The sequence below is a fragment of the Micromonospora parva genome, from assembly GCF_000718515.1.
GTDB classification, from domain to species: domain Bacteria; phylum Actinomycetota; class Actinomycetes; order Mycobacteriales; family Micromonosporaceae; genus Micromonospora; species Micromonospora parva.
In genome coordinates this window covers 277,288-370,130 of record NZ_JNZS01000010.1, presented here as the reverse complement: position 1 = coordinate 370,130, position 92,843 = coordinate 277,288, and the positions used below count along the sequence as shown (strand labels likewise).

Sequence of the window (92,843 nt, the reverse complement as noted above, 5' to 3'; positions counted from 1 at the left end):
GGGCGGGGGGGGTCAGTGCGGGCGGGGGGGTCAGTTTCCTGATCCTGGCTCGGCCATCCGGCGGTGCTGCTCGGACTTGAGCTTGTCCGGGATGATCTTGCCGGCGGCGGTCTGCACCTTGTTCAGCAGCGACCCGGCGGTGACCGTCTGATCGCCCCTCATCATCGCCTCGAAGCCCTGGGCGGCGACCTTCGCCGGGTCGTCCTTCTTACCCGAGCCGACCCGGGTGTCCTCCATCTCGGCGCGGTCGAAGAACTCCGTGTCGGTTGGTCCAGGCATGAGCGAGGTCACCGTGACGCCGGTGTCCTTCAACTCGTTGCGCAGCGCCTCGGCGAAGGACTGCACGAACGACTTCGACGCGTTGTAGACCGCCTGGAACGGCCCCGGCATGGTCGAGGCGATCGACGAGGTGAAGAGCACCCGGCCCGCACCCCGCTCGACCATCCCCGGCAGCAGTCGCTTCGCCAGGTGCACCGTCGAGCGCACGTTGAGGTCGACGATCTCCAGCTCGTCGGCGAGGTCGGTGCCGCCCACGAAGGCGCCGCCGGCACCCCGGCCGGCGTTGAGCGCCAGCGCGTCCAGCGGTCGTCCGGTCGCGGTGACGGCGGCCACCAACTCCGTCACGCCCTGCTCGCGGGCCAGGTCGACGCGGACCGACCAGATCTGCGGTCCGCCGTCCCGGCGCAGCTGCTGTGCCGCCAACTCGATGCCCTCGTCCTCGGCGGCGATGACCAGGTCGAAGCCGTGCTCACCGAACTGCGCCGCCAGTTCGTACCCGATCCCGCTGGAGGCCCCGGTCACCAGGGCGAGCGGCCGGTCGGAGGTGGGTGTGGTCATGTTCTCGACTCCTTCTGTGCGAACCCTGGCCGCACCCGTGACGGTGCGGTGGTCCCCTACCGTGTGCCCCGCGACGCAGCGCCCAACCACATCGGCGGGGGTCGCCTCCCGGAGGGCGGCCCGAACGACCGGGCCCGGCCCGGTACGATCGTCGCGGGCCGTTACTGGCGCGTGGGGATGGATAACCATCGGGGAGCGGCCCCGTCATGAGGACGTCTGCCGAGCGCCTGGGCCTTCCGCACGTCTGTAGGAGGTCGCATGTCCCGCAACGCCGAGTCCACCGCATTCCGCAGCGCCCTTGAGGTGATCCGGGCTGTCGAGCCGCGGGTCGCCGACGCCATCGGCGCCGAGCTGACCGACCAGCGGGAGTCACTCAAGCTGATCGCCAGCGAGAACTACGCCTCCCCGGCGACCCTGCTGGCGATGGGCAACTGGTTCAGCGACAAGTACGCCGAGGGCACCGTCGGCCGCCGTTTCTACGCCGGCTGCCAGAACGTCGACACCGTCGAGGCGCTCGCCGCCGAGCACGCCCGGGAGCTGTTCGGCGCCGCGCACGCGTACGTGCAGCCGCACTCGGGCATCGACGCCAACCTGGTCGCCTTCTGGGCGGTGCTGGCCGACCGGGTGGAGTCCCCCGCCCTGAAGAAGGCCCAGGTCCGCCAGGTCAACGACCTCACCGAGGCCGACTGGTTCGCGCTGCGCCGCGAGCTGGGCAACCAGCGGATGCTCGGCATGTCGCTGGACGCCGGTGGCCACCTCACCCACGGCTTCCGGCCGAACATCTCCGGCAAGATGTTCGACCAGCGCAGCTACGGCACCGACCCGGCGACCGGCCTGATCGACTACGACCGGGTGGCCGAGGCCGCCCGGGAGTTCAAGCCGTTGATCCTGGTGGGCGGCTACTCAGCGTACCCCCGGAAGGTGAACTTCCGGATCCTGCGCGAGATCGCCGACTCGGTCGGCGCCACCTTCATGGTCGACATGGCGCACTTCGCGGGCCTGGTGGCCGGCAAGGTCTTCACCGGTGACTTCGATCCGGTGCCGCACGCGCACATCGTCACGACCACCACGCACAAGTCGTTGCGTGGCCCGCGCGGCGGCATGGTGCTCTGCCAGCCGGAGCTCGCCGACCAGGTGGACCGGGGCTGCCCGATGGTGCTCGGCGGCCCGCTTCCGCACGTGATGGCCGCCAAGGCGGTCGCGCTCGCCGAGGCCCGCCGGCCCGACTTCGCCGACTACGCCCGGCGGATCGTGGACAACGCGCAGGCGCTCGCCGAGGGCCTGCTGCGCCGGGGCGCGAAGCTGGTCACCGGTGGCACCGACAACCACCTGGTGCTGATCGACGTGTCCGGTTACGGGCTCACCGGCCGGCAGGCCGAGCAGGCCCTGCTCGACTCGGGCATCGTCACCAACCGCAACTCGGTCCCGCAGGACCCGAACGGAGCCTGGTACACGTCCGGCATCCGGATCGGCACCCCGGCGCTGACCACCCGGGGCCTCGGCACCGCCGAGATGGACCAGACCGCCGAGTTGATCCACACCGTGCTGACCCAGACCACCGCCGGCGCCAACGCCGACGGCACCCCGTCGAAGGCGAAGTACACCCTGGACCCGGGCCTGGCCGACAAGGTCGCCCGTCAGGCCACCGACCTGCTGGCCACCCACCCGCTCTACCCCGGCATCGACCTGGCCTGAGCGGCGGCACCCGCCGACGGCACCGCCGCCGGTGCCGCTCACTCACGGTGAGCGGCACCGGCGGCGGGCCGACACCCTCAGACGATGGGGCGCTTCAGGTGGTAGCGGTGGACTTCGGTGCTGCCCTGGACGTTGTTGACGTCCTCGGCGGCGGAGACCAGCTCCCACCCCTCCCGGCCGGCGCGGTTGAGGTGCGCGATGGCCGTGTCGCCGTACGCGGTGATGTCCTTGCGTGAGCCGTCCGGCGCGTACCAGACGAACGAGACGTGAAAATTGCGGCCCTGTCCCTGATAGCGACGGACGAGCAGGGCGTACTCCCAGGCAACCATGGGCCTTATTATGTCCGTCCAACCAGGACGGCGGCACACGGGTCGTCGCGCATTGCCATCAGGTGAACGCGGTGCGTCAACCCGCCCGCCGGGCCCGCTCGTCGGTGATCAGTGCCGCCAGCCGGTCCAACCCGACGTCGATCTGCTCCGGCGTGACCGCGCTGACCGACAACCGCAACGCGTGGACCGGCGCGGTGTCGTCGTAGAAGTGCGCCATCGGCGTCCACAGCACCCCGTGGTCGCGCGCCGAGCGGTCCAGCAACGCGTCGTCGACCGGGAACGGCACTGTCACCACCACGAAGAACCCGCCGGCCGGCACTGTCCACCGCACGGCCGCCGCGCCGTCCGCCCCGGGCGGGAACCGCCGGGCCAGGCCGGCCACCAGGTGGCGCAGGTTCCTGGTGTACGCGGACCGCTCCCGGGTGTTCGCGGCCACCAGACTGCAACCGTGCTCCAGCAGCCGGCCACCGATCACCGCCTGCGCGATCGGCGACGTGTTCACAGTGACCATGCTCTTGATCATGGCGAGTTGATCGGCGAACGGACCGACCCGCCCGTCCGGGCCGGCCACCCGCTGGTCGGCGACCACGTACCCGACCCGCGCCCCGGGGAGCACGGTCTTGGCGAACGAGCCGAGGTAGACGACCCGCCGCCCGGTGTCCAACGCCTTGAGGGTGGGCGGGCGCGATCCGTCGTCGACGGGGAACAGGCCGTAGGGGTTGTCCTCCAGCAGCAGCAGCTCCTCCTGCCCGGCCAGTTCCAGCAACCGCCGCCGGTGGGCGGTGTCGATGCTGACCCCGGACGGGTTGGCGAAGTCCGGCATCAGGTAACAGGCGCGCGGCCGCAGCCCCGCCGCCCGGGCCCGGCGCACCTGGGCGGCCAGGTCGGCCAGGTCGATCCCGGACGGCCCACCGGCCACCGGCCAGACCGGCAGGTCCACCAGCCGGGCCGCGCCGGTCAGCCCGACGTAGGTCGGTGCGACCGCCAGCAGCACGTCCGTCGGCCCGGCCCGCAACGCCCGCAGCACCAGGAACATGGCCTCCTGGCAGCCGACGGTCACCACGATGTCCTCGCCGTCGACGGTGATCCCCTCGTCGACGGCGAGGTTACGGGCGATCAGGTGGTGCACGATGCCCTTGGTCCGGCCGTACTGCAGCAGCAGCCGCCGGGCCTGCTCGGGTCGGTGCCCCAGGTCGTCGACGAGGTGCCGGTGGAAGGTGTCCAGGTGCCGGTGCACCGCCGCGAGGTCGAAGAACTCCTCGTACGGCCGGCCGGCCGCGAGGGACACCGCCGCCGGGTACCGCTCGGACACCTCGTTGAGGAAGTTCATCGACGTCAACGCCGGATCGCCCAGCGCGGGGTGCAGGTCGGCGACGGCCAGGTCGACACGTTCGGTGGCGGTCACCGCTCAACCCACCCGGAGGGTACGCAGCTCGCCGGCCGCCACCGGGTCGGCGCAGCCGGCCAGGGTCAGCGCGTCGGTCAGCTCGGCGGCGAGCAGCGCCAACGCGTCCCGGGCCGCCGGTTCGCCGCCGACGGCCAGCGCCCAGAGCAGCGGCCGGCCGACCAGCACCCCGGACGCACCCAACGCCAGCGCCCGCAGCACGTCGGTGCCGCTGCGGATGCCGCTGTCCAGCAGCACCTGGCAGCCGCCCCCGACCGCGTCGACGACCTCCGGCAGCATGGTGACGCTCGGCGGTGCACCGTCCAGTTGCCGCCCACCGTGGTTGGAGACGACCACCGCGTTCGCGCCGACCCGTACCGCCTCGGTCGCGTCCCGCGGATCCAGCAGCCCTTTGACCACCAGCGGCAGGTCGATCTGCTCGCGCAGCCACGCCAGGTCCGCCCACCGCAACGCCGGCGCGAACGACACGGCGGTGTGCGCGGCGATCGCGGACACCCCGGGGGCACCGGAGTGCGCCAGCGCGTCCCGGCCCTCGGGGAGGTTCGCGGCCACCACCTCGGTCGGCAGCCGGAACGCGTTGCGCAGGTCCCGGGGACGTCGACCGAGCACCGGGACGTCCACGGTGACCACCAGCGCTCGGCACCCGGCCGCGACGACCCGGTCCAGCAGGTCACGGACGAGAGCCCGGTCGCGCAGCCAGTAGAGCTGGAACCAGACGTCCGCGCCCACGCCGGCCACCTGCTCGATCGGCGTGCTGCCCAGCGTGCTCGCCAGGTACGGGATGCCGGCCGCGCCGGCCGCCGCCGCGAGCCCCAGCTCCCCGTCCGGGTGCACCAGCCGCTGGTACGCCATCGGCGCCACTGCGACCGGCATGGCGTACCGGCTGCCGAGCAGGCCGGCGCCGAGGTCGACGGTGTCCACGCCACGCAGCACCCGGGGCAGCACCGCGACCCGGTCCAGCGCGTGCCGGTTCGCGGCGAGGGTCACCTCGGCCGCGCTGCCGCCGGCCAGGTAGTCCCACACGTCCGGCGCCAGCACGGCCCGGGCCCGCTCGGCGTAGTCGGCGAGCGAGACGGCCGGCAGGTCGGTCAGCACCCGCTCAGCCATCGGCCACCGCCGGGCCCGTCACGGCCGGCTCGTCCACCTGGGCGGCTTCCGGCCCGGCCGACAGCCCGAAGCGTTCCCGGAGAAAGGCCGCCGCGCCTTCCTGCGCCCGCCGCCCGTCGGTGAAGGTTCCCGGCATGGCGAAGAACCCGTGGATCATGCCCGGGTAGTGCGCCAGGCGGGTGGGCACACCGGCGTCTCGCAGCCGCTCGGCGTACCGCTGCCCCTCGGCGCGCAGGGGGTCCAGTTCGGCGGTGATCACCAACGCCGGCGGCAACCCGGACAGGTCGTCGGCGAGCAGTGGCGAGGCCAGCGGATCCCGGGCGTGCCCCGGGTCGGAGAGGTAGTGCCTCCGGTACCAGGCAACCGAATGCCTGTTGAACAGCGCCGGGTCGTCGTCGCCGACCGGGTCGCCGCTCTGGTCGGTGTTCGGGTAGATCAGCAGTTGCGCGGCGAGCGGGGGCCCGTCCGTCCGGCTGAGCAGGGTGACCGCCGCGGCCAGGTTCCCGCCGGCGCTGTCCCCACCCACCGCCAGCCGGGTCGGGTCCACACCCAGCCGGTCGGCGTGCCGGGCGATCCACGAGGTGGCGGCGTGGCAGTCGTGCACCGCCGCCGGAAAGGGGTGCTCCGGGGCGAGGCGGTAGCCGACGGTGATCACCTGACAGGGCACGGCGTTGGCCAGGCGCCGGCAGATGCCGTCGGCGGTGTCGATGCTGCCGAGCGTCCAGCCGCCGCCGAAGAAGTACAGCACCGTGGGCAGCGGACCCGGACCGCTCGGCCGGTACACCCGCAGCGGCAGCTCCCCGGCGGGGCCGGGGATGCGTTCGTCGCGTACCTCGGTCACCGGCTCGACCGGGCCGCCGCCGGCGCGGATCGCGGCCAGATCCGCGGCGCGCGCCTCGGCGAGGGTCTGCGTGTACAGCGGCGGGGTGCCGGCCGCGGCGCGGACCGCCCGGTACGCCGCCACCTCCGGATGCAGCGTCATGTCGCTCCTATCCACCGGTGCTGACCAGCAGCTTGTCGATACCGCGCAGGAACAGGCTGCCGCTGTACGTCGGCGTCTCGGTGACGGTCAGCGCGGGGAACCGGGCGAACAGCCGGGGCAGCGCGAGGCGACCCTCCAACCGCGACACCGCCGCGCCCAGGCAGAAGTGCAGACCGACACCGAAGGCCAGCGACGGGGGGCCGGCACGGGTCGGGTCGAAGGCGTCCGGGGCCGGGAAGCGGGCCGGGTCCCGGTTGGCCGCCCCGATCATGATCAGCACGTTGTCGTCGGTGGCGACCGGCACGCCGTGCAGCACGGTGTCGGCCGGCGCGGCGCGGGCCAGGAAGTGCACCGGGCTCGCCAACCGCAACACCTCGTCGACGCAGCCCTGCGCCAGTGTGGCGTCGCTGGGCAGCGCCGCGACCGTCTCCGGCTGCGCCAGCAGCAACGGCAGCCCGTTGCTGAACATGTAGACGGTGGTGACGAAGCTGGCGTTGAACAGCACGATCAGGTTGCTGATCAATTCCTCCTCGGTCAGCTCCACCTCCCCGGAGTCGAGCGCCTCGACCAACCCGCTGAGCAGGTCGTCCCCGGGCGCCCGGCGGCGGTGTGCGAGCAACTCCCGGTAGAAGGCCCGCAACTCCCGCGCGGCGGTGTTGGCCGCGGCCAGCCGCTGCGGGGTCTTGCCCGCCACGTCCAGGAACTCGTCGATCCACTCCACCCGCTCGCGGTACCACGGCAACTCGGCGGCCGGGATGCCGATGAACTCGGCCATCACCAGGGCCGGGATCGGGTACGCGAAGTCGGCCACGAAGTCGACGACGCCCGGGCCGGCGTCCGCCATCCGGTCCAGCAGCTCGTCGACCACCCGCAGGATCACCGGTTCCAGCGCGCCGAGCCGGCGCGGCGTGAAGGTGCGGGAGAAGACGTGCCGCATCCGGGTGTGATCGGGCGGGTTGACGAACATCATCGAGGTCTGGAAGGTGCGCAGGATCTCCTGTTCCTCCCAGCCCGGCGGCGGCTGTTTCGTCCACTGCGGATCGCGCAGCAACTCGTCGACGAGGTCGTAGCCGACGGCCACCGCGGCCACCGTGCGGTGCTCGGCGCGCGGCGGCACCGCGCTGATCGGGCCGAGCTGGTGCAGCTGCGCGTACCACGGGTACGGGTCCTGTCTGCCCTGTTCGCTGTACAGGCCGGTCAGTATCTCCGCCACGTCCACGGCCAACTCCTCCCCAGGATGTCGATGGCCGGGGCGGCGGGGATCACCCGCCGCCCCCGGCCGGTGTCACAGGTCGAGCAGCCGCAGCGGCACCGCGTTGGCCAGTGCCTGGTTGCCGGCGTCGTTCGGGTGGATGTGGTCCCCCGAGTCGTACGCGGCCAGCAACTGGCTGGGCCGGGCCGGGTCACGCAGCACCCGGTCGAAGTCGAGCAGCCCGTCGAACTCCCGGCTGCCGCGCAGGTACGCGTTCACCGCCTGCCGGGTGGCCTCCTTCTGCGGCGTCCACACGCCCGGCGCGCCGTGCCCCTCGTACGGCGTCAGCGTGGCCACCAGGCTGGTCAGCCCGCGCTGCTGGAGTTGCTGGTTGATCTGACGCAGGGTGGCAATGATCGCCTCGGGTGTGTCGTTCGACATCCAGATGTCGTTGATGCCCAGGTGGGTGACGACGGTCCGCACCCCGGTCTGGCCGAAGACGTCCTCGTTGAGCCGGGCCGCCGCGTTCGGGCCGAGCTGGTAGTAGCCGGGGTAGTCGCCGTCGCCCGGCTCGGTGCCCTCGTGGTTGAGCCGGTTGCCGGCCAGGCTCAGGTTGAGCACGCCCGGGGTGCGCTTGTCCGGCCGGTCCGCCAGCAGCCGGTCGGCGAGCAGGTCGGGCCAGCGCCGGTTGGCGTTGACGGTGCTGCCGTTGCCGTCACCGATGGAGTCGCTGAGCACGACGAGCGCGCCGGGGCTGCCCTTGCGTTGCACGTCGACGCCGGAGAGGAAGAACCAGCAGCAGGTGGGACGGGTGGTGAACCCGGTGCCCTCGGCCGCCCCGGTCAGGTCGCCGGCGCCGATGAAGTTGGCCTGCTGGGACTGCCCGTGGAAGGTGGTCGGGCCGGTCGGCGTCGGGAAGTGCACGGTGAGCACCAGGTCGCTGTCGTCGGCGACCGGGAAGGGCAACGGGTCGCTGAGCAGTTCCGCGCCGCGGTTCATGGTCGCCGTGGTGGCGCCGGTGAAGGTCAGCGGGCGCACCGACGCCGCGTCGATGTCGGAGAGGTCGTCGGGGGTCGTGGTGTTGGGCCGGGCGACGGTGGCACGGCCGACCTGGACCGCCTGCTCGCCGTAGAGGTTGCTCAACCGGACCCGCAGCGCCGGGCCGCCCACCGACACGTGCACGATCATCCGGACGCTCTGGTTGTTGAGGCCGGTGTTGGTCAAACCGACCGAGTTGCCCCGGGTGACAGCGGTGGCCCAACTGCCCGCCCACTCGGCGCGGTCGGATCGGCTGGCGGTGGTGCCGGACGGGCCGGCGCTGGCGACGACGGCGGGTGCGCCGGCGACCAACAGCGCGGCCGCGGCGGCGATGACAGGCCATCTCTTCGGGGTTGCCGTTGCCATGGAACCTCCATCGTGTGGCAGCCCAGGGCCGTCCGCTGACGGCGCCCGCCTGGACGATGGTCCAGAAACCTAGCCGCCGCCGTTGACGGGCGTCAATCAACCTGATCGACGCGATCAAATGTCCGGCGGGCCGCCCGGATCGCCCACTCGGCACGGTTCCGACCAGTCGTTTCCGGCCTAGGCTTCCAGGCGGCGGCGGTGCGGTCGCCCAAGCGCGCCACCGTCGCGTCGTCACCGGGAGCTGCCCGGGGACCGCCGCTTTTCTCGGATGGGGGCTGCCGGATGACTGACGGACCCGAGCACACCACGACGTACGTGCACACTGTGTTGGACCTCTTCGCCGGATTCGGCGATCGGGAGGCGCTGGTCGGCGCCGATCGGCGACTCACCTACACCGAAGCCGCCGCCCGGGTCCGGGCGATGGCCGCGACGTTGACCCGGCACGGCGTACGGCCCGGGTCGGCGGTGCTGGTGACCGTCGCGAACGCGGTGGAGGGTCCGCTTCTCCAACTCGCCCTGCACCTGCTCGGCTGCCGGACGATGTGGGTCGCCCCGGTGACCGCGCGCCGGGAGGTCGACGAGTTCATCAGGTTGGCCCGCCCCGACGCCCTGGTCTACGACGCCCGGGACCGGGCCAGCCTGGGCCCGGAACTGGCCGCCGCGCTGCCCGGCACGCCGGTGTGCTGCCTGGGCGCGGGCGGCGCCGGACCCGACCTCACCGCCGACGCCGACGCGACGGAGCTGCCGGCGTCAGTGCCGGCACCCGAGTCGTTCCTGCAGACCAGTGGCACCACCGGAAGTCCCAAGCTCGTGCACCACCGGGAGAGCTTCTACGCCCAGATCCTCACCCTGGCCGCCGACTTCCGCGCCGCCGGGTTCCCGCTGCTGCGGCACCTGTCGCACTCGCCGATGTGGCTGGCCAGCGGCCAGATCACCACCCTGTTCAACCTGTTCACCGGCGGGGTGCTGTTCCTGCGTGACGACTGGGACCCGGTGGCCTTCGTGGACACCGTGCAGCGGGAGCGGATCAACTCGACCTTCGTCACCCCGCCGATGCTCTACGAGGTGCTGGACCACCCGGCGCTGGTCGGCGCGGACTTCTCCGCCATGTTCATGTTCAACGTGGGCGCCGGGCCCGCCGCGCCCGCCCGGCTGCGCCAGGCCATCGCGCGCTTCGGCCCGGTGCTGCGCATCGTGTACGGCCTCAGCGAGGCGGTCGTGATCACCGCGCTGCCCGGGCTGACCGACGACCCGGACCACCCGGAGCGGCTGCGCTCCTGCGGGCGGCCCTACGGCGACGTGCGCATCGAGATCCGCGACGACGACGGGGTGGTGCTGCCGACGGGCCGCGACGGCGAGGTGTGGGTGCGGACCCGACTGAGTTTCGCCGGTTACCACGGCCAGCCGGAGCTGACCGCACAGACGCTCGTCGACGGGTGGGTGCGGACCCGCGACATCGGCCACCTCGATGACGACGGCTACCTCTACCTGGTCGACCGGGCGCACGACATGATCGTCACGCATCGGCGGAACTGGGCGATCTTCTGCCGTCCCATCGAGGATGCGCTGGTCGGGCACCCGCAGGTCCGCGCCGCCGCCGTGATCGGCGTACCGGACGAGACGGTCGGCGAGGTGCCGTACGCGTACGTGGTGCTCGGGCCGGACGCGACGGTCACCGGGGCGGAGCTGATCGACCTGGTGACCACCGAACTCAACAAGATGTGGGCACCGGCCGCCGTGGAGTTCGTCGACCGGTTGCCGGTGAACCGGTCGATGAAGGTGGACAAGCGGGCGTTGCGCGCCCGCCACGCGGCCGGTCGGGCGGCGGCGGTCGGGGCGTGACCCCCCGCCGGCAACTGGTCGTCCTGGTCAGCGCCGACCTGATCTCGAACCTGGGCACCCGCATCTCGGTGGTGACCATCCCGTGGCTGGTGCTGGTCACCACCGGCAGCCCCACCAAGATGGGCCTCGTCGCGTTCGCCGAGACCCTGCCGTACCTGCTGTCCAGCGCGTTGGGCACGCCCTGGGCGGACCGGATCGGCCTGCGTCGTACCTCGATCCTCTGCGACGCGGGCAGCGCGGTGGCGATGGTCGTCGTCGCGTTGACCCCGTGGTTGGGCTTCGTCCCGCTGGTGGCGCTCGTCGCGGTGGCCGGCGCGCTGCGGGGCATCGGGGACCGGGTGAAACACGTGATGTTTCGGCCGGTCGCGGAGGCCGCCGGGGTGCCGCTGATCCGGCTGACCTCCGCCTACGACGGGCTCAGTCGGGTGGTGACCCTCTTCGGTGCCGCGGTGGGCGGTCTGCTGATCGCCGTGTTCGGGGTGACCGAGGCGATCCTCATCGACGCGGCAAGCTTCGGCGTCTGCGCGCTGCTCATCGGTGTCCTGGTCCGCCCACCGGCCGCCCCGACCCCACCGGCCCAGCCGGAGAGCTACCTGAGCGCGCTACGGGGTGGGTTCAGCTACCTGGGTCGGGACCGGCCGCTGCTCGGCATGCTCGCCGTCATCTCGGCGCTGAACATGGTGGCCAACGCCAGCGTGGCCGTCTACATCCCGGTCTGGGTCGCCCGCGAGCTACCCGGGCCGAGCGGTCTCGGCCTGGTGCTGGCGGCGTTCTCGGCGGGCGCGCTGCTGGGCAACCTGGTGTTCACCGCGCTCGGACCCCGGCTGCCGCGGCGGCTGACGTTCCTGATCGGCGCGCTGGTCGCCGGCACACCCCGGCTGGTGGCGCTCGCGATCAGCGACGAACTGCCGGTCGTGCTCGTGGTGACGTTCCTGTCCGGGATCGGCATCGCGGCGGTCAACCCGCTGCTCGGGGTGGCCCTCTACGAGCGGGTGCCGCCGGAGTTGCAGACCCGGGTGATCGGCATCGCCGGCTCGTTGGCGTTCGTCGGGTTGCCGGTCGGCGCGCTGCTCGGCGGCTGGTCGGTGGACGCTCTGGGGCTCACCCCGGCCCTGCTGACCATGGCGGCGGCGTGCCTGGTGATCACCGCGTACCCGCTGGTGAACAGGGCGTCCGGCCCGGAAACCCCGGCGCGGCCCGCCCCCGTCGCCACCCGGTAAACGCGTTGCGGGAGCTGGCCGGCTGCCGCAGGCTCGGGCTGATGAACACGCAACCGACACCCGGCGTCCCGGTGACCGACGCCGCCGTGACCGACCGGATCGACGTGGCGCTGGTCCGCCGACTGGTGGCCGAGCAGTTCCCGCGGTGGGCGTCGCTTCCGGTCCGCCCTGTCGCTGTCGACGGTTGGGACAACCGCACCTTCCACCTGGGCGCGGAGATGACAGTGCGGCTGCCCAGCGGCGCGGGGTACGCCCTGCAGGTCGACAAGGAACAGCGCTGGCTGCCGGTGCTCGGGCCACAGCTACCGGTGCGGATCCCCGTTCCGCTGGCTCAGGGCCGACCCGGGGCCGGTTACCCGTACCCGTGGTCGGTCTACCGGTGGATCGACGGGCAGACCGCCGCAGCTGAGCGGATCGACGACCTGACCCGGTTCGCCACCGACCTCGCCGCCTTCCTGCGCGCCCTGCGTGGCATCGACGCCACCGACGGCCCGCAGGCCGGCCCGCACAGTGCCTGGCGGGGCGGCCCGCTGTCCACCTACGACACCGAGACCCGGGCGGCGATCGAGGCGCACCGCGACCGGTTGCCCGCCGACGTCGTCACCGGCATCTGGCAGGCCGCCCTCGACGCCACCTGGACCGGCCCGGCGCTCTGGTTCCACGGCGACGTCGCGGAGGGCAACCTGCTGGTCCGCGACGGTCGGCTCGCCGCGGTCATCGACTTCGGCTGCTGCGGTGTGGGTGACCCGGCCTGCGACACCGTGATCGCCTGGACCCTGCTGCGCGGCCCCAGCCGGGCGGCCTTCCGGGCGGCGCTCGGTCTGGACGACGGCACCTGGGCGCGCGGACGGGGCTGGGCGCTGTGGAAGGCGCTGATCACCCTGGACGATCACGACCCGGCCAAGGCCGAGCGGGCCGGGCACGTACTCGGCGAACTCCTCGCCGAACACACGGTGGCCCGCTGAACCCGTACGGTGTGGCCATGGCCAGTTGGGACGACGTCCGTCGGATCGCGCTCGCGCTGCCCGAGGCCACCGAGCGGGCCTCGTACGATGGGCTGCCGGCCTGGCGGGTGCGCGACAAACCGTTCGTCTGGGAGCGACCGCTGCGGCGGCCCGATCTCGACGCGCTCGGGGCCGCCGCACCTGACGGCCCGCTGCTCGGCGTACGAGTGGCGGACCTCGGCGTCAAGGAGGCCCTGCTCGCCGACGACCCGTCGGTCTACCTGACCACCCCGCACTTCGACGGCTACCCGGCGGTGCTGGTCAGACTCGACCGGATCAGCCCGTCCGAGCTGGTCGAGGTCATCACCGACGCCTGGTACGCGCGGGCCCCGAAACGGCTGGCCGCCGCCCACCGCGCCGACCAGGAGCCGACCAGGCCCGGGTGAGCTGCCGCTGCGCCCACCACTGGCGGGCCCGCGTCACCGGATCGAGGTCAGGCTGGCCGGGCCGCCCAATGGTCGGTTAGCGTGCCGGCATGCCATCGACGCTCACCGAATCGACGGACCCGTACTGTCTGCGCCCCGGGGAGGCCGCCGAACTGCTGCACGGGCACCCGTGGCGGCGGTTCGTGGCGCTCGGCGACAGCGTCGTCGAGGGCATGTGTGAGCCGACCCCGGGTTACCCAGACGTGCAGTCGGATGCCGGGCCGCCCGGCATTCAGAACCGAGGGCGACGGCGGCCTGTCGCTGGGGTGGGCGGACGGCTACCTCCCGGCCGCCCCCCGGAACCGTCGAGGCAGGAGACCCGCCAGGACAGGTAGACGGTTCGCGGCGTCGTGCCGGCACTCGCCCGTTCGCGCCACCGCACCCGCTGAAGAGTCTCGAGGTAGACGAGCTCAGTGACGATCGCGAGAATCGCGTCGGCGGACCAGGCAGCCCCCCACTCGCAGCGCAACCGCGGGCCCTGCCAGAAGGCCCACTCACCTCCGGCCTCGCGAACAATCTTGTAGCGGAGGCGGACCGGTCGCATGGACCGGTCCGCGTGGCGCTTGATCTCCATGATCCTGGTCGTCCTTCGGGGTCAGTCAGGCCGTCCGTGTCCGGCTGCGCGGCCGTGAAGCGGACCGCTTCTGAACGGGTCGGTAGGGATTTTTCTTGCCATACGTGTGGTACAGCACCTCGCCGAGGAGGGTGCAGACCGCGATGAGGGAGATCACGGCCAGGTGGCCGCCCCATTCCATCTGACCGGTGAGCAGCGACACTGGCACGCCGAGCGAGCCAAGGATCAGGTTGCAACGCCGGGCGGTTCCATCGCCGCGGACACTCCCCACCACCGTGGCGCCGCGCGTGGGTCGGGTGCTGTACTCCAGCGCCTGCGCGATGACGAAGGAGATGACCAGGCACATACCGAAGACCGAGAAGTCCTGCGCGCTGCCGGCCTCGATCTGGTGGGCGGTCACAGCCGGGCGAGCGACTCCACTCACACCCAGGTAGGCGAGGCCCAGGTAGAGCGTCGGCCTGCACGTCTTCAGACTGAGGCCGAAGGGTACCTCGAAAGCGTCGGCGGGCGTATTCTTGTCGGGGTCATACATGTCAGCTCCTCACTAGGGCGACTGGCGTGCGTGATGATCGTTTCCGGGACTAGGCCCCCGGATCGATCACTCCTAGTGGCTCCTCCGGTCTTCCGGAGGAGCCACTAATTTTTTTGTCGATATTTATCTTCCTGGTTGGCAACTCAACAAGCAATGCGCTCCACAGTGACTTCGAGTGAAGTTTGCAGTCACTGTTTCCGCAGCTCAGAGCAGTTAGAATCAAGATCGATTATCCCGTCCACAGCGATTACGCCGAACGCTCGACAGTAGACTTCGGCGCGATTGACAGCGGCGTATCGGACAGTTGACAGCAGCACTCCCGCCAAGAGACAGCGTCGCTGTTACCCTGCGCTAGTGCCCTCCACGCGACACCGCTCATCGTCAGCGAGCACGCCGCCGGCCGTCACGTTGACCGACGTCAGCGATCCACGACAACTGCGCAGCTACGCGGCGACCGCCCAGGTCGCCTACATGGACGCCGGGCTGGAACCCGGGATCACGAAGATGACGCAGAATGAAATCGCCAAGATCCACGCCAAGATCAAGCAGGTCAATCGTGGCAACAAACCAGACCCCACCGCCGGCGTCGGCGGTGATGCGACGCCAAACGACCCCAGCGGAAACTTCAGCCGGGCGCTGCGAAACGGGCCGACGATTCCGTTCCTGCAAGCGTTGGACACCGTCATCCTCGGAAGAGCACCACAACTCAGCCGTGCGGGTGGGCTCGCGGCGTTCGCCGCCCGGCTGTCTGGTGTACGCAGCGGCCAGAACGTCGAGGCCACCATCTCGCCTTTCTACCAACCATTCGTCCTCGCCATCCGCAACCCTCCCCCGATCATCCTGCTGCTTCAGGCCACCATCCTCCTGGCCGAATTCGAAGAGCCCGGCCGGCCACCGAGTGATGTGCGGAACGTCCACCGAGAAACACTTGCCCATGTCGTCGACGGACTCATCCAGATCGGCAGCCTCGCGCCGACTCCGTCCAGCGTCGACGCGCTGATCCTGCTCGGCAGCATCAGCCGCTACGCCTTCGACCTCGTGGAGAAGCGCCTGGACAGGGCCTTACGCACACCCCTGGGCTTCCGCGTGTGGCGCGCCCTGGCCGCGGTCGTCCTGGCCATCAAGGCGGACCGCCGGGAATCAAGCCCTGAAGGCGAGCAGGTGCGCGACTGGGTCGAGCGGCAACTGAGCTTCTGCGAACGGCTTCGGCAGTACAGCCTCTACCCCGCGCGCTCGCTCGACCTCGAACTCGCGATCGCGATTCCAAAGATCTGGTCGCCACCGGAACGGGACTGGGCCGGGGACCGGCTTCGCGCCCGCGCCAAGGATTCTAACGCGACCTTACGGGAGCGCGGCACTGCCGTCTTCGGCCTGTGGGAGCGAGCCTGGGACGGCGAGTATCAGGACGCAGCCCGCGACGAGATCTTCGAGTTCATCACCGATTTTCGCCGAGAAGCGTCGCGTCGGCCCGGCCTCAAATGGGTTGCGGGCACCCTGGAGCAAAATGTACGCCGACACAAGAAGATCCTGACAACCTGGCCGGATCTCGACGAACCCTGCCAGCGGGTCATTCGCGACGCTGGCCGGGAACTCGACTCCACGATACCCAATCGGATCCGTGCAGCTACCGAGACACTGTTCCAACACGCGGTCATCAAGAACGCTGGCGTCCACCGTCGCCGCGCCATCGACGCCATACGCGCCGGCGGCTGGGCCGCGCAGGTGATACCTGCCCTACGAGCAGTTCTCCGGCATCCCCAGGCCGACCCGTGGCTGCGCTGCCGGGCGTTGTTCGCCCTTGGATTCATGCAGGAACGCCGCGAACGGGCACAGGTTGTTATGCGGGAGGCTTGCGAGCATTCCTGGGACCGGCTCAAGCGACTGAATCTTGATGACAGCCAGGCCACGAGGGTTCGGGTGATCGAGGTCCACGCCGCGCTGTTCGCCGTGGGCGACTGTTTCGGCGACCCTGCCGGAGAGCAGGCAGCCGCCCAGATCCGTGAACAACTCGACGAGCTTCTTCAACGCGTGGTCACGGACGTTGTCAAGGACGATGGACGGTTCTTGGTGCCAGTCGGCCGCGCCCTCTCCTACCTCCTGGCTACCACAGCACATGTCCGTTCCACCAGCTCGAAGAACATGCTCGACCGGCTCGTCACGGTCAGCGATCCTCCCACACGGCACATGAGCATCTGGGGTTTGAGCCGCTTCACCGAACACGGCATCGTGAAGCAGGCGCACGAGGTGCCATTCGAGCCAATGAGCATTGAGGACTGAAGCGCCTTACCTTACGGCCAGCGCGTCCTGCCCGCCTCGACCGACGGCCAGGGAGCCACCCCTCGACCCTGCGAGCCATCCGTTTCGGCCCGCAGGTGTTCCCCGTGCGACCCGCAAGCGCCCAACGACCTGCCCGTAGGTCATCCTGCGGCAGCCGCGCACTCGTCGCTTACCCACCAGCTCTGGCCAGCAGTCGTCAGCGCATCGTCGGTCACCTCCTCCGCCGTCGGGGCCCCGGGCTCCCACCGTGCGGTCGGCCAACCACCCGTCGTGGGCGGGCGGGTGCCAACACCCCACCCCGGTTCGCCGACGTCGTCCCGCCCATGACACCAATCCGACAGGCCCGGGCGGACCTGTCCACCTGGCCGAGATCGGCCTGGCCGGCCGTGCCTGGCCGGGCCGCCCGACGGTCGGTTAGCGTGCCGGCATGCCATCGACGCTCACCGAATCAACGGACCCGTACTGTCTGCGCCCCGGGGAGGCCGCCGAACTGCTGCACGGGCACCCGTGGCGGCGGTTCGTGGCGCTCGGCGACAGCGTCGTGGAGGGCATGTGTGAGCCGACCCCGGGCTACCCGGACGTGCAGTGGGTCGACCGGGTCGCCGCCGAGCTGACCACCGTGCGCCCCGAGTTGGCGTACCGGAATCTGGGTCGACGGGGGCTGCGCGCGCACCAGGTGCGGGCCACCCAGCTCGCCCCGGCGTTGGCCTTCGCACCGGATCTGGCCCTGGTCGTCTGCGGGGGCAACGACGCCTTCCACCCGGCGTACGACGCGGCGGCGGTGGACGTCGAGCTGACCGCGATGATCACCGCGTTGCGCGACGTGGGCGCCGACGTGATCACGGTGGGCATGTTCGACGTCTCGCACAGCCCGGCGGTGCCCGAGCACCTGCGGGCCGGCCTCAGGGAACGAATGCGCCGCCTCTCCGCCCACACGGCCACCCTGGCCGAGCGCCTCGGCACGGTCCACGTCCACCTGACCGACCATCCCCTGACGGCCGACCCCACCCTCTACAGCACCGACGGCCGCCACGGCAGCGCCCGCAGCGACGCCATAGCAACAACCGAAACCCTCCGCGCCCTCTCCCACTCCCGCTCCCACTCCCCCTCCCCCCACCGCCCCGGACCCGCGCCCGTCACCGGTGATCAAGAGGTTTCGGTCACCGAGCCCGGCGTGTCGTGACCGAAACCTCTTGATCACCGGGAGGAGGGGGGTCAGGTTTTCAGGAGGACTCCGGTCAGGAGGACGCCGTGGGCGAGGTTGAGGACTCCGTCGCAGCCGGGGTAGCCGACCCGCGCCAGGCCGCCGGAGGCCTTGCGGCCGAACAGGTACGGGGCCAGGGAGTACGGGACGTCGGCGGTGACCGTCTCACCGGTCTCGATCTGGACGAAGTCCATCGACACCCGGTCGGTCGGCAGGTACTCCTGAAGGATCGCGCCGCCCTGGCCGACGGCGGCCCGCACACCGTCGGCCCAGTCCGTCGCGCTCAGCTCCGGACCGAGCAGCACCCCGTGCCCGGCCGAACCGTCGGCCGGCTTCGCCACCAAGGTGGCCTGCTCGGCGATGGCCCGGTCGAGCACCGCGGCGGTCAACGGCACCGTGTACGGCACGTGCCGGCGGATCAGCGCCTGGTCGTCGGCGGGCAGCCCGGCCACGTCCTCCCACAGCCAGGCGAAGGTGACCTTGTTGCCGAGCAGCCAGGCCGCCGCCGACACGAACATCGGTAGCGTGCCGGCGGCGAGGGCCCGGGCCACCGCGTCCAGGCCGGCGGTCGGAGTGACCCGGTTGGGCACGAAGAGCCGGAACAGCGCGTCGACCGGCGCGCCGTCGACGACCAGGCGGTGATCGGCGTCCACCGTGGCGGTGGAGACCGGGGCGATGACCAGGTCGATGCCGAAGTCCCGGGCCCGTACGGCGAGGGGGTCGAGGATCCGGATGAACGTCTGCGGGTCGTCCAGGCCGGGGTAGTCGGCGTCGAAGTCCATCAGCAGCGCCACCCGGGCGCCCTCGGGCAGCCGCAGCTCGTCGCGGATCGCCACGAACCGCTGGTCCAGCAGGGACGGGGCGGCCCGCACCGGCAGCTCGTCGAGGATGCCCTGGTCCTGGTAGAGGCGCGCGTACCGCTGGATGACGGTGTCGGCGTCGAACCCGCCGCCGAGGCTGCTGTCGATGTTGTACTCGACGAACTTCGGCACCCCGCCGGAGAAGATCACATCCGGTCGGTACGCGGCCAGCAGTGCCTCGGTCAGCGGCTCGGCCTCGTCCAGCAACCGGGTCTCCCCGGCCGGTACGCCGAGCAGCCGGCGCAGCTCCCCGGCGGTACCGGCGCGACGACGGCAGGCGTCGAGGATGAGCTGCGCCAACCGGTCGCAGACCTCGTTGAGCTCCCGCCAGGCGTCCGCGGTGAGCACCGGGGGCCGGGCCAACCGCCACTGCTTGTTGTAGGTGGCCCGGCCGTGGAAGACCTGCTCCCAGGCCGCCGCCCCACTGGCCACCATGGCCCGACGGGCCGGCTCCGGCAGCTCGGCCCAGGCCCGGCCGACCGCCGGCCACTGATAGTTCGGGTCGATCATGATGAGTCCTTCACGGTCAGGTGGATGGCGGTGACGAGGTGGTCCCGGCCGGGTTGCACGGCGCGGTCCAGCGCCGGGGCGAACGGCAGCACCGCCCCGTCCGGTCGGGTGACCCGGCGCGGCGGGGCGAGCAGCCGGACCCGCTCCACCACCGAGGCGATGATCTCGGCGGCCATGCCGCAGGAACGGTTGCCGTCGTCGAACACCACGAGTCGCCCGGTGCGGGTGACCGACTCGACGAGACCGTCGATGTCGAACGGGTACAGGGTGCGCGGGTCGAACACCTCCACCGAGACCTGATCGGCCATCTCCTCGGCGACCGCGAGCGCGTCGTGCACCAGGTGCCCGATCGCGACCACTGTGACGTCGCAGCCGTTGCGGTGGATCCGGCCCCGGCCCAACGGCACCGGCGCCAGGTCGTCGACGTCGTCGCGCACGTCCATCGCGGGGGCCGGCGCGAACACCACCACCGGGTCGTCGTGACGGATCGCGGTGACCAGCAACCCGTACGCGTCGGCCGGGGTGGCCGGCACGACGGTGACCACGCCGACGTGCGCGAAGAGGCTGTACGGGTGGTCGGAGTGCTGCCCGGCCCACCCGGTCCGCGAGCCGGAGCCGGGCACCAGGTAGGTGACGGGGACACGGCACTGCCCACCGGTCATCAGCGGGAACTTGTGCGCGTGGTTGACGATCTGCTCGAAGACGAGGAACAGCAGCGACGGGATCTGAAACTCGATCACCGGCCGCAGCCCGGCCAGCGCCGCCCCGGTGGCGAAGCTGGTGAACGCCTGCTCGGACAGCGGGGTGTCGCGGACCCGTTCGGTCCCGAACCGCTTGGCCAGCCCGGTGGTCACCAGCGACGCGCCGACCTGGATGTCCTCGCCGAGCAGGAACACCGCCTCGTCGTGGGCCAACTCGTCGGCGAGCGCCCGGGTCAACGCCCGCCGGTACGACAGTCGCGGCACCTCACCCACCTCCGGTGCGTACGGTCAGGCCACTGGCGTACAGGTAGGCCAACGCGTCGGCCGGGTCGGGTTCGGGGCTGTCCAGGGCGAACCGCACCGCCGCGTCGACTGTCGCCTCGACCTCGGCGTTCACTGCTGCCCGGTCGGCGTCGGCAAGCCGTGAGCCCTGAATGTCCACCGGGTCCCGGGCCCGGCCCCGGGTCACCTCGTCCGGCGGCCGGTAGTCGAGGCGTACCGCGTGTTCGAAGGTGTGGTGGGCGTCGAAACGGTAGGTCCGGGCCTCGATCAGCTCGGGGCCACCGCCGGCGCGCATCCGGTCGACGGCGGCGGCCGCGGCGGCGCGTACCGTCTCGGGGTCCTGGCCGTCGACCTCGACGGCCGGGATGTCGAACGCGGCGGCCCGGCCGGCGATGCTGCCGGCCACCGCGCCGGCGACCGGCATGGTGGTGGCGTAGCCGTTGTTCTCGCAGACGAACAGCACCGGCACCCGCCAGAGCGCCGCCAGGTTGAACGCCTCCAGCAGCATCCCCTCGTTGACCGCGCCGTCGCCGAAGAAGCTCACCCCGACGGTGTCGTGGCCCTGCCGTCGCCGGGCCCAGACCGCGCCGGTGATGATCGCCCCGGAGGCGCCGACGATCGCGTTGGCGCCGAGCACGCCGATGCTCAGGTCGGCGGCGTGCATCGAACCGCCCCGGCCGGCGTTGAGGCCGGTGACCCGGCCGCACAGCTCGGCGAGCATCCGGGCCGGGTCGGCGCCGCGCGCCAGCACGTGCCCGTGCCCCCGGTGGGTGCCGGCGAGCACGTCGTCGGCACCCAGCGCCGCGCAGACGCCGGCGGCGACCCCCTCCTGGCCGAGGTACGGGTGGATGCCGCCGACGATCTGCCCGCCGTGGACCAGCTCCACCGCCCGTTCCTCGAACCGGCGGATCAGCCGGACCGTGCGGTAGAGCCGGACCCTGTCGGCGTCAGTCACGCCGGCCCCTTGATGGCGGCGAGGATGTCGTCCCAGAGCCGGGCCCGAGCGGCCAGCGCGGTGTTGACGGTGTCGGCGCACTCCTGCCACTTGCTGTCGTCGTCGCCGCACAGGTCGGCGAGCATCTGCATGGCCATCGGGGTGTGCTGTTCGCCGTCGACCTCGATGTGGCGTTCCAGGTAGTCGACGAACGTGTGCAGCCGGTTGCTGACCTCGTTGACCGAGACGACCTGGGTGAACATGTCCGGGATCAGGTCCTCCCGGCCGAACGCGAAGGCCGCCGCCTGACAGTGCACCGGGGTCGACTCGATGATCTGCCAGGTGGTCGCCGCGAACCTCGCCGACGCGGCGGGCACCCCCGCCTCGGTGAGCGCCTCGGTGACCGGACGACCGGCGCGCAGCAGCTCGATGAGGGCGTTCACCGCCGTGGTGTCCGCGCCCGCCTCGGCCATGCCCCGCACGTACAGCTCGAAGTGGCTGATGTAGCCGCCGCCCAGCTCGTCGCTCTCCTCGACCATGACGATGTCGTTGATGAGGCGACGACTGCCGGTCGGGCCGGTGGGGATCCACGGCACGCTGACGCAGGTCAGCTGCCGCTGCAAGGACTTCAGCAGGGACATGAAGTCCCAGACCGCGAAGACGTGGTGCTCCATGAAGGTGACGAGCGCCTGGTGGGTGTCGAGGTTGGTGTAGAGCGGGTGCTTGACCACGGCGTCGCGGCGGTCGGTCACCGCCCGCTCCAACCGCTCGATGCCCGGGTGCGTCCTACCCCAGTCGTATCGTGACATGTCAGCCTCCCTGCTGGGCGCGGTGGCGCCAGATGACCGGGCAGTAGTCGGGGTCCGCGTAGTCCGGCCGCCCGTCGTGGGTGCGGCGGACCAGCACGTCGTGGTTGTACGCGGCGAGCGTGCCGTCGGAGAGCGGGTACTCCCGCCAGGCGTTGTCGCCGTCCTGCAGGTGCAGCGAGATCGCCTGTCGGGGGCGACCGCTGACGTTGGGGCCGCTGCCGTGGTAGGTGCGGCAGTGGTGGAAACTCACGTGTCCCTTGGGGATCACCATCGGGATCTTGCGGATCTCCGCGCCGTTGTACGCGGCGTTCTCGGCCAGCATCTCCTCCAGCTGGCTGCGGTCCCGGTCGGCGAAGTGTCGCACCACCGTGTCGTCCGCGCCGATCTCCTTCCACCGGTGCGAGCCGTCGACCATGGTGATGGTGCCCATCTCCTCCCCGCAGTCGTGGAAGGGGATGAACGCGGTGAGCATCTTCTCCGACGACGAGGACGCCCAGTAGTGCTTGTCGAAGTGCCAGGGCACGATGTTGCTGGGCTCCCCGTCGATCGGCGGCTTGTAGATCAGGGTGGACTGGAAGACCCGGATCTCGTCGGCCTGGGCCAGCCGGGCGGCGACCGCGCCGATCAACGGTTTGCGCAGGATCGCGCCGAGCCCGTCGTGCTCGTGGTGGACGTAGTCGTTGTGCCGCTGCACCGGCCCCCTGGACGGGTCCCAGTAGGCGAGCTTCGGTGGGCGTACCGGAAGCCGGCGGTCCCGCTCACCGTCGTAGTAGCGCGCCGCCGCGGCGGCGAGGGCGTCCACCTCGTCGTCGGTGAAGATCTTCTTCGACAGGTACCAGCCGTGCTCGGCGTAGTGCCGCACGTCATCGTCGGACGGCAGCAGCTCCCGCTCCTCGGCGGTCAGCGTGGGCTCGTACTCCGTAGCGGTCATGCCCCCACCCCCTGTGGGGTGGCCGCCACGGCGGCCAGTTCCCGCTCCTTGGCCTCGTAGAGCGCCTTGATGTTGCCGCTGCCGAAGCCCCGCGCGCCGCGCCGCTCGATCAGCTCCAGGAAGAGCGTGCGGCGCACGTGCATCGACTCGGCGAAGATCTGCAACAGCTGACCGTCGTGGTCGGAGTCGACAAGCACACCCAGCTCGCGCAGTCGGTCCAGCGGGGCGTCCACCCGGCCGACCCGCGCCTCCAGGGCGTCGTAGTAGCTGGCCGGGGTGCCGGCGAAGCGCACCCCGCGCCGGCCCAGCGCCTCCACGGCGGCGACGATGTCCTCGGTGCGCAACCCCAGGTGCTGCACTCCCCCACCGGCGTGCTGGTCGAGGAACGCGTCGATCTGCCCCGGCCGCCGGGTGCGGTCCGGTTCGAGCAGGACCACGGTGACCCGCCCGGACGGGCTCTGCACCACCTTGGAGTTCATCCCCTGCCCGTCGACCTCGATGTGCTCCTCGAAGATCTGCGCGAAGTCGAACAGCGCCTCGAAGTGCCGGACCGTCTCGTCGAGCTGACCGGGCGGCACGCAGACCGCCAGGTGGTCGATCTCGGCGAGCACCGGCGGGTGGTTGTCGTTCGCCGAGGCCGCCGGGGTGATGGCGCCGGGCAGGAACTCAGCCTTGTCGCCCCGGCGCTGCACCAGCCGGTGCCGCACGTCGGCGAAGCCGTCCACCTCGGCGATCACCACCTCGGCGTCCGCGCCGGTGCGGGTGGTCGGCGGCGTCACGCCGGTCGCGCCCCGACCCACCAGCTCGGCGTACGCGGCCGACACGTCGTCGACCCCGACCGCGACGACAGCGATGCCGTCACCGTGGCGCTGCACGTACCGGGCCGCCGGATGCTCTGCGCTCAGGCCGGAGGTGAGCAGCAGTCGGATGTCGCCGTGGCAGAGCAGCAGTGAACGCTGCCCTTCCAGCCCGGTCTCCGGGCCACCCTGGCCACAGATCTCGAAGCCGACGGCGGTGCTGAAGTAGAAGGCCGCCTGCCGGGCGTCCCCCACGTAGAGTTCGATGTGGTCGATACCACTGATGTCCATGCCCCTGAAACCCCTCCCACACAGTTCCCCCCGCGTTGCCGTCCGGGCGCGCCCGCCCGGGATGCCGCCTCGATCACCCCCTCGGCTCGGCGACGCGCGCCAGCACCAGGCTCACGTTCTGGCCGCCGAACCCGAACGAGTTGGTGACCGCGTACTCCGGGTCGGCCTTGCGGGGCGCGCCACGGATGTGGTCCGCCGGGCAGGCCGGGTCCGGGTCGTCGAGGTGGTACGTCGGCGGCAGCAGCCCCCGACCGAGCGCCACAGCGGTGACCGCCGCCTCCACCACCCCGGAGGCGCCGAGCAGGTGACCGGTGAGCGCCTTGGTGGAGCTGACCGGCACGCCGCCGACGCCGAAGACGTCCGCCAGTGCGGTGGTCTCCGCGATGTCACCGAGCTTCGTGCCGGTGCCGTGCGCGTTGACGTAACCGACCACCGCCGCCGGCACACCGGCGCTGCGCAGGGCCCGGCGGATGCACGCCGCCGCGCCGGCACCGTCCGGTCGGGGGGCGGTCGGGTGGTACGCGTCAGTCGTCGCGCCGTGCCCGGCCACCTCGGCGTACCCGGTGACGCCGCGCGCCGCGGCGTGCTCGGCGCGCTCCAGCACCAGCAGCGCGGCGCCCTCGGACAGGACGAAACCGCTGCGGGAGGTGTCGAACGGTCGGCTCGCCCGGCCCGGGTCGGTGCCGGCGCGCGCCAACGCCCGCGCGTTGCCGAAGGTGTCGGCGAAGGTCGGGAACAGCGGTGCCTCGCTGGCCCCGCACAGCACCACGTCGGCTTCCCCGGTCGCGATGAGCCGGACCCCGTCGGCGATCGCCTGGGCGCCGGAGGCGCAGGCGGTGCCGACCGACGAGCTGTAACCCCGGATGCCGTGGGCGATGGCGATCCGCGCCGCCGGCATGTTCGGCAGGATCCCGGTGAGCAGGTACGGGCTGACCGCCGCCCGCCCCCGGGCCGCGCGGGCCAGCACCTGCGACTCCAGGGTGGCCATCCCGCCGACCCCGCCGACGATCACACCGATCCGGTCGGGATCGACGTCGCGACCCACCTCGATGCGGGCGTCGGCGAGGGCGTCGGCGGCGGCGATCAGGGCGAGCACGACGATCCGGTCCAGGACCCGGGCCTCCGGCCCGGACGCGACGGTACGCGGGTCGATGTCGGGCAGCACGCCGGCGACATCCAGCGACTCCCGCGCCGGGTGCCCCTCGGCCGGACGGGCCAGCCCGGACCGGCCGGTGGTCAGGGCGTCGAAGGTCTCCTCGACCCCCCGCCCGACCGGGGTGAACAGCCCCATCCCGGTGATCAGCGCGGTCACGAACGCGCCTCGGTGAGGTAGCGCTCCCGCAGGACCACCTTGCGGACCTTGCCGGTCACGGTGACCGGGATGTCGGCGGAGCGCACCGGCACGACCCGGCGCAGGGTGGCGCCGACGTCGGCACCGAGGGCGGCGCGGACCCGCTCGGTGCGGTCCTGCGCCTCGTCCGCGCCGGCGGCCAACTCCAGCAGCACGTCGGTGACCACCACCCCGGCCTCGGCGACGATCACCACTGTGCAGTCGGTGACGTCCGGGCAGGCGGCGAGGATCCGCTCCTCGGACAGCGCCGTGTAGAAGCGCCGCCCGTCACCCGCGTCGACCGAGTCCACCGCCCGGTCCAGGTGGTAGTAGCGGCCGTCGGCGTCGGCGCGGACCAGGTCACCGGTGAGGTACCAGCCGCGCTGGCGGAAGCGGTAGGTGGTGACCGAGTCGTTCCAGTAGCCCCGGAACAGCGACGGCGAGTCGATGCCCAGGAAACCCACCTCGCCGACCGGCACCGGCTCACCGTCGGCGTCGAGCACCGCGACGGTGGCGAACTGGTACGGGCGGCCGATGCACCGGCCGTACCGGTCGGTGTCGGCGCGGTGGGTGATGTGGAACATCGAGTGCCCCATCTCGCTGGAACCCAGCCCGTCGATGAAGACCGACCCGGGCACCTTCGCCACCCCGTCACGGGTGACGGTGTCGTGCCAACCGACCGCCACGAGGCGGCGGATGTGCGGCTCGTGCGAGGCGTCTCCGGTGTTGAACCACAGCCGCACCGAGTCCAGGTCGTACCCGGACAGGTCGAAGCGGGCCAGCTCCGCCCAGGTGACCGAGAAGCCGAACACCCCGTCGGGGCGCCAGCGTTGGATCGCGTCCAGCACCTGCTCGCCGCCCTGCTCGGACAGCAGGAACATCTGCGCGCGGTTGCCCAGCGCCTGGTTGACCATCAGCACCGTCGCGGTGTGCGGTGCGGGCAACGCGTTGAGGATCCGGGTGGTGCCCTGCGCCTGCGGCATGGTGAGCAGGTGCCGGGTGGCCGCGAAGAGGCTGGCGTGTGAGTGCAGCACCGCCTTGGGCACCCCGGTCGTCCCGGAGGTGTGGGTGATGACGATCGGGTCGTCCGGGTGGTGCCGGTAGTGCGCCGGCGCGGCGGCCGGGTCGCCCGTGCCGGCCTGCGCGGGGGTGCCGAGCAGCGGCACGCCCAGGTCGTGCCCGGCCAGCAGCGCGGTGTGCGCGTCGTCGGCCAACACCCCGACGCCCCGCAGGCGGCGGATGTACTCGGCGGCGATCTCCGGGCGGAGCTTGCCGTTCATCAGCGCCGGGATCGCGCCGAGGCGGGCCAGCGCCAGGAAGCTGAGCACCATGTCGGCGGCGGCGGTGGCCCAGACGGCGACCGGGTCGCGGGGGCGTACCCCGTGTTCGTGCAGCCAGGCGGCGCGGGCGGCGACCCGTTCGTCGAGCTGCCCCAGCGTCAGTGGCGTCTCGGCGGGGTGCCCGTCGACGGCGGTGTCGAAGGTCAGGCCGGGCCCGTCCGGGTCGGCGCCGTGCGCCAGCACCCGGGCCAGGACGTTGCCCGCCCCCAGTTCGGTGTCGGCGGCCAGTGCGCCGCGCAGTCCCCGTTTCCTCATGGTCGTGCTCCTCCCCCCAGCAGCACCGCGACCGCCTCGGTCGGCCCGTCGGGTGCCTGTTCGATCAGGATCAGCAACACCTCGTCGGCGTCACCGTCGTCGCGTAGCAGGTCGGCCTCGGCGACACCGTCGGTGTACGGGTCGCCGGTCGGGCTGAGACAGACCACCGGACCGCGCAGGCCCCACCGGGCGGCGATGTGCCCGGCGACGCTGTTGGGCACGGACTGGAAGAAGAACAGCGGGCCGACCCGCCCGCCGGCCTCGACGGTCGCCCGTACGTGTCGGGCGCTGGCCAGGTCGCCGCTGGCGCTGACCAGCACGATCCCCGTGCGCACCTCGGGTGGCACCTGCTGGGTGCCGTACCCCCGCCGTAGGCACCGTTCGGCGACGGCCACCACCACCGGTGCGAAGTCCGAGTGCACGAACCCCGGCACCCCCGCCACGCCGCCCTCGTCCCCGACCTCCGGCCACCAGGCCCTCGCCCGCTCCCCCGCCCCCGCCCCCGCCCTCTCCCTCTCCCCCGGCGATCTTGAAGTTTCGGTCGTCGTTTCGGGCGCTTGGTCGGATTCGTCGGGACAGAAAGTGCACGATCGCGGGGAGTTGGCGGCGGTCATCCGACGCCGACCAGGAGCGCGGTGTTGGCGCCACCGAAGGCGGCGTTGAGGGTGAGGGCGTGGGTTGCCGTCGTGCGGCGTGGAGCGGTGGTGATGACGTTGAGTGGGCACGCCTCGTCGGGGCCCCGCCAGCCGGCGTTGACCGGCAGCTCACCGTGGCGCAGCGCGAGGGCGGTGACCACCAGTTCGAGCAGCCCGGACGCCTCCAACGCGTGCCCGTGCACCGACTTCGTGGAGCTGACCGGGACCTCGGTGGCGTGCCCGCCGAGGGCCCGGCGCAGTGCGGCAGCCTCGGCGGCGTCGCTCTGCGCGGTGCCGGTGGCGTTGGCGTTGACGTAACCGACGGCCTGCGGTGTCAGCCCGGCCCGGCGCAGCGCGCCGCCGACCGCGCGGGCCAGCCCGGACCCGCCGGGCTCCGGCTGGCAGGGGTGGAACGCGTCACCGGCCCGTCCCCAACCGGCCACGGTGGCCACCGGATCGGCGCCACCGCGTCGTCGGCCGCTGCTCGACTCCAGCACGACCGCCGCCACGCCGTCGCCGAGCAACAGCCCCCGCCGGCCGGCGCTGAACGGGCGGACCGCCCCGTCGACCGCGAGGGCGCGACCGGCGTCGAAGAGCGCGAACTGGTCCGGCTCCACCAGGTAGCCGGCGGCGACGACCACTCGTTCGACGTCACCGCGGGTGATCTGAGCGGCGGCGTCGGCCACCGCCGTGCTCGCCGACACGCAGGCGCTGGTGTAGACCCGGGTGTGCCCGGAAAGGCCACATCGGGCGGCGAGCTGACCGGCGAGCACGGCCGGGGCCGGGCCGGTGGCCGGTCCGCCGTGGACGGCGAGCAGCAGGGCGCACCCGGTGCGGCCCTCGCGGTCCAGGCCGGCCGCCCGGCAGGCCTCGTCGATCGCGGCGGCCAGCTCGTCGGGCAGCGTGCCGACCTCGGGCACTGTGGCCGCCACGGTGACCCGACGGGCGGCGGTGTCGAACCGGCGTACCGGGCCGAAGGCCGGCACACCGGCCAGCACGCCGGCAAGCTGCGCGTCGGCGCCCCGACCGAGGGCGCTGACGGCGTACACACCGGTGAGCTGGGCGACGCGCGCCTCAACCATCTGTGGGGGCGGTCAGCGACGCCCGGAACACCGCCAGGGCGTCGTCGACGGTACGGATGCCGACCAGCTCGTCGTCGGCCAGGTCGAGCCGGCGTTCGTAGCGCTGCTCGACGAGGTGCACCAGCCAGGCGAGCTCCATCGAGCCGATCCGGTCGGACACCTCGGCGGCTGGTTTCGCGGTGAGTTCGGCGAGCATGCTCAGCAGGTCAGCTCGCCCCAGATCGGGCTGACCGCTCATCAGACCGGGTCGCTCGTGGCCTCGGCGACACGCTTGGCGACCATTGTGGTGAACTCGCCGACAGTCATCAGGGCCAGCTGCTCGGACTCGTCGTCGGCGAACGTCACGCCGTAGCGGTCCTCGACCCGGACGGACAGGTCGGCCAGGGCGAGAGATTCCAGGTCGACGCCGGACGGGCCGAGTGTGGTGTCGTCGTCGAGCCCCTCGACGTCGTAGTTCATGTCGGCGAGCTGCTCGACGACGAAGGCGCGGACCTCGGCTCTCATGGATACCCTCTCTGCGTGGGCCAGCTGACGGTGTCCGGTCGGGACACCGCCTACGTGTGGGTCGGCCGGGACACCGGCGGTCAGCCGGATCCGGCCGCTGTGCTGTTGCGGCGGGCGGGTGCTCTGCTGCTCGGCCGCGCGGAGACCGCCGTGGTGCTGACGCACGACAGCGCGGGACGGCCGGTGGTCCGGGTCGACGAGGTGACCGGACCGGTCGAGCTGGCGGTCAGCGTCAGCCGCACCGCCGGGCTGGTGGTGGTCGCCGCCCGTCGGGGCGGCGCGGTCGGGGTGGACGTGGAACGGATCCGCCCGCTGCCGGCGCTCGCGCTGGCCCACCGCTGGTTCCCGCCCGCCGAGCTGGCCTGGTTGGGCGATCGGCCCGAGGCTGGCCGGACGGTGGACTTCCTGCGGTTGTGGACCGCGAAGGAAGCGGTCGGTAAGGCGCTCGGGCGGGGGTTGCGCGACGGCGGGCTGCGCCGGTTGATGCCGACGCCGGGGCTGTCGTTGCGGCTGGTGCCCGGCGTCGAGCCCGTACGGGTCGGTCACCCGCCGCTGGGCGAGGGCCTGGTCCTGGCGGTCGCCGGGTACGCGGCCACGCGGGTCGACGTCGAGGTGGTGCAGGGGCCCGGTCACGGGCTGACCGCCGAGCGCAGCGCGTCGGTCGAGCGGACCAGCTTGCCGGTGGTGGTGCGGGGCAACTGATCGAGCAGGTGCAGCGTCCGGGGCCGTTTGTAGCCGGCCAACCGTTCGGCGAGGAGCTTGTCCAGCGTCTCCTCCGACAGCGGGCCGTCGGGTTGGACGTACGCGGTGATGCCGTCGTCCCAGACCACCACCGCGGCGGCCACACCGGTCAGCTCGGTGACGGTGGCCTCCACCTCGGTCAGGTCGACCTTCATCCCGCCCACGGAGACCTGCGAGTCGAGTCGACCGCGCACGGTGACCAGGCCGGTGTCCTCGTCGACGGTGCCGGCGTCGCGGGTGTGCAGCCAGCCGTCGGCCCAGCGGGTCGGGTCGCTCAGTCCGACGTACGGCGACGCGGGGCAGGACACCCACAGCTCACCGCCGCGCTCCCGGACCTCGATGCCGGGCGCGGGGGCGATCGACGGTCGGTGTGCGCCGTGCAGGTCGGTGCCGATGACCCCGACCTCGGTCATCCCGTACATGTTGCCCAGGGGCACCCCGTACCGGTCGGTGAACGCCCGGGCGGCGGCGGCCGGCACCAGTTCACCCCCGGTGGTCATCCGCCGCAGCTGCGGCAGGGTCCCGGCCGGTCGGGTGGAGGCGAGCAGTCCGATGTGGAACGGCACGCCCAGCACGGTGGCCGGTGTGGTGCCGGCACTGATGGCGGCCAGCACGGCGTCGCCGCTGAGCCGCTGGGGCGGAACCAGCTCGACCCCGGCGTGCAGACCGTAGAGCAGGCCACCGACCAGGCCGAGCACGTGCACCATCGAGGGCAGCAGGATGATCCGCTCGCCGGGCAGCGCCACCCCGTCGATCCGGGTGTAGCGGTGCACCTCGGCGACCAGGTCGGCGGCGGTGCGGCCGATCACCTTGGACGGTCCGGTGGAGCCGGAGCTGAGCTGGATCACGGCGTGACCGCTGACCGCCGGACGGTCGGCATAGCGGGTGACGCCCTCGGTGACGTCGACGAAGATCTTCAGCGCGCCGCCGCCGGTCCGCAGTGGAGCGATCACCACCTGCGGGGTCAACCGGAGCAGCGCGCGGTCCACCTCGTGGTCGGTGAGCCGGTGGTCGAGCAGGATCGCCTGACCCCCGGCCCGCCAGGTGGCCAACAGGTTCACCACGTACGCCAGGGACGGTGGCAGCCGCAGCGCGGCGGCGCCACCGGGGCGCAGTCCGGCGGCGGTGAGCCGGTCCTGCGCGGCGGTGACCAGGCGGTGCAGGGTGGCCCGATCGATCGGCTCGGGCAGTCGGAGACAAACGTCGGTCGGGCGGCCCGCGAACAGGACTTCGTCCACCCAGCCGGGGTCTGTCGCCGTAGGATCTTCTGCCGTCACTGCCGTTCACCGCCCAGCACGAAAGAGGGCGAATCCGCCCATCAGGTACGCTTGTCGGGGTGCTGCGGGGAACCATACGACGCCACCATTGCCATTGCTAGATGCAAATGGATGGATCAAAAGCAGCGGCCAGCCGGATTGCCGACAGCCCGTTCGGCGGACAGAATCGGGCGGGTGACCCGGCACAGCGTCACCGAGGCATGACGCCTCGTACAACCGTCGCGCGCCCTCAACCGGACGGCCGATGGCGTCGGTCGCCGGCTGGCCCGACGAGGGTGGTGCGTCGCGCCCCGCCGGCTGCTGCCCGGCCGCCGTGGGCGCGTTCGGCGATGCGGGTACGCGCGCTAGTCCGGTTTGATGCTGGCGAGTTGAACCAGCAACTGAACGAGCCGGTAGGCCTCGGCGACGTCAACGGCGCGGAAGGCGACCGTCCGCCCGCCGCCGACGCGGGCCACACCCGGCACCAGCACCGCGAGGTCGACCATGTACGGGCCGTAGAGGTCGACCTCGACGTGCAACGGCCCGGCCATCGTCACCGGGGGAATCGAGGCGCGCCGGGCGATCGCGTCGGCGGCGGCGTGACGCAGCCGCTCCCGCGCCTCCTGCGGATGCAGCGCCACCGCGGCGGCCTGGCCCACTGTCTGCTTGACGGCGACGGTGACCGCCGAGGGCACCAGCTCACTGAATTCCGCGCAGGCGGTGTCGTCCCCGCTGAGCAGAACCACCGGCACGTCCAGGTGCCCCGCCATGGCGACGTTGAGGCCGATCTCGCCCAGCGATCGTCCGGCCACCCGCACGTCGAGGATGGCGTCGCTCATCGTGTGCGCCAGCACGGCGGGCCCGGCACCGGCCCGGGCGTGATAGCCGATGAGCAGGACGGCATCCGTGCCCTCGTCCAGCCCGGCGAGCATGCCCAGCGGGCGGGGTCTGCCCCGCACCAGGTGGGCACGCCGGTCGAGGTCCTCCGGCAGGAGGTTCCGGAACGTTCCGTGCGCGTCGGCGACCCACACCACCGCGCCGGGTTCAGCGTCGAGAACGCCGGCGATCGCCGCGTTCGCCTCGGCCGTCATCAACGCCCGGCCGCGCTCATAGTCGTACCGATCCGGGTTCGTCTCACTGGGATGCACAACCCCCGAGAGGCCTTCCATGTCCACAGAGACCAGCACCTTCATAAATCCCGAACCTACGCCCCCGCGCGACCCCGCCCCACCGCGCCGATCTTGCACTTTCGGTTGTCGAAACGGGTGGCATGTCCCCTATGCCGCGACACCAAGTGCAAGATCGCGGCGAGGCGAGCCGTGGGGGCGCGGACGGTCAGGTTAGGGCTGGGGTTTGGGCGTGGATGTGGAAGCGCAGGGAACGGGCGTCGGTGAAGCACTCCCGCATCGGGCGGACGAGGTCCCGGTGTTCGGGGCTGCGTTCCCAGTTCTCGAAGTCGGCGAGACTCGCCCACTCACTGGTGATCAACCACTGCTCCGGGTCGGTCGACGAACGGCACACCTGGTCGACGAGGTGCCCCGGCACGCCACCGGCGACCAGGTGCCGCACCTGCTCGTACGCGGCGAGGAACGCCTCGGTGCGCGGCACCGGCACCCGTACCAGGAAGACCACCCGGGCCCGCTGCTCGGTCATGACGGCTCTCCCCTCATCGGCGCGGCCCCGCGCAGGACCAGCGCGCTGTTGAATCCGTCGAAGCCCCGCGCACACACCAGCGCGAGCCGGCTGCGCGGCCGGCGGTGCTCCCGGAGGAAGTCCAGCTCGCAGCCCTCGGCCACCTCGTCCGGGCCGGCCGACGCGGGCAGCGTGTCGTGGGCGAAGGCGAGCAGCGCGGTGGCCACGTCCAACGCCGAACCGCCCTGGTACGCCCGACCGGTCAGCGGTTTATGGGTGGTCACCGGCGGCGGCCGGTCGGCGAACACGGCCCGCAGGGCCTCGGCCTCGCTGCGGTCGTAGCGGGGCACCCCGAGCGCGTCGGGCAGCACCACGTCGATGCCGGCCGCGGCGACACCCGCCCGGTCGAGGGCCAGGCGCATGGCGCGCGCGTACTGGGCCGGGTTGCCGGCACTGTCGGCGGTGGTGTGCGCGGCGTCGTGGGTGGACCCCCACCCGCTCACCTCGCCGTAGACCCGGGCACCCCGGGCCAGGGCGTGCCCCAGCTCCTCCACCACGAACACCGCTCCGCCCTCGGCCGGCAAATAGCCGCTGGCCGTGGCGTCGAACGGCCGGTACGCCCGCTCCGGGTCCGCGACGTCGCTGAGCAGCCCCGAACGCAGCTGGCAGGCCAGCGCGTACGGGCTCAACGGGCACTCGGTGGCCCCGGCGATCACCACCGGGGTGCCCCGGCGTACCGCACGGGCGGCGTGCGCCAGGCTGTCCAGCCCACCGGCCGACTCCGCGACCAGCACCCCGCTCGGGCCCTTGAACTGGTGGTGGATGGAGAGCTGCCCGACGCTGGCCGCGTAGAACCAGGCGATCGACTGGTACGCCCCGACCGTGCGTGACGTGCCGCCCCACAGGCGCTGCAGCTCCCGCTGACCGAACAGGTTGCCGCCGGACGAGCTGGCCAGGGTCACCGCGTAGCCGTACGGGTCGGGTGCCCGCTCGGGCAGGCCCGCGTCGGCCAACGCCAGCCGGGTGGCGGCGAACCCGAGGTGGGTCCACCTGTCGGTCTGCACCAGCTGCCGGCTGTCGGCGTACGAGTCGGCGGTGAACCCGGGCACCTCCCCACCGAAGCGGGTCGGGTAGCCGGACGGGTCGAACAGGGTGATCGGCCCGGTCCGGCGGGTGCCGGCGAGCACCGTACGCCAGTGCGCGTCCGCGCCGATGCCGCTGGGCGCGACCACCCCGATGCCGGTCACCACCGCCCGGGACGTCACGCCGCCACCGCGCCGACCATCCGACGGAACACCATCGCCGACTGGAAACCGCCGAACCCGCTGCCCACCGAAAGGGCCACGTCCACCGGGACCTCCCGGGCCTCGTTGGGCACGTAGTCCAGGTCGCACTCCGGGTCCCGGGTGCTCCAGTTCGCCGTCGGGGGCACCACACCGAACTCGATGGCGAGGGCGCACGCGGCCATCTCGATCGACCCGATCGCGCCGAGCGAGTGCCCGACCATCGACTTGATCGAGCTGATCGGCACCCGGTACGCGGCCTGGCCCAGCGCCCGCTTGAACGCGGCCGTCTCGTGCCGGTCGTTCTGCCGGGTGCCCGAGCCGTGCGCGCTGATGTAGGAGACCTGCTCGGGCAGGATCCGACCCTGCCGCAGCGCGTCGGTGACGGCGAGGCCCATCTCCAACCCGTCCGGGCGCAGCCCGGTCATGTGGAAGCCGTTGCTGCGGCTGGCGTAGCCGGCCACCTCGCAGTAGATGTGCGCCCCCCGCCGCCGGGCGTGCCCGGCCTCCTCCAGCACCAGCACCGCCCCACCCTCTGCCAGCACGAACCCGTGCCGGTCGGCGTCGAACGGGCGCGAGGCGTGCGCCGGGTCGTCGTTGTCCGGACTGGTCGCCTTGATCGCGTCGAACGAGGCGACGGTGACCGGCGAGATCGGCGAGTCGGACGCGCCGGCCAGCATCACGTCCGCCTCACCGTCCACGATCATCTGATGGGCGTACCCGATGGCGTCGATGCCGGAGGTGCAACCGGTGGACACCACCTGCGCCGGGCCGTGCCACCCGTGCCGGCAGGCCACGTCCGCCGCGAGGCTGCTGGGCACCAACGCCTGATAGAGGTACGGGCCGCCGCGCGCCCCGTCCACCAGCCAGCGCCGGCCGTGCTCGCTCACTGTGACGTACTCCTGCTCCAACGCCATCGTGCCGCCCACCGCGGTGCCCAGCACCACCCCGGCCCGGTCGCGTTCCGCGTCGGTGAGCACCAGTTGGGCGTCGGCCACCGCCTCGGCGGAGCAGGCCAGCGCGAACTGCACGTACCGGTCGGCCCGGCGTCGCTCGGTCTCGCTGAGCCCCGCCGCTACCGGGTCGAAGTCGCACTCCGCCGCGATCTGCGACCGGAACGCCGACGGGTCGAAGAAACTGATCCGCCGGGTGGCGGTCCGCCCCTCGGTGATGGTCTTCCAGAAGCGGTCCCGGCTGGCGCCGCCCGGGGCGACCACCCCGATCCCGGTCACCACCGTGCGGCGCCCAGTCATGATCCGCCCCGCTGTTCGACCAGTTCGGTGTCGACGTGGCCCAGCTCGGGGCGGGGGGCGAGCGGGCCCAGGTGGAAGACCACCTCGGCCGGTTCGACGCCGGTGTTGCGCAGCCGGTGCCGCACGTTCACCGGAACGAACAGCCCCTCACCGGCGGCCAGCAACGTCGGTTGGTCGTCCAGGTCCACCGTGATCGCGCCGCGCACCAGGTAGAGGAACTCCTCGCTGTACGGGTGGTAGTGCTCGGCGATCCGCTCCCCCGGCGCGAGGGTGGCCACCCCGAGGAAGCCCGAGGTGCTGCCGACGGTGCGGGGGCCGAGCAGCACCCGCAGCTCACCGCCGCGCCGACGGTCGGCGGGGACGTCCCGCGCGGCGATCGGGCGGGTGCTCAGGTCACTCATCGTCGGCCTCCGTCGACCCGTCGCCCACCGAAACGCCCTGGTCGGCGCGCTGACGGGCGATCCGCTCCACCCGGTCCTTGATCACCGCGAGTTGGATCACGCTGTTGGTGTTGATCCGTTCGGTCATCCCGGCGTTGTCGACCGGCGCGGTGGGCTTCATCGCGAAGTCCTGCGTCCAGGTCATCCGGGTGCCACCGGCCTCCTCGGTGTAGCGCCAGTGGATGCGCATGTACTCGAACGGCCCGGTCTCCACCCGGTGCGCCCGGACCTGCCTGCTCACCGGGTCGGCGGTGCGTTCACTGACCCAGCTCCAGGTCGTCCCGTTCTCGTCGGGGTACATGGTGAGCCGGAACCGCACCGTGTGCCCCTCACGGTGCAGGATGTCCACCACGGCGTACTCGGTGAACAGCTCGGTCCAGTTCGCCACGTCGTTGGTGACCTCCCAGACCAGCCCGAGGGGCGCGTCGATGACCACGCTGTTCTCGGTGTGCCCGGGTGGGTCGGTGCGGCGGGCGACCAGGTCGGCGACCGCCGGGATGCTCAACTGCCCGGCCTGCTCGGGGATGCTCACCTGCCAGCGGTCGGCGACCACGGCGGACAGCTCCAGCAGGGCGAGTGAGTCCATGCCCAGCTCCTCCAGGGACGCCGCGGGCGCCCGGGCCGCGGCGTCGGCGTCCAGCCCGCAGTGCGCCACCAGGATGTCGGTGATCTCGGCGGTCATCGGGCGACCATGGGTGACGGTCATCGGGTCCTCCTGTGTGTTGCGTCGGGATCTGCGGCGGGCGCGGTGCGCGGTGCGGGGGTGGCCGTCGGCTGGTCTGTCGGCTTGGCGAGCAGACGGTCGACCAGGCCGGTGGTGTAGCGGCCCTTGCGGAATGCGGCGTCGTCGAGCACCCGCCGGACGAACGGGATGGTGGTGTGCACGCCCGGGCCGGCGACATCGAACTCGTCCAGGGCACGTTCCAGCCGGTTGAGGGCCAACTCACGGTCGGGCGCCCAGACGATCACCTTGGCCAGCAGCGAGTCGTACCAGGGGCCGACCAGGTAGCCGGCGCTGGCGTGGGTGTCCACCCTGGTGAACGGGCCGCCGGGTGGCGTGAACCGCTCCAACCGCCCGGGGGTGGGGGCGAAGTCGCGTCCGGGGTCCTCGGTGTTGACCCGGCACTCCACCGCGACGCCGTGCAGGCGGATCTCCTCCTGACGCCAGCGCAGCGGCACCCCGGCGGCGATGTGCAGTTGCTCGTGCACCAGGTCGATTCCGGTGACCATCTCGGTGACCGGATGTTCCACCTGGATCCGGCAGTTGATCTCCAGGAAGTGGAACTTCTCCTCGGTGTCGACCAGGAACTCCAGCGTGCCGGCGCCGACGAAGCCGACCTGGAGCGCACCCCGCAGTGCGGTCTCGGCGATGGTGTCGAGGACGGCGGCGGGCAGCGCCGGGGCGGGCGCCTCCTCGACCAGTTTCTGGTGACGCCGTTGCACCGAGCAGTCCCGGGTGCCCAGGTGCACGCCATTGCCGTGAGCGTCGCAGAGCACCTGCACCTCGACGTGGCGCGCCTCGGTGAGGTACCGCTCGACGTACACCCGGTCGTCGCCGAAGGCGGCCTGCGCGGCGGCCCTCGTGCGGGCGTACGCCCGGCGCAGCTCACCCGGGGTGCGCACCACTGTCATCCCGCGGCCCCCGCCCCCGGCGGCGGCCTTCACGATCACCGGGTAGCCGACGGCCTCGGCCACCTCGGCCGCCGCGGCGGCGGTCGGCACCGGCGCGACGCTGCCCGGCGACAGCGGCAGACCGGCGCGGCTCATCAGGGCCCGGGCCGAGGACTTGTCGGCCAGCGCGGTCATCACCGCCGGCGGCGGTCCGATGAACGTCAGCCCGTTGTCGGCGCAGATCTCGGCGAAGTCGGCGTCCTCGGAGAGGAACCCGTAGCCGGGGTGCACCGCCTGCGCGCCCACCTGCCGGGCCGCCTCCACGATGGCGGCGGCGTTGAGGTAGCTGCGCCGACTCGACGCGGGTCCGATGCGGACGGCCTGGTCGGCGAGGCGGACCGCCGGCGAGTCGACGTCGGCCGCGGAGTAGACCACCGCCGTTCGCACGCCGAGTTCCTTGCAGGCGCGCAGCACCCGCAGCGCGATCTCGCCCCGGTTGGCGATCAGCACGGTCTCGAACATGGTCAACCACCCCGCGTCGTCATGCCGGGTCCAGTTCGACGAGCGGCTGGTCGTACTCGACCGGCTGGCCGTCCTCGACGAGGATCGCTGCCACCCGGCCGGCCCGGTCGGCGGTCACCTCGTTCATCAACTTCATCGCCTCGACGATGGCGACCGGCTGACCGGGCCGGACCAGATCGCCGACCGCGACGAACGGCCGCGCGCCGGGCTCCGGCGACCGGTAGAAGGTGCCGACGATCGGGGCCCGCACCGCGGCGCGTCCCGGCACCGGCGGCCGGATCACCGCGGGCGGGGCGCCGGGCCCCGGCACGGGCGTCGGTGCCGCCGCCTGGGCCGGTACCGCGGGCACCTGCGCACGGGGCACGTCTTCGGGATGCCACTCGACCTCCAGCACCGCCGGCCCGCTGCGCAGCCGGATCCGGCGCACCGGCCCGGCCAGCTCGGCGATCAGGTGCTGCGCCTGCCGGCGCAGCCCGGCCAGCGCCTCCTCGCCGTCCGCCCCGACGTCGTCGGACGCCTCGACAGTCGACACCGCCGGCTCCCCGGCGCTCATCGCCGAACCGCCCGGGCACCGGTGCGGTACGCGCCGAACCGCCGGAAGCGTTGCCGGCGCAGGCGGACCAGCATGGCGGGGGGCACGTCCAGCAACGGCAGGAGGTTGGCCAGCAGGGCGGCGCGCAACCGGTGGGCGGTCTCCGCCGGGTCGTCGTGAGCGGCGGTCGGCGGCTCCGACACGACCTCGTCGACCACCCCGAGCCGGCACAGGTCGGGTGCGGTCAGTCGCAACGCGCGGGCGGCCTGCGGCGCCGCGGACCGGTCCGGCCAGAGGATCGCCGCACACCCCTCGGGGCTGATCACCGAGTAGACGGCGTTCTCCAGCATCAGGACCCGGTCGGCCACCGCCAGTGCCAGCGCGCCGCCACTGCCGCCCTCCCCGGTGATCACCGCGAGCACGGGGGTGGGCAGCACGGTGAGGGTGAGGATGTTCTCGGCGATGGCGGCGGCCTGACCCTGCTCCTCGGCGCTCACCCCGGGGTCGGCTCCGGGGGTGTCCACCAGGGTGACCACCGGCAGACCGAGCCGGGCCGCGAGGCGCATCAGCCGCAGCGCCTTGCGGTGCCCGGCCGGGCTGGCCATGCCGAAGTTGCGGGCGACCAGCTCGGCGGTGGTGTGCCCCTTCTGGTGGCCGATGACCATCACGTGCCGGCCGGCCAGCCGCGCCACCCCACCCACGATGGCCGGGCAGTCCGCGCCGAGCCGATCGCCGTGCAGCTCCACGAACCCGTCGAAGACGGAGTCCAGGTAATCGAGTGTGGTGGGTCGTCCGGGGTGCCGGGCCATTCGGACGGTGTCCCACGCGTCGCGTACCGCCGGGGGGTCGGCGGGGGTCGGGGTGGCGACGGGCGGGCCCGCCGGCCGCGGGTGGGCCAAGCCGTCGTCGGCGAGGCGCTCGTGGCGCGACGCCAGCTCCTGCCGGGGTACGGGCGTGCGCGCCGGACGCCCGGCGCGGGTCGCGGCGAGCAGCGCCACCAGCCGTCCGCGCAGCGACCGGCGCTGCACCACCATGTCGACCTGCCCGTGTCGCAGCAGGAAGTCGGCCGTCTGGAAGCCCTCCGGCAGGGCCCGCCCGGTGGTCTGGCGGATCACCCGGGGGCCGGCGAAGCCCATCCGCGCGCCGCTCTCGGCGAGCACCAGATCGGTGTTGGTGGCGAACGAGGCGGCCACCCCGCCGTAGGTCGGGTCGGTGAGGACGCTCACGGTGAGCAGCCCCGCCTCGCGCAGCGCGGCGATGGCCTGGCTGACAGAGGCCATCTGCATCAACGACAGCGCACCCTCCTGCATCCGCGCCCCACCGGAGGCGGTGACCAGGACGAGTGGGATGCGATCGTCCAGCGCCCGTTCGGCCGCCCGGGTGATCAGCTCGCCCACCGCGCACCCCAGGCTGCCGCCGAGGAAGCGGAAGTCCATCACCGCCAGGACCACCGGGTGCCCACCGATGGTGGCCGTGGCACAGACGACCCCCTCGGCCAGGCCGGTGCTGGCCCGGGCGCCGGTGAGCCGGTGCCGGTACGGCAGCACGTCGACGAAGTCGATGGGGTCGGCCTCCGGCAGCTGGTCGGGCAGCGGGCGCAGCGAGCCCGGGTCGACCAGTTGGCGCAGGCGTTCCGGCGCGCCGAGTCGGGCGTGCTCCCCGCACTCGGGGCAGACGTCGAGGTTGCGCCGCAGCCGTTTGCGGTAGAGCAGGCTGGCGCAGCCGGCGCATCGGGACCAGAGCTGCTCGTCGCGCGGCGCGGTGGCCGTCACGACCGCCGCCCGGCGTCCGGGGCGTCGAACCGGTAGAAGCACCGGGCCATCGCGTCGCGCGGTGAGCGCCACGTCGGCAGGTACGGCGACACGTACGGACGCAACCGGTCACTGACCCTGATGAACTCGGGGTGGCCACGGGCGGCCTCCACCGCACCCTCCGTCGGCTGCGCGGTCTCGAGCAGGTGCACATAGAGGTCGTGCAGTCGGTACAGCGAACGGTGCCGGACGCCGACCAGGCGCGGCAGTTCCGTACTGTCCGACTCGGCGAAGATCTCGGCGACCCGCTCCTCGGCGGTCGGATCGACCTTCGCGATGATCAGCGATCGGTCCATGCTGGGCCTCCCCCCACAGCGTCCGGCCGGCCACGGGTGGCCCCGGACGCGCTGGACGACTGCCGACACGATGCGCCGATCCTCGTCACGGCGGCGTCACCGCGCCGGGCCGGCCATCGACGCATGACGGTGACGCTGCGTTGACGCAACCTGTGCATCAGCTATGTGTCCGCCACGCGCAGCCCGCCAATGTTTGTGCAGTTCAGAACCGATCTCGGGTTGACTGTCGCGAATAGAACGACCACTGCGACGTTGACCCACCGTGACCATCATTGATAATCTTCAGCTTGGTCAGCCCGGCGACTCGGCGGGCGGGGCCGCGCCCGGCCGCGCCGTGATCGGCGGGTCGACAGTGGCGTCGCGGGCAACCGATCCGGGACACAGCAGACAGTCGGGACGAGCGTTCCGCAGGGGGTGCCGCCGTGGCCGCTGATCCGTCCGTGCCGACCGCCGGAGACCCGCCCGAGGAGGGCGTGTCCCTGCACCTGCTCGGAGGCTTCCGACTCCTCCGCGAGGCGGTGCCGGTGGTGGTGCCGCGCGGGCTGCAACGGGTGATAGCGCTGATCGGGCTCCGCCCCGGTGCCACCCGCAGTCAGCTCGCCGGCCTGCTCTGGCCGGACGCGTCGGAGGAACGGGCGCTGTCCTCGCTGCGCACCGCCCTGTGGCGGCTCCGACAGGACCCGTGCTGCCCGATGACAGTGGCCGGCGACACCGTCCGCCTCGGCCCGGCGGTCCGGCTCGACGTGGACGACCTGGTCGGCACCGCGGCCCGGGTCCGCGACGGCGACGACCCCCGCACCGCGGCCGGGGCGCTCGCCGCCGGGCGGCACGACCTGCTCCCCGGCTGGTACGACGACTGGGTGCTGCTGGACCGGGAGCGCCTGCGCCAACTCCGCCTGCACATGCTGGAACAGGTGGCCGGGCACCACCTGGCCGCGGGACGCCATGGTGAGGCCCTCGAAGCCGCGCTGGAGGCGATGGCCGCCGAGCCGCTACGGGAGACGCCCCACCGGCTGGTGGTGCGCATCCACCTGGCCGAGGGCAACGCGTTCGAAGCCGTGCACGCCTTCTACGTCTACCGGGACCTGCTGCGCCGGGAACTGCGGCTGGAACCGAGCCCGGCCATGAGCGCCCTGCTCGACGACACCCTCGCCCCGATCCGCCAGGCCAGCCGCGCCGCCGTCACCGACCGTCCGTCACCAGCCGGTCGGCGGACGTGACGGTGACGTGACAGGCGCTGCGGCACGGTGGGCGCACAGAGCACGTGGCACCGACCCGGGAGGGTCGGGCAGGCCACCGGCGGAAGGGGTCCCATGAGTCGTCTACTGATCGTCAGTCGGATCATCCCGGGAGCGGAGGGGCGGGTCGCGCAGATCTTCGCCGAATCCGACGCCACCGAACTCCCCAGCCTGACCGGTGTCACGCACCGATCCCTGTACTGCCTGCACGACCTGTGCGTACACCTGCTGGAGACCTCGGACGACGTCGACCCGGACGCGCTCGCGGCGGCCCGCAACCACCCGCTCTTCCAGCAGGTCAACGAACGACTCTCCGCGCACACGTCGCCGTACCTGCCGACCTGGCGCTCGCCCCGGGACGCGATCGCGGGCTGCTTCTACCGCTGGGACGCCACCGACGCGCCAACGGCGCGCCCAGCCAGCACCGCCGCGCCAACGGCGCGCCCAGCCAGCACCGCCGCGCCAACGGCGCGCCCAGCCAGCACCGAGGCACCCGCCGCGCACCCGGCCGGCTGACATGTCCGCCGCGCCGCCGCATGTCCTGATCATCGGCGCGGGCACGGGCGGGTTGTGCCTGGCGCACGGCCTGCGCCGCGCCGGGATCACTGTCGCCGTCTACGAACGACACCGCGACCGCGCCGAGGGGCTGCTCGGCTACCGGGTCGGCATCGGCCCCACCGGTAGCCGGGCGCTGCGGGAGTGTCTGCCCCCGGAGCTGTTCGCCACCTTCCTGGCCACCTGCGCCCGTCCGCCGCACTACTTCAACGTGGTCACCCAGGGGCTGCGCCAGACCGCGTCGTTCGCGCTGCGGCCGAGCGACGACCCGGTGCGCACCGAACACTCGGTGGCCCGGATGGTGCTGCGCCAGGTGCTGCTGACCGGCCTGGAGGACGTGGTGCGCTTCGACAAGACCTTCACCCGGTACGAGCAGCGCGACGACGGCACTGTCACCGCGCACTTCGCCGACGGCAGCACCGCCACCGGCGACCTGCTGGTGGCGGCCGACGGCACCCATTCCGCCGTACGCCGCCAGTACCTGCCGCACGCCGTCACCCGCGACGCCGGGACGATCAACATCGCCACCCGGGTTCCGCTGACCCCGCACACCCGCAGTCTCATTCCGGAGCGGGTCCAGCAGGGCATCTCGCTGATCTTCGGAGTCGGCGGGATGATGGGCGTGCTGCACGTCATGGAGTTCAAGTGGGACGCCGAACGGGCGATCAAGCCCGGCGTCAGCGAGGCCGACGCCGCCCTGCTGCGCACCTGGCCCGGCCTGGCCCACGACACCACCACCGACAACATCAATCTGATCATCTGGAGCGCGGCCAACCGGTTCCCGGCCGACGTCATGCAACGCCGCGGCCAGGAGTTGGTGCAGGTCGCCCTGGACCTCACCACGAACTGGCACCCGCACCTGCGGGAACTGCTCACCCACGCGGACCCGGCCAGCGCCCTGCCCATCAAAGTGTCCACGTCCGAGCCGGTGCCGCCCTGGAAGAGCAGCACCGTCACCATGCTCGGTGACGCCATCCACACCATGACCCCTGGTCGCGGTGTGGGCGCGAACACCGCGCTGCGCGACGCCCGGCTGCTCTGCGAGCAGCTCAGCCGCGCCACCGCCGGCGACAAGACCCTGGTCCAGGCGGTCGCCGACTACGAGGCGGTGATGGCGCCGTACGGCTTCGCGCGGGTCGCCGAATCGTTGAACCGCAGCGGCACCAACGGCGACGACCGGATGTACCGGCCGGTGGTGGGCCGGCTCGCGCTGCTCGGCGCGCGCGGCTATTTCGGAGTGACCAGCCGGGTGCCACGGCTGCGGCGCCGGTTCGTCGACGACTTCCACACCTACGAGGGCGACCGGGACTGAACCCGGTTCTGCCCGACCCGGGCTCGGCCTCCCCGCCGGGCCCGGGTCTCGTCGTGTCCGGCGCGCACCACCCGACCGACCGATGGGTGGCCCGCCGCACGCCCGCCCCGGTCTCATCGGCCCCGGTTCCGGTGCGATCGGGCGACTCTGTGTCACCCGGCAGGCACCGGCTGAGGTGGCTGGCCCACCCGCGACGCTGACGACCGATCCTGTCTGTCGTCGGCAATACGCGTGTGCGAAGCTGCGGCGAGTTTTTCTCGTGACTTTTCCAACGAGCTGAGAGGGAGGTTCGCCGTGGCGTGGTCTTTCGGACACTCGCTGATAGTGGTACTGGCACTGTTGCTGGGCCTGGCCGCCGGTTGGCTGCTGCGCGGCCGGCGGGGCGTACCGGGCAATTCGATTGTGGATGGTGACCCCGTCGCCGGCCTGGCCGTGATCTCCACGCCCACGCCGGCTGCCACCACCGACGAGGCGGCGCCGGCGGCCGCCGTCGACCCGGCACCCACCGCCGTCGCCGACGAGCCGGTACCGGTCGACACGGTCAGCGCGCCGGCAGCGACGACCGAACCGGACGGTCCCACCCCGGTGCCCGTGCCAGCGGACGCCCCGAGCGGCGTCGACCCGGCGGACATGGCGCTGACCGAGGACCCGCCGTCCGTACCTGCCGCCGAGCAGCCCGACGCCGCTGAGCCGCGACCGGAGCCGGCCGTGCAAGCGGCCGCCGAGCCGGTCAGCGCCGACGAGCAGCCGGCCCCGGCGGCAGTGGTCGCTCCGCGCCAGCCCGCGGACGACCTCCCGTCCGCCGACACGCCGCTCGACGCGACCCGGACCGATGATGCGCCGGCAGTCGCGCCAGCCGACGACGCGCCGATCGACTCGACGCCGAACGATGTGACGCCGGCCGACGACGCACCGGTTGCGGCCACCCCGGCCGACGACGCACCGGTTGCGGCCACCCCGGCCGACGACACACCGGTTGCGGCCGACCCGGCCGACGACGAGGCGACCAAGGCCACGGCGGTCGACCCGACGTCCGCAGCGGTGCCGGCCGACCCTTCGGTTGCTGAGCCGACGCACGCCGACTCCCTGCACGCCGAGCCGACGCACGCCGAGTCGGTGAGCGCGGGCTCCGTGGCCGGGCCGGCGGATGCCAGTGAGGAGACCGAGCGGTCGGCGGTGGCGACGCCTCCGGTCCGGCCGACCACCGCGGCGGCCCCGCCGGTCCGGCCGTCCTCCGACACGGCGGTCAGCAGCGTCGACGCCGACCCGACGGGCCCGGCCGACGACTTCCGCCGGATCCAGGGGATCGGGCCGAAGATGGCGGCGGCGTTGCAGGACGCTGGCGTGCGCACGTACGGCCAGCTCGGCGAGTTGGACGAGCCGGCGCTGCGCGACCTGATCCGGGCCGCCGGCCTGCGCGCCGCACCTGGTCTGGCCACCTGGCCGCAGCAGGCCCGGGTGCTCGCCGGAGCCGTCGACGAGATGGCCGCCGTGCTGCCGAACGGCAACCAGGCCTGATCGTCTGCATTCGAGCCCCCGGCAGCCGTCCACCAGGACGGCGCGCCGGGGGCTCGGCCGTAGCTGCCGAACCACCCTCCGACGCCGGCCGCACCGGTGATCGACTCGGCATCGTGGGAACCGCGCCAACCGCCCGACTCCGGCAACCGACGTCGCCCACCCCAAGATCGTGCTCGATCCTGGGTGTAGGGGTGTCGGGCGCGGCCGGATGCGACTACATCCAGGATGTTGCGCGATCTTGCGAACGGCAGCGGCCGCGTGACCGGCCGCGCGTGAGGAGTCGCGCAGCCGGGCCGGAGCGGTGGCGGGCTGGGCCGGACCGGCGGAGCGCGGGTGGCGTCGAGCCTCAGGCCCGCAGCTCGGCGGCGAGGTCGCCGATCGACGCCATCGCGTACCGCTGCATTGCCGGGCCGAAGGTGATGCGGGTCGCGCCCTGCCGGCCCAGCTCGGCCACCGACGCCCGGTCCGGGCCGGCGACCATGTTGATCGGGCCGGAGATGCCCTCCCGCAGCTGCGGGAGCAGCTGCGGCGGGGCCAGGATCGGGTAGACGCAGTCGGCTCCGGCCGCCACGTAGAGGCGGGCGCGTTCCATCGCCTCGACGGGGTCACCCGTCCCGACCAGGAACGTGTCGACGCGCGCGTTGATGAAGAGCTCCTCCCCCGCCTCCGCACGCACCTCGGCCAGCCAGTCCGCGTGCCGCCGCGGATCCTTCAGGGTGCCGTGCCCCTCCGAGTCCTCCAGGTTGCAGCCGACGGCACCGGCCTCCACCAGTCGCCCGACCAACTCACGAGGGGCCAGGCCGTAACCACCCTCGACGTCGGCGGACACGGGGACGGAGACGGCGCGGACGATGCGCGCGACCGCCGCGAACATCTCGTCCGGCGGGGTCGCGCCGTCCTCGTAGCCGAGCGACGCGGCGACACCCGCGCTCGGGGTCGCGAGCGCCGGGTAACCGGCGTCGGCGAGTACCCGGGCACTGGCCGCGTCCCAGGGGCCTGGCAGGACGAGCGGGTCACCGGCGGCACGGTCGTGGTGCAGGGCACGGAAGGTGGCGGTGGTCATCGTTCGGTCTCCCGGCGGGGCTGCGAAGGGGCGGGCTCAGGCGGTGTATCCGCCGTTGGAGTCAAGCACGGCGCCGGTGATGTACGAGGCCGCGGGGCTGGCCAGGAACGCGATGACCTCGGCGGGACCGCTGACCCGTTGGATCGCGAGGCTGGACACCAGGCCCGTGAGCATCTCCGGGTCCGGCGGCACGCGCTGCACGCGTTCTATTTGATCTTGCGGGTGGTGCGGACCACGATGTCCTCGTACTCCGGGTGCTTGACCAGCCAGTCGGCGAGGAACGGACAGATCGGCACAACGGTCCGGCCCTTGCTCCGCGCGTCGTCCAGCACCGCCCGCGCCAGCGTCGACCCGACGCCCCTGCCCTCGTACGCCGGATCGACCTCGGTGTGGGTGTAGGCGATGATCGAGCCGGTCAGCTGGTAGGTGACGAACCCGGCGACCGCGCCCGCCTCGTCGCGCGCCTCGAAACGCTCCCGCGTCGGCGCGTCTGTCACGGTGAACTGCACAGTGCCATCCAACCACCCGCGCCGACGGCCCCCGCCGCGAGGCCGGCAGCGAAGGGCGACGTCACGCGCATCGTCGCGCCCGAAACGGGAACACGACGCCCGCCGGGAGCACCCCGAAACGGGGACACGACGCCCGCCGGGAGCACCGTGGGAGGAGACACGCCACCATGACGAACGCGTCGACGGACGGCGGCTTCGCCGTCGTCGAGATGTTCACGTCCCAGGGCTGCAACAGTTGCCCTCCGGCCGAGGAGTTGCTGAGCGAGATCGAACGCGACGCCCGGGCGCATGGACAGAACGTCTTCGCCCTCGGGTTCCACGTCGACTACTGGGACAACCTGGGGTGGCCCGACCAGTTCGCGGACCCGGCGTACACCGCGCGCCAGGAGGCCTACGCCCGGGCGTTCGGCACCAGGGGTCTCTACACCCCGCAGATGGTCGTCAACGGCAGCGTCGAGTTCGTCGGTTCGGACCGTCGCCGGGCGGCCAGCACGATCATGTCCGCCATGTCCTCGAGGGCCACCACCGCGCTGACGCTCTCCGTCGCCGGCTTCGGCGGAGACCGGGTGCTGGTGGACTACCGCACCGAACGGCCGCCGGCGGGCGCGGTGTTGAACGTGGCGGTGGTGCAGCGGGGCCTGGACAGCGACATCGCCCGGGGCGAGAACGCCGGGCGGACGCTGCGGCAGGACAACGTCGTCCGCGCCTTCAGGTCGGTGGTCCTGGACGCCGAGCGGGGGCAGGTGGAGCTGGCGACACCGCCCGATCTCGATCCGCGCGACGCCAGCGTGGTCGGCTATGTCCAGGAGAGCGGCGAACGGGCCATCGTCGGGGCGACGGCCGTCGCGCTGCCCACCGAGTAATCTCGGCACGTGCGGATGATGGGCGGTGCGAGGGGGTCCGGTGGCTGACGCTGACGACGTACGCCGGGTGGCGCTGGCCCTGCCGCACACTGTGGAGATCGCCAGCGACGGTTTCGACTTCCGGGTGGCCGACAAGGGCTTCGTCTGGTCCTATCCGGAGCGCAGACCGGGGAAGCCACGGGTGATCCGGCTCGACATCGCGGTGCTGTTCGTGGGTGACGAGGCCGAGAAACAGGCGCTCCTGCTCGGGGAGCCCGAGGTCTTCTTCACCACGCCCGGCTACGACGGTCTGCCCCTGGTGTTGCTGCGTCTGGCGGCGGTCGACGTCGACCGGTTGACCGAGTTGGTGACGGACGCGTGGCGGATGCGCGTGCCGGACGCGTTACTGGGCGACACCGCGGGCGCCGGCAAATAGCGACATCAGCACGCAACGCGTTCGACACATTGACGTGGATCTCAATGCTCCACTACCGTGACCGAGAGAGCGCTCTCTCACCCGACCTTCCCCCCAAATCAGACGCAACGCGCTGGACCCGGCGAGGGCCGCAACCGGCGCGCGCGATGGAGGCACGATGAAACCTCCCGTTCCCCACCGCCGGTGGGCCCTGGCCGCCGCCACCGCGCTGGCCCTGGCCGTCGGCGGCCTCGCCATCCCGGTGACCGACGCGGCCGAAGCCGCCCCCGTCGGCGCCGGCAGCTACACCACCACCCCGGTCGGCCCGCTCCCCAGCGGCTGCGGGGCGATGTCCAGCAACCCCCGGCAGTTCGCCACCGCCAACGCGCCGTCCGGGCCGATACCCACCAACGACTGGTGGTCCTCGCTGCTGTGGAAGCGCACCGACTGTTCCTTCAGCGAGCCGCTGCACGCCCACCCGATCTCGTACGACACCTTCGGCGACGGGCTCGGCTTCTCCGCCAACTCCACGCCCGCGATCAGCGGCACCGCCACCGGCGTCGGCGAGTTCCACTACCCGTACGTGCAGGACATCAGGGTCGGTGTGGCCGGGCTCGCCGCGCCACTGGTCAAGGTCGACGGCTGGACGGACTGGACGGTCAGCCCGCACTGGAGCGACGGCACGCGCACCATGCGCGCGACCATCGGCCACGGCCTGCCCTTCGCCTACTTCCAGACCACCGGCGGAAACGCGCAGATCAGCACGGCCGGCACCCCCGACGTCTGGTCCAACAGCGGCGCCACCATCGGCTTCCGGGTCAACGGCCACGACTACGTCGGGTTCGCCCCCAGCGGCGCCAGCTGGACAGTGGCGTCCGGCCGGATCTCATCCACGCTGGCCGGTCGCGGTTACTTCTCGGTCGCCCTCCTGCCGCCGACGTCGAGCACCACCGAGCGCGCCAGCCTGGCCGCCACCTACGGCCAGTACGCGCACGCCCACGTGACCGGCACCCAGGTGTCGTACGCGTACAACCCGGCGACCAGCGGCCTGACCACCACGTACGCGTTCACCACGACCGCCCGGGAGGGCACCGCCACGCAGACCGTGGTCAGCCTCTACCCGCACCAGTGGAAGTCGCTGAGCGGCTCCACCGCGATCACGCCGACCTACCCGTCGGCGCGCGGCCGGATGAAGGTGCTCACCGGCGTCAACCAGTTCCGCACCGCCATGAAGTTCCAGGGCATCCTGCCGGAGTTGCCGGCCGTCGGTGACGGCAGCGGCGGTGACCTGTCGACGCTCACCGGGCACCTGGCCGCCACCCGCGCCAACCCGATGGACCAACGCGGCAACGACACCTACTGGACCGGCAAGGGGCTCGGCCGGGCCGCCCGGATCGCCGAGATCGCCGACCAGGTCAACGACATCACGACGCGCGACAGCGCGCTGAACGCGATCCGCAGCACGCTCACCGACTGGTTCACCGCGTCCAGCGGCAAGACCAGCCGGGTCTTCTACTACGACAACAACTGGGGCACCCTGATCGGGTACCCGGCGTCGTACGGCTCCGACCAGGAGCTCAACGACCATCACTTCCACTACGGCTACTACATCGCCGCCGCCGCGACCCTGGCGAAGTTCGACCCGGCCTGGGCGGCCACCAGCCGCTACGGCGGCATGGTCGACCTGCTGATCCGGGACGCCAACAACTACCGCCGCGACGACACCCGGTTCCCGTACCTGCGGGACTTCGACATCTACGCCGGTCACGACTGGGCGTCCGGGCACGGGTCCTTCGGCTCCGGCAACAACCAGGAGTCCTCGTCGGAGGGGATGAACTTCGCCAGCGCCCTGATCCAGTGGGGGCAGACGACCGGCAACACCGCCGTCCGGGACGCGGGCGTCTTCCTCTACACCACGCAGGCCGCGGCCATCCAGGAGTACTGGTTCGACGTCAGCGACCAGAACTTCCCCAGCGCGTTCGGTCACTCGACGGTCGGCATGGTCTGGGGCGACGGCGGCGCGTACGCCACCTGGTTCAGCGCCGAGCCGGAGATGATCCAGGGCATCAACCTGCTCCCGGTCACCGGCGGCCACCTCTACCTGGGCAACAACCCGGCGTACGTGCGGACCAACTACGCCGAACTGGTCCGCAACAACGGCGGACAACCGACGGTGTGGCAGGACATCCTCTGGCAGTTCCAGGCCCTCGGCGACCCCGACGCGGCGCTGGCGAACCTGCGCGCGAACCCGGGCTACACCCCGGAGGAGGGCGAGAGCCGGGCACACACCTTCCACTGGATCCGCAACCTCGCGGCCCTGGGCAATGTCGACACCACCGTGACCGGCAACCACCCGCTGTCGGCGGTCTTCTCCCGCAACGGGGCCCGCACCTACGTGGCGTCGAACCCGACGGCGACACCGATCACTGTGACGTTCTCCAACGGCACCGCCCTCACCGTGGGAGCCGGCAAGACGGCAACCACCGGGGCGTACACCTGGAGTGGTGGCAACGCGGCCGGTGGCGTCCCCCCGACGACGCCGACGGACCCCCCGCCGACGACCACGCCGCCGCCGACCCCGGGCAACCCGACGCGGTACCTGTTGCCGGGTGGTGGGTTGGCCGCCGCCGGTAGCGCGGCCACCACGACGGTCGCGGCGGCGAACGGGAACCACGACGGTACGCCCACCAACGCCCAGGTCTTCACGGCGACCGGTCTCAACCTGGCCTACACCGGCGGGCAGACGGCGTTCGACCTGTTCGTGGACGCCGGGACGGCGGTCGGCAACGGGGTACAGGTGCGGATCTCCTACGACCTCACCGGCAACGGCAGCTGGGAGCGGGTGGAGACGTCACGCTACTTCGCCACCGACCCGGTTCCCGGCTACGAGCACTACACCCAGAACGCCGGCCTCTCCTCGGCCACCGGCACGTTGGGCACGCTGAGCAACGGCACGGTCCGGGTGGAGGTGTGGTCGGCGATCGGCAACAACCCGAGCACCGTGGGCATCGGCAACCAGTCGGTGCTGCGGCTTCCGTACTCCTGATCGATCTGTTCGTCCGGACACGACGTTGGCCGGTGCGCAGGACCAGGATCGGTCCCGCACACCGGCCGACGCGTGCGGTCAGTCAGTCAGTCTCAGGACGCGGTGCAGGTGGGCGTCATGCCGGCCCCACTGCCGTTGCCCTGGAAACCGAACTCGGTGACCTGGCCCGCGCCGAGCCGACCGTTGTAGTCCACGTTGGCGAACCGCACCGTGCCGGCGGAGCCACTGGCCGTCGCGCTCCAGGTGTTGGTGACACTCGCACCACTGGGAAGCGTGAGGCTGACGTTCCAGCCGCTCGTCCCGGCGGAGCCGGCGGTGACCTTCACGGTGGCCACGAATCCACCGGTCCACGTGTTCAGCGACACCGATGCCGAGCATCCCCCGGTCCCCGGCGGCGGGGTGGTGGGCGGCGGGTCGGTGGGCGGCGGGGTCGTGGGCGGCGGGGTCGTCGGGATGCCGGTCCCGGCGTTGAGGGCGTTCAGGACGTTGGTGTACGCGGCCTTCTTGTTGCCGTTGCAGTCGAACAGCAGGGCGTTGTCCGAGCCACGCCACGAGTCACAGTCGCGCACACCCCACACCGTGATGCCGCATGTTGTAGATCCCCGTCGACTTCGCGTTGATCCCGTCGGTGTTGTAGTCGTTGTAACACAACTTCGCACCCGGATCCGCCGCCCGCGCCGCCCGGAACGCCGCCTCGATCCAGTCATTGCCCGTACGCTGCAGGTTCGAGTCACGCCGCCCACCCGAACCACCGTCAGCGAACGCCTCGTTCACCACGTCCCAGGCGTAGATCTTGCCGCGGAAGTGCGTCGCCACCTGGGTCACGTGGTTGATCATCGCGCTGCGCAACGCGCTGCCCGACATACCCTGCGCCCAGCCCGGCTCCTGCTGGTGCCACAGCAACGCGTGACCCCGAACGCTCATGCCGTTGGCCTGGGCGTGACTGACCAGGCGATCACCACCGGTGTAGCTGAACCGACCCTGCTGCGGCTCGGTGGCATCCCACTTCATCTCGTTCTCGGCCACGACACTGTTGAACTCACGGTTCAGGATCGTCGTGTAGACGCTGGTGGACAGCTTGCCCGTCGCGACAGCGGCCCCGAAGTAGCGACCCTTCTCCGCCGCCGAGGCCCCCAGGGTCGTGCCGGCGCTGGCCGTGGAGGTCAGTGCCACCGTCATCCCGGCGGCGAGCACGCCGGTGACTGCGATGGTCACCGCCGCTCGCAGGGCTCTTTTGTGATTCATCCGGATTCCTTCTCTGTGGTGGTGCGGTGATGGAAGCGCAGCGCCCGAATCTGCTCATGCGACATCGGAGACGACAGCAACGGTCGCCGTCGCGGAAGCAGTGCGGGGAATCCTGAACCGACGTCCGGCATGCCCTGGGCGGACGTCGCGTTCCGAGGGGCCACAGCAGGTTCGCCCGGTGAACCACAGGTGCGGCCGCCCTCAACCATCGACTGTGAGCGATAACATGCCGTTCGTCAAGTCGTAACGGGCCGGGCCGAGGCCGGGTCACCGCGGTCGGGCCGGCGGGGCGCGTCGGCGTGCTGCCGGAGCCGCAGGAACACGGCTCCGGCAGCGCCGGTCACTGGAACGAGGCGTCGTCGACGAGGAAGCTGTCGGTGCCCTGCGCCGTCTCCACGTAGAAGGTGGCATTGGACAGCGTGCCGCTCCACGACACGGTCGTGGTGCCCGTGAGCAGCGTCCAGCCGTTGACGGTCACCCCCACCGCCGGGGTCAACTGGAGGTAGCTCGTCGTGCCGCCGGCGGTCAGCGACAGGGTCGCCTTCGCCGACGGGGTGCCGCTCTGTGCGCGTACCCAGACGTTGGTGGTGTAGCTCTTGCCGTTGGTGAGCCGGGCGGTCACGTCCTGACCGGGACCGTTCCACGCGCCGGTGCGGCCGGTGATCGACAACGACCCGCCGCCGCCGTGCGCGACGGTGGTGTTCCGGGCGAGCGTTCCGCTGCCGTGCACACCCCAGCCCGTGGTGCCGTTCTCCACGTCGCCGTTGGTGAGCAGGTTGGCGCTACCCGCGGTGCCGCTGAACTGCCACCAGTTGATGTTGAAGAGGTTGCCGCTGCCGCCGGCGAAGCGGAGGTAGAGGTCGTGGGTGCCGGTGGCGCCGCTGACCGCGCAGGTGGTGGTGGTCCAGGTTTGCCAGCCGCCGGTGCCGCCGACGGTGCAGGTGCCCACGGTCGGGCCGGTGGCGCTGTCGAGGCGTACCTCGATCCGGCCGCCGCTGGTGGCCGAGGCGACCCGGGCGCTGAACGCTGTCGCGCCGGCGCCGAACGCGACGCCTTTGACCTTGATGTAGTCGCCGTTCTCGATCCAGCCGACGTTCATCCCGCCCTCGCTGGACGCCTCCGTCTCGATCCCCGCACCCCAGGCGATCGTCTCGGCCTCCTGGCGCACGTACGGGTTCAACGTCCCGATCTGCGGCGCGCCGGTGGTGGTCATGGTGATCGTCGGGAACGTGCCGTTGCTGTTGTAGGTGAACTTCTCCACCGCGACCGACCGGGTGTAACCGCCACCGCCGGGCAGGGCCCCGTTGTGATAGAAGAAGTACGACCCGCCCTGGAAATCGATAACCCCGGCGTGGTTGGTGAAACTCGCCCCCTGCCTCGGCATGATCGTTCCCCGGTACGTCCACGGCCCGGTCGGCCCGGTCGCCGTCGAGTACGCGAGGAACTCCGAGCAGCACTCCGCGGCGAACACGTTGTAGTACAGGCCGTTGCGCTTGAACACCCACGGCCCCTCCTCGTACAACGTCGGCCGACTCGCGTTGCCGGTACGGGTACCGAACCCCGCCGTCGTCAACGGAATCCGGGTGGCGCTGCCGGAGAACGAGATCATGTCCGGGTTCAACCTCACGTACCACAATCCCGGGTTTCCCCAGTACAGGTACGCCTGCCCGTCGTCGTCGATGAACGCGTGCGGGTCGATCTCGTTGTTGCCGACCAGGGGTCGGCCGAGCGCGTCACGGAACGGCCCGGTCGGGCTGTCCGCCACCGCCACCCCGATGACCATCTGCCCGTTCGAGCGCTGGCGCACCGGCACGTACCAGTAGAACTTCCCGTTACGCGCGATGACCTGCCCGGCCCACGCGTTGGCATCCGCCCACGCGAACGTCGCCAAACTCATCGGCGAGCCGTGATCGGTCCAGTTCACCATGTCCGCCGACGAGAACACCCGCCACTCCCGCATGGTGAAGTACGTCGAGCCGTCCTCGTCGTGGCCGGTGTAGAGGTACACCCGACCGTCGTGCACCATCGGCGCCGGGTCAGCGGTGTAGATGTGCTGGACGATGGGATTGTCGGCAGTGGCCGTGCCCGGGGTCAGGGCGAGGACGCAGGCCATGCTCGCCAGCCAGGCGATGGCGCGCCTGCCCCGGGTGGTGGTTCGATCTTGCACCTTCACGATTACTCCCACAGAGAGTGTGCCGTGCGCGATGTCCGCCTCGACGCGCCACCGCTGTCCTGGCTGCCGCCCGAACGGACTCTGCTGTCCGCACGCCAAGCAGCACGACCGGCGGCCGTGTTAGCGTTAACAGCTGTTGTCGGACGCCTCCCTCCCCGTCTGACCTGGAATTTTGCGAGACGCGGGATGACCGTCGTAACCACATCGCAGCATTGATGTATCGACGTTGACATCCAAGATTTACGATGCACCGTACTGAGCGACACGGCGGGCGTCAACGGCCGGGCATCCGCTCTCATCCATCGTCATCCGTCACACAGGGTCACATTTTGCTGGCCCGACGCCCAGCCGGTGTCCGTTTCGGACCTTTGCGGTCCTCCAGCCCGACACCTCCGGGCCAGGTCGCCGCGCGGACGGGCCGGCGGGTCGATCCGGGGGTTGCGGGCATGTTAACGACGAACTATGTTAGCGATCACATCGATGTGCCGCGATAAGCGTCAGGGGTGGGCACCCGGCGTCCACAGCGACCGCGTCCCCACCACCCGCACCGCACCCGTCGTCGGCAGTTCACCGCCGACGACCCCGCCGCCATCGACGGCGGCCCCGACGTACCGGCCACCTGGAGGTTCCCCATGCCACCCCCGCCCCTCAGCCGCCGCCACCTGCTTCAGGCCGCCGGAGCCACAGTGGTGCTCTCCGCGACCGGCGCCGCCGTCGCGCCCGGGAGCGCGTCTGCCGCCATCGTGCCCCCGGCCCGCTCCGACATCGGCGTCTCGGCGTACCCGTTCGACCCCGGTCAGGTCCGACTCACCGCAGGCCGGTGGATGGACAACCAGAACCGCACGCTCAACTACCTCCGGTTCGTCGACGTCGACCGGATGCTCTACAACTTCCGGGCCAACCACCGGCTCTCCACCAACGGCGCCGCCACCAACGGCGGCTGGGACGCGCCGAACTTCCCGTTCCGGACCCACATGCAGGGGCACTTCCTGAGCGCCTGGGCGTACGCGTACGCGGTGCTGGGCGACACCACCTGCCGGGACAAGGCCAACTACATGGTGGCCGAGCTGGCCAAGTGCCAGGCCAACAACTCCGCCGCCGGGTTCGGCGCGGGTTACCTCTCCGGCTTCCCGGAGTCCGACTTCACCGCGCTCGAGGCCCGGACGCTGTCCAACGGCAACGTGCCGTACTACTGCATCCACAAGACCCTCGCCGGGCTGCTCGACGTCTGGCGCTACACCGGAAACACCCAGGCCCGAACCGTGCTGCTGGCCCTCGCCGGCTGGGTCGACAGCCGCACGAGCCGACTGAGCTCCAGCCAGATGCAGTCGATGCTGGGCACCGAGTTCGGTGGCATGAACGACGTGCTCACCGACATCTACCAGCAGACCGGCGACTCCCGCTGGCTCACCACCGCCCAGCGGTTCGACCACGCCGCCGTGTTCAACCCCCTCGCGGCCAACCAGGACCAGCTCAACGGGTTGCACGCCAACACGCAGGTGCCCAAGTGGATCGGCGCGGCCCGCGAGTACAAGGCCACCGGGACCACCCGGTACCGGGACATCGCCAGCAACGCCTGGAACATCACCGTCGGCGCGCACACCTACGCCATCGGCGGCAACAGCCAGGCGGAGCACTTCCGGGCGCCGAACGCGATCGCCGGCTACCTCAGCAACGACACCTGCGAGCAGTGCAACACGTTCAACATGCTCAAGCTGACCAGGGAGTTGTGGCTGCTCGACCCGAACCGGACCGACTACTTCGACTTCTACGAGCGCGCCCTGATCAACCACCTGATCGGCGGGCAGAACCCGGCCGACAGCCACGGCCACATCACCTACTTCACCCCGCTGCGCCCGGGCGGGCGTCGCGGGGTGGGCCCGGCCTGGGGCGGCGGCACCTGGAGCACCGACTACAACTCGTTCTGGTGCTGCCAGGGCACCGGCCTGGAGATCAACACCAGGCTGATGGACTCCATCTACTTCTACAACGGCACCACCCTGAGCGTGAACCTGTTCACCCCGTCGGTGCTCAACTGGACGCAGCGCGGCATCACCGTCACCCAGAGCACCAGCTACCCGGTCAGCGACACCAGCACCCTGACCCTGTCGGGGACGATGAGCGGCTCGTGGAGCATCCGGGTGCGGATCCCGTCCTGGACCAGCGGCGCGACGATCACCGTCAACGGCACTGTGCAGAACGTCGCCACCACCCCCGGCAGCTACGCCACCGTCACCCGCACCTGGGCCGCCGGCGACACCCTCACCGTGCGACTGCCGATGCAGGTCGCCATGCGGGCCGCCAACGACAACGCCTCGGTCGCCGCCGTCACGTACGGCCCGACAGTGCTGGCCGGCAACTACGGCAACACCGCGCTCAGCGCCCTGCCCGCACTGACCGTCTCCTCGATCGCGCGTACCAGCACCAGCTCGCTCGCGTTCACCGCCAGCGCCAACGGGTCCACCGTCAACCTCGCCCCGTTCTACGACGCCCACGGCTACAACTACACGGTCTACTGGAACACCAACGGCGGCGGCAGCACCGGCGGCAGCTACCGCCTGGTGAACGTCGGCACCGGCCTGGTCCTCGGCGTGCAGAACATGTCCACCGCCGACGGCGGGCTGGCCGTGCAGTGGGGCGACAGCGGCACCGCCGACCACAACTGGGTGATGGTGACCGACGGCAACGCGGTGCGGTTCCGCAACGTCCACAGCGGCAAGGTCCTGGGCGTGGAGAACATGTCCACAGCGGACAACGCCCGGGTCCTGCAGTGGGCCGACAACGGCACCGCCGACCACCGCTGGATCCTCGTGGACAACGGCGACGGCTCCTACAAGATCCGCAACGTCAACAGCAACAAGCTGCTGGGAATCCTGAACGGGTCGACCGCCTGGGGAGCGCAGGCCGTGCAGGATTCCGACAACGGCAGCGCGGACAACCGGTGGAGGCTCGTCCGCAACGCCTGACATCCGCCCCACCCCCGGGCTCACCGGCGCGGTCACCCGAAGGCCGCGCCGGTGACGCCGGGCGGGCGCCCGGCAGCGGCCGTACAGTGGGGAGGGTCCTGGCCCCAGTGAACGTGGCGGACGTGTCGGCTCGTGCCGCTTCCGCCCGGAAGGAGCACAGTGAACCGCCCCCTGCGCACCACACTCGTCGGCGCGTTGACCGCCGCCATGCTGGCCACCGTCGCCGTCGCGCCGGCGCAGGCGCACCCCGCCGGGCGGCCACCGGCCGTCCTCGCCCTCCCCGACGGGTTCCAGCCCGAGGGCATCGCCACCGCCGGCCGGTACGCCTACTTCGGCTCCCGCGCGACCGGCGCCATCCAGCGCGTCGACCTGGTCACCGGCCGGAGCACGACGATCGGCGCGGCCACCGGCACCCCGTCGCTCGGTCTCAAGGTCGACGCCCGTGGCCGGCTGTTCGTCTCCGGCGGCACGGCCGGCGACGCCCGCGTGCTCGACACCCGCACCGGCGAGGTGCTGGCCCGCTATCAGCTCGCCACCGCCCCGACGTTCGTCAACGACGTGATCCTGACCCGCGACGCCGCGTACTTCACCGACTCGAACCGGCCGGTGCTCTACCGGCTGCCGTTCGGTCGCGGTGGGTCGCTGCCGCCCGCCGACGCCGTCACCACGATCACCCTGACCGGCGCGTACGAGCAGGTCGGCACCGGCGTCAACCTCAACGGCATCACCACCACACCGGACGGCCGGGCACTGATCGTCGTCCAGTCCACCACCGGCACGCTGTACCGGGTCGACCCGGCGACCGGCGCGAGCACCGTCGTGGACGTGCCGGGGCACACCTTCACCAACGGTGACGGACTGTTGCTGCTCGGCCGCACCCTCTACGTCGTGCAGAACCGCCTCAACCTGATCGCCGTGGTCCGGCTCAACCACGCCGGCACCGCCGGAACCCGCACCGGCACCATCACCGACCCGAACTTCGACGTGCCCACCACCGTCGCCGCGGCGTTGGGCCGGCTCTACCTGCCCAACGCCCGGTTCACCACACCACCGACCGCCACCACGCCGTACACGGTCGTCGCGGTCCGCGCCCACTGAGCGACCCGAGGGGGTACGCGCCACGCGGGTGCCCCCTCGGCCCGCCGCTCTGGATCTCCATCGTGGCTGGACCGCCAGTAGGATCACTGGCACCTCGGCGATGACTGTCGCCTCGTGCATCCGGAGTCCGTGTGGCCGCCCGTTCGAACCGTTTCCTGCGCCGCGCCCTGGCCGTGGGCTGCCTCCTCGCCGTCGCCGCTCTGCCGACCGCGGCGCCAGCCGCACGACCGACCGCACTGCGCGCCGCACCGGCCGACGCCCCGCAGGTCACCGTGCTGCGGATGCTGCAGATGAACCTCTGCAACAGTGGCCGCGCCGGTTGCTACACCGGCCGGGCGCTGGCCAGGGCCACCGAGGTGATCACCGCCGAGACGCCCGACCTGGTCACCCTCAACGAGATCTGCGCGAACGACCTTGCCGTCCTGCGCCGCGTGTTCCAGACCGTCCACCCCGGCCGGACCGTCGTGGCCGCGTTCCAGGCCGCCGGTGACCGACCGAGCGGCGACGACACCCGCTGCCGCAACGGCCAACGATTCGGCATCGGGCTGCTGGCCCACGCGCGGGCAGCGGCCGGCCCGGGCACCGTGTACGCCGGAACCCATCCGACGCAGGACCTCGCGGACCCCGAGGAACGGGCCTGGCTCTGCGTCGACGCCGACGGCGCCCTGCTCGCCTGCACCACGCACCTGTCGGCCACCGGCTACCGCGTCGCGCTCACCCAGTGCCACCACCTGCTCGACGTCATCCTGCCGGGGATCAGCCGCGACGCCGGAAGCCTGCCCACCGTGCTGGCCGGCGACCTCAACCTGCGCGCCGGCCACGACCCCGACGTGCGGACCTGCACGCCGACCGGCCATCAACGCATCGACGACGGCCGGCTGCAACACATCACGGCGACCCCGGACATCACGATCTGCTGTCGCACCGTGGTGCCCATGCGCGAGGCGACAGATCACCCCGGGCTGCTGGCCACCCTCACCGTCGGCCGCAGCCGCCGGCCGGCCTGACCCGCCGCCGCACCGGCGTGGACGGCGCGGGCCGGGCCGAGCGGCGTCAGCGCGGGCCGAGCGGCGTCAGCGCGGCGGTGTGTCCCGGCGGGACGGGAACGGCGTACCTGGCTGGCCGAGGGTGGAGCGGGCCCGCAACCCGACCGGATCGGGAGCGGCGGTGGGCGCCGGGGCCTCCGGTGCGGCGAGCCGCCGCCCGTCCAGGTACGCGGTGGCGGCCCGGTCGTCGTCGGTCGGAGCGGCCAGCAGCGCGTAGAGCAGACCGACCACCCCGAAGATCACCGCCAGCACGATCGGCACCAGCAGGGTGCTCACCCCGGTGCCGGTCACCTCGCCGGTCCCCTCGTGGCGGTGCACCGACAGGGCGCTCATGCCGGTGAAGTGCATTCCGTTGACGGCGATCCCCATGACCAGCGCGGACGCGAAGATCACGACCCCCCGCCGGACGGTCATCGCGAGCCACAGGGCGACGGTGGCCGCCACCACCGCGATGACCACCGAGAGCACCACCCGGACGGTGTCGTAGCCGAGGCTGCCGTTGAGGCGCATGGCGGCCATCCCGGTGTAGTGCATGGAGGCCACGCCGACACCGGTGAAGAGGCCACCGGCGATCAGGCGTACCGGATTGAGCCGGCCGGTGCCCACGATGGCCAGGCCGATACCGACCGCCACCACGGCGATGGCCGTGCTGGCCGCGGTCAGCGGCACGTCGTAGCGGATCCGGGTGTTCTCGACAGCGAAGCCGAGCATGGCCATGAAGTGCATCGCCCAGATGGCGGTGCCGCCCAGCGCCCAGGCCGACAACAGACCCCACCATGCCCGCTGACCGCCGGTCCGGGCCGTGCGAATGCGTCCGGCACAGACCAGACCGAGGATCGATCCGAGCACGGACAGCGCGTAACTCAACGCGGGCGTGATCCACCCGTACTCAAAATGATTGATTTCCGCCACGGCGGCTTTCTCCCCATTCGTTACCGGCCCGTCAACACGACGCCTCGGCAATGATCAGGGGTGCCGTGATCAGGCGCAACAGCGCCTTGGCGGCTATTCGTAAGGTGCCGTCGCGGTAACCGTCCGCTGCGTCGATTCGCCGACGAAAAATGACGGATCGTCATTGTCAGGCGGACGTGTGGTAAGCGAGAACGCCCCGATTGACCGCCGCTATAGCCTGTCGCGCCGTGGAGCGCAGCTCACTTGCGGCGCCACCGGAGTCGGCAATCTGACCGAGCAGGTCGACGACCTGTCGGGCCCACCGGACAAAGTCACCGGCGGGCATCTCACCATCGATCTCGTGCCCGCTGCCGAGCACCTTGGCCAGCGCCTCACCCCGGGCCCACCGGTAGACCGGCCAGGCGAACCCGAGATCCGGTTCCCGGGTCGCGGTCAGCCCGCGCGCCGCCTCGTCGGCCTCGATCTCCCCCCACAGCTTCAGCGTCTCGTCCACCGCGTCGGCCACCGGCCCGCGCGGCAGCGACGCCCGCTCGTCGACATCACGGCGCGCCTCGAACACCACCACCGACACCGCGGCGGCCAACTCGGCCGGCGACAGCCCGTTCCACACCCCCCGGCGCAGGCACTCGGCGACCAGCAGGTCCGCCTCGGTCCAGATCCGGCCCAGCATCCGACCGGCGTCGGTGACCGCGCCGTCGCGGGCGAGGTACCCCCGCTCGGTCAGCAACGCCACGATCCGGTCGAACGTCCGGGCGAGGGACCCCGTACGGCCGCTGACCCGCTGGCGCAGCTCCTCGGTGTCGCGCTCCAGCCGCCGACGCCGCTCCGCCCAGCGGGCGTGCTCCTCCCGCTCCGGGCAGGCGTGGCAGGGGTGGTGGCGCAGCTCGGTGCGCAGCTGGGTGATCCGGTGGTCCTCGCCGGTCACCTGCCGCGAACGCCCTCCGCGCCGACCGCCGTGCCGGTCCAGGCCGGTCCCGCTGACCTCGGCGGCGAGATCCCGCCGGGCGGCCGGTGACCGGTGGTTGAAGTGCTTGGGCACCCGGATGCGGGCCAGCACCTCGGCGGGTGTGGTGAAGTCGCCGGGGCTGACCCGCCCGGCCCAACGGTCCTGGGTGAGCACCAGCGGCCGGGGCTCACCGAACCCGCCGGTCGCCGGGTCCAGCACCACCGCCAGACCGGCCCGCCGGCCCGACGGCACCCGGATCACGTCACCGACGCGCAGCCGCTCCAACGAGGCCACCGCGGCGGCCTTGCGCTGGGTCTGCCCCTGCCGGGCGATCGCCTTCTCCCGCTCGGCGATCGCCACCCGCAGCGCGAAGTACTCGTCGAAGTCGCCGTGGTGGCAGGCGGCCTCCGCGCCGTACGCCTCGATGGTCTCGGTGTTGCGCTGCACCTGCCGGGCCAGACCGACCACCGACCGGTCCGCCTGGAACTGGGCGAACGACGACTCCAGCAGAGCGCGGGCCGGCTCCGCGCCGACAGTGCCGACCAGGTTCACGGCCATGTTGTACGACGGCCGGAAGCTGGAGCGCAGCGGGTAGGTGCGGGTGGACGCCAACCCGGCCACGTGCCGCGGGTCGGTCTCCGGGGACCACACCACGACGGCGTGCCCCTCCACGTCGATGCCACGGCGCCCGGCGCGCCCGGTGAGCTGCGTGTACTCCCCCGGGGTCAGGTCGACGTGCGCCTCGCCGTTGTACTTCACCAGCCGTTCCAGGACGACGCAGCGGGCCGGCATGTTGATGCCCAACGCCAGGGTCTCGGTGGCGAAGACCGCCTTGACCAGGCCACGGACGAACAGCTCCTCGACGACTTCCTTGAACACCGGCAGCATGCCCGCGTGGTGGGCGGCCAGGCCGCGTTCCAGACCGTCCAGCCACTCCCAGTAGCCCAGGACCGACAGGTCCTCCCCGGGAATGGCGGTGACCCGGGACTCGACGACCCGGCGGATCTCGGCCCGCTCCTCCGCCGAGGTGAGCCGCAACCCGGCGGCGAGGCACTGCTGCACCGCGGCGGCGCACCCGGCCCGGCTGAAGATGAACAGGATCGCCGGCAGCAGACCCTCCCGGTCCAGCCGGTCGACGATGTCGGGGCGCATCGGGCCACGCCAGCGCGGGCCACGACGCCCGGCACCGGGGCCCGCGCTGCGCCCCTCGCCCAACTCCAGCCGCCGCACGGTCTCCCGGGTGTAGCGCAGCAACTCCGGGTGCACGTCGTGCTTGCGCGCGGCGTCGGCGTCGTGGAACAGGTCGAACATCCGCTTGCCGACCAGCATGTGCTGCCACAACGGCACCGGCCGGTGCTCGCTGACCACCACCGCGGTCTCGCCGCGCACGGTGACCAGCCAGTCGGCGAACTCCTCGGCGTTGGACACGGTCGCCGACAACGAGACCAGGGTGACCGAGGCCGGCAGGTGAATGATCACCTCTTCCCACACCCCGCCGCGGAACCGGTCGGCCAGGTAGTGCACCTCGTCCATCACGACGTACGCGAGGCCCTGCAGGGTGCTGGAGCCCGCGTAGAGCATGTTGCGCAGCACCTCGGTGGTCATCACGATCACCGGCGCGTCGCCGTTGATCGCGTTGTCGCCGGTCAGCAGGCCCACCTGCTCGGCGCCGTACCGGGCGACCAGGTCGTGGTACTTCTGGTTGGACAACGCCTTGATCGGCGTGGTGTAGAAGCACTTGCGCCGCGCCGGCGGGGTCGTCGCGTCGGCGGCGGGCACCGGGTCGTCGGGCCGCCCGCGCAACGCCAGGTGGACGGCGAACTCCCCGACCACCGTCTTGCCGGCGCCGGTGGGGGCGCAGACCAGCACACCGCTGCCCCGCTCCAGCGACTGACACGCCTCCCGCTGGAAGTCGTCGAGGTCGAACCCCAGCTCAAGGGCGAACTCGTCCAACGCCGGAAACTGTGCGGCTTGTGCGGCCTTGCGGCGCGCCGCTGCGTACCGCTCGGCGGGGCTCGACATGGCACCAAGATTAGTGCGTGCCGAGTCACAGCACCCCACAAGGCCGTCCGGAGGGGCGGTCGGGGGCGGTCGGTAGGGTGCACGGCGTGCCGGACCATGCCGAACCGCCCCAGACCAGTCCGCCGGGCACCGCCGAGCGCCGGGCGTCCCGACGCTCGGTCAAGGCGGTGCTCTTCGACTTCCACGGCACCCTGGCCCAGGTGGAGGACCCCCAGCGGTGGGTGCTGGAGGCCGCGGCGGCGTGCGGCGTCACCCTGGACCGGGTCCGCGCCACCTCGCTGGCCGACCGCCTGCTGACCGCCGGGCGCGCCGGCGGGCCACTGCCGGCGCGGGTGCCACCCCGACTGGCCGAACTGTGGGCCGACCGGGACCTCTACCAACACGCTCACCGGGGCGCGTACACCGGGCTGGCCGAAACCGTCGACGCCGGCATCGACGGTTTCGCCGACGCGCTCTACGAGCGGTTGCTGACCGCCGACGGCTGGCATCCGTACGCCGACACCGCCCCCACGCTGACCGCGCTGCGCGACGCCGGGGTGCCGGTGGCGGTGGTCAGCAACATCGGCTTCGACCTGCGGCCACACTTCGACACCTGGGGGCTGACCGACCTCGTCGACGCGTTCGTCCTCTCGTACGAGGTGGGGCGGTGCAAACCCGACCCGGCGATCTTCTGGCGGGCCTGCGGGATGCTGGGCGTCGACCCGGAGCAGACCCTGATGGTCGGTGACACCCCCGCGGACGCCGGCGCGGTGGCCGCCGGCTGCTCGGTGCTGGTCCTCCCGGCCGCCGAGCCGGGTCGGGAGAACGGCCTCGGCGCGGTGCTCGACCTGGCCCTGCCGGGCTGAGCGACACCGGCCCGACCCGCGCCTTGTTGGTCACTGAGGTGGACACCGCCGCGCTGTGGCCCGGGCGCAACGCCTACCGTCGTGCCCGTGACGGACACCCTGCTGCCCACCCCACCCTCGGGCGAGACACGACCGGCCCGGCGCGGTGGCGTGGCCGCCGTGGGGCTGGTGCTCGGCGGGGCGCTGTCGGTGCAGTTCGGCGCCGCCGTGGCCGCGTTGCTCTTCCCGCGTACCGGGGTGGCCGGCGCGGTGACCCTGCGGCTGACCATCGCCGCGGTGCTGCTGCTCGTGGTGTGCCGGCCCCGGCTGCGCGGACACGACCGCTCGGCCTGGCTCGCGGCCGGCGCGTTCGGGCTGGCGCTGGCCGGCATGAACTCGCTGTTCTACCAGGCCATCGAACGCATCCCGCTGGGCCCGGCGGTGACGCTTGAGGTGCTCGGCCCGCTGGCGTTGTCGGTGTTCTCCGCCCGACGCCTGGCCAGCTGGGGCTGGGCCGGGTTGGCACTGGCCGGGGTGGCGCTGCTCGGGCAGGGCGGCTTCGACCGGCTGAACCCGGTCGGGGTGGCCTTCGCGTTCGGCGCGGGCGCCATGTGGGCCGCGTACATCGTGCTGAGCGCCCGGGTCGGCGGCCGCTTTCCCGGCGCGGACGGGCTGGCCCTGGCGCTGACCGTCGCCGCGGTGGTCACCCTGCCGCTGGGCATCGTCGACGGCGGCGCGGTGCTGCTCGACCCGCCGGTGCTGGCGCTCGGCGCCGCCCTCGCGGTGCTCGCCTCCGGGCTGCCCTACACCCTGGAACTGCTGGCGCTACGGCGGATGCCCACCGCCACGTTCGCGGTGCTGATGAGCCTCGGCCCGGCCGTCGCCACGCTCGCCGGGTGGCTGGTGCTGCGGCAGGCGCTGACAGTGCTGGAGTGCGTCGCCATCGCGCTGGTCATCGCTGCGAGCATCGGCGCGGTCCGGGTCAACGCAGCAGCCGCAGGGCGGCCGGAACCGCGCTGATCGTCACCGGCAGGGCCAGTGACCGTTCCCCGTCGGCGTACGAGGTGATGCCCTCGGCGGCCACCTCCACGGTGCGGGCCCGGAAACTGCGCACCAGCGGGTGGCTGACGTGGGTGCCCTGATAGATGCGCGGCTTCACCCGGACCAGGGTCCGCCGGTTGACCCGACCCGCCACCACCACGTCGAGCAGCCCGTCGGTCGGGTCCGCGTCCGGGCAGATCCGCATGCCACCGCCGTACGTCGGGCAGTTGCCCACCGCCACGAGCACCGCGTCCAGGTCGTGCGGCACCCCGTCGAGGCGCAGCGTGTAGCGGCGGGGGCGCAGCCGGGCCAGCTCGACCAGGATCGCCAGGTCGTACCGGCGTGGGCCGCGTGGCCAGCGCATCCGGTTGGCCCGCTCGTTGACGATCGCGTCGAACCCGGCCGCGAGGACCGCCCCGTACCACCGCTCGACGCCGTCGACGCCGACCATCCGGGCCAGGTCGACGGGTCGACTGCGGCCGTCGCGCAGCGCCTCGCCGATCATCACCGCCGCCGCGAGGGGGTCCGCCGGGAAACCGGTGTCCAGCGCGAAGTCGTTGCCGGTGCCGGCCGGGATCGGGCCGAACGGCACGTCGGTGCCGGCGACCGCCTGCAACGCCCGGTGCACGGTGCCATCCCCACCGACCGCCACCAGCGCGCCGGCGCCGTCGGCCACGGCGGCCCGGCACGCCGCCTCCGCCTCGGCGGGGCTCGACGCCGGCAGCAGCCGGATCGGCCGCCCGGCGACGGCCAACCCGTCCAACAGCCGGGGCAGCAGGGCCCGGTAGCGTCCCCGGCCCGCGGTCGGGTTCGTGAGGACGGCCACCGGGCCACCGGGGAGCGGGGCGCGGTCGACCGGTCCACCGGTGAGCGGGGCGCCGTCGGTCGGTCCGCCGGCGACCAGGGCTCCGTCGGTCGGTCCGCCGGCGGCGGGCAGGTGATCGTCTGCGGTCACGGGCAGCACCGTACCGGTCGGACACCCGCCGTTTCCCCGGGGCGGCCGCCGTCACCTTCAGTCCCGCCGCCGACGCGGGAGGTGACGCGACGACGCCGCCCCCGGGAACCCGGGGACGGCGTCGGTGGACCGGTCGGCGCGGGGCCGTCAGGTCATGTCGTCGTAGCGGCGCTCGATCGGCGCGGGAGGGGCGACCGGTTCGGGTACGCCGATCGGCGCGGTCGAGTCGACCCGCTGCCCGGCCACGACCGGGTCCGCGTCGAACTCCAACGGCGACACCTCGTCGTCGTCGATGCCGGCGTAGATCTCCTTGCCCCGCCCACGCCGCTTGTCGTTGAGGAACGCGACGCCGACGGCGCCGAAGTAGAGCGCGGAGAGGCAGAGCGCCAACGCGGTCATCCCGAACGGGTCCGGGGTGGGGGTGACCACGGCGGAGAACGCGAAGAACACGAAGATCGCCACCCGCCACCAGCTGAGCAGCCGCTTCGCGCTGGCGATGCCCACGAAGTTGAGCATCAGCACGATCAACGGGAACTCGAACGCCACCCCGAACAACAGGATCAGGTTGGTGACGAAGGAGATGTACTTGGTGATCTCCAGGGTGGTGCTGATCTCGCTGTCGGAGATGCTGAGCAGGAACTCCAGGCCCTTGGCCGTGACGAAGTACGCCAGCACCGCACCGGCCGCGAACAGCGGCGCGGCGAGGGCGGTGAAGAAGTACGCGTAGCGTCGCTCGTGCCGGTGCAGGCCGGGCGCGATGAACGCCCAGAGCTGGTAGAGCCAGACCGGTGCGGCCACGATCAACCCGACCCAGAGCGCGACCTTCAGGTTGAGCAGGAACAGGTCGGCGGGGCCGAGCTGCACGAACTCGCACTTGCCGTCGACGAATCTGGCCTGCGGGAGGTCACAGTAGGGCTGCTGGAGCAGGTGCAGCACCGGCTTGGCCAACCACACACCGAGACCGAACCCGATGAGGATCGCCACGGACGCGCGGAAGAGACGGTTACGCAGCTCGCGGACGTGCTCGATGAGCGTCATCGAGCCGTCGGCGGCCCGCTCGAAGCTGCTCGGGCCGCGCTTACGCAGGGCGAAGGCCACGGGAGTGGGGCCCTTCGGTCAGTTGTCGCGGACGCGGTGCACCGGGTCGACGACCGGCTGCTGCGGCGGGGCCTGCTGGTACGGGGCCTGCTGCGGCTGACCGGTGTACGGCGCCTGCTGCCCGGTGTGCGGCGGCAGCGGCTGGTAGGCGGCCTGCGCGTCGGCCTTCTCGGCGAGGTCGCGGTCGTCGTCCTGCAGGCTCTTCGTCTCGGCCTTGATGATCCGCAGCGACCGACCCAGCGACCGGGCCGCGTCAGGGAGCCGCTTCGCACCGAAGAGCAGGATCAGCACAACCACGAGAACAGCGATGTGCCACGGCTTGAGGGCACCCATGAGAAGCTCCAGTCGCTCTGTGTCCGAGGGGTGGTACGCAGCCCATCGTACGTGCGGATCGGCTGCCCGCCACCCGTTGGGTAGTGGTGGTTTGGCCGGGAGGGTGAAGTCTTGACCAACCCACGATGATCCGTCAACCACCACCAGGTGCGGGCCCGATCAGCCGCGCTTGGCCTTGATCACCGCGAGCCGTCGGGAGGTGGTGTCGAGCCGACGTTGGACGTCCTCGGCGCGTTGTTGCAACGCCTCGGCGGTGTCCCGCAGCGCCTCGGCCTCGGCGGCACGCCGCTGCAACGCCACGGCCGCGCGGCGCAGCTGGGGCAACCGGGCCAGCACCGGGCGCACGGCCAGCGCGAGCACCACGAGGGGCAGCAGCACCACCGCGAGGACGATCCAGATCAGCACGGCGGTCAGCCTACTGGGTGCGGCCGGCCACCGCCGGGTCGCCCGCCGGCGCGCGCTCCGCGTCGACCTCGGACGGTCGGGGCACCGCCGGGGGCGCGGGCACGGCGTACGCGTCCAACGCGGCGGCGGCCGTCGCCCGCACCTGCTCGGCCAACTCGACCGGGGCGACCACCGTCACCTCCGGGCCGAGACCCAGCACGAACCGGCGGGCCCAGCCCAGGTCGGTGACCCGCAGGGAGACGAGCCACTGGTCGCCGTCGCCGGCCTCGACCCGCTCGCACGGGTAGTACTCGGTGATCCACCGCTCGCCCCGGCCGATCCGCAGGGTGATCAGCGGCAGGTCGGCCGTCGGGCGGAACACGCCCTCGGTGAGGTCGTGCGGCACGGCCTGCGGCGGCACCATGGCCGGCTCGTCCAACTCGGTGGTCGCGTCGATCCGGTCGGCGCGGAACAGCCGGACGGCCTCCGCACGCCGGCACCACGCCTCCACGTACGCCCGGCCGCCGACCATGAGCATCCGCAGCGGGTCGATGACGCGCTCGGTGGTCTCGTCCCGGGCGGCCGTGTAGTAGGTGATCCGCAGGGCCTTCCCGCCCTCGACGGCGGCGCGCAGCGCCTCGACCCGCGGGGTGTCTCCGGGCAACCGGACCGCCACCGGGGCGCCCACCAGGTCGCCCGCGGCCTCGATCTTGGCCAGAGCCCGTTCGACGGCCTCCCGGTTGGCCACCCCGGGCGTCTCGGCCAGCATCCGCAGCGCCACCACCAGAGCGAGGGCCTCGTCGGGCGTCAGCCGCAACGGCCGGTCGATGCCGGCGTCGTAGGTGATGGTCACCCGGTCACCGTCGAACGCCATGTCGATGAGGTCACCGGGGCCGTACCCGGGCAGCCCGCACACCCAGAGCAGCTCCAGGTCCTCCCGGAGCTGGCGCTCGGTGACGCCCAGGTCACCGGCCGCCTCGGCGATCTCGATGCCGGGCCGGGCCAGCAGGTAGGGCACCAGGTTGAGCAGTCGGGCCAGCCGGTCGGCGGACGCGCGGGAACCGGTGCGGGCGGCCGGGCGGGTCACCGGGCACCTCCGCCCACGGCCAGCTCGTCGTGGCGCACGGCGATCTCCTTGAGTCGTTGGATGACCGCCTCGCGGACCTCCGGTGGGTCCAGCACCCGCACGTCCGGGCCGTAGCCGACGAGATGACCGGCCAACCCGTCCGGCTCCGCGTACGGCAGGACCAGCCGGTCGCCGTCCGGACCGGCGGTCACCTCCAGCGCCCAGCGGCGCAGCCCGGCGGCCCGTCCCGGCGCGGCCAGCACCGTGGCCCGGCCGGTGCGCTCCACCGGACCCGACCAGCGGGCCACGTGGCTGATCAGGTCGACGTTGGCGGGAGGCTCGTACGCGCCGGGGGCGCCGGTCACCCGGACCGCGCCGACGACCCGGGACAGCCGGAAGCAGCGGGTCGCCTCCCGGTCCTGGTCGTGGCCGACCACATACCACCGGCCGCGCCAGCAGACGACGCCCCAGGGTTGCAGCCGCCGCCGACTGGGCGCGTCGCGGTCGGGCACCCGGTAGTCGAACCCCACCTCGCGGCGGTCCCGCGCGGCGGCGGTCAGCGGCGCGAACGCCGGGTCGACGGTGACCATCGGCTCCAGGCCGAGGGTCGCCTGCGGGTCCACGTCCACCCCGGCGGCGCGCAGCTTGGCCAGCCCGGACGACGCGGCGGCGGCCAGCCCGGCGTGCTGCCACAGCCGTGCGGCGATGCCGACCGCGGCGGCCTCGTCCGGTTCGAGGAGGATGTCGGGCAGCGCGTACTCGCGGTGGGCGATCCGGTAGCCGGGCTCGGCGTCGAAGGCGCTCGCCGTGCCGGTCTCCAGTGGGACACCCAACTCGCGCAGCTCGGCCTTGTCCCGTTCGAACTTGCGCTGGAACGCCTCGTGGTCGCGCGCGTCGTCAGGATCGTGCTCGTAACCGGGCACGGTCGCGGCGATCTGCGCGGCGGTCAGGAACCGTCGCGTGGACAGCAGGCAGATCACCAGGTTGACCAGGCGTTCGGTGCGGGTCCGCGACACGCGGTAGACGCTAGCAGCCGACGCGCCCACACCGTGCACCCACGCGGGCGTGCCGCACACATGTTCGGATCGGGTCTCCCCCGGCGCGTCGCCGTCCGCGGTCATAGGGTGATCCTCATGTCGGCACCGGAGGCCAGGCCCGCGAGCGAGAGCGTCGGCACCGTCGTCGTCGCCGGCGCCGCCAACCTCGCCATCGCGGTGGCCAAACTGATCGCCGGGGTGATCTCCGGATCCGCCGCGATGCTCTCCGAGGCGGCGCACTCGGTGGCCGACACCACCACCGAGGTGCTGCTCTTCCAGGCGCTGCGCCGCGGCGCCCGCCCGGCCGACCAGCGACACCCCTTCGGGTACGGCAAGGAGAGCTACGTCTGGGCGTTCTTCGCGGCGATGTTCACGTTCGTCGCGGGCGCCGGTTTCGCCGTCACCCACGGCGTCACCACGATCCTGGTGCACAAGCACAGCGGCGACTACCTGATCTCGTACATCGTGCTCGGGGTGTCGTTCGTCATCGAGTCGATCTCCCTGGCCCGCGCGGTGCGCCAGGTCCGCCGCGAGTCGCGACGCTGGCGGACCACGCCTCGGCGGTTTCTGCGGCTGACCGCCGACACCACCGTCAAGGCGGTCTTCCTGGAGGACAGCGCGGCCCTGATCGGTCTGGTGCTGGCCGGGCTCGGCGTCGGTCTGTCGCACGCCACCGGCGACGAGGTGTGGGACGGCGTGGCGTCGATCCTGATCGGCCTGCTGCTGCTGACCGTCGCCGGGATACTCGCCAGCAACAACCTGTCGCTGCTGGTCGGCCGGGCCGTGCCGGAACGGCTGCGCCGCGAGATCGAGCAGGAGCTGGCCGGGCTGCCCGAGGTGGAGCGCATCGACACCCTGTTGACCATGCAGCTCGGCCCGGACGACATCCTGGTCGCCGCGAAGGTCGACTTCCGCGACGAGGCCACCGGCGCGCAGATCGAGACCGCCGCCGACGAGGCCGAACGACGGCTCACCGGCCGCTACCCGGAGATCCGGTTCGTCTTCCTCGACCCCACCCGCTCGCTGCCCGGGGCCACCGGCACCGCCCGGCACACCCAGGCCCGACCGAGCCCGGACGCCGGCGGCGCCGAGTCCACCTGAACCGCACCCGGGCGCGGGCCGCCGGGCCCGCGCGGCTAGCGTGCCCGTCATGGTGCGATGGCGTACGGGGACGGTGGCGACGCTGCGACGGCAGTGGACCGGGGCGGTGGAGCTGGACGTCGACCTGCCCGACGGCACACGGATGCGCGCGCTGGCCTACCCGGAGCTGGTCGGCACGCCCGAGCCGGGCGACCGGGTGCTGCTCAACGCCGGCGCGCTGCTGATGGGGTTGGGCACCGGCGGGTACGCCCTGGTGGTCGCCCTGCCGGACCGGCTGCCCCCGGACCCGCCGGAGGTCGCCGACACCCGCGACGCCGGGCACCTGGTGAAGGCCCGCTACACCCCGTTGCAGCCGATCCTGCTCGGTGTCGACGAGGAGGCGTCCCCGCACCGCGACGTGCTGGCCGACGCGGACGACCTGGGCGGCCTGCCGGTGGTCACCGCCGATCTGCACTCGGCGCTGCCGGCGATCCTGGCCGGCATCCGGGCCGACGCCCCGCGGGCGCGGGTGGCGTACCTGCTCACCGACGGTGGCGCGCTGCCCGCCTGGTTCTCCCGCACCCTCGCCGGGCTGCGGTCCGAGCTGGTCGGCACGATCACGGTCGGGCAGGCGTTCGGCGGCGACCTGGAGGCCACCACAGTGCACGGCGGTCTGCTCGCCGCCCGGCACGTGCTCCACGCGGACCTGGCGATCGTGGCTCAGGGGCCCGGCAACCTGGGCACCGGCACCCGCTGGGGTTTCTCCGGCGTCGCGGTCGGCGAGGCGGTCAACGCGGTCGCCACGCTGGGCGGGCGGCCGGTCGGGTCGTTGCGCATCTCCGACGCCGACCCCCGTCCCCGGCACCGGGGCGTGTCACACCACAGCCTCACCGCGTACGGCCGGGTGGCGCTCGCCCCGGCGGAGCTGGTGGTGCCCGAGGACCTGGCCCCGTCGCTCGCGGCCGAGGTGCACGCGGCGCTGGCGCCCCTGGCGGCCCGGCACAAGATCGTGCGGGTAGGCACCGACGGTCTCGACGCCGCGCTGCGGGCCAGCGTCGTGCCGCTGTCCACCATGGGCCGTGGCCTCGACGCCGACCACGCCTACTTCCTGTCCGCAGCCGCCGCCGGCCGCCACGCCACAACCCTCCTCCCCTGACCGGCCCGGCCCGGCCCGGCCCGGCCCGGCCCTGGTGATCATGAAGTGCCCGCCGCCTCGGCGTGTCGGGGCAACAACTTCATGATCAACGCGGGCGACGGCGCGGGGCCGGAGCGCTGGGGGTTAGGCGAGGAAGATCAGGGCCAGCCAGCCGCCCACGATGAGGGCCAGGGCCAGGGCCAGCACCCAGGTCGGCACCGTGTAGTCACCGCGCCGGTTACGGTCGATCTCGGCGCGGATCTTCTCCCGCCGGCGTTCGACCCAGTTCTGCCGCTCGGTGCCGCGCTCGGGGCGCTCGGAACGGTCGGACGGTCCAGAAGTCGTCATGGCGCGCTCAGCTTAACCGCTCGGCGCGCCGGGTCGACCGGCCCCGTCGGCGCAGCGCACCGCCGGGGCCGGTAACCCGTCACATGCTGGCGATCAGTCGCTCCACCCGCTCGTCGTACGCCCGGAACGGGTCCTTGCACAACACGGTGCGCTGCGCCTGGTCGTTGAGCTTCAGGTGCACCCAGTCGACGGTGAAGTCGCGGCGCTTCTCCTGGGCGTGCCGGATGAACTCGCCCCGCAGCCGGGCCCGGGTGGTCTGCGGCGGGGTCTCCTTGGCCTCGAAGATCTCCGGGTCGGTGGCCACCCGGTCGACGTCACCGCGGCGCTCCAGCAGCCCGTAGAGGCCCCGGCCGCGACGCACGTCGTGATAGGCCAGGTCCATCTGCGCCACCCGGGGGTGCGACAACGGCAGATCGTGCTTGCGCTGGTAGCGCTCGATCAACCGCAGCTTGCTGACCCAGTCGATCTCCCGGGAGACCGGTTCCAGGTCACCGGTCTCCACCGCGTTGAGCACCCGCCCCCACAGCTCGACGACCCGCTTGGCGGCCTGGTCGCCGCCGCGCCGCTCGACGAACTCGGTGGCCTTGGCGAGGTATTCCTGCTGGATGTCCAGGGCGCTGACCTCCTTGCCGTTGGCCAGCCGCACCTTGCGCCGCCCGGTGATGTCGTGCGACACCTCCCGGATGGCCCGGATCGGGTTCTCCAGGGACAGGTCGCGCATCACCACCCCGGCCTCGATCATCCGCAGCACGATGTCGGCGGTGCCGACCTTGAGCAGCGTGGTGACCTCGTTCATGTTGGAGTCACCGACGATCACGTGCAGCCGCCGGTAGCGCTCGGCGTCGGCGTGCGGCTCGTCGCGGGTGTTGATGATCGGGCGGCTGCGGGTGGTCGCCGAGGAGACGCCCTCCCAGATGTGCTCGGCCCGCTGCGAGAGGCAGTAGACCGCGCCGCGTGGGGTCTGCAGGACCTTGCCGGCGCCGCAGATCAACTGCCGGGTCACCAGGAACGGGATGAGCACGTCGGCGAGCCGGCCGAACTCGCCGTGCCGGGAGACCAGGTAGTTCTCGTGGCACCCGTACGAGTTGCCGGCCGAGTCGGTGTTGTTCTTGAACAGGTAGATCTCACCCGCGATGCCCTCGTCGTGCAGCCGCTTCTCCGCGTCGACGAGCAGGCCCTCCAGGATCCGCTCGCCGGCCCGGTCGTGGGCGACCAGATCGGTCACCGAGTCGCACTCCGGTGTCGCGTACTCCGGATGCGACCCGACGTCCAGGTAGAGCCGGGCCCCATTGCGCAGGAAGACGTTGCTCGACCGACCCCAGGACACCACGCGCCGGAACAGATACCGCGCGACCTCGTCCGGGGACAGCCGCCGCTGCCCGCGATAGGTGCAGGTGACGCCGTACTCGGTCTCGAGGCCGAAGATTCGCCGCTCCATGGTGTGACATTAGCCGCCTGGGGGCCCGGTTCGTCACTGTCAGACCACAGGTCGTGCCCCGAGCGCTGTCACATACCGGTTGAGTGCGACATTCCGTCCGGGCCGAGGCTCGCCACGAACCGCCGGCAGCTGTCGTACTCCGGGAGCAGACCCCGCTCGCGCGCCTGGGCGAGGGTCGGCGCCGCGTCGTCACGCGCGGACAGCAACGGAACCTCCGCCGGCCACTCGATGCCCAGCTCCTCGTCCAGCGGGTGCACCGCGTGCTCGCCGGTCGGGTTGTAGGTGGCCGAGCAGAGATAGCTCAACGTCGCGTCGTCGGTCAACGCGCAGAACCCGTGCCCCAGCCCCTCGCTGAGGTAGACCGCCCGACGGTCGGTGTCGTCCAGCCGGACGCCCTCCCACCGGCCGAAGGTCGGCGAACCCACCCTCAGGTCCACGATCACGTCGAGGACCGCGCCCCGCACACAGGTCACGTACTTGGCCTGCCCGGGCGGGACATCGGCGAAGTGCACGCCGCGCACCACGCCACGCGCGGACACCGACAGGTTGGCCTGGGCCAGTCGCAGCGGATGCCCCACCGCCTCGGCGAGCTTGTCGAAGCGGTACCACTCCATGAACATGCCACGCGGGTCACCGTGCTGCTGGGGGGTGATCTCCCAGGCGCCCTCGATGCCCAACTCCCGGATCTTCACCAGGAACCCCCGTCGCGCTCGGCCTGCTCACTGAGCAGCCGGAGCAGGTAGTCGCCGTAGCCGCTCTTGGTCAGCGGCTCGGCCAGCGCGCGCAGCTGCGCGTCGTCGATCAGGCCGGCCCGCCAGGCGACCTCCTCGACACAACCGATCTTGAGGCCCTGCCGTTCCTCGACCACCCGGACGAACTCGGCGGCCTGCATCATCGAGGTGAACGTGCCGGTGTCCAGCCAGGCGGTGCCCCGATCCAGCACCGTCACCGAAAGCTCGCCCCACTCCCGGTACGCCTCGTTGACCGCCGTGATCTCCAGCTCGCCGCGCGCGCTCGGGGTGAGCTTGCGCGCGATGTCGACCACCCGGTTGTCGTAGAAGTACAGGCCGGGCACCGCGAACCGGGACTTCGGCCGGGCCGGCTTCTCCTCGATCGAGAGCACCCGGCCATCGGCGTCGAAGTCGACCACGCCGTACTCCTGCGGGTTGGCCACCTGATAGGCGAAGACCCGACCGCCGACCAGATCACCGTGGTCGGCGAGCTGCCGCCCCAGGCCCACACCGTGGAAGATGTTGTCGCCGAGGACCAGCGCCACCGGCGCGTCGCCGATGAAGTCCGCGCCGAGGATGAACGCCTGCGCGATGCCCTCCGGGCGTTCCTGGCTGGCGTACTCCAGCCGCAGCCCGAACTGGCTGCCGTCGCCGAGCAGGCGACGGAACTGGTCCTGGTCGTCCGGAGTCGTGATCACCAGGATCTCCCGGACCCCGGCCATCACCAGGGTGGAGAGCGGGTAGTAGATCATCGGCTTGTCGAAGACCGGCATCAGCTGCTTCGAGACCGCCCGGGTGATCGGCCAGAGCCGGGACCCGGTGCCGCCGGCAAGTAGGATTCCGCGCACCGGGGAAGCCTAGCCGCACCCGGACAGGTTGTGCGGGGGTCGCATACCGGGCTTAGCGCCACCCGTCGCGTATACTTCCGGACCCGTGAGGATCCTCGTCACCGGCGGAGCCGGATTCATCGGGTCGGAGTACGTCCGCCTGCTGCTGGGCAAGCCCCTCGGCGGCGCCGACGGCGTGCCGCCGCTCGAGCCGGCCGCCGTGACCGTCCTGGACAAGCTGACCTACTCGGGCAACCTCGCCAACCTCGCGCCCGTCCGCGACGACCCGCGACTGCGGTTCGTGCAGGGCGACATCTGCGACCCGGTCGTGGTCGACGAGGTCGTCGCCGGGCACGACGTGATCGTGCACTTCGCCGCCGAGTCACACGTCGACCGCTCGATCGCCGGCGCCGCGCCGTTCGTCACCACCAACGTGCTGGGCACCCAGACGCTGCTCGACGCGGCGCTGCGCCACGGCACCGGACGATTCGTGCACGTCTCCACCGACGAGGTCTACGGCTCGATCGACGAGGGCTCCTGGACCGAGACCTGGCCCCTGGCCCCCAACTCGCCGTACTCGGCGTCCAAGGCCGGCTCCGACCTGCTGGCGCTGTCGTACCACCGCACCCACGGCATGGACGTGGTCGTCACCCGCTGCTCCAACAACTACGGCCCGTACCAGTTCCCCGAGAAGGTCATCCCGCTGTTCGTCACCAACCTCCTCGACGGCGGCACCGTCCCCCTCTACGGCGACGGTGGCAACATCCGCGACTGGCTGCACGTGCACGACCACTGCCGCGGCATCGCCCTCGTGCAGCAGAAGGGCCGCGCCGGCGAGGTCTACAACATCGGCGGCGGCACCGAACTGACCAACAAGGAACTCACCGGTCTGCTCCTGGACGCCTGCGACGCCGGATGGGACCGGGTCGTCCCGGTCACCGACCGCAAGGGCCACGACCGCCGGTACTCGCTCGACATCACCAAGATCAGCGAAGAGCTCGGTTACCACCCCAGCATCACCCTGGACCAGGGCCTCGCTGACACCGTCCGCTGGTATCAGGACAACCGCACGTGGTGGGAACCCCTCAAGTCCGCCCCGGCCGCATGACCCGAATCCTCGTCACCGGCGCGGGCGGAATGCTCGGCCGGGACCTGGTCACCGTGCTGGGAGCACGACCCGACCTCAAGGTGACCGCCGCCACCCGCGCCGACCTGAACGTCACCGACCGCGCGGCGGTGGACGCCGCCGTCGCCGGGCACGACCTGGTGATCAACGCGGCGGCCTGGACCAACGTCGACGCCGCCGAAGCCGACGAGGCCGCGGCGACCGCCGTCAACGGAGGCGCCGTGACCAACCTGGCCGCGGCCTGCGCCGCCGACGGAACCCGACTGATCCAGGTCTCCACCGACTACGTCCTCGCCGGCAACGCGGACACCCCCTACCCGGAGGACGCGCCCACCGCGCCGGTCAACGCGTACGGCCGCAGCAAACTCGTCGGCGAACAGGCCGTCGCGCGCCTCCTGCCCGACACCGGGTACGTGGTACGCACCGCCTGGCTGTACGGCGCCCACGGCCCGAACTTCGTGGCCACCATGCTCCAACTCGCCGCCCACCGCGACCACCTCGACGTGGTCGACGACCAACACGGCCAACCCACCTGGTCCTACGCGCTCGCCCAACGACTCGTCGCGCTCGCCGACGCGGCAGTGGCCGGCAACGCGCCGCCCGGCGTCTACCACGGCACCTGCACCGGGCAGACAACCTGGTACGGGTTGGCCCGCGCCACATTCACGCTGGCCGGGCTGGACCCGGACCGCATTCGACCCACCACCAGCGACCGGTATCCGCGTCCCGCCCCCCGGCCTGCGTACAGTGTGCTAGGGCACAGCCGCTGGGCAGCCGTGGGTCTGCCCCCGCTTCCGGACTGGCACAGCGCCCTGGTTGACGCGTTCCACTCCCCCGCTCCACCCGCCCCGTGGAAGGTCGCATGAAGCTCACCCTCGTCACCGGCCTGACCGGCCTGCTGCTCCTCGGCACCATCGTCGAGCTGCTGCGCCGCCGTCAGCTGCGCGAGAAGTACGGCATGCTCTGGCTCGCCGTACTGGTCGTCGTGATCCCGCTGTCCCTGTTCCCCCGGCTGCTCGACAACGTCGCCGAACTCCTCGGCGTCGCCTCCGGCGTCAGCCTGGTGCTCTTCCTCGGCATCGTCTTCCTGCTGCTCGTGTGCGTGCACCTGAGCTGGGAGGTCAGCGCACTCGAAGAAGAGACCCGCACCCTGGCCGAGGACTTCGCCCTGCTGCGCGCAGAGATCGACGCGGACCGGGCGGCCCGTGACGAACTGGTGTCGACCGATGGTTAACGGCAAACGCACACTGATCATCATCCCGGCGCTCAACGAGTCCGGTTCGATCGCCGACGTCGTCGGCGAGGTCCGCGGCGAACTGCCCGGCGTCGACGTGCTCGTCGTCGACGACGGCTCCACCGACCGCACCGCCGCCGTCGCCACCGCCGCCGGCGCCACAGTCGCGAAACTGCCGTACAACCTCGGCGTCGGCGGGGCCATGCGCCTGGGCTACCGCTACGCCCGCGACCACAACTACGACGTCGCCATCCAGATCGACGCCGACGGCCAGCACGACCCCCGGTACGTGCCGAAGCTCGTCGACCTGCTCGACGACAACGACCTCGTCATCGGCGCCCGCTTCGCCGGCGAGGGCGACTACACCGTCCGCGGCCCCCGCCGCTGGGCGATGGTGATGCTCTCCGCCGTGCTGTCCCGGGTCGCCCACACCAAGCTCACCGACACCACGTCCGGCTTCCGCGCCGCCAACCGGCGGGTCATCGACATGTTCGCCACCTGGTACCCGGCCGAATACCTCGGCGACACCGTGGAGACCCTGGTCCACACCGCCCGCCGCGGATACCGCATCCGGCAGGTGCCCGTCGCCATGCGCAAACGGATGGCCGGCACACCCAGCCACTCCCCCGCCCGGGCGATGATCTACCTCGGCCGCGCGTTCGCCGTCCTCACGCTGGCCCTCATTCGCCGGTGATCCGTCGCCTGCTGCGCCTGATCCCGCCCGGCACCATCGCTGTTGGTGCCGGGCTGGGCCTTCTCGGCCTCGCCTCCTACGTGCACCTCGCGGTCGCCGGCCACAGCCTCAGCACCGCCGACTACTCCGCCCTGTCGGTGCTCTGGTCGATCGTGTTCACCCTCGGCATCGGCGTGTTCATGCCGATCGAACAGGAAGTCGCCCGGATCGTCGCCGCCCGGCACAGCCAGGGGCTGCCCCCGGGACCGGTGCTGGCCCGCGGCGTCACCGTCGCCGCCGTGCTGCTCGCCGTGCTGGTGTCCGCCGTCACCATCGGCCGCCAGCCGCTCGCCGACAAGCTCTTCGCCGGCGACGGCAACCTGGTCACCGTGCTCATCGGCGCACTCGCCGCGATGGCCGTCGCCTACGCCACCCGCGGCGTCCTCTCCGGCCTGCAACTGTTCCCCTGGTACGGCACCCAACTCGGGATCGACGGCGGCCTGCGCATCATCATGGTCGCCCTGCTCGGGCTGGCCGGGGTCACCTCCCCCGTCTGGTACGGGCTCGTACTCGTCGCCGCCCCGCTGGTCAGCGTCCTGGTCACCCTGCCACCGGTGCTGCGCGCCATCGGCGCCGGCCCGCCGGTCGCCTGGGCCACCCTGCTGCGCGGCCTCGGCCTGCTCACCGCCTCCAGCCTGCTCTCCCAGGTCGTGGTGAACATCGGCGTGATCAACGTGCAACTACTCGCGCCCTCCGACGCGGCAGCCGCCGGCGCGCTCCTGAGCGCCCTCGTGCTGGTCCGCATCCCCCTGTTCGTCTTCGGCTCGCTCCAGGCGTCACTACTGCCCGGCCTGGCCACCACCGCCACCACCGGCGACCAGGCCGGCTTCCACAACCTGCTGCGCCGGGCACTCGGCATCGTCACCGCCCTCGGCCTCGCCGGCGCCCTCGGCGCCGTGCTGCTCGGCCCGTGGCTGGTCGGCGCCCTCTTCGACGCACCCGGCGTTCTCGGCCACGCCGACTTCGCCTGGTTGGCCGCCGCCACCCTCGCCTACCTGTGGGCGATGGTCCTCGGCCAGGCCCTGCTCGCCCTCGACCGGCACCGCGCCCAGGCCCTCGCCTGGACCGCCGGCGTCGCCGCCCTGATCGCCGTCACGCTGATCCCCGCCCCGGTCACCCTGCGAGTCGAGTTGGCGTACACCATCGGGTCCGTCATCGTGGCCGCCACCATGGCGACACTGCTGCTGCGCGGCGGCGCCCACCGACCCACCACCCCCACCCGGCCGCTCGCCGAGGCCGCCGCCCCTGCCGCATCCGGAGGCATCCGATGACCCGCCCACAGGTGACCGCGGTCATGCTCGCCTACGGCGCCGAGCCGTACCTGGTCGACGCCGCCCACGCCGTCCTCGCCAGCACCGACGTCGACATCGAACTGGTCGTCGTCGACAACGGTTGCACCGGCGACGGCATCGACATCGTCAAGGGCTTCCCCCAGGTGCGCGTCGTCCGCCCCGAGCAGAACACCGGCTACTCCGGCGGCTGCCGGATCGGCGCCGCCGAGGCCACCGGAGACTGGCTCGCCTTCGTCAACTCCGACGCCATCGTCGCCCCCGACGCCCTCGCCAAGACGGTGGCGGTCGCCGCCGAACCCGGCGTCGGCGCCGCGATGGCCTCCATCCGGCTCGCCGACACCCCCGAACTGATCAACACCGCCGGCAACCCGCTGCACTTCACCGGCCTGTCCTGGGCCGGCGGCAACGGCGAACCGGCCACCGCCCACGCCGTCCGCACCAGAGTCCCGTCACTCAGCGGCTGCTGCTTCGTGATCAGCCGGCAGCGCTGGCAGGAGCTCGACGGCTTCGCCGAAGAGTACTTCGCCTACCACGAGGACACCGAGCTGAGCCTGCGGCTCTGGCAACGCGGCCTGCGCCTGGAGTACGTCCCCGACGCCGTCGTCCGCCACCACTACGAGTTCTCCCGCAACGACCTGAAGCTCTACCTGGTCGAACGCAACCGGCTGGTCACCCTGCTCACCGCCTACCAGACCCGCACCCTGGTGCTGCTCGCCCCGATGCTGCTGCTCACCGAAGCCGCCATGCTCGCCGCCGCGCTCGCCGGTGGCTGGACCCGGCAGAAGACCCGCGGCTGGGGCTGGCTGTGGCGCAACAGATCCTGGGTGGGTGCCCGCCGCCGTCAACTCCAGGCCGAACGGACCGTACCCGACGGGGTGATCGCCGAGCTGATGACCGCCCGGGTCGCCCCCTCGAACGTCGACTCACCCCCCGGCATGGGCGTCTTCAACGCGGTCGCCGCCGGCTACTGGGCCCTCGCCCGGCCGCTGCTCCCCCGCCGCTGACCCACCACACGACAGCGCCGGGGCCCGCTCACGCGGACCCCGGCGCTTCCTGCTCACACGATCAACTGTCGGCCTGCCCCGGTCGATCCTCCAGGTCCGCGGAGCCCGCCGAACTGGTCGGCTTGCCCGCCTCCCCGGTCGGCACGCTCGGCGTCTCCGGCAGGTCACTCGCCGGCGGTGCCGCCTTCCCGTCCAGCAACGCGGTCAGCGCGGCCCCGGTGATCCGCCGGAACGTCCGGCCGACCCGCTGACGGTCCAGCACCGCCACCTCGAGCTGGTTCGCGGCGATCGTCCGAGCGGCGCCGCCCTCCCCACCGACGCTGCTGAGCGCCTGCACCGCGACCTTCACCGCCTCACCGAGCGACATGTCCGGCCGGTGGTTGGACTTCAGCACACCGGTGATGGCCTCAGCCTGACCACCCATCGCCATCCGCCCCGGCTCGTCATTGACCGAACCGTCGTAGGTGAGCCGGTACAACTCGTCATCGGCGGGGGTGGCCCCGACCTCCGCCACACAGATCTCCACCTCGAACGGCTTCGACTGCTCGGTGAAGATCGCGCCAAGGGTCTGCGCGAACGCGTTGGCCAGGGCCCGACCGGTGACGTCCCGGCGGTCGTAGCTGAGCCCGTTCAGGTCGGCCATCCGCACGCCGGCCCGCCGCAGGTTCTCGAACTCGTTGTACCGGCCGACCGCGGCGAAGCCGATCCGGTCGTAGATCTCACTGACCTTGTGCAGGGCGCTGGAGAGGTTCTCCGCGACGAAGAGCACCCCGCCGGAGTAGCTCAGGACCACGGCGCTGCGCCCGCGAGCGATGCCCTTACGGGCCAGCTCGGAGCGGTCACGCATGATCTGTTCGGGCGAGGCGTAGAACTGCATGGCCACGGCGGCGGTTCTCCTAACGGGGCTGTGCTGACGACTGCTGGCAGGTGGGGGTGGGCGGGCGGGCCTAGCCGCCCGGGTTTTCCATCCGGCCGGCGACCACGCCCTCGGCGATCGTCGCCGTCTCGGCGTCGGTGAGCCGGTAGGTGCCCTCGGCAGTCGCGGTCATCACCACGGGGTAGATCCGGCGGGTCAGGTCGGGCCCACCGGTCGCGGTGTCGTCATCGGCCGCGTCGTAGAGCGCCTCGACCGCCAGCCGCGTCGCGTCCTCGACGGACAACCCGGCCCGGAACCGCTTCTTCAACGCGGACTTGGCGAACAACGACCCGGACCCGATCGCGTCGTAGCCGGTCTCCTCGTACGGGCCACCGGTCACGTCGAAGCTGAAGATCCGACCGGCCCGCGCCGGGTCGGCGGCGGCCAGGTCGAACCCGGCGAAGAGCGGCACCACGGCCAGCCCCTGCATGGCCGCCCCCAGGTTGCCCCGGATCATCGAGGCCAACCGGTTGGCCTTACCGTCCAACGAGAGCATCGCGCCCTCGATCTTCTCGTAGTGCTCCAGCTCCACCTGGAACAGTCGCATCAGCTCGATGCCGATGCCGGCGGTGCCCGCGATGCCGACCAGCGAGTACGCGTCGGCCGGGTGCACCTTCTCGATGTCACGCTGGGCGATCAGGTTGCCCATGGTGGCCCGTCGGTCGCCCGCCATCACCACACCCTCGGCGGCCGCGATGGCGACGATGGTGGTCGCGTGCGGCGCCAGGTCGGCGGCCATGCCCGGCGGCAGCGGTCGCCGACCGGGCAGCATCTCGGGGGCCACCCGACTCAGAAACGTCGTGAAGGAGGACGTCCCCGCGTTGGTGAACACATCTGGTAGACGCCCGGATGGATCAAAGCCCGCTGCCACGTGGTTCCTCTCAGGTACGTGATCGCCCTGGCCAGCCTCATGGGACTGTCACGGAACTGGCCAAGACCACCGTTGCAGTTGAAGCAGAGTATCCCGCGCACCCATCCGGTGCGATGATCGTGGTCCAGATGTTGCGGGTCGGCGCCGCCACAGATCGCGCAGACCCCGCCCTGCTCGGCCAGGAGCTCCTGAAACTCCTTCTCCCCCACGCCGTACCTCCGCCGCAGGTGGTACTCGCGTGTCCCGCCGTAGAGCCGCTGCGCCGTCTCTTTGCCGCGGGCGTTGTGGCAGGGCTTGCAGTAGCTGTACCGGCCACTGGCCTTGGTCGTGGTGGTGGGGAACTCGTCGAGCGGCTTGATCTGCTCGCAGTCCGGACACCACTTGAGCCCCTCACCAACGGGCGTCGGCGACTTCTTCTGCGGCCCGACGCCCCGCTTGCGGCGGCTCGCCTCGGACCGAGCATTGGCGCACGCCTTGCAGTAGAAGGCCATGCCGTCCACCCGGCGCCGATCACGGTGGAACTCGCTGTAGGCCAGCACTCTCTTGCACTGCGGGCATGTCTTGCCCGGCGGCTCGGTCAAATCGGACATTTACCCCTATTGACCCCCTTTCTGTACATAACCCCTCACGAACTCTTCTGCATTTTCTTCCAGGACGGAGTCGATCTCGTCGAGGAGGTCGTCGACGTCCTCGGTGATCTCGGCGTGCCGCTCGGCCACCTCGGGGTTGGCCTCGGTGGTGACGTCCTCGATTTCCTCGCCCTGACGGGACTTGCCGGACTGCGACTGGCCGCCGCTGTCATGAGTGGCCACTGCTGCCTCCTCCACGATCGTCTGCGATGAACTTACCTCGCGCGGGCGACGAAAAGCCCGCCGCGCGCCGGCTTACGGCACACGACGGGCATCCGGGCGCGTCGTCAGCCCCCGGTCAACGTCTCCAGCAGGTCCTTGGCGCTGGCGCAGCGGTCGAACAGCGCACCGACGTGCGCGCGGGTGCCCCGCTCCGGCTCCATCATCGGCACCCGGACGAGCGACTCCCGGCCCACGTCGAAGATCACTGAGTCCCAGCTCGCGGCGACCACCTCGGAGGCGTACTGCGCGAGGCAGCGACCACGGAAGTAGGCCCGGGTGTCCTCCGGGGGCTCGGTCATCGCGGTACGGGTCTCGTCGTCGGTGAGCAGCGTCTTCATCGCCCCCCGGCTGACCAGGCGGTGGTAGAGGCCCTTCTCCGGCCGGACGTCGGAGTATTGCAGGTCGACGAGCTGGAGCTTGTGCGAGCCCCAACCGAGCTTCTCCCGCTCCCGGTAGCCCTCCAGCAGCCGCAGCTTGGCCACCCAGTCCAACTCGTCGGCGCAGAGCATCGGGTCCCGGCCCAGCCGGTCCAGGACGCTCTCCCAGCGGTCGAGCACGTCGACGGTCTGCTCGTCGGCGTCGGTGCCGTACCGGTCCTCGACAAAGGACCGGGCCCGCTCCAGGTAGGCCCACTGCAGGTCCAGCGCGGTGAGCCGACGGCCGTCGCGCAGCCGCATGCGGTGCGTCAGTGAGGGGTCGTGGCTGACGGCGCGCAGCTCGCTGACCGGGTCGGCGATGCCGAGGTCGGCGCCGAGCGCCTTCTCCTCGATCATGGTGAGGATCAGGGCGGTGGTGCCGACCTTGAGGTAGGTGGAGATTTCGGAGAGGTTGGCGTCGCCGATGATGACGTGCAGCCGGCGGTACTTGTCGGCGTCGGCGTGCGGCTCGTCGCGGGTGTTGATGATCGGCCGCTTGAGGGTGGTTTCCAGGCCCACCTCGACCTCGAAGAAGTCGGCGCGTTGGGAGATCTGGAAGCCGCTCTGGCCGCCGTCCTGGCCGATGCCGACGCGGCCGGCGCCGCAGACGATCTGGCGGGTGACGAAGAACGGCGTCAGGTACGCCACGATGTCGGCGAACGGCGTCTGCCGGCGCATCAGGTAGTTCTCGTGGGCACCGTAGCTGGCGCCCTTGTTGTCGGTGTTGTTCTTGTAGAGGTGGATCGGTTGGGTGCCCGGGATGGTGGCGGCCCGGCGGGACGCCTCGGCCATCACCCGCTCGCCGGCCTTGTCCCAGCGCACGATGTCGCGGGGGGTGGTGACCTCCGGGGTGGAGTATTCGGGGTGGGCGTGGTCCACGTAGAGCCGGGCGCCGTTGGTGAGTATCACGTTGGCCAGGCCGAGGTCTTCGTCGGCGAGAGCCTCGGCGGGGTCGTACGCGGCGCCGGAGTAGGTGAAGCCGCGGGCGTCGCGCAGCGGTGACTCTTCCTCGTAGTCCCACCGGGCCCGACCGCCCCGGTTGAGTTCCGGGCGGGCCCCGTAGGCGTTGACCACCTGCGACGAGGTGACCATCGGGTTGGCTCCGGCCTGTCCGGGCACGGAGATGCCGTACTCGACCTCGGTGCCCATGATTCGCCGTACGCTCATGCCGCGCCCCGCTTCAGCTCGCTGACGTACCGGTCCACGCCCCCGCCGGCCGGTGCGTTACCGCTCGATCGGCCTTGCGCTCCAGCCTAGTCCGAATCCGACAGCAACGCCCGCACCGGGCGTGGTCGGCCGGTCGGCCGGTCAGCGAGCATCCGGGGCTGGCTCGGAGATCGCTGACGCCGTCTCGTCGGCCTCGTCGAGGGGGCGCATCGAGACCCGCCAGGCGAGGACGCCGAGCAGTGTCAGCCCGAGCACGCTCGCCAGCAGGGGCGTGATCGAGCCGAGCGGGGGGTGCCAGTCGCCGGCGAAGGGGTTGAAGGTGCGGAAGGTCAGGTATTTGGGCAGCCCGTCCTGCCACCGCACCATCGTCAGGATGAGGACGAAGAGGTGGATCGGCAGGAGCAGGATGACGCTTATTCGGACCAGGGTCCGGCTGCGGGTGGCGTCGAGGCCGCGTTCCTCCCAGACGTACGCGGCGAAGAGCATCACCCCGGCGAGCATCGGCAGCATGTAGCGGCCCTGGGTGACGAACCCGGTCTGCTTGACCAGTGCCACCTGCATCACGGACGGCACCACGGTGCCGGCGACGATCAGGACGAGCAGCCGCCACCGGTCGACCAGCCGGCCGAAGACGAACGCGCCGATCAGTAGTGTCGCGGCGACGAACTGCCAGGTCAGGTAGATCGGCGCGGGCATTCGGGTGTCCAGCCACGAGGTCACGCCGACCATCTGGTCGAGGTAGCCGCGCCACCGGTCGGTTTCGGCGAGGGCGGCCTGGCCGTAGGTGTAGACGTGGCCGCCGTACTTGCCGAGGTCGGAGGTTTTCATCACGACGCCCCAGCCGACCGCGGTGACGGCTGCCACGGCGATGCCGCCGACCCACCACCAGACGGCCTTCTCGCGCACCAGCCGGCCGACGTTGCTCTGCCGCCAGGGGAAGGCGAAGGCGACGAACGCGGCGGCCAGCCAGAGGGGCCCGGTCTGCCGCAGCATGGCGAGCAGCAGTCCGCTGATACCGGCGAGGATGAGGAGCCCGTGGTGCGGTTTGGGTCGGCGGTCCAGGAACAGCGGGATGGTCGCGGCGAAGAACGCCACGCCGGCGGCGATCTCCACGCCGTTGGGGTTGACGGCGCTGGCCATCTGGGCGGCCATCGGGGTGACGGCGACCAGCAGCCCGGCGATCATCAGACGGCGGCGGGACCAGGTCACCGCCACGACGAACGCGCTGGCGAGCAGCGCCGCGGCGATGCCGGCGCTGATGAACCGGGCGAGCAGCACCCCGGACCAGCCCGGCCAGAGGTCGAGTGGCCAGCCGACCAGGGCGTAGTAGACGGGGTGGTAGCGACCGGCGCCGGTGCCGGCGCGTACGGGGGTGTCATCGCTGCCCGGTGGGACCGCGCAGGCGGCGGAGACGGCCGGCTTGAACTGCCAGCACTGTTCTCTGACCAGGCCGGCGGGGACGTCCTGGAAGGCCCCTGAGCCCTTCTTGGCGTCGGCCGGCGGCGGGGCGATCTCGCCCGCCGCCACTCCGGCGGCGCGGATCATGTGTTCCCGCTCGTCCGGTGTGCCGTCGTAGGGGGCGGCGACCGACCAGGCCCCGATGGTCAGCAGGAAGCCGACGAAGGCCAGGATCCAGACCCGGCGGGTGCCGGCGACGGCGCCGTCGCCGGCCGCAGGTTGTTCGGTCATCGCGGTTCTCTGCGCTGCCTTTCAGGGGGCGTGGGTCGGATCAGGGCCCGGTGCCGGTCAGTCCGGCGTCGACTGGATGTCGAGGGTGAGCGCGGAGATCAGCATGTGGATGCCGGTCAGCAGCGGCCCGACGCAGAGCAGGACGCTGCCGGTGGTGGCGACGGGTGGGCCGAGCGTCTCGGCCAGCACCCAGATCCCCCAGCCGGAGCCGAACAGGATGAGGAACAGGCCGGTGAAGAAGAGCAGCGCGACGGCGGAGAACGAGGCGAGGACGTGCTTGAGCAGCATCCGCCGCCAGAAGCCGCGGAACAGGAGGCTGGCGATGCGGGGGGCGACCTTGTGGATGCGCATCGTCGACACCTCCTCGCCGTAGCTGGCGGGGACCGGTACGTCCTTGGCTCGGGCGTTGGCGATGTTGAGCCAGATGAGGAGGTCGTTCTCGAATTCGTAGCCGCGGGCCACGGCGGCGACGTTGAGTCGCAGCAGGGCCGACCGGGAGACCGCGGTGTAGCCGTTCTGCGGGTCGAAGAGGTTCCAGTAGCCGCTGGCGACCTTGGTCGCGAACGACAGGGCGACGCTGCCCAGCATCCGTACGGCCGGCATGTCGGCGAACGACGTGCGGGAGAAGAAGCGGTTGGCCTTGGTGAACTCGTAGCCGTCGTCGCAGATCGGGTCGAGCAGCGCGGGCAGGTAGGCCGGGTCCATCTGGGCGTCACCGGCCATCACGACGTTGATGTCGGCGCCCAGGAGGAGGGCCCGCTCGTGGCCGTCCATGATCGAACCGCCGACGCCGGTGTTCTTCTCGTGGTCGATGACGACGACCCGTGGGTCGCCCACCGCGCGGGCGCGCGCGGAGGTGTCGTCGGTGGAGCAGTCGTTGATGACCACGATGAAGTCCACGAAGTCGGGCATCGTGGTGATCGTCTTGCCGATCAGCCGGCTCTCGTTGTACGCCGGGACGACGGCGGCGATCTTCTGACCCTTGTACATGCTCAGCCGACCAGCGCGGTGTCGCGGATCTGCAGGCACACCTCGAGGGCGGCCAGGCCGTCCTCGCCGCTGACCACCGGTCGGCGGCGGTTGACGACGCAGTCGGCGAAGTGCCGCAGCTCGTGCATCAGCGGTTCGCCGTGCTGGGACAGGAAGGGGATCTCGACGCGGCCGCTCTGCCGGTAGCGCACGCCACCCTCGGAGAGGTACTCGGAGTGTTCGATGCGGTGCACCTCGACCTGCTGGCGCAGCAGGTCGGCGATGACGCAGTCGTTGCGCTGGGTGAGGGTGACGCGGCGGATCTTGTTCTGGCTGACCCGGCTCGCGGTGATGTTGGCGATCATGCCGTTTTCGAACATGAGCAGGGCGAACGCCAGGTCCTGCTCGGCGGAGCGGACGATCCGGGTCGCCGCGCGGTGCGCGACGATCTCCGAGCCGGCCACCGTGCGGGCCAGGTCGACGTCGTGGATCATCAGGTCCAGCAGGACGTCGGCGAGGGCGCGGTTGGAGAACGGGCCGACCCGGGTGATCTCCAACGACAGTGGGTCGTCCACCAGTTGCAGGAGTTCTGTCACCGCCGGGTTGAAGCGCTCGACGTGGCCGACCATCAGCACGCGGTCGTGCTTCTCGGCGAGGTCGATGAGGCTCCGCGCGTCGGCGACGGACGTCGCGATCGGCTTCTCGACGAGCAGGTCCCGGCCGCTGCGCAGGATGCGTGCGCCCAACTCGCCGTGCGTCTCGCTCGGGGTCGCCAGGACGACGGCGTCCACGCCGGCCAGCGCCTCGTCGAGGTCGGTCGTGTACTGCGCGCCGATGGCCTTGGCCAGGGTGGCGGCCCGCTGGGGGTCGGGGTCGCAGACGGAGGTGACGGTGACGTCCGGCGTGGAGAGGGCCACCCGGCCGTGGTTCGCGCCCATGATGCCCGCGCCGATGATCGCCAAATTAGGCATTGAACGCACCTCGTACGGCCTCGATCACCTGGTCGACGTCGTCGTTGGCCAGGTGCTGGTGGACAGGAAGGGAGAGCGCCTCCTCGGCGGCGCGCAGGGCACGAGGGGTGTCGTCCGTGCCGATCTGCGGGTGACCCACGTAGCAGTCGTAGTGGTGCATGAGGCGGGGGTAGTACAGACCGTAGCCGATCTGCCGCTCGTCGAGCCGCTTGCCGAGGTCGTCGCGGCTCAGTGGCGCGTCGGCGCCGATCCGCACCGTGTACTGGTGCCAGACGTGGCTGCGTCCCGCCGGCACCGACGGGGTGGTCAGACCGGGCAGGTCGGCGAGGCCGGCGGTCAGCTTCGCGGCGTTCTCGGCCCGACGGGCGGTGGTCTCGGCGAGCCGGCCGACCTGCGGCACGGCGATGGCCGCCTGCAGGTCGGTCAGTCGCCAGTTGTGCCCCGGCGCCTCGTACTGGTACCGCACCCGCATGCCCTGGTTGCGCAGCAGCCGCAGCCGGTCGGCGATGGCGTCGTCGGAGGTGGTGATCAGGCCACCTTCGCCGCACTGCAGGTTCTTGGTGGCGTACATGGAGAAGCAGCCGACGCCGAACGAGCCGACCGCCCGGTCACCGACGCGGGCGCCGTGCGCCTGGGCGGCGTCCTCGACGATCGCGAGCCCGGCGGTGTCGGCGATCGCGGTGAGGGCCGTCATGTCGGCGGGCAGCCCGTAGAGGTGCACCGGCAGGATGGCCTTGGTCCGTTCGTTGACCAGCGCCTTGACCGATTCCGGGTCGATGGTGAAGTCGTCGCGGATGTCGGCGAAGCGGACCGTCGCGCCGGACTCGAGGATCGCGTTCAGGGTCGCCGCGAAGCTGAAGGGGGTGGTGATCACCTCGTCGCCGGGCTGCAGACCGAGCGCTTCGAGAGCGGCGACCAGGGCGACGGTGCCGTTGCTGACGGCCACGGCGTGCGGCACACCGCACAGCTCCGCGAAGGACCGCTCCAGCTCGGCGACCATCGGGCCCTGCGCCAGCCTGCCGGAGCGCAGAACCGACAGGACCGCGGCCTCTTCCTCGGGGCCGATGACCACCGACGTGATGGGAATAGACATGAGGGGTCTCCTGTGAGTTCAGCGCTCTTCGAGTACGCCGGCGGGCAGCTGCTCGTCGCCGCGGGCGACCACCTCGCCGTTGCGGTTGACCCAGCCGAGGTGCCGGGCCGGGTTGCCGGCCACGAGTTGGTGCGGCTGCACGTCCCGGGTGACGACGGCGCCCGCGGCCACCAGGGCGTACTCCCCGATCTCGGTGCCGCAGACGATCGTGGCGTTGGCGCCGATGGAGGCCCCCGTGCGGACCAGTGTCGGCGTGACCTTCCAGTCCGGGTTCTGCGCCCGCGGGTTGAGGTCGTTGGTGAAGACAGCGCTCGGGCCGACGAACACCTCGTCCTCGAGCGTGACACCGTGATAGACCGAGACGTTGTTCTGCACCTTGACGCGGTCACCGATGGTGACTCCCGCGTCGACGAACACGTTGCGTCCGATGGTGCAGCCGGCACCGATGCGAGCGGTCGACCGGACGTGCGTCAGATGCCAGATCCGAGTCCCGGCTCCGACCTCGGCCCCGGCCTCCACCTCGGCTGTCGGGTGGATGGAGACACTCGGCATGTCGGTCACTGCACACCTTCGGGGGGTCTCGGGGCGATCGCGGGACGGGGAGACGATAGCGTGCTCCACCGTGACGACACATGGCGGGTCCGCATCCGAGGGTCAGCGATGAGGGCGGCGGCCTCGGCGACGATCGCAGGCCTGACACGCCGCAGCGAGGTGCGTTTTCTGATCGTCGGCGGGCTCAGCGCGATCACCGACACCAGTGCGCTCTACCTGTTCCACGGGGTGCTGGGGGTGTGGCTTCCGTTCGCCACGGTGCTCGCCTTCGCCGTGGCGTTCGTGGTCAACTTCGGGCTGAACCGGGCCTGGTCGTTCGGCTCGACCGGCGACGTCGGCGGTCAGGCGTGGCGATACCTGCTGCTGGTGCTGGTCAATCTGGCCCTCACTGTCGCCCTCGTGCAGGGGCTGACCTGGGCCGGTCTGCCGTACCTGGTCGCGAAGGTGCTCACCACCGGCGGCCTGGCGGTGCTGAACCTCTTCGTCTCCCGCAGGTGGATCTTCACCGACGGTCAGCGCTGACGCGCCGGGCGGTCCGCCGCCGGGGTGCGCAACGGCAACCGGGGCGACGCGTTTCGACGCGTCGCCCCGGTTGAACGCTGGTGCTACAGGTACTGGCCGGTGTTGCTGGCGGTCTCGATGGACCGGCCGGCCTCGGCGCCCTTGCCGCCGGAGACGAGCGTGCGGATGTAGACGATCCGCTCGCCCTTCTTGCCGGAGATGCGCGCCCAGTCGTCGGGGTTGGTGGTGTTGGGGAGATCCTCGTTCTCGCGGAACTCGTCGACGCAGGCGTCGAGCAGGTGCTGCAGGCGCAGCCCCTTGCGGCCCGAGGTGAGGAACTCCTTGATGGCCATCTTCTTGCTCCGGTCGACGATGTTCTGGATCATCGCGCCGGAGTTGAAGTCCTTGAAGTAGAGGACTTCCTTGTCACCGTTGGCGTAGGTGACCTCGAGGAAGCGGTTCTCCTCGGTCTCGGAGTACATCCGCAGCACCACGGCGTCGATCATCGCCGCGACGGTGGCCTGGGGGTCGGTGCCGTGTTCGGCCAGGTCGTCCGGGTGCAGGGGCAGCCCGGAGAGGATGTACTTGGAGAAGATGTCCTTGGCCGCCTCGGCGTCCGGTCGCTCGATCTTGATCTTGACGTCGAGTCGACCGGGGCGCAGGATCGCCGGGTCGATCATGTCTTCCCGGTTGGAGGCGCCGATGACGATGACGTTCTCCAGGCCCTCCACGCCGTCGATCTCGCTGAGCAACTGCGGGACGATGGTGTTCTCCACGTCGGAGGAGACACCGGAGCCACGGGTCCGGAAGATCGAGTCCATCTCGTCGAAGAACACGATCACCGGCGTGCCCTCGCCGGCCTTCTCCCGGGCCCGCTGGAAGATCAGCCGGATGTGCCGCTCGGTCTCGCCGACGTACTTGTTGAGCAGCTCGGGACCCTTGATGTTGAGGAAGAAGCTGGTGTGCTTCTCCTTGCCCTGACGCTCAGCGATCTTCTTGGCCAGCGAGTTGGCCACCGCCTTGGCGATGAGCGTCTTGCCGCAGCCCGGCGGCCCGTAGAGCAGGATGCCCTTGGGCGGGCGGAGCTGGTGCTCACGGAACAGGTCCGCGTGCAGGAACGGCAACTCCACCGCGTCGCGGATCTGCTCGATCTGCGACTGGAGGCCACCGATGTCGCCGTAGTCGACGTCGGGCACCTCCTCCAGGACCAGTTCCTCGACCTCGCTCTTCGGGATCCGCTCGTACGCGTACGCCGAGCGGGGCTCGATCATGAGCGAGTCGCCGGCCCGGATCGCCGAGCCGATGAGCGTCTCGGCGAGGTGCACGATGCGCTCCTCGTCGGAGTGGGAGACCACCAGCGCCCGGTCGCCCGGCCCGCCGTTCGGTCCCTCCAGGATCTCCTTGAGCATCACCACCTCGCCGACCCGCTCGTAGCCGAACGCGTCGACGATGTTGAGCGCGTCGTTGAGCAGGACCTCCTGGCCGCGCCGCAGATCACCCACGTCGAGCGAGGGCGAGACCGCGACCCGTAGTTTCCGGCCGCCGGTGAAGACGTCCACCGTGCCGTCCTCGTGCTTGGCCAGGAAGA

Annotated in this window: 86 protein-coding genes, 3 pseudogenes and 1 riboswitch (1 of these 90 running past the window's edge); of the genes and pseudogenes, 30 read left to right on the top strand and 59 right to left on the bottom strand. The window is 71.8% G+C overall.

Features of this window, described 5'->3' with window-relative positions:
• Positions 1 to 30: 30 nt before the first annotated feature.
• Positions 31 to 837, bottom strand: coding sequence for an SDR family NAD(P)-dependent oxidoreductase (locus tag IF22_RS0116875; protein WP_030333039.1), 807 nt, complete (start codon positions 835 to 837; stop codon positions 31 to 33).
• Between the two features lie 150 nt (positions 838 to 987).
• Positions 988 to 1,077: riboswitch (ZMP/ZTP riboswitch) on the top strand.
• A gap of 18 nt (positions 1,078 to 1,095) precedes the next feature.
• Here IF22_RS0116875 and IF22_RS0116870 point away from each other — a divergent pair.
• Positions 1,096 to 2,532 (top strand): glycine hydroxymethyltransferase, encoded by a 1,437-nt coding sequence (locus IF22_RS0116870; protein ID WP_030333038.1) that lies wholly within the window; start codon positions 1,096 to 1,098, stop codon positions 2,530 to 2,532.
• Positions 2,533 to 2,609: 77 nt separating this feature from the next.
• Here the strand turns inward: IF22_RS0116870 and IF22_RS0116865 are convergent, their stop codons facing one another.
• From IF22_RS0116865 to IF22_RS0116840, 6 genes are all read right to left on the bottom strand, one after another.
• On the bottom strand, positions 2,610 to 2,861 hold the full coding sequence (locus IF22_RS0116865) for a hypothetical protein (RefSeq protein WP_030333037.1): 252 nt from the start codon (positions 2,859 to 2,861) through the stop codon (positions 2,610 to 2,612).
• A gap of 76 nt (positions 2,862 to 2,937) precedes the next feature.
• A complete protein-coding gene (locus IF22_RS0116860; protein ID WP_030333036.1) occupies positions 2,938 to 4,266 on the bottom strand; it encodes an aminotransferase-like domain-containing protein in 1,329 nt (442 codons plus the stop codon).
• A gap of 3 nt (positions 4,267 to 4,269) precedes the next feature.
• Entirely contained in the window at positions 4,270 to 5,373 is a 1,104-nt protein-coding gene (locus IF22_RS0116855) for an alpha-hydroxy acid oxidase (RefSeq protein WP_030333034.1), read from the bottom strand.
• Positions 5,366 to 6,355: an alpha/beta hydrolase gene (locus IF22_RS0116850; protein ID WP_081883862.1), complete on the bottom strand. Its 990-nt coding sequence runs from the start codon at positions 6,353 to 6,355 to the stop codon at positions 5,366 to 5,368. Before IF22_RS0116850 ends, IF22_RS0116855 begins: the two co-directional genes overlap by 8 nt.
• Before the next feature lie 7 nt (positions 6,356 to 6,362).
• Entirely contained in the window at positions 6,363 to 7,574 is a 1,212-nt protein-coding gene (locus tag IF22_RS0116845; protein ID WP_030333030.1) for a cytochrome P450, read from the bottom strand.
• A 66-nt stretch (positions 7,575 to 7,640) separates the two neighbouring features.
• On the bottom strand, positions 7,641 to 8,918 hold the full coding sequence (locus IF22_RS0116840) for an SGNH/GDSL hydrolase family protein (protein ID WP_030333027.1): 1,278 nt from the start codon (positions 8,916 to 8,918) through the stop codon (positions 7,641 to 7,643).
• A gap of 315 nt (positions 8,919 to 9,233) precedes the next feature.
• Here IF22_RS0116840 and IF22_RS0116835 point away from each other — a divergent pair, with 315 nt between their 5' ends.
• The 5 genes and pseudogenes from IF22_RS0116835 to IF22_RS35935 form a co-directional block, all read left to right on the top strand.
• A complete protein-coding gene (locus IF22_RS0116835) occupies positions 9,234 to 10,793 on the top strand; it encodes an AMP-binding protein (protein ID WP_030333025.1) in 1,560 nt (519 codons plus the stop codon).
• Positions 10,790 to 12,013, top strand: a complete 1,224-nt coding sequence (locus IF22_RS0116830) for an MFS transporter (protein WP_030333023.1) — start codon at positions 10,790 to 10,792, stop codon at positions 12,011 to 12,013. The genes IF22_RS0116835 and IF22_RS0116830 overlap by 4 nt, the downstream gene beginning before the upstream one ends.
• Positions 12,014 to 12,054: 41 nt before the next feature.
• Complete coding sequence (locus tag IF22_RS0116825) at positions 12,055 to 12,978, top strand: aminoglycoside phosphotransferase family protein (protein ID WP_051708550.1); 924 nt, start codon at positions 12,055 to 12,057, stop codon at positions 12,976 to 12,978.
• 17 nt (positions 12,979 to 12,995) lie between these two features.
• On the top strand, positions 12,996 to 13,403 hold the full coding sequence (locus IF22_RS0116820) for an MmcQ/YjbR family DNA-binding protein (protein ID WP_030333019.1): 408 nt from the start codon (positions 12,996 to 12,998) through the stop codon (positions 13,401 to 13,403).
• An 89-nt stretch (positions 13,404 to 13,492) separates the two neighbouring features.
• Positions 13,493 to 13,651: pseudogene (locus tag IF22_RS35935) on the top strand (SGNH/GDSL hydrolase family protein); the annotation flags it as partial.
• 390 nt (positions 13,652 to 14,041) lie between these two features.
• On the opposite strand, the gene IF22_RS0116810 reads toward IF22_RS35935, so the two are convergent.
• Positions 14,042 to 14,548, bottom strand: a complete 507-nt coding sequence (locus IF22_RS0116810) for a hypothetical protein (RefSeq protein WP_030333015.1) — start codon at positions 14,546 to 14,548, stop codon at positions 14,042 to 14,044.
• Positions 14,549 to 14,902: 354 nt separating this feature from the next.
• Between IF22_RS0116810 and IF22_RS0116805 the strand changes: the two genes are divergently transcribed.
• Both IF22_RS0116805 and IF22_RS0116800 read left to right on the top strand, forming a co-directional pair.
• Positions 14,903 to 16,825 (top strand): hypothetical protein, encoded by a 1,923-nt coding sequence (locus IF22_RS0116805; protein WP_156057583.1) that lies wholly within the window; start codon positions 14,903 to 14,905, stop codon positions 16,823 to 16,825.
• 427 nt (positions 16,826 to 17,252) lie between these two features.
• On the top strand, positions 17,253 to 18,008 hold the full coding sequence (locus tag IF22_RS0116800; RefSeq protein ID WP_081883860.1) for an SGNH/GDSL hydrolase family protein: 756 nt from the start codon (positions 17,253 to 17,255) through the stop codon (positions 18,006 to 18,008).
• 32 nt (positions 18,009 to 18,040) lie between these two features.
• Here IF22_RS0116800 and IF22_RS0116795 read toward each other — a convergent pair whose 3' ends face one another.
• The 12 genes from IF22_RS0116795 to IF22_RS0116740 all read right to left on the bottom strand — a co-directional run bounded on the left by IF22_RS0116795 (position 18,041) and on the right by IF22_RS0116740 (position 29,290).
• Entirely contained in the window at positions 18,041 to 19,399 is a 1,359-nt protein-coding gene (locus IF22_RS0116795; protein ID WP_030333009.1) for an ATP-grasp domain-containing protein, read from the bottom strand.
• On the bottom strand, positions 19,396 to 20,364 hold the full coding sequence (locus IF22_RS0116790; protein ID WP_030333007.1) for an alpha-ketoacid dehydrogenase subunit beta: 969 nt from the start codon (positions 20,362 to 20,364) through the stop codon (positions 19,396 to 19,398). The genes IF22_RS0116795 and IF22_RS0116790 overlap by 4 nt, the downstream gene beginning before the upstream one ends.
• A gap of 1 nt (position 20,365) precedes the next feature.
• Entirely contained in the window at positions 20,366 to 21,337 is a 972-nt protein-coding gene (locus tag IF22_RS0116785) for a thiamine pyrophosphate-dependent dehydrogenase E1 component subunit alpha (RefSeq protein ID WP_030333005.1), read from the bottom strand.
• Positions 21,334 to 22,125, bottom strand: a complete 792-nt coding sequence (locus IF22_RS0116780; protein WP_030333003.1) for a DUF3050 domain-containing protein — start codon at positions 22,123 to 22,125, stop codon at positions 21,334 to 21,336. Before IF22_RS0116780 ends, IF22_RS0116785 begins: the two co-directional genes overlap by 4 nt.
• 1 nt (position 22,126) lies before the next feature.
• Entirely contained in the window at positions 22,127 to 23,056 is a 930-nt protein-coding gene (locus IF22_RS0116775) for a phytanoyl-CoA dioxygenase family protein (protein WP_030333001.1), read from the bottom strand.
• A complete protein-coding gene (gene hppD, locus IF22_RS0116770) occupies positions 23,053 to 24,144 on the bottom strand; it encodes a 4-hydroxyphenylpyruvate dioxygenase (protein ID WP_036411597.1) in 1,092 nt (363 codons plus the stop codon). Before hppD ends, IF22_RS0116775 begins: the two co-directional genes overlap by 4 nt.
• A gap of 73 nt (positions 24,145 to 24,217) precedes the next feature.
• A complete protein-coding gene (locus tag IF22_RS0116765; RefSeq protein ID WP_030332997.1) occupies positions 24,218 to 25,456 on the bottom strand; it encodes a beta-ketoacyl-[acyl-carrier-protein] synthase family protein in 1,239 nt (412 codons plus the stop codon).
• Positions 25,453 to 27,069: a class I adenylate-forming enzyme family protein gene (locus IF22_RS0116760; RefSeq protein ID WP_030332996.1), complete on the bottom strand. Its 1,617-nt coding sequence runs from the start codon at positions 27,067 to 27,069 to the stop codon at positions 25,453 to 25,455. The genes IF22_RS0116765 and IF22_RS0116760 overlap by 4 nt, the downstream gene beginning before the upstream one ends.
• On the bottom strand, positions 27,066 to 27,512 hold the full coding sequence (locus IF22_RS0116755; protein ID WP_051708548.1) for a beta-ketoacyl synthase chain length factor: 447 nt from the start codon (positions 27,510 to 27,512) through the stop codon (positions 27,066 to 27,068). Before IF22_RS0116755 ends, IF22_RS0116760 begins: the two co-directional genes overlap by 4 nt.
• A gap of 167 nt (positions 27,513 to 27,679) precedes the next feature.
• The gene (locus IF22_RS0116750) at positions 27,680 to 28,786 is read right to left on the bottom strand and encodes a beta-ketoacyl-[acyl-carrier-protein] synthase family protein (protein WP_030332991.1); all 1,107 of its coding nucleotides are present in this window, start codon (positions 28,784 to 28,786) and stop codon (positions 27,680 to 27,682) included.
• Complete coding sequence (locus IF22_RS0116745; RefSeq protein WP_030332989.1) at positions 28,779 to 29,024, bottom strand: hypothetical protein; 246 nt, start codon at positions 29,022 to 29,024, stop codon at positions 28,779 to 28,781. The genes IF22_RS0116750 and IF22_RS0116745 overlap by 8 nt, the downstream gene beginning before the upstream one ends.
• Positions 29,024 to 29,290 carry an acyl carrier protein gene (locus IF22_RS0116740; RefSeq protein WP_030332988.1) on the bottom strand — a complete coding sequence of 89 codons (267 nt, stop codon included), beginning with the start codon at positions 29,288 to 29,290 and terminating at the stop codon, positions 29,024 to 29,026. The genes IF22_RS0116745 and IF22_RS0116740 overlap by 1 nt, the downstream gene beginning before the upstream one ends.
• Positions 29,291 to 29,305: 15 nt before the next feature.
• Between IF22_RS0116740 and IF22_RS0116735 the strand changes: the two genes are divergently transcribed.
• Positions 29,306 to 29,992 carry a 4'-phosphopantetheinyl transferase family protein gene (locus tag IF22_RS0116735; protein WP_030332986.1) on the top strand — a complete coding sequence of 229 codons (687 nt, stop codon included), beginning with the start codon at positions 29,306 to 29,308 and terminating at the stop codon, positions 29,990 to 29,992.
• Here IF22_RS0116735 and IF22_RS0116730 read toward each other — a convergent pair.
• From IF22_RS0116730 to IF22_RS0116680, 11 genes are all read right to left on the bottom strand, one after another.
• Positions 29,920 to 31,269, bottom strand: a complete 1,350-nt coding sequence (locus tag IF22_RS0116730) for a class I adenylate-forming enzyme family protein (RefSeq protein WP_030332984.1) — start codon at positions 31,267 to 31,269, stop codon at positions 29,920 to 29,922. The genes IF22_RS0116735 and IF22_RS0116730 overlap by 73 nt on opposite strands.
• 383 nt (positions 31,270 to 31,652) lie before the next feature.
• Positions 31,653 to 32,480 (bottom strand): M55 family metallopeptidase, encoded by an 828-nt coding sequence (locus IF22_RS0116725; RefSeq protein ID WP_030332982.1) that lies wholly within the window; start codon positions 32,478 to 32,480, stop codon positions 31,653 to 31,655.
• A 142-nt stretch (positions 32,481 to 32,622) separates the two neighbouring features.
• The gene (locus IF22_RS0116720; RefSeq protein ID WP_030332980.1) at positions 32,623 to 32,940 is read right to left on the bottom strand and encodes an antibiotic biosynthesis monooxygenase family protein; all 318 of its coding nucleotides are present in this window, start codon (positions 32,938 to 32,940) and stop codon (positions 32,623 to 32,625) included.
• Complete coding sequence (locus IF22_RS0116715) at positions 32,937 to 34,184, bottom strand: beta-ketoacyl synthase N-terminal-like domain-containing protein (protein ID WP_030332978.1); 1,248 nt, start codon at positions 34,182 to 34,184, stop codon at positions 32,937 to 32,939. The genes IF22_RS0116720 and IF22_RS0116715 overlap by 4 nt, the downstream gene beginning before the upstream one ends.
• Positions 34,181 to 35,455, bottom strand: a complete 1,275-nt coding sequence (locus IF22_RS0116710; RefSeq protein WP_030332977.1) for a beta-ketoacyl-[acyl-carrier-protein] synthase family protein — start codon at positions 35,453 to 35,455, stop codon at positions 34,181 to 34,183. Before IF22_RS0116710 ends, IF22_RS0116715 begins: the two co-directional genes overlap by 4 nt.
• Entirely contained in the window at positions 35,452 to 35,856 is a 405-nt protein-coding gene (locus IF22_RS0116705) for a cupin domain-containing protein (protein WP_030332975.1), read from the bottom strand. The genes IF22_RS0116710 and IF22_RS0116705 overlap by 4 nt, the downstream gene beginning before the upstream one ends.
• Positions 35,849 to 36,601, bottom strand: a complete 753-nt coding sequence (locus tag IF22_RS0116700) for an SRPBCC family protein (RefSeq protein ID WP_051708546.1) — start codon at positions 36,599 to 36,601, stop codon at positions 35,849 to 35,851. Before IF22_RS0116700 ends, IF22_RS0116705 begins: the two co-directional genes overlap by 8 nt.
• Positions 36,598 to 38,028 (bottom strand): acetyl-CoA carboxylase biotin carboxylase subunit, encoded by a 1,431-nt coding sequence (locus tag IF22_RS0116695; protein ID WP_036411591.1) that lies wholly within the window; start codon positions 38,026 to 38,028, stop codon positions 36,598 to 36,600. The genes IF22_RS0116700 and IF22_RS0116695 overlap by 4 nt, the downstream gene beginning before the upstream one ends.
• 19 nt (positions 38,029 to 38,047) lie before the next feature.
• A complete protein-coding gene (gene accB, locus IF22_RS0116690) occupies positions 38,048 to 38,581 on the bottom strand; it encodes an acetyl-CoA carboxylase biotin carboxyl carrier protein (protein ID WP_051708544.1) in 534 nt (177 codons plus the stop codon).
• Positions 38,578 to 40,332 carry an acetyl-CoA carboxylase carboxyl transferase subunit gene (locus tag IF22_RS0116685; protein ID WP_030332967.1) on the bottom strand — a complete coding sequence of 585 codons (1,755 nt, stop codon included), beginning with the start codon at positions 40,330 to 40,332 and terminating at the stop codon, positions 38,578 to 38,580. The genes accB and IF22_RS0116685 overlap by 4 nt, the downstream gene beginning before the upstream one ends.
• Positions 40,329 to 40,667: a TcmI family type II polyketide cyclase gene (locus tag IF22_RS0116680; protein ID WP_030332965.1), complete on the bottom strand. Its 339-nt coding sequence runs from the start codon at positions 40,665 to 40,667 to the stop codon at positions 40,329 to 40,331. Before IF22_RS0116680 ends, IF22_RS0116685 begins: the two co-directional genes overlap by 4 nt.
• 422 nt (positions 40,668 to 41,089) lie before the next feature.
• On the opposite strand from IF22_RS0116680, the gene IF22_RS0116675 reads away from it, so the two are divergent.
• From IF22_RS0116675 to IF22_RS36450, 4 genes and pseudogenes are all read left to right on the top strand, one after another.
• Positions 41,090 to 41,887, top strand: coding sequence for an AfsR/SARP family transcriptional regulator (locus IF22_RS0116675; protein ID WP_030332963.1), 798 nt, complete (start codon positions 41,090 to 41,092; stop codon positions 41,885 to 41,887).
• A gap of 93 nt (positions 41,888 to 41,980) precedes the next feature.
• Positions 41,981 to 42,307: pseudogene (locus tag IF22_RS0116670) on the top strand (TcmI family type II polyketide cyclase); the annotation flags it as partial.
• Positions 42,308 to 42,422: 115 nt separating this feature from the next.
• A complete protein-coding gene (locus IF22_RS0116665) occupies positions 42,423 to 43,772 on the top strand; it encodes an FAD-dependent oxidoreductase (RefSeq protein WP_030332959.1) in 1,350 nt (449 codons plus the stop codon).
• Positions 43,773 to 44,066: 294 nt separating this feature from the next.
• On the top strand, positions 44,067 to 45,290 hold the full coding sequence (locus IF22_RS36450; RefSeq protein ID WP_036411589.1) for a hypothetical protein: 1,224 nt from the start codon (positions 44,067 to 44,069) through the stop codon (positions 45,288 to 45,290).
• Positions 45,291 to 45,636: 346 nt separating this feature from the next.
• Here the strand turns inward: IF22_RS36450 and IF22_RS0116655 are convergent, their stop codons facing one another.
• Genes IF22_RS0116655 through IF22_RS0116645 form a run of 3 tightly spaced genes read right to left on the bottom strand, consistent with a single transcriptional unit; the run spans position 45,637 to position 46,862 of the window.
• Positions 45,637 to 46,353: an isocitrate lyase/PEP mutase family protein gene (locus tag IF22_RS0116655; protein WP_030332955.1), complete on the bottom strand. Its 717-nt coding sequence runs from the start codon at positions 46,351 to 46,353 to the stop codon at positions 45,637 to 45,639.
• 36 nt (positions 46,354 to 46,389) lie between these two features.
• Entirely contained in the window at positions 46,390 to 46,554 is a 165-nt protein-coding gene (locus tag IF22_RS34435) for an SDR family oxidoreductase (RefSeq protein ID WP_209444567.1), read from the bottom strand.
• Between the two features lie 5 nt (positions 46,555 to 46,559).
• On the bottom strand, positions 46,560 to 46,862 hold the full coding sequence (locus IF22_RS0116645; RefSeq protein ID WP_030332954.1) for a GNAT family N-acetyltransferase: 303 nt from the start codon (positions 46,860 to 46,862) through the stop codon (positions 46,560 to 46,562).
• Between the two features lie 167 nt (positions 46,863 to 47,029).
• On the opposite strand from IF22_RS0116645, the gene IF22_RS0116640 reads away from it, so the two are divergent.
• From IF22_RS0116640 to IF22_RS0116630, 3 genes are all read left to right on the top strand, one after another.
• Positions 47,030 to 47,725 carry a DUF1223 domain-containing protein gene (locus IF22_RS0116640; protein WP_051708541.1) on the top strand — a complete coding sequence of 232 codons (696 nt, stop codon included), beginning with the start codon at positions 47,030 to 47,032 and terminating at the stop codon, positions 47,723 to 47,725.
• A 40-nt stretch (positions 47,726 to 47,765) separates the two neighbouring features.
• Entirely contained in the window at positions 47,766 to 48,140 is a 375-nt protein-coding gene (locus tag IF22_RS0116635) for an MmcQ/YjbR family DNA-binding protein (protein WP_030332951.1), read from the top strand.
• Between the two features lie 157 nt (positions 48,141 to 48,297).
• On the top strand, positions 48,298 to 51,165 hold the full coding sequence (locus IF22_RS0116630; RefSeq protein ID WP_030332950.1) for a glycosyl hydrolase: 2,868 nt from the start codon (positions 48,298 to 48,300) through the stop codon (positions 51,163 to 51,165).
• 92 nt (positions 51,166 to 51,257) lie between these two features.
• On the opposite strand, the pseudogene IF22_RS33120 reads toward IF22_RS0116630, so the two are convergent.
• Both IF22_RS33120 and IF22_RS0116620 read right to left on the bottom strand, forming a co-directional pair.
• Positions 51,258 to 52,410, bottom strand: a pseudogene (locus IF22_RS33120) (endo-1,4-beta-xylanase).
• A 340-nt stretch (positions 52,411 to 52,750) separates the two neighbouring features.
• Entirely contained in the window at positions 52,751 to 54,583 is a 1,833-nt protein-coding gene (locus IF22_RS0116620) for a family 43 glycosylhydrolase (protein ID WP_030332949.1), read from the bottom strand.
• Between the two features lie 632 nt (positions 54,584 to 55,215).
• Between IF22_RS0116620 and IF22_RS0116615 the strand changes: the two genes are divergently transcribed.
• The 3 genes from IF22_RS0116615 (at position 55,216) to IF22_RS0116605 (ending at position 59,654) form a co-directional block, all read left to right on the top strand.
• The gene (locus IF22_RS0116615) at positions 55,216 to 57,549 is read left to right on the top strand and encodes a beta-L-arabinofuranosidase domain-containing protein (protein WP_030332948.1); all 2,334 of its coding nucleotides are present in this window, start codon (positions 55,216 to 55,218) and stop codon (positions 57,547 to 57,549) included.
• Between the two features lie 159 nt (positions 57,550 to 57,708).
• Entirely contained in the window at positions 57,709 to 58,647 is a 939-nt protein-coding gene (locus IF22_RS0116610; RefSeq protein WP_030332947.1) for an NHL repeat-containing protein, read from the top strand.
• Between the two features lie 131 nt (positions 58,648 to 58,778).
• The gene (locus tag IF22_RS0116605; RefSeq protein WP_051708539.1) at positions 58,779 to 59,654 is read left to right on the top strand and encodes an endonuclease/exonuclease/phosphatase family protein; all 876 of its coding nucleotides are present in this window, start codon (positions 58,779 to 58,781) and stop codon (positions 59,652 to 59,654) included.
• Between the two features lie 66 nt (positions 59,655 to 59,720).
• Here the strand turns inward: IF22_RS0116605 and IF22_RS0116600 are convergent, their stop codons facing one another.
• Both IF22_RS0116600 and IF22_RS0116595 read right to left on the bottom strand, forming a co-directional pair.
• Positions 59,721 to 60,605 carry an MHYT domain-containing protein gene (locus tag IF22_RS0116600; protein WP_030332944.1) on the bottom strand — a complete coding sequence of 295 codons (885 nt, stop codon included), beginning with the start codon at positions 60,603 to 60,605 and terminating at the stop codon, positions 59,721 to 59,723.
• Positions 60,606 to 60,771: 166 nt separating this feature from the next.
• Positions 60,772 to 63,573 (bottom strand): DEAD/DEAH box helicase, encoded by a 2,802-nt coding sequence (locus tag IF22_RS0116595; RefSeq protein ID WP_030332942.1) that lies wholly within the window; start codon positions 63,571 to 63,573, stop codon positions 60,772 to 60,774.
• A gap of 86 nt (positions 63,574 to 63,659) precedes the next feature.
• On the opposite strand from IF22_RS0116595, the gene IF22_RS0116590 reads away from it, so the two are divergent.
• Together IF22_RS0116590 and IF22_RS0116585 are read left to right on the top strand one after the other, a co-directional pair.
• On the top strand, positions 63,660 to 64,418 hold the full coding sequence (locus IF22_RS0116590; protein ID WP_030332940.1) for an HAD family hydrolase: 759 nt from the start codon (positions 63,660 to 63,662) through the stop codon (positions 64,416 to 64,418).
• Positions 64,419 to 64,499: 81 nt separating this feature from the next.
• Positions 64,500 to 65,417 (top strand): EamA family transporter, encoded by a 918-nt coding sequence (locus IF22_RS0116585; protein ID WP_036411586.1) that lies wholly within the window; start codon positions 64,500 to 64,502, stop codon positions 65,415 to 65,417.
• Here the strand turns inward: IF22_RS0116585 and IF22_RS0116580 are convergent.
• From IF22_RS0116580 to IF22_RS0116555, 6 genes are all read right to left on the bottom strand, one after another.
• A complete protein-coding gene (locus tag IF22_RS0116580) occupies positions 65,380 to 66,264 on the bottom strand; it encodes a diacylglycerol kinase family protein (RefSeq protein ID WP_051708563.1) in 885 nt (294 codons plus the stop codon). The genes IF22_RS0116585 and IF22_RS0116580 overlap by 38 nt on opposite strands.
• 276 nt (positions 66,265 to 66,540) lie before the next feature.
• Positions 66,541 to 67,491 (bottom strand): twin-arginine translocase subunit TatC, encoded by a 951-nt coding sequence (tatC, locus tag IF22_RS0116575; RefSeq protein WP_030332936.1) that lies wholly within the window; start codon positions 67,489 to 67,491, stop codon positions 66,541 to 66,543.
• 18 nt (positions 67,492 to 67,509) lie between these two features.
• Entirely contained in the window at positions 67,510 to 67,824 is a 315-nt protein-coding gene (gene tatA / locus IF22_RS0116570; protein WP_030332935.1) for a Sec-independent protein translocase subunit TatA, read from the bottom strand.
• A gap of 159 nt (positions 67,825 to 67,983) precedes the next feature.
• Entirely contained in the window at positions 67,984 to 68,229 is a 246-nt protein-coding gene (locus IF22_RS0116565) for a hypothetical protein (protein ID WP_030332934.1), read from the bottom strand.
• Between the two features lie 10 nt (positions 68,230 to 68,239).
• Positions 68,240 to 69,295, bottom strand: coding sequence for a helix-turn-helix transcriptional regulator (locus IF22_RS0116560; RefSeq protein ID WP_036411583.1), 1,056 nt, complete (start codon positions 69,293 to 69,295; stop codon positions 68,240 to 68,242).
• Complete coding sequence (locus IF22_RS0116555) at positions 69,292 to 70,290, bottom strand: helix-turn-helix transcriptional regulator (protein ID WP_030332932.1); 999 nt, start codon at positions 70,288 to 70,290, stop codon at positions 69,292 to 69,294. The genes IF22_RS0116560 and IF22_RS0116555 overlap by 4 nt, the downstream gene beginning before the upstream one ends.
• A gap of 117 nt (positions 70,291 to 70,407) precedes the next feature.
• Here IF22_RS0116555 and IF22_RS0116550 point away from each other — a divergent pair, with 117 nt between their 5' ends.
• Together IF22_RS0116550 and IF22_RS0116545 are read left to right on the top strand one after the other, a co-directional pair.
• The gene (locus IF22_RS0116550) at positions 70,408 to 71,412 is read left to right on the top strand and encodes a cation diffusion facilitator family transporter (RefSeq protein WP_030332931.1); all 1,005 of its coding nucleotides are present in this window, start codon (positions 70,408 to 70,410) and stop codon (positions 71,410 to 71,412) included.
• 49 nt (positions 71,413 to 71,461) lie between these two features.
• On the top strand, positions 71,462 to 72,547 hold the full coding sequence (locus tag IF22_RS0116545) for a DUF3866 family protein (RefSeq protein ID WP_030332929.1): 1,086 nt from the start codon (positions 71,462 to 71,464) through the stop codon (positions 72,545 to 72,547).
• Positions 72,548 to 72,670: 123 nt separating this feature from the next.
• Here the strand turns inward: IF22_RS0116545 and IF22_RS0116540 are convergent, their stop codons facing one another.
• The 4 genes from IF22_RS0116540 to rfbA form a co-directional block, all read right to left on the bottom strand.
• Positions 72,671 to 72,874 (bottom strand): hypothetical protein, encoded by a 204-nt coding sequence (locus tag IF22_RS0116540; RefSeq protein WP_030332927.1) that lies wholly within the window; start codon positions 72,872 to 72,874, stop codon positions 72,671 to 72,673.
• 79 nt (positions 72,875 to 72,953) lie between these two features.
• A complete protein-coding gene (gene pafA, locus IF22_RS0116535) occupies positions 72,954 to 74,312 on the bottom strand; it encodes a Pup--protein ligase (protein ID WP_030332925.1) in 1,359 nt (452 codons plus the stop codon).
• Positions 74,313 to 74,380: 68 nt separating this feature from the next.
• Positions 74,381 to 75,004, bottom strand: a complete 624-nt coding sequence (gene rfbC / locus IF22_RS0116530; protein ID WP_030332924.1) for a dTDP-4-dehydrorhamnose 3,5-epimerase — start codon at positions 75,002 to 75,004, stop codon at positions 74,381 to 74,383.
• Positions 75,001 to 75,891 carry a glucose-1-phosphate thymidylyltransferase RfbA gene (rfbA, locus tag IF22_RS0116525; RefSeq protein ID WP_030332922.1) on the bottom strand — a complete coding sequence of 297 codons (891 nt, stop codon included), beginning with the start codon at positions 75,889 to 75,891 and terminating at the stop codon, positions 75,001 to 75,003. Before rfbA ends, rfbC begins: the two co-directional genes overlap by 4 nt.
• Positions 75,892 to 75,976: 85 nt before the next feature.
• Here rfbA and rfbB point away from each other — a divergent pair, with 85 nt between their 5' ends.
• Genes rfbB through IF22_RS0116495 form a run of 6 tightly spaced genes read left to right on the top strand, consistent with a single transcriptional unit; the run spans position 75,977 to position 81,259 of the window.
• On the top strand, positions 75,977 to 76,978 hold the full coding sequence (gene rfbB, locus IF22_RS0116520) for a dTDP-glucose 4,6-dehydratase (protein ID WP_030332920.1): 1,002 nt from the start codon (positions 75,977 to 75,979) through the stop codon (positions 76,976 to 76,978).
• The gene (gene rfbD, locus IF22_RS0116515; protein WP_030332918.1) at positions 76,975 to 77,862 is read left to right on the top strand and encodes a dTDP-4-dehydrorhamnose reductase; all 888 of its coding nucleotides are present in this window, start codon (positions 76,975 to 76,977) and stop codon (positions 77,860 to 77,862) included. The genes rfbB and rfbD overlap by 4 nt, the downstream gene beginning before the upstream one ends.
• Positions 77,859 to 78,230, top strand: a complete 372-nt coding sequence (locus IF22_RS0116510; RefSeq protein ID WP_030332916.1) for a DUF2304 domain-containing protein — start codon at positions 77,859 to 77,861, stop codon at positions 78,228 to 78,230. The genes rfbD and IF22_RS0116510 overlap by 4 nt, the downstream gene beginning before the upstream one ends.
• The gene (locus tag IF22_RS0116505) at positions 78,223 to 78,924 is read left to right on the top strand and encodes a glycosyltransferase family 2 protein (protein ID WP_030332914.1); all 702 of its coding nucleotides are present in this window, start codon (positions 78,223 to 78,225) and stop codon (positions 78,922 to 78,924) included. Before IF22_RS0116510 ends, IF22_RS0116505 begins: the two co-directional genes overlap by 8 nt.
• Positions 78,921 to 80,234, top strand: coding sequence for a polysaccharide biosynthesis protein (locus tag IF22_RS0116500; RefSeq protein ID WP_030332912.1), 1,314 nt, complete (start codon positions 78,921 to 78,923; stop codon positions 80,232 to 80,234). The genes IF22_RS0116505 and IF22_RS0116500 overlap by 4 nt, the downstream gene beginning before the upstream one ends.
• Entirely contained in the window at positions 80,231 to 81,259 is a 1,029-nt protein-coding gene (locus tag IF22_RS0116495; protein ID WP_030332910.1) for a glycosyltransferase family 2 protein, read from the top strand. The genes IF22_RS0116500 and IF22_RS0116495 overlap by 4 nt, the downstream gene beginning before the upstream one ends.
• A gap of 61 nt (positions 81,260 to 81,320) precedes the next feature.
• Here the strand turns inward: IF22_RS0116495 and prcA are convergent, their stop codons facing one another.
• The 10 genes from prcA to IF22_RS0116445 form a co-directional block, all read right to left on the bottom strand.
• On the bottom strand, positions 81,321 to 82,142 hold the full coding sequence (gene prcA / locus IF22_RS0116490; protein ID WP_030332908.1) for a proteasome subunit alpha: 822 nt from the start codon (positions 82,140 to 82,142) through the stop codon (positions 81,321 to 81,323).
• Between the two features lie 64 nt (positions 82,143 to 82,206).
• Positions 82,207 to 83,046, bottom strand: coding sequence for a proteasome subunit beta (prcB, locus tag IF22_RS0116485; RefSeq protein ID WP_030332906.1), 840 nt, complete (start codon positions 83,044 to 83,046; stop codon positions 82,207 to 82,209).
• A complete protein-coding gene (locus tag IF22_RS0116480; RefSeq protein WP_030332904.1) occupies positions 82,965 to 83,636 on the bottom strand; it encodes an endonuclease VII domain-containing protein in 672 nt (223 codons plus the stop codon). The genes prcB and IF22_RS0116480 overlap by 82 nt, the downstream gene beginning before the upstream one ends.
• Before the next feature lie 6 nt (positions 83,637 to 83,642).
• A complete protein-coding gene (locus IF22_RS0116475; protein ID WP_030332902.1) occupies positions 83,643 to 83,858 on the bottom strand; it encodes a ubiquitin-like protein Pup in 216 nt (71 codons plus the stop codon).
• Positions 83,859 to 83,962: 104 nt separating this feature from the next.
• Entirely contained in the window at positions 83,963 to 85,480 is a 1,518-nt protein-coding gene (gene dop / locus IF22_RS0116470; protein WP_036411579.1) for a depupylase/deamidase Dop, read from the bottom strand.
• Positions 85,481 to 85,621: 141 nt separating this feature from the next.
• Positions 85,622 to 87,169, bottom strand: coding sequence for a DUF2142 domain-containing protein (locus tag IF22_RS0116465; RefSeq protein ID WP_030332898.1), 1,548 nt, complete (start codon positions 87,167 to 87,169; stop codon positions 85,622 to 85,624).
• 57 nt (positions 87,170 to 87,226) lie between these two features.
• Positions 87,227 to 88,159 carry a glycosyltransferase family 2 protein gene (locus IF22_RS0116460; RefSeq protein ID WP_030332896.1) on the bottom strand — a complete coding sequence of 311 codons (933 nt, stop codon included), beginning with the start codon at positions 88,157 to 88,159 and terminating at the stop codon, positions 87,227 to 87,229.
• Positions 88,160 to 88,161: 2 nt separating this feature from the next.
• Entirely contained in the window at positions 88,162 to 89,109 is a 948-nt protein-coding gene (locus IF22_RS0116455) for a Gfo/Idh/MocA family protein (protein ID WP_081883858.1), read from the bottom strand.
• Positions 89,102 to 90,202, bottom strand: a complete 1,101-nt coding sequence (locus IF22_RS0116450) for a DegT/DnrJ/EryC1/StrS family aminotransferase (RefSeq protein ID WP_030332892.1) — start codon at positions 90,200 to 90,202, stop codon at positions 89,102 to 89,104. The genes IF22_RS0116455 and IF22_RS0116450 overlap by 8 nt, the downstream gene beginning before the upstream one ends.
• Before the next feature lie 18 nt (positions 90,203 to 90,220).
• Positions 90,221 to 90,754 (bottom strand): acyltransferase, encoded by a 534-nt coding sequence (locus IF22_RS0116445; protein ID WP_030332890.1) that lies wholly within the window; start codon positions 90,752 to 90,754, stop codon positions 90,221 to 90,223.
• Between the two features lie 159 nt (positions 90,755 to 90,913).
• On the opposite strand from IF22_RS0116445, the gene IF22_RS35420 reads away from it, so the two are divergent.
• Positions 90,914 to 91,276, top strand: coding sequence for a GtrA family protein (locus IF22_RS35420; RefSeq protein ID WP_167337305.1), 363 nt, complete (start codon positions 90,914 to 90,916; stop codon positions 91,274 to 91,276).
• An 83-nt stretch (positions 91,277 to 91,359) separates the two neighbouring features.
• On the opposite strand, the gene arc is transcribed toward IF22_RS35420, so the two are convergent.
• Positions 91,360 to 92,843, bottom strand: partial view of a proteasome ATPase gene (arc, locus tag IF22_RS0116435; protein WP_030332887.1) — the 3' portion only. Its footprint extends 301 nt past the window's final position; the window shows 1,484 of its 1,785 coding nt (coding positions 302-1,785); its start codon lies off the right edge, out of view — the gene reads right to left on this strand; the stop codon is at positions 91,360 to 91,362.

Excerpts from the sequence above, each read along its gene's own strand:
- IF22_RS0116875 (WP_030333039.1), bottom strand. The coding sequence starts at position 837 with ATGACCACACCCACCTCCGACCGGCCGCTCGCCCTGGTGACCGGGGCC.
- IF22_RS0116870 (WP_030333038.1), top strand. The coding sequence starts at position 1,096 with ATGTCCCGCAACGCCGAGTCCACCGCATTCCGCAGCGCCCTTGAGGTG.
- IF22_RS0116865 (WP_030333037.1), bottom strand. The coding sequence starts at position 2,861 with ATGGTTGCCTGGGAGTACGCCCTGCTCGTCCGTCGCTATCAGGGACAG.
- IF22_RS0116855 (WP_030333034.1), bottom strand. The coding sequence starts at position 5,373 with ATGGCTGAGCGGGTGCTGACCGACCTGCCGGCCGTCTCGCTCGCCGAC.
- IF22_RS0116850 (WP_081883862.1), bottom strand. The coding sequence starts at position 6,355 with ATGACGCTGCATCCGGAGGTGGCGGCGTACCGGGCGGTCCGCGCCGCG.
- IF22_RS0116835 (WP_030333025.1), top strand. The coding sequence starts at position 9,234 with ATGACTGACGGACCCGAGCACACCACGACGTACGTGCACACTGTGTTG.
- IF22_RS0116825 (WP_051708550.1), top strand. The coding sequence starts at position 12,055 with ATGAACACGCAACCGACACCCGGCGTCCCGGTGACCGACGCCGCCGTG.
- IF22_RS0116820 (WP_030333019.1), top strand. The coding sequence starts at position 12,996 with ATGGCCAGTTGGGACGACGTCCGTCGGATCGCGCTCGCGCTGCCCGAG.
- IF22_RS0116810 (WP_030333015.1), bottom strand. The coding sequence starts at position 14,548 with ATGTATGACCCCGACAAGAATACGCCCGCCGACGCTTTCGAGGTACCC.
- IF22_RS0116800 (WP_081883860.1), top strand. The coding sequence starts at position 17,253 with ATGCCATCGACGCTCACCGAATCAACGGACCCGTACTGTCTGCGCCCC.
- IF22_RS0116795 (WP_030333009.1), bottom strand. The coding sequence starts at position 19,399 with ATGATCGACCCGAACTATCAGTGGCCGGCGGTCGGCCGGGCCTGGGCC.
- IF22_RS0116780 (WP_030333003.1), bottom strand. The coding sequence starts at position 22,125 with ATGTCACGATACGACTGGGGTAGGACGCACCCGGGCATCGAGCGGTTG.
- IF22_RS0116775 (WP_030333001.1), bottom strand. The coding sequence starts at position 23,056 with ATGACCGCTACGGAGTACGAGCCCACGCTGACCGCCGAGGAGCGGGAG.
- hppD (WP_036411597.1), bottom strand. The coding sequence starts at position 24,144 with ATGGACATCAGTGGTATCGACCACATCGAACTCTACGTGGGGGACGCC.
- IF22_RS0116760 (WP_030332996.1), bottom strand. The coding sequence starts at position 27,069 with ATGAGGAAACGGGGACTGCGCGGCGCACTGGCCGCCGACACCGAACTG.
- IF22_RS0116750 (WP_030332991.1), bottom strand. The coding sequence starts at position 28,786 with ATGGTTGAGGCGCGCGTCGCCCAGCTCACCGGTGTGTACGCCGTCAGC.
- IF22_RS0116745 (WP_030332989.1), bottom strand. The coding sequence starts at position 29,024 with ATGAGCGGTCAGCCCGATCTGGGGCGAGCTGACCTGCTGAGCATGCTC.
- IF22_RS0116740 (WP_030332988.1), bottom strand. The coding sequence starts at position 29,290 with ATGAGAGCCGAGGTCCGCGCCTTCGTCGTCGAGCAGCTCGCCGACATG.
- IF22_RS0116725 (WP_030332982.1), bottom strand. The coding sequence starts at position 32,480 with ATGAAGGTGCTGGTCTCTGTGGACATGGAAGGCCTCTCGGGGGTTGTG.
- IF22_RS0116720 (WP_030332980.1), bottom strand. The coding sequence starts at position 32,940 with ATGACCGAGCAGCGGGCCCGGGTGGTCTTCCTGGTACGGGTGCCGGTG.
- IF22_RS0116710 (WP_030332977.1), bottom strand. The coding sequence starts at position 35,455 with ATGACTGGGCGCCGCACGGTGGTGACCGGGATCGGGGTGGTCGCCCCG.
- IF22_RS0116705 (WP_030332975.1), bottom strand. The coding sequence starts at position 35,856 with ATGAGTGACCTGAGCACCCGCCCGATCGCCGCGCGGGACGTCCCCGCC.
- IF22_RS0116700 (WP_051708546.1), bottom strand. The coding sequence starts at position 36,601 with ATGACCGTCACCCATGGTCGCCCGATGACCGCCGAGATCACCGACATC.
- IF22_RS0116695 (WP_036411591.1), bottom strand. The coding sequence starts at position 38,028 with ATGTTCGAGACCGTGCTGATCGCCAACCGGGGCGAGATCGCGCTGCGG.
- accB (WP_051708544.1), bottom strand. The coding sequence starts at position 38,581 with ATGAGCGCCGGGGAGCCGGCGGTGTCGACTGTCGAGGCGTCCGACGAC.
- IF22_RS0116680 (WP_030332965.1), bottom strand. The coding sequence starts at position 40,667 with ATGGACCGATCGCTGATCATCGCGAAGGTCGATCCGACCGCCGAGGAG.
- IF22_RS0116665 (WP_030332959.1), top strand. The coding sequence starts at position 42,423 with ATGTCCGCCGCGCCGCCGCATGTCCTGATCATCGGCGCGGGCACGGGC.
- IF22_RS0116655 (WP_030332955.1), bottom strand. The coding sequence starts at position 46,353 with ATGACCACCGCCACCTTCCGTGCCCTGCACCACGACCGTGCCGCCGGT.
- IF22_RS0116640 (WP_051708541.1), top strand. The coding sequence starts at position 47,030 with ATGACGAACGCGTCGACGGACGGCGGCTTCGCCGTCGTCGAGATGTTC.
- IF22_RS0116630 (WP_030332950.1), top strand. The coding sequence starts at position 48,298 with ATGAAACCTCCCGTTCCCCACCGCCGGTGGGCCCTGGCCGCCGCCACC.
- IF22_RS0116615 (WP_030332948.1), top strand. The coding sequence starts at position 55,216 with ATGCCACCCCCGCCCCTCAGCCGCCGCCACCTGCTTCAGGCCGCCGGA.
- IF22_RS0116595 (WP_030332942.1), bottom strand. The coding sequence starts at position 63,573 with ATGTCGAGCCCCGCCGAGCGGTACGCAGCGGCGCGCCGCAAGGCCGCA.
- tatA (WP_030332935.1), bottom strand. The coding sequence starts at position 67,824 with ATGGGTGCCCTCAAGCCGTGGCACATCGCTGTTCTCGTGGTTGTGCTG.
- IF22_RS0116550 (WP_030332931.1), top strand. The coding sequence starts at position 70,408 with ATGTCGGCACCGGAGGCCAGGCCCGCGAGCGAGAGCGTCGGCACCGTC.
- IF22_RS0116545 (WP_030332929.1), top strand. The coding sequence starts at position 71,462 with ATGGTGCGATGGCGTACGGGGACGGTGGCGACGCTGCGACGGCAGTGG.
- IF22_RS0116540 (WP_030332927.1), bottom strand. The coding sequence starts at position 72,874 with ATGACGACTTCTGGACCGTCCGACCGTTCCGAGCGCCCCGAGCGCGGC.
- pafA (WP_030332925.1), bottom strand. The coding sequence starts at position 74,312 with ATGGAGCGGCGAATCTTCGGCCTCGAGACCGAGTACGGCGTCACCTGC.
- rfbD (WP_030332918.1), top strand. The coding sequence starts at position 76,975 with ATGACCCGAATCCTCGTCACCGGCGCGGGCGGAATGCTCGGCCGGGAC.
- IF22_RS0116510 (WP_030332916.1), top strand. The coding sequence starts at position 77,859 with ATGAAGCTCACCCTCGTCACCGGCCTGACCGGCCTGCTGCTCCTCGGC.
- IF22_RS0116505 (WP_030332914.1), top strand. The coding sequence starts at position 78,223 with ATGGTTAACGGCAAACGCACACTGATCATCATCCCGGCGCTCAACGAG.
- IF22_RS0116495 (WP_030332910.1), top strand. The coding sequence starts at position 80,231 with ATGACCCGCCCACAGGTGACCGCGGTCATGCTCGCCTACGGCGCCGAG.
- IF22_RS0116480 (WP_030332904.1), bottom strand. The coding sequence starts at position 83,636 with ATGTCCGATTTGACCGAGCCGCCGGGCAAGACATGCCCGCAGTGCAAG.
- dop (WP_036411579.1), bottom strand. The coding sequence starts at position 85,480 with ATGAGCGTACGGCGAATCATGGGCACCGAGGTCGAGTACGGCATCTCC.
- IF22_RS0116465 (WP_030332898.1), bottom strand. The coding sequence starts at position 87,169 with ATGACCGAACAACCTGCGGCCGGCGACGGCGCCGTCGCCGGCACCCGC.
- IF22_RS0116460 (WP_030332896.1), bottom strand. The coding sequence starts at position 88,159 with ATGTACAAGGGTCAGAAGATCGCCGCCGTCGTCCCGGCGTACAACGAG.
- IF22_RS0116455 (WP_081883858.1), bottom strand. The coding sequence starts at position 89,109 with ATGCCTAATTTGGCGATCATCGGCGCGGGCATCATGGGCGCGAACCAC.
- IF22_RS0116450 (WP_030332892.1), bottom strand. The coding sequence starts at position 90,202 with ATGTCTATTCCCATCACGTCGGTGGTCATCGGCCCCGAGGAAGAGGCC.
- IF22_RS0116445 (WP_030332890.1), bottom strand. The coding sequence starts at position 90,754 with ATGCCGAGTGTCTCCATCCACCCGACAGCCGAGGTGGAGGCCGGGGCC.